The sequence below is a fragment of the Sorangium sp. So ce394 genome, from assembly GCF_051474665.1.
Lineage (GTDB): Bacteria > Myxococcota_A > Polyangia > Polyangiales > Polyangiaceae > Sorangium > Sorangium cellulosum_D.
This window is the reverse complement of the sequence record NZ_CP150339.1, coordinates 10,901,731-11,017,073: the sequence shown is the minus strand read 5'-3', so window position 1 is coordinate 11,017,073 and position 115,343 is coordinate 10,901,731. Positions and strand designations below refer to the sequence as shown.

75 protein-coding genes (2 of these 75 only partly in view) are annotated in these 115,343 nt (G+C 71.3%); 35 read left to right on the top strand and 40 right to left on the bottom strand.

What is annotated here, in order from left to right:
- From WMF33_RS40660 to WMF33_RS40650, 3 genes are all read right to left on the bottom strand, one after another.
- On the bottom strand, positions 1 to 951 hold the 5' portion of the coding sequence (locus WMF33_RS40660) for a hypothetical protein (RefSeq protein WP_437333643.1). The gene continues 921 nt to the left of window position 1, outside the view; 951 of the gene's 1,872 nt are visible here — the first part of the coding sequence; the start codon lies at positions 949 to 951; the stop codon falls past the left edge of the window.
- A gap of 68 nt (positions 952 to 1,019) precedes the next feature.
- The gene (locus WMF33_RS40655; RefSeq protein WP_061628283.1) at positions 1,020 to 1,547 is read right to left on the bottom strand and encodes a peroxiredoxin family protein; all 528 of its coding nucleotides are present in this window, start codon (positions 1,545 to 1,547) and stop codon (positions 1,020 to 1,022) included.
- Positions 1,548 to 1,692: 145 nt separating this feature from the next.
- A complete protein-coding gene (locus tag WMF33_RS40650; RefSeq protein ID WP_437333642.1) occupies positions 1,693 to 2,163 on the bottom strand; it encodes a TlpA family protein disulfide reductase in 471 nt (156 codons plus the stop codon).
- 473 nt (positions 2,164 to 2,636) lie between these two features.
- Between WMF33_RS40650 and WMF33_RS40645 the strand changes: the two genes are divergently transcribed.
- The 3 genes from WMF33_RS40645 to WMF33_RS40635 all read left to right on the top strand — a co-directional run bounded on the left by WMF33_RS40645 (position 2,637) and on the right by WMF33_RS40635 (position 7,390).
- Positions 2,637 to 3,878 carry a hypothetical protein gene (locus WMF33_RS40645; RefSeq protein WP_437333641.1) on the top strand — a complete coding sequence of 414 codons (1,242 nt, stop codon included), beginning with the start codon at positions 2,637 to 2,639 and terminating at the stop codon, positions 3,876 to 3,878.
- A 159-nt stretch (positions 3,879 to 4,037) separates the two neighbouring features.
- Positions 4,038 to 5,138: a P-loop NTPase gene (locus tag WMF33_RS40640; protein WP_437333640.1), complete on the top strand. Its 1,101-nt coding sequence runs from the start codon at positions 4,038 to 4,040 to the stop codon at positions 5,136 to 5,138.
- Between the two features lie 128 nt (positions 5,139 to 5,266).
- Positions 5,267 to 7,390 (top strand): S1 RNA-binding domain-containing protein, encoded by a 2,124-nt coding sequence (locus WMF33_RS40635; RefSeq protein WP_437333639.1) that lies wholly within the window; start codon positions 5,267 to 5,269, stop codon positions 7,388 to 7,390.
- Positions 7,391 to 7,468: 78 nt separating this feature from the next.
- Here WMF33_RS40635 and WMF33_RS40630 read toward each other — a convergent pair whose 3' ends face one another.
- Genes WMF33_RS40630 through WMF33_RS40615 form a run of 4 tightly spaced genes read right to left on the bottom strand, consistent with a single transcriptional unit; the run spans position 7,469 to position 11,940 of the window.
- The gene (locus WMF33_RS40630; RefSeq protein ID WP_437333638.1) at positions 7,469 to 8,701 is read right to left on the bottom strand and encodes an ABC transporter permease; all 1,233 of its coding nucleotides are present in this window, start codon (positions 8,699 to 8,701) and stop codon (positions 7,469 to 7,471) included.
- On the bottom strand, positions 8,698 to 9,918 hold the full coding sequence (locus WMF33_RS40625) for an ABC transporter permease (RefSeq protein WP_437333637.1): 1,221 nt from the start codon (positions 9,916 to 9,918) through the stop codon (positions 8,698 to 8,700). The genes WMF33_RS40630 and WMF33_RS40625 overlap by 4 nt, the downstream gene beginning before the upstream one ends.
- Positions 9,915 to 10,712, bottom strand: a complete 798-nt coding sequence (locus WMF33_RS40620; protein ID WP_437333636.1) for an ABC transporter ATP-binding protein — start codon at positions 10,710 to 10,712, stop codon at positions 9,915 to 9,917. Before WMF33_RS40620 ends, WMF33_RS40625 begins: the two co-directional genes overlap by 4 nt.
- A gap of 7 nt (positions 10,713 to 10,719) precedes the next feature.
- On the bottom strand, positions 10,720 to 11,940 hold the full coding sequence (locus WMF33_RS40615) for an efflux RND transporter periplasmic adaptor subunit (RefSeq protein ID WP_437333635.1): 1,221 nt from the start codon (positions 11,938 to 11,940) through the stop codon (positions 10,720 to 10,722).
- Positions 11,941 to 12,255: 315 nt separating this feature from the next.
- On the opposite strand from WMF33_RS40615, the gene WMF33_RS40610 reads away from it, so the two are divergent.
- The 7 genes from WMF33_RS40610 to WMF33_RS40580 all read left to right on the top strand — a co-directional run bounded on the left by WMF33_RS40610 (position 12,256) and on the right by WMF33_RS40580 (position 16,730).
- Complete coding sequence (locus WMF33_RS40610) at positions 12,256 to 12,867, top strand: FKBP-type peptidyl-prolyl cis-trans isomerase (protein WP_437333634.1); 612 nt, start codon at positions 12,256 to 12,258, stop codon at positions 12,865 to 12,867.
- Positions 12,868 to 12,907: 40 nt separating this feature from the next.
- The gene (locus tag WMF33_RS40605; RefSeq protein ID WP_020740286.1) at positions 12,908 to 13,138 is read left to right on the top strand and encodes a hypothetical protein; all 231 of its coding nucleotides are present in this window, start codon (positions 12,908 to 12,910) and stop codon (positions 13,136 to 13,138) included.
- Complete coding sequence (locus tag WMF33_RS40600; RefSeq protein WP_061628276.1) at positions 13,135 to 13,437, top strand: DUF1844 domain-containing protein; 303 nt, start codon at positions 13,135 to 13,137, stop codon at positions 13,435 to 13,437. The genes WMF33_RS40605 and WMF33_RS40600 overlap by 4 nt, the downstream gene beginning before the upstream one ends.
- 182 nt (positions 13,438 to 13,619) lie before the next feature.
- Positions 13,620 to 14,582, top strand: coding sequence for a S1C family serine protease (locus tag WMF33_RS40595; RefSeq protein ID WP_437333633.1), 963 nt, complete (start codon positions 13,620 to 13,622; stop codon positions 14,580 to 14,582).
- A gap of 122 nt (positions 14,583 to 14,704) precedes the next feature.
- Positions 14,705 to 15,511, top strand: a complete 807-nt coding sequence (locus tag WMF33_RS40590) for a sigma-70 family RNA polymerase sigma factor (protein ID WP_437333632.1) — start codon at positions 14,705 to 14,707, stop codon at positions 15,509 to 15,511.
- Positions 15,508 to 16,212 (top strand): anti-sigma factor family protein, encoded by a 705-nt coding sequence (locus WMF33_RS40585; RefSeq protein ID WP_437333631.1) that lies wholly within the window; start codon positions 15,508 to 15,510, stop codon positions 16,210 to 16,212. Before WMF33_RS40590 ends, WMF33_RS40585 begins: the two co-directional genes overlap by 4 nt.
- Positions 16,212 to 16,730 (top strand): hypothetical protein, encoded by a 519-nt coding sequence (locus WMF33_RS40580; protein WP_437333630.1) that lies wholly within the window; start codon positions 16,212 to 16,214, stop codon positions 16,728 to 16,730. Before WMF33_RS40585 ends, WMF33_RS40580 begins: the two co-directional genes overlap by 1 nt.
- 22 nt (positions 16,731 to 16,752) lie before the next feature.
- Here the strand turns inward: WMF33_RS40580 and WMF33_RS40575 are convergent, their stop codons facing one another.
- The 7 genes from WMF33_RS40575 to WMF33_RS40545 form a co-directional block, all read right to left on the bottom strand.
- Positions 16,753 to 17,913: a sensor histidine kinase gene (locus WMF33_RS40575; RefSeq protein ID WP_437333629.1), complete on the bottom strand. Its 1,161-nt coding sequence runs from the start codon at positions 17,911 to 17,913 to the stop codon at positions 16,753 to 16,755.
- A 35-nt stretch (positions 17,914 to 17,948) separates the two neighbouring features.
- Positions 17,949 to 19,949: a PAS domain S-box protein gene (locus WMF33_RS40570; protein ID WP_437333628.1), complete on the bottom strand. Its 2,001-nt coding sequence runs from the start codon at positions 19,947 to 19,949 to the stop codon at positions 17,949 to 17,951.
- Positions 19,950 to 20,100: 151 nt separating this feature from the next.
- Positions 20,101 to 21,123: a Holliday junction branch migration DNA helicase RuvB gene (gene ruvB, locus WMF33_RS40565; RefSeq protein ID WP_061628269.1), complete on the bottom strand. Its 1,023-nt coding sequence runs from the start codon at positions 21,121 to 21,123 to the stop codon at positions 20,101 to 20,103.
- A 92-nt stretch (positions 21,124 to 21,215) separates the two neighbouring features.
- Positions 21,216 to 23,135: a sensor histidine kinase gene (locus tag WMF33_RS40560; protein ID WP_437333627.1), complete on the bottom strand. Its 1,920-nt coding sequence runs from the start codon at positions 23,133 to 23,135 to the stop codon at positions 21,216 to 21,218.
- The gene (locus WMF33_RS40555; protein WP_437333626.1) at positions 23,132 to 24,694 is read right to left on the bottom strand and encodes a sensor histidine kinase; all 1,563 of its coding nucleotides are present in this window, start codon (positions 24,692 to 24,694) and stop codon (positions 23,132 to 23,134) included. The genes WMF33_RS40560 and WMF33_RS40555 overlap by 4 nt, the downstream gene beginning before the upstream one ends.
- A gap of 80 nt (positions 24,695 to 24,774) precedes the next feature.
- The gene (locus tag WMF33_RS40550; RefSeq protein WP_020740276.1) at positions 24,775 to 25,350 is read right to left on the bottom strand and encodes a GNAT family N-acetyltransferase; all 576 of its coding nucleotides are present in this window, start codon (positions 25,348 to 25,350) and stop codon (positions 24,775 to 24,777) included.
- A gap of 4 nt (positions 25,351 to 25,354) precedes the next feature.
- Complete coding sequence (locus WMF33_RS40545; RefSeq protein ID WP_437333625.1) at positions 25,355 to 28,084, bottom strand: serine/threonine protein kinase; 2,730 nt, start codon at positions 28,082 to 28,084, stop codon at positions 25,355 to 25,357.
- A gap of 654 nt (positions 28,085 to 28,738) precedes the next feature.
- Between WMF33_RS40545 and WMF33_RS40540 the strand changes: the two genes are divergently transcribed.
- From WMF33_RS40540 to WMF33_RS40530, 3 genes are all read left to right on the top strand, one after another.
- The gene (locus tag WMF33_RS40540) at positions 28,739 to 29,077 is read left to right on the top strand and encodes a P-II family nitrogen regulator (RefSeq protein WP_020740275.1); all 339 of its coding nucleotides are present in this window, start codon (positions 28,739 to 28,741) and stop codon (positions 29,075 to 29,077) included.
- 141 nt (positions 29,078 to 29,218) lie between these two features.
- Positions 29,219 to 30,631 (top strand): type I glutamate--ammonia ligase, encoded by a 1,413-nt coding sequence (gene glnA / locus WMF33_RS40535; protein WP_437333624.1) that lies wholly within the window; start codon positions 29,219 to 29,221, stop codon positions 30,629 to 30,631.
- 360 nt (positions 30,632 to 30,991) lie between these two features.
- Positions 30,992 to 32,071, top strand: a complete 1,080-nt coding sequence (locus WMF33_RS40530) for a serine/threonine-protein kinase (protein ID WP_437333623.1) — start codon at positions 30,992 to 30,994, stop codon at positions 32,069 to 32,071.
- A gap of 144 nt (positions 32,072 to 32,215) precedes the next feature.
- On the opposite strand, the gene WMF33_RS40525 is transcribed toward WMF33_RS40530, so the two are convergent.
- Both WMF33_RS40525 and WMF33_RS40520 read right to left on the bottom strand, forming a co-directional pair.
- Positions 32,216 to 33,973: a permease gene (locus tag WMF33_RS40525; RefSeq protein ID WP_437333622.1), complete on the bottom strand. Its 1,758-nt coding sequence runs from the start codon at positions 33,971 to 33,973 to the stop codon at positions 32,216 to 32,218.
- A gap of 280 nt (positions 33,974 to 34,253) precedes the next feature.
- Complete coding sequence (locus WMF33_RS40520; protein WP_020740272.1) at positions 34,254 to 34,706, bottom strand: Fur family transcriptional regulator; 453 nt, start codon at positions 34,704 to 34,706, stop codon at positions 34,254 to 34,256.
- Between the two features lie 765 nt (positions 34,707 to 35,471).
- Between WMF33_RS40520 and WMF33_RS40515 the strand changes: the two genes are divergently transcribed.
- Positions 35,472 to 36,386, top strand: a complete 915-nt coding sequence (locus WMF33_RS40515; RefSeq protein WP_437333621.1) for a zinc metalloprotease — start codon at positions 35,472 to 35,474, stop codon at positions 36,384 to 36,386.
- An 86-nt stretch (positions 36,387 to 36,472) separates the two neighbouring features.
- On the opposite strand, the gene WMF33_RS40510 is transcribed toward WMF33_RS40515, so the two are convergent.
- From WMF33_RS40510 to WMF33_RS40485, 6 genes are all read right to left on the bottom strand, one after another.
- On the bottom strand, positions 36,473 to 37,267 hold the full coding sequence (locus WMF33_RS40510; RefSeq protein ID WP_437333620.1) for a hypothetical protein: 795 nt from the start codon (positions 37,265 to 37,267) through the stop codon (positions 36,473 to 36,475).
- A 357-nt stretch (positions 37,268 to 37,624) separates the two neighbouring features.
- A complete protein-coding gene (locus WMF33_RS40505) occupies positions 37,625 to 38,464 on the bottom strand; it encodes a CPBP family glutamic-type intramembrane protease (protein WP_437333619.1) in 840 nt (279 codons plus the stop codon).
- The gene (locus WMF33_RS40500) at positions 38,446 to 39,606 is read right to left on the bottom strand and encodes a peptidase MA family metallohydrolase (protein ID WP_437333618.1); all 1,161 of its coding nucleotides are present in this window, start codon (positions 39,604 to 39,606) and stop codon (positions 38,446 to 38,448) included. Before WMF33_RS40500 ends, WMF33_RS40505 begins: the two co-directional genes overlap by 19 nt.
- Positions 39,603 to 40,541, bottom strand: a complete 939-nt coding sequence (locus WMF33_RS40495) for a hypothetical protein (protein ID WP_437333617.1) — start codon at positions 40,539 to 40,541, stop codon at positions 39,603 to 39,605. Before WMF33_RS40495 ends, WMF33_RS40500 begins: the two co-directional genes overlap by 4 nt.
- 58 nt (positions 40,542 to 40,599) lie before the next feature.
- Positions 40,600 to 41,592, bottom strand: coding sequence for an NAD-dependent epimerase/dehydratase family protein (locus tag WMF33_RS40490; RefSeq protein WP_437333616.1), 993 nt, complete (start codon positions 41,590 to 41,592; stop codon positions 40,600 to 40,602).
- Between the two features lie 28 nt (positions 41,593 to 41,620).
- Positions 41,621 to 42,757, bottom strand: a complete 1,137-nt coding sequence (locus WMF33_RS40485) for a hypothetical protein (protein ID WP_437333615.1) — start codon at positions 42,755 to 42,757, stop codon at positions 41,621 to 41,623.
- A gap of 152 nt (positions 42,758 to 42,909) precedes the next feature.
- On the opposite strand from WMF33_RS40485, the gene WMF33_RS40480 reads away from it, so the two are divergent.
- Positions 42,910 to 45,153, top strand: coding sequence for a cyclic nucleotide-binding domain-containing protein (locus WMF33_RS40480; protein ID WP_437333614.1), 2,244 nt, complete (start codon positions 42,910 to 42,912; stop codon positions 45,151 to 45,153).
- 113 nt (positions 45,154 to 45,266) lie between these two features.
- Here WMF33_RS40480 and WMF33_RS40475 read toward each other — a convergent pair whose 3' ends face one another.
- Together WMF33_RS40475 and WMF33_RS40470 are read right to left on the bottom strand one after the other, a co-directional pair.
- Positions 45,267 to 46,874: a serine/threonine-protein kinase gene (locus WMF33_RS40475; protein ID WP_437333613.1), complete on the bottom strand. Its 1,608-nt coding sequence runs from the start codon at positions 46,872 to 46,874 to the stop codon at positions 45,267 to 45,269.
- A gap of 85 nt (positions 46,875 to 46,959) precedes the next feature.
- Positions 46,960 to 48,003, bottom strand: a complete 1,044-nt coding sequence (locus WMF33_RS40470; protein ID WP_437333612.1) for a serine/threonine-protein kinase — start codon at positions 48,001 to 48,003, stop codon at positions 46,960 to 46,962.
- Between the two features lie 340 nt (positions 48,004 to 48,343).
- On the opposite strand from WMF33_RS40470, the gene WMF33_RS40465 reads away from it, so the two are divergent.
- On the top strand, positions 48,344 to 49,054 hold the full coding sequence (locus WMF33_RS40465; RefSeq protein ID WP_437333611.1) for a helix-turn-helix domain-containing protein: 711 nt from the start codon (positions 48,344 to 48,346) through the stop codon (positions 49,052 to 49,054).
- A gap of 98 nt (positions 49,055 to 49,152) precedes the next feature.
- On the opposite strand, the gene WMF33_RS40460 is transcribed toward WMF33_RS40465, so the two are convergent.
- On the bottom strand, positions 49,153 to 49,641 hold the full coding sequence (locus tag WMF33_RS40460; protein WP_437333610.1) for a hypothetical protein: 489 nt from the start codon (positions 49,639 to 49,641) through the stop codon (positions 49,153 to 49,155).
- Between the two features lie 688 nt (positions 49,642 to 50,329).
- On the opposite strand from WMF33_RS40460, the gene WMF33_RS40455 reads away from it, so the two are divergent.
- Positions 50,330 to 51,856 carry an SBBP repeat-containing protein gene (locus WMF33_RS40455; protein ID WP_437333609.1) on the top strand — a complete coding sequence of 509 codons (1,527 nt, stop codon included), beginning with the start codon at positions 50,330 to 50,332 and terminating at the stop codon, positions 51,854 to 51,856.
- A 23-nt stretch (positions 51,857 to 51,879) separates the two neighbouring features.
- Here WMF33_RS40455 and WMF33_RS40450 read toward each other — a convergent pair whose 3' ends face one another.
- Positions 51,880 to 53,655 carry a PE-PGRS family protein gene (locus WMF33_RS40450; protein WP_437333608.1) on the bottom strand — a complete coding sequence of 592 codons (1,776 nt, stop codon included), beginning with the start codon at positions 53,653 to 53,655 and terminating at the stop codon, positions 51,880 to 51,882.
- Positions 53,656 to 53,951: 296 nt separating this feature from the next.
- On the opposite strand from WMF33_RS40450, the gene WMF33_RS40445 reads away from it, so the two are divergent.
- From WMF33_RS40445 to WMF33_RS40415, 7 genes are all read left to right on the top strand, one after another.
- Complete coding sequence (locus WMF33_RS40445; protein ID WP_437333607.1) at positions 53,952 to 55,079, top strand: vWA domain-containing protein; 1,128 nt, start codon at positions 53,952 to 53,954, stop codon at positions 55,077 to 55,079.
- 431 nt (positions 55,080 to 55,510) lie between these two features.
- The gene (locus tag WMF33_RS40440; protein WP_437333606.1) at positions 55,511 to 57,835 is read left to right on the top strand and encodes a hypothetical protein; all 2,325 of its coding nucleotides are present in this window, start codon (positions 55,511 to 55,513) and stop codon (positions 57,833 to 57,835) included.
- An 89-nt stretch (positions 57,836 to 57,924) separates the two neighbouring features.
- Positions 57,925 to 61,953, top strand: a complete 4,029-nt coding sequence (locus tag WMF33_RS40435) for a hypothetical protein (protein WP_437333605.1) — start codon at positions 57,925 to 57,927, stop codon at positions 61,951 to 61,953.
- Between the two features lie 92 nt (positions 61,954 to 62,045).
- Entirely contained in the window at positions 62,046 to 62,786 is a 741-nt protein-coding gene (locus WMF33_RS40430) for a Crp/Fnr family transcriptional regulator (RefSeq protein WP_061628538.1), read from the top strand.
- A 205-nt stretch (positions 62,787 to 62,991) separates the two neighbouring features.
- Complete coding sequence (locus tag WMF33_RS40425; RefSeq protein ID WP_020740254.1) at positions 62,992 to 63,300, top strand: hypothetical protein; 309 nt, start codon at positions 62,992 to 62,994, stop codon at positions 63,298 to 63,300.
- Between the two features lie 123 nt (positions 63,301 to 63,423).
- Positions 63,424 to 63,804, top strand: coding sequence for a dihydroneopterin aldolase (locus tag WMF33_RS40420; RefSeq protein ID WP_437333604.1), 381 nt, complete (start codon positions 63,424 to 63,426; stop codon positions 63,802 to 63,804).
- A 62-nt stretch (positions 63,805 to 63,866) separates the two neighbouring features.
- Positions 63,867 to 64,256, top strand: a complete 390-nt coding sequence (locus WMF33_RS40415; RefSeq protein WP_061628536.1) for a YidH family protein — start codon at positions 63,867 to 63,869, stop codon at positions 64,254 to 64,256.
- 348 nt (positions 64,257 to 64,604) lie between these two features.
- On the opposite strand, the gene WMF33_RS40410 is transcribed toward WMF33_RS40415, so the two are convergent.
- The 5 genes from WMF33_RS40410 to WMF33_RS40390 all read right to left on the bottom strand — a co-directional run bounded on the left by WMF33_RS40410 (position 64,605) and on the right by WMF33_RS40390 (position 71,401).
- Positions 64,605 to 68,462 carry an AAA family ATPase gene (locus WMF33_RS40410; protein WP_437333603.1) on the bottom strand — a complete coding sequence of 1,286 codons (3,858 nt, stop codon included), beginning with the start codon at positions 68,460 to 68,462 and terminating at the stop codon, positions 64,605 to 64,607.
- 165 nt (positions 68,463 to 68,627) lie between these two features.
- The gene (locus WMF33_RS40405; RefSeq protein WP_437333602.1) at positions 68,628 to 69,653 is read right to left on the bottom strand and encodes an MvdD family ATP-grasp ribosomal peptide maturase; all 1,026 of its coding nucleotides are present in this window, start codon (positions 69,651 to 69,653) and stop codon (positions 68,628 to 68,630) included.
- Positions 69,650 to 70,669, bottom strand: coding sequence for an MvdC family ATP-grasp ribosomal peptide maturase (locus WMF33_RS40400; protein WP_437333601.1), 1,020 nt, complete (start codon positions 70,667 to 70,669; stop codon positions 69,650 to 69,652). The genes WMF33_RS40405 and WMF33_RS40400 overlap by 4 nt, the downstream gene beginning before the upstream one ends.
- A gap of 13 nt (positions 70,670 to 70,682) precedes the next feature.
- Positions 70,683 to 70,910 carry a microviridin/marinostatin family tricyclic proteinase inhibitor gene (locus WMF33_RS40395; RefSeq protein ID WP_061624684.1) on the bottom strand — a complete coding sequence of 76 codons (228 nt, stop codon included), beginning with the start codon at positions 70,908 to 70,910 and terminating at the stop codon, positions 70,683 to 70,685.
- Between the two features lie 287 nt (positions 70,911 to 71,197).
- Positions 71,198 to 71,401, bottom strand: coding sequence for a microviridin/marinostatin family tricyclic proteinase inhibitor (locus WMF33_RS40390; protein WP_061624683.1), 204 nt, complete (start codon positions 71,399 to 71,401; stop codon positions 71,198 to 71,200).
- A gap of 167 nt (positions 71,402 to 71,568) precedes the next feature.
- Here WMF33_RS40390 and WMF33_RS40385 point away from each other — a divergent pair, with 167 nt between their 5' ends.
- The 5 genes from WMF33_RS40385 to WMF33_RS40365 all read left to right on the top strand — a co-directional run bounded on the left by WMF33_RS40385 (position 71,569) and on the right by WMF33_RS40365 (position 82,175).
- On the top strand, positions 71,569 to 72,735 hold the full coding sequence (locus WMF33_RS40385; protein WP_437333600.1) for an HlyD family secretion protein: 1,167 nt from the start codon (positions 71,569 to 71,571) through the stop codon (positions 72,733 to 72,735).
- Positions 72,732 to 75,617 (top strand): ATP-binding cassette domain-containing protein, encoded by a 2,886-nt coding sequence (locus WMF33_RS40380; protein WP_437333599.1) that lies wholly within the window; start codon positions 72,732 to 72,734, stop codon positions 75,615 to 75,617. The genes WMF33_RS40385 and WMF33_RS40380 overlap by 4 nt, the downstream gene beginning before the upstream one ends.
- Positions 75,614 to 77,851, top strand: a complete 2,238-nt coding sequence (locus WMF33_RS40375) for an ATP-binding cassette domain-containing protein (RefSeq protein ID WP_437333598.1) — start codon at positions 75,614 to 75,616, stop codon at positions 77,849 to 77,851. Before WMF33_RS40380 ends, WMF33_RS40375 begins: the two co-directional genes overlap by 4 nt.
- A 324-nt stretch (positions 77,852 to 78,175) precedes the next feature.
- On the top strand, positions 78,176 to 80,113 hold the full coding sequence (gene treZ, locus WMF33_RS40370; RefSeq protein WP_437333597.1) for a malto-oligosyltrehalose trehalohydrolase: 1,938 nt from the start codon (positions 78,176 to 78,178) through the stop codon (positions 80,111 to 80,113).
- Entirely contained in the window at positions 80,103 to 82,175 is a 2,073-nt protein-coding gene (locus WMF33_RS40365) for an amylo-alpha-1,6-glucosidase (protein ID WP_437333596.1), read from the top strand. Before treZ ends, WMF33_RS40365 begins: the two co-directional genes overlap by 11 nt.
- A gap of 58 nt (positions 82,176 to 82,233) precedes the next feature.
- On the opposite strand, the gene WMF33_RS40360 is transcribed toward WMF33_RS40365, so the two are convergent.
- Together WMF33_RS40360 and WMF33_RS40355 are read right to left on the bottom strand one after the other, a co-directional pair.
- Positions 82,234 to 83,466 carry a cytochrome P450 family protein gene (locus WMF33_RS40360; protein WP_437333595.1) on the bottom strand — a complete coding sequence of 411 codons (1,233 nt, stop codon included), beginning with the start codon at positions 83,464 to 83,466 and terminating at the stop codon, positions 82,234 to 82,236.
- A gap of 221 nt (positions 83,467 to 83,687) precedes the next feature.
- Positions 83,688 to 84,947 (bottom strand): metallophosphoesterase family protein, encoded by a 1,260-nt coding sequence (locus tag WMF33_RS40355; RefSeq protein ID WP_437333594.1) that lies wholly within the window; start codon positions 84,945 to 84,947, stop codon positions 83,688 to 83,690.
- A 202-nt stretch (positions 84,948 to 85,149) separates the two neighbouring features.
- Between WMF33_RS40355 and WMF33_RS40350 the strand changes: the two genes are divergently transcribed.
- On the top strand, positions 85,150 to 86,439 hold the full coding sequence (locus tag WMF33_RS40350; protein ID WP_437333593.1) for an NTP/NDP exchange transporter: 1,290 nt from the start codon (positions 85,150 to 85,152) through the stop codon (positions 86,437 to 86,439).
- 531 nt (positions 86,440 to 86,970) lie between these two features.
- Here WMF33_RS40350 and WMF33_RS40345 read toward each other — a convergent pair.
- The 4 genes from WMF33_RS40345 to WMF33_RS40330 form a co-directional block, all read right to left on the bottom strand.
- Positions 86,971 to 91,644: a phosphorylase family protein gene (locus tag WMF33_RS40345; RefSeq protein ID WP_437333592.1), complete on the bottom strand. Its 4,674-nt coding sequence runs from the start codon at positions 91,642 to 91,644 to the stop codon at positions 86,971 to 86,973.
- Positions 91,645 to 92,560: 916 nt separating this feature from the next.
- Positions 92,561 to 93,448, bottom strand: coding sequence for an FRG domain-containing protein (locus tag WMF33_RS40340; protein ID WP_437333591.1), 888 nt, complete (start codon positions 93,446 to 93,448; stop codon positions 92,561 to 92,563).
- Positions 93,449 to 94,284: 836 nt separating this feature from the next.
- Positions 94,285 to 95,202, bottom strand: coding sequence for a helix-turn-helix transcriptional regulator (locus WMF33_RS40335; RefSeq protein ID WP_437333590.1), 918 nt, complete (start codon positions 95,200 to 95,202; stop codon positions 94,285 to 94,287).
- A 119-nt stretch (positions 95,203 to 95,321) separates the two neighbouring features.
- A complete protein-coding gene (locus tag WMF33_RS40330; RefSeq protein WP_437333589.1) occupies positions 95,322 to 96,431 on the bottom strand; it encodes a sigma-70 family RNA polymerase sigma factor in 1,110 nt (369 codons plus the stop codon).
- A gap of 349 nt (positions 96,432 to 96,780) precedes the next feature.
- Between WMF33_RS40330 and WMF33_RS40325 the strand changes: the two genes are divergently transcribed.
- From WMF33_RS40325 to WMF33_RS40310, 4 genes are all read left to right on the top strand, one after another.
- Entirely contained in the window at positions 96,781 to 97,803 is a 1,023-nt protein-coding gene (locus WMF33_RS40325; RefSeq protein ID WP_437333588.1) for a PEGA domain-containing protein, read from the top strand.
- Between the two features lie 15 nt (positions 97,804 to 97,818).
- On the top strand, positions 97,819 to 99,450 hold the full coding sequence (locus tag WMF33_RS40320) for a hypothetical protein (RefSeq protein WP_437333587.1): 1,632 nt from the start codon (positions 97,819 to 97,821) through the stop codon (positions 99,448 to 99,450).
- A 37-nt stretch (positions 99,451 to 99,487) separates the two neighbouring features.
- Positions 99,488 to 101,038 (top strand): hypothetical protein, encoded by a 1,551-nt coding sequence (locus WMF33_RS40315; RefSeq protein ID WP_437333586.1) that lies wholly within the window; start codon positions 99,488 to 99,490, stop codon positions 101,036 to 101,038.
- A 658-nt stretch (positions 101,039 to 101,696) separates the two neighbouring features.
- The gene (locus tag WMF33_RS40310) at positions 101,697 to 102,143 is read left to right on the top strand and encodes a DUF2147 domain-containing protein (protein ID WP_437333585.1); all 447 of its coding nucleotides are present in this window, start codon (positions 101,697 to 101,699) and stop codon (positions 102,141 to 102,143) included.
- A 118-nt stretch (positions 102,144 to 102,261) separates the two neighbouring features.
- Here WMF33_RS40310 and WMF33_RS40305 read toward each other — a convergent pair whose 3' ends face one another.
- Together WMF33_RS40305 and WMF33_RS40300 are read right to left on the bottom strand one after the other, a co-directional pair.
- The gene (locus tag WMF33_RS40305) at positions 102,262 to 102,861 is read right to left on the bottom strand and encodes a hypothetical protein (RefSeq protein WP_437333584.1); all 600 of its coding nucleotides are present in this window, start codon (positions 102,859 to 102,861) and stop codon (positions 102,262 to 102,264) included.
- Positions 102,862 to 102,935: 74 nt separating this feature from the next.
- Entirely contained in the window at positions 102,936 to 103,838 is a 903-nt protein-coding gene (locus tag WMF33_RS40300) for an SDR family oxidoreductase (RefSeq protein ID WP_437333583.1), read from the bottom strand.
- Between the two features lie 36 nt (positions 103,839 to 103,874).
- Between WMF33_RS40300 and WMF33_RS40295 the strand changes: the two genes are divergently transcribed.
- Complete coding sequence (locus WMF33_RS40295; RefSeq protein ID WP_437333582.1) at positions 103,875 to 104,696, top strand: helix-turn-helix transcriptional regulator; 822 nt, start codon at positions 103,875 to 103,877, stop codon at positions 104,694 to 104,696.
- Here the strand turns inward: WMF33_RS40295 and WMF33_RS40290 are convergent.
- Positions 104,693 to 115,343, bottom strand: partial view of a hypothetical protein gene (locus tag WMF33_RS40290; protein WP_437333581.1) — the end only. 12,932 nt of this gene lie beyond the right edge of the window; 10,651 of the gene's 23,583 nt are visible here — the last part of the coding sequence; its start codon lies beyond the right edge, outside the window; the stop codon is at positions 104,693 to 104,695. The two genes, WMF33_RS40295 and WMF33_RS40290, sit on opposite strands and share 4 nt — an antisense overlap.

Here is a 115,343-nt window from a genome sequence, read left to right as displayed (position 1 = left end):
GGCCACCTCGACGTACACGTCGCCGTGCTCCGCGATCGAGGGAACGCCGATCGAACCGCTGAACGTGCCGATCTCGCCGCGGAGGAGCGCTCCGTTCGCGGCGAGCTGCACGCCCTTCGCCGCCACCTCCAGGCTTCCGCCGAGCACGGTGTCCTCGACGTAGCTCGGCTGCGCCTCCGCGACATGCGTGACCGGGCGCGGATTCCCCTGCGGGTCCACGGTCGACTCGTACGTGCGCAGGTCGCCTGCGCTGTCCGCGTCGGGGAACCCGAAGAAGAGGGGGGACCCGGAGCCGTGCAGCCGCCTGCCGCTCGCGCTGTCGATGCGCAGCGGGTTCAGCTGCCCAGCGAAGGCCGTGGCCTTGAGCCGGAGCACCGTGAAATCGTGCTCGAGCGCGAGCCTGCCACCTCGGACCGTCGTGTCGATGGCGAGCTCGTCCATCTTGCGCACGCTGAAGACCAGGCCGCGCCCGAGCTGGGCGTAAAAATCACCTACCGTCGCCTCGATGCCTGGCTGCGTGTAGGTTATCCAGAGCTTCGACGGATAGACCGTGTTCCGGTACCGCGAGTGGAGCTCCCGCCTGGCGTCGTTGACCTCGAACAAGACCTCCTCGTCCCGGATCTTCTCCAGCAGGTCGAAGCTGGTCGCCGACGGCGTGCCGACATAGAAGGCGGCATCGATCCGGGCGCCGAGCTGAAGACGCCACCAGCTGATCTGCGCGTCCAGCCGGTCGAGGATCTCGCCGTAGCGGTCGTCGAGGTAGCGCGACGCGTAGCGAGGATCGTCGTTCCGGTTGTCGAAGTGGTACACCGCGGCCGCGGTGTTCACGATGTCGACGGCCATCGGCTGGCCGCCGACGTCCTGGAAATCGACCGCCGCCGCGGAGCCGGCGGCGAGGAGGAGGGACGCCGCGGGCAGACCGGCGACGGCGGCGTGGAGCAGGGAGCGCACCTCGATTTCCTACCACGGACCCACCGCCCGTGGAGCCCGGCGCGGCGCCGAGCGCGAGCCCTCCGCGCCTACGGCTGACCGAGCGCCTTCTCGACATGCTCGGCGAGCAGCGCCTCGTCGCCGGGCTGGTAGCCGCCGCGCTTGTGAAGAATCGAGCCGTCTCGGCCGATGAGCACGGAGAACGGGAGCTCGCGCTTCGGGTTGTACTTGGCGGCAACGGTCGTCTCCTCGTCGAGGAGCACGGGGAAAATCATCTCTCTGTCGTGCGCCGTGCTGCTCACCTGCGCGCGGGACTCCGGCCCATCGAGGGAAACGGCGAGCACGACGAACCCCTTGTCCTTGTGCTTCTTGTAGAGCTCGACGATGTGGGGCATCTCCGCCAAGCACGGATCGCAGGTGGTCGACCAGAAGTCGATCAATACGACGCTCTTGCCGGCATAATCCGAGAGCCTGACGGTCTTGCCGTCCAGGGCGGGGAGCGAGAAGTCCGGCGCAGGGCTCGCCGCCGGGCCTCCGGAGGCGGCGCCGCACGAGGCGGTCGCGAGGCCGAGGACAGTGAACGCCAGCGAGAGCGCGCAGCGGGTAATTCGGTTCATCGAGGGCTTCCGTCGCGGAGGGCCGGCCTGAGCGGCCGACCGGCTTGAGGTCTCAACGTTGCGGACGCCGCGAGCGGCGCCCTGACAGGTTCTCCCGCGGGCGCGCCGAACGGTGGCTCGGCGGCGCGCCCGCGCGGCGGTTCTTTCAGAGCTCGCCGTTCATGATCTTCTCGAATTTCCGCCAGAAACTGCTGTCCTCCGCGGGCACGCCGGAGACGACCTCGATGATGGTCATGTCCTTCGTCCTGACCAGCATGTTCGCCGGGAACGCATCGGCCTGGAAGAGCGCGCCGAGCTTGTACGAAGGGTCGATCGCCGACGGGTACTGCACGTCGTACGTGGTCGTCCAGCGGTACAGGTCGCGCGGCACCGCGGGCTCACCCGGGTTCCTCCCGTCGGCGAGCTGGACTAGGAACTCGCCGCCGAGCGGTTGATACTTCTCGTACAGCCTGGGCAGGACGGACTCCGCCTCGATCTTGCAGGGGCCGCACCACACGGACGAGACGTCGATCAGCAGCACCTTCGGCTTCGGCTCGCCAGCGCCATAGGGCGAGCCCTCGGGAAAGACCTCCTCCCCGGTCGGGTTGTAGAAGTCGGCGAGCTGAATCGGCTGCATCGTATCTTTGTGTTCGGCGGCGTTGGCGTACCCGACGAACTGATAATTCGCGATCACCCGGCCGGGGCTGATCCCATACGGCCCAGCCGGATATTGAGCAGCGTTGGCCGCAGGCTGACCCGTCCCTTCAGGAAAAGGAGGAGCCGGGATGGGATCCTCTTCTCCCCCGCAGCCGACGAGCCCTAGGGCTGCGACGACGCCAAGGCCCATCCAAACGAGAACTGCGTCCATTCGCATGATGCCACCGCCTGAAGTATGGTGTAGGAGTGCTCATTCTTCTGGGCGGCACGGGGGGCGTCAAGGGCAACCTTGTCGCCGCCGCTTCGCTCGGGGGCTCGTTTCCGCAATCTCCGGCCAGGCCCGCCGTGCCTGCCCCGATCCGCGGGTGTTTCCCGCGCTGAGGTCCTATGCAGCAGGTTGTCGCCTCTCACAGCGCCCGTCGGCCCCGTCTCCGTCGTATCCACGCCTTCCTGATGCTGGGCTTGCTGGCGAGCGGGGCGGCCCTCGCGAGCGGCGCCTGCTCGTCGTCGGACGCGCCGCGGGACGAATGCTTCGGAGGCGTCGTCGTCAACGGCGTCTGTGAGGGCAAGTGCAGGCCGGAGCTCTGCCTGGCGGGCAACACCTGCGTCGGAAACCGCTGCGTGCTCGAGTGCAGCAGCCACCTCGAGTGCGCCCCGGGTCTCCAGGACTGTGTGCCCGCCGTGGAAGACGACACGGAAGCCAAGATTTCCGTTTGTAGGCCGAACGGGAAAATGGTGGGCTTTGGGGCGCCGTGTCCGTTCGGTTTCGAATGCGGGCACTTCGGGCGCTGCCCCGACGACACACCGTGCAACCCGATGCAGTGCAACGGCAATCCCGGCGAGTGCCAGCGCGACGCCGCGGCGTGCGGCGACAACCCCGCCTGCACCGCCGGCAAGTGCAGCGACGGCAGCTACTGTTTCATCCCGACCTGCGCTCCCGACCAGTGCTCTTCGCTCGGCCTGGAGTGCCTCGGCAAGGGAGAGGGCGACGCCGAGGCGTACTGCACGCAGCCGCATTGCGAGAGCGACGCCGACTGCCCCGGCGGCTTCGAGTGCGCCGTGACCCGCGATCCTCACGCGATCTGCGGCACCGACAAGGGGAATAGCAGCTTCTGCGGCGAGACCGACGAGGAGTGCATCGACCCCTCCACGTTCGGCGAAGGCAACACCTACGAGGAGGGCTCGCTCTGCCTGTTGCGAAAGACGTGCGTCAAGCGCACGCAGTGCGCGCCGTGCAGCTCCGATGTCGACTGCTCGCTCGTCCTGGGGCAGCGCTGCGTCACGATCGGCGGCGAGAGCCGGTGCGCCAGGTCGTGCAGCGAGGACTCCGACTGCGACCTCGACTACAGGTGCGACGGCGACGTGTGCAAGCCGCGGTTCGACCGCTGCGTCGGCGATCCCGGCGGCTTCTGCCATCCGTGCCGCAACGACACCGACTGCGGCGACGCGGACTCCACGATGGAGTGCACCACCACGCTGCGCGGCCAGCGGGCGTGCCTCGACGCGGCGCTCCCCATCCGGTGCACCGAGGAGAACGCGGCCGAGGTCTGCCCGAAGTCGCCCAGCGGGCTCTCCGGCGCGTGCGTGTGCATCGAGGCGAACGGGAGCGGGGAGTGCGTGGACTCGCGGTGCTACCTGCCGTCGCGCCGGCTCGACCCGAGCGACCCGCAGTCCGTGGTCACCTCCTGCTGGTGACGGGGCCGGCCGGCCGGGCGCGGGGCGGCCGGTGCGCCGCCCGGCCAGGCCGCCCGGCCAGGTGAAGGCGAGGCGAAGGCGAGGCGAAATCGAACGGCCGCGAGCGTGGCGCGCTCGCCGGTTGACGGGAATCCGGAGCGGTCCTAACTCCTTCGCCCCATGCCCATCACGAAGGATGCCGCGCTCGCCGCGCTGGCAAAGGTCATCGCGCCGGATCTCCAGCGCCCGCTCACAGACCTCGGGCGCGTCCGGGAGCTCTCGATCGAGGGCGAGGCCGTCTCGCTCACGGTCGAGCTGACCAGCCACTTCAAGCAGCGGCTCGCCGCGGAGATCGAGGCGGCGCTGAAGGGCGCCGGCGCGAAGGACGTCCGGATCGCGTGGGACGTCGCCGTCCCGCAGCGCACCATCCTCCCGGACGACCCGTCGCCGGGCGTGCGCAACATCGTCCTCGTGATGAGCGGCAAGGGCGGCGTCGGCAAGAGCACGGTCGCCGCCAACCTGACGCTGGCGCTGAGCCGCGAGGGGGCCAAGGTCGGCCTGCTCGACGCGGACATGTACGGGCCGAGCGTCCCGACCATGCTCGGCGTGATGGGCCGCCCGACCTCCGCCGACGGCCAGAAATTCCTGCCGCTCGAGCGCTTCGGCGTGAAGCTCATGTCGATCGGCTTCCTCCTGGAGGATCCGAGGTCAGCCGTCGTCTGGCGCGGCCCGATGCTTCAGAACGCGCTGCTCCAGTTCATGCGCGATGTGGAGTGGGGTGAGCTCGATTACTTGGTGCTGGATCTGCCGCCCGGGACCGGTGACATCGCGCTGACGATCTCCCAGAAAATGAGGACCACGGGCGCGATCGTCGTGACGACGCCGCAGGAGGTGGCCCTCCAGGACGTGTACAAATCGGTTTCCATGGCCCAGAAGGTCGGGATCGCCCTGCTCGGCGTGGTCGAGAACGAGAGCTACTTCGTGTGCGACGGGTGCAGCAAGCGGCACGAGCTCTTCGGGGCCGGCGGCGGGCAGAAGATCGCCGAGTTCGCCGAGGCGCCGCTGCTCGGCCAGATCCCGATGGACCCCGCCATCCGGGAGTGGGGCGACGCCGGCACGCCGGTCGTTCAGGCCGCCCCGGCCAGCCCGATCGCGCGCGCGTTCCTGGATGTGGCGGAGCGGCTGGCCGGCCAGATCAGCGCCCACAACCTCGCGAGCGGGGGTGGCCTGCGCATCGACCGGAGCGGGGGGACGAACAAGCACCTGCCCATCATGCGGTAGGCTCTCGCGTAAACGTCCCGGGTACGTTATGGTTCCGGCCCCTTCCCCCCAATTGAACCGAGGGGGCCGCTGGAGAGAACGCGAGCACGTTTCGCCCCCATCGGCATGCGTTGTCGCGCGAGGCGCGGATGAATACCCACGAAAATACCACCACGCCGGCGGACGCGCCGGAAGCTCCGGCCGACCAGGGCGGCACGCTCGAGGCGTCGAACGCGGCGTCCGAGCAAGCAACCCAGGCTCATGAAGCGGGGTCCACCACCCCGTCCGAGGCGAGCGGCGCGTCCGGCGGAGAAACCTCGCCGCAGGCGAGCTCGACCCAGCCCGAGGCAGCACCGGCCGCGGCGGCACCCGCCGCCCAGGCGAGCGCTGCCGACGACGACGACTGGGAAGAGCAGCCCGGCGACGACATCGGCAACCGCGTCCCCGGCCTGCCGCGGGATGATATCGGCAACCGCAAGCCGGGGGCCCCCCAGGGCCAGGGCAGGCGGGGCGCTCCGGCGGGCGGGAAGCCCGCGCAGGGCGGGAAGCCCGCGCAAGGCGCGAAACCCGCGCAAGGCGCGAAACCCGCGCAAGGCGCGAAGCCCGCGCCGGCGGGAGAAGCGGGCGCGGCCGCACTGGCGGAGGGGGGCGCTGGAAAGAAGCGCCGCCGCCGCCGCCGCCGCAAGGGCGCGGAGGAGGCCGGTCCGCCGGGCGCCGAGGCGGCCGAGGCGGCCGAGGCCAGCGACGCCGAGGCCAGCGACGCCGAGGCCAGCGACGCCGAGGCGGCCGATGCCGGCGATGAGGAAGGCGAGGAGGAGCAGGCGGCCGACGAGGCGGGGGGGCAGCCCCAGCCCGGCGGCGAGAAGCGCAAGCGGCGCAAGGGGCAGGGAGCGCCGCCGCCGCGCGAGCGCCCCGCCTTCAGCATCGGCGAGGAGGTGTTCGGCAAGGTCAGCAAGATCACTGACCACGCCATCTGGATCGACATCGCCGGGAAGGCCACGGGGCTCTTCGACCGTCGCGAGATCCTCGATGAAGAGCCGCCCGTCGATGGCGATCAGTTCATCGCGACGGTGGCGAGCACCGGCGTGCGCGGGGGCATGCTGCTCCTGTCGAGGGCACCGGTGCAGCTCGATCAGGCGCGGGCGCGCGCCGAGGCCGCGCTCCAGAGCGGCGAGCCGATCGAAGGGTTCGTGACCGGGGCGGTGAAGGGCGGGCTCGAGGTCGACCTCGGCGGCCTCCGCGCCTTCGCGCCGGCGTCGCACGTCGATCTGCGCCACGGCGCCGACCTCAACTACCTCGTGGGGCAGCGGCTCGATTTCATCGTGACGCAGTTCGCGAAGAAGGGGCGCGACATCGTCGTGTCCCGCCGCAAGATGCTCGAGGAGGAGACCCGGAGGGCGCGCACCGAGGCGCTCACGTCGATCGAGCCCGGCTCGCTGCACAAGGGCGTGGTGCGCAAGGTCGTCGCGTGGGGCGTGTTCGTCGCGCTCCCCGACGCCGGCGGCGTCGAGGGGCTGGTCCACATGAGCGAGGCGAGCCACGACCGCGGCGCCAAGCTGGCCGACCTGTTCAAGCCGGGCGCGGAGATCGACGTGAAGGTCCTGCGCGTCGACGACAAGGGCAAGCTCTGGCTGAGCCGCAAGGCCGCCACCGTCGATCCTTGGGACGCGGTGAAGGACAAGTACGCGGTCGGCTCGCGCCACAAGGGGAAGATCGCCCGCTTGCAGCCGTTCGGTGCGTTCGTCGAGCTCGAGCCGGGCATCGATGGGCTCATCCACACGGCCGACCTCTCGATGAAGCCGATCCAGCACCCGAGCGAGGTGGTGACGGTCGGCGACGATGTCGACGTGGTCGTCGCGAGCTGCGACCCGGCGGGCCGGCGAATCGGTCTCCACCCCGCCCCGCCCGAGGGCGAGGAGAGCGAGCCGCGCCAGCGCGTGCAGCAGGGCAGGGCGGTGAAGGTGGCCGTCACGCAGGTGACCGAAGGGGGGCTCGTCGTCCGGGTGCTCGGCACGACGGGGCGAGCGGCCCGCGGCTTCATCCCGGCCGGTCACACCGGCACGCAGCGCGGCACCGACCTGCGCAAGGAGTTCCCCATCGGGACCCAGTTCGACGCGAAGGTCATCGAGGTGGATCCGCGCCGGGGAGAGGCCAAGCTGTCGATCCGCGCCCTCAAGGAAGACGCCGAGAAGCAGGCGTACCAGCAGTACCGCGCGGGCGTCGCGCGCGAGGCCAAGTTCGGCACCTTCGCCGACCTCATGAAGAAGAGCTGATCCCGGGAGGCGCGCGCCGCCTGCGCGGCCGCGCCCCCGCCACCCTCCGGTCGCTGCGGGGATGCGCGGGGGTTCGCGCTACTCGCGCCCGAGCGCGTTCACGGGATCCATGCGCGCGGCCCGTCGCGCCGGGAAGAACCCGAAGACGATCCCGATCGCCGTGCTCACCCCGAGCGCGACGCCGAGCGCCGTCGGCTCGAGCCTCATCGGCCAGTCGAGGGCGCTCGAGAACCCGAGGATGACGCCGTACCCGAGCGCGCTGCCGACGATGCCGCCCAGCGTGGCGAGCACGAGCGCCTCGAGCAGGAACTGCAGCAGGATGTCGATCTCCCGGGCGCCGATGGCCATCCGGATGCCGATCTCGCGGGTGCGCTCGGTGACCGACACCAGCATGATGTTCATGACGCCGATGCCGCCGACGACGAGCGACACCGCCGCGATGCTCACGAGCAGCGCCGAGAGCGCCGCGAAGATCGCGTCCTGCATGGCCTGGAACTCCGCCTGGCTCCGGACGGCGAAGTCGTCCTCCTCGCCCTCGTCGATGCGGTGCCGCTGGCGGAGGATCGCCTCGGCCTGCTGCTTGGCACGCTCCGACGTCTCCGCGGACGTCGAGCTCAGGAGGATCGCGTGCACTTCTCCGGGCCGCGTGGCGACGACGTGCGATCGCATCGTGGTGATGGGCATCAGCACGATGTCGTCCTGGCTCTGCCCGAAGGGCGACGCCCCCTTCTCCTCCAGGACCCCGAGCACGCGGTAGGTGTGGCGGCCGATCCGCACCATCCGGCCGACCGGATCGAGCGACCCGAACAGGTCGCGCGCGGTCTGGGCGCCGATGACGACGACCTTCTCGGAGAGGTTCTCCGAGGCGGGGCTCCACGGCTCTCCCCGCGCCACCTTCCAGCTCCGGATCTCGAAGTAGTTGAGGCGGGTGCCGACGAGCGTCGGGCTCGCGTTCTGGCCTTCGTAGATGACCTGGGCGCTCGACCTGAGGAACGGCGCCGCGATCCGGATGCTCGTCGACTCGCGCACGAGCGCCTGGCCGTCGAGCTCCGAGAGCCGGGCGCCGGTGGTGCTGCGGACGCCCGAGGCGCGCGCGGAGCGCGCGAAGACGATGAGCGAGTTGGAGCCGAGGTTCGAGATCTGCGCGTTCACGTTGGCGCGCGCGCCGCTCGCCAGCGCGGTGACCGTGACCACGGCCGCGACGCCGATCGTGATCCCCAGGATCGTGAGCCCCGCGCGGAGCTTGTTCCGGCGGACGGCGCGCATCGCGATCACGATCGCCGACAGGACGCGGGTGAGCGTCGACCTCACTCGTGCCTCAGCGCGGTGATCGGGTCCTGGCGCGCGGCGCGGCGCGCCGGGAAGAACCCGAAGACGATCCCGATCGTCGCGCTCGTCCCCACCGCGACGACGACCGCGCTGGCCGGCAGCGTCATGCTCCAGCCGAGCGCCGCGGCGAAGAGCTGGATGACGACGAGCCCCGCGCCGAGCCCCATCACGCCGCCGATCAGCGACAGGGTGATCGCCTCGACCAGGAACTGGACCAGGATGTCGCCCTCGGAGGCGCCGATCGCCATGCGGATGCCGATCTCGCGCGTCCGCTCGGTGACGCTGACGAGCATGATGTTCATGACGCCGATCCCGCCGACGAGGAGCGACACCGCGGCGATCGACGACAGGAGCATCGTCAGGGTGTCCAGGATCCGCTCTTGCGACGCCCGGAACTCCGCCTGCGTACGGATCACGAAATCCGGCTCGTCCTCGGGGTCGATCTCGTGGCGCTGCCGGAGGATCCTGTCGATCTGGTCCACCGCGCGATCGACGGTCAGCTCGCTGGTCGCGGCCGCGACGAGCATCTGCACCCTGCCCGGCGCGCTCGGCACGACGCGCGACCGGAAGCTGCCGATCGGCATGAGCAGCCGGTCGTCCTGGTCCTCGCCGAACGGCGATTGCCCCTTCTTCTCGAGCACCCCGATGACCCGGAACGGGTGCTTGCCGATCCGGATGTACTGCCCCACGGCCTCGCCGGAGCCGAACAGGTTCTCCCGGACGGTCTCGCCGATCACGCAGACCTTCGTCTTGAGCTGCTCGTCCGACTCGGTCCAGCCGTCGCCCTTGGCGACGCGGTAGGAGAGGATCGTGAGGTAGCTCCGCGTCACGCCCATGACCTGGGTCGCGACGTTGGCCTCTCCGGCCACGATCTGCATCGACGTGGAGCTGAACGGGCTCAGCGCGGCCACGCTCGTCGACTCCTTCACGATCGCGAGCCCGTCGGCCTCCGACATCCGCACATTCTCGCGGCGCTTCAGCCCGGAGGCCTGCGTCGACTGCGGGAAGATGTAGATCGAGCTCGCGCCCAGGCCCGAGATCTCGCCGAGGACGCGGTTGCGTACGCCCGTCCCGAGCGCCACCACGATCACCACGGCCGCGACCCCGATCAGGATGCCGAGCACCGTGAGCGCGGCGCGGAGCTTCGAGCGGACGATGGCGCGCAGGGCGATCCGGACGGCGGCAAGGTAGCCCCTCACGGCGCCTGCTCGTCGAGCTCCGCCCCGGAGGGCGGCAGCGCGGCCAGGGCCACCGCCGCGTCGACGGGGCGCTCGTTCCTGAGATCGCTGCGGACCTCGCCGTCGCGCATCGTGATCACGCGGCTCGCGCAGGCGGCGATGTCCGGCTCGTGGGTCACGAGGACGATGGTGATCCCTTCCAGGTTGAGCCGCTGCAGGAGCCCGAGCACCTCGTAGCTTGTGCGGGTGTCGAGGTTGCCCGTGGGCTCGTCGGCGAGGAGCAGCGGCGGGGAGGTGACGAGCGCTCGCGCGATGGCGACGCGCTGCTGCTGGCCACCCGAGAGCTGGTTCGGCGTGTGGTGCAGGCGCTCGGCCAGCCCCACCGCGCTGAGCGCCTCCAGCGCGCGCGTGCGCCGCTCCGCCGCGCCGACGCCCCGGTAGACGAGCGGCAGCTCCACGTTCTCGAGCGCCGTGGTGCGCGGCAGCAGGTTGAAGCCCTGGAAGACGAACCCGATGAGGCGGTTCCTCACGATCGCGCGCGCGTCGTTGCTGCGCCGGGTCACGTCGAGCCCGTCCAGCCGGTACGTGCCCCGGGTCGGCCGATCGAGGCACCCGATGATGTTCATCAGGGTGCTCTTGCCCGAGCCGCTCTGCCCGACGATGGCGACGAAGTCGCCGTGCTGGATGGTCAGATCGACGTGGCGGAGCGCCCGCACGACGACCGCCTCGGTCGTGTAGTCCTTGCCGACGCTCGAGAGCTCGATGAGCGGCTCGTCTCGGAGCACCGCGGCGACGGCCTGGCTCTGGGGCAGCATCGGCGCCTCAGAACAGCCGGGGGCCGCGCCCCCTGCCGCCCGTGGATGGACCGTCGTTCTCGTCGATGACGACCTTGACCGGCCCGAGATCGGTGAGCAGCGCGGTGAAGATGCCGTCGGTGATCCCGACGTCGACGACGCGGGGCTCGATCTTCTCCGCGCCCGGCGTGGCGTCGGTCAGCACGTAGACGCGGCCCTTCTTCGGCGGGAGCGGCTCGAGGGGCGGCGCCTTGATCTCCTTGCCGTCCTTGTCCCGCTCCGGGGCCGGCTTGAACCGGAGCGCCGCGTTCGGCAGCCGCCGCGCCCCCTTGGCCTCGGCGGACCGGATGCTCACCGTGGCCGTCATGCCCGGCCGCAGCTTGACGTCCGGGTTGTCGACCTCGACGACCGCCGCGTACGTCACGACGCCGGACTGGTTGAGCGGGCTGTAACGCACCTGGCTCACCGTCCCCCGGAACGTCTCGCCCGGAAAGGCGTCGACGCTGACGTCCGCCTCGATGCCCTCGCGGAGCCGCCCCACGTCCGCCTCGTCGATGTCGGCGAGCACGCGCATCTTGCGCAGATCCTGGGCGATCACGAAGAGCGTGGGCGCCTGGAAGCTCGCCGCCACGGTCTGCCCGGGATCGATCGCGCGGCTGATGACGACGCCGTCGATGGGCGAGAAGATGCGCGTGTACTGGAGGTTCGTCGTGGAGGAGCGGAGCACCGCCCTGAGCTGCGCCACCTGCGCCTTCGCGGCCGCGAGGTCGGCGAGCGCCACGTCGTAGGCGCCCTGCGCCGTATCGAGATCGGCCTGCGAGCCCACCCCCTCCGCGACCATCTTCTTCGCGCGCTCGAGCCGCTGCTTGGCGGTCCCCAGCGAGGCTTCGGAGCGCACGACGCTCGCGTTGGCCGCCTCGAGCTGCGCCTGGTTGGAGTCGATCTGCGCCCCGAAGAGCGTCGGATCGATCTCGGCCAGCACGTCGCCGGCCTTCACGATGCTGTTGAAGTCCACGTAAACCTTGGTGATTCGCCCCGAGACCTGCGCGCCGACCTGCACCTCGGTGAGCGGCTTGACCTGCCCCGTCGACTGCACCAGCTCGATCACGTCGCCCGTCGTGATGTCGCCCGTGACGTAGCGCGGCGGCGGCGGCGGCCTCGTCCGGATCCTCCACACGACGATCCCCGCGACGAGCGCGGCGATGATCGCCAGAACGCCGAGCCGCCCGAGCCAGCGCTTCGTCCCCACCTTCGAGAGCTCCTGCTCGAGGCTCTCCCGTCCGCGACCGGGAGGCGGTCCACCCGCGCGCGGGCCCTGGGCCGACGCGCCGCCGCGCGGGGGAGGCGCTGCCGAGGCCGGTCGTGCCCCGCCCGGCTGCGCCTCGCCGGGGTGGACGCGCTCCGTTTCCGGGGTGGCCTGCGTCGCAGGGGCCGACGCGTCGAGAGGGTCGCGACCGGTCGCCCGAGCCATGGAATCGGCCATCGGACGTCCTCATAGCATGCCGCTGCGCAGGCGCGGCTCGCTTGAAACCGCGGAACCGCCATGGCAAACCATCCGCCGCCTATGGAGTCGCTGCCCATCGCAACGGACACGGTCGTCACGCTGTCCTACGTCCTGTTCAACGAAAACGGCGAGGCGGTGGACCAGGCGTCGACCGCGGAGCCGCTCATCTACGTGCACGGATACGCCCAGATCGTGCCTGGCCTGGAGCGCGCCCTGGAGGGCCTGCGCGCCGGCGAGCAGCGCGAGATCACCGTCGAGCCAGCAGAGGCGTTCGGCGAGCGCGAGGACTCCGGCATCTTCGAGGTCGACAAGGCCGATTTCCCCGACGCGGGCGAGGTCGAGGTCGGCGACGAGTTCGTCGCCCAGGGGCCGGACGGCGAGCCGGTCGCGCTCCGCGTGGTCGACATCCTCCCCGACGGCTTCCGGGTCGACACGAACCACCCGCTGGCAGGCCAGAAGGTGCGCTTCCAGGTCCAGGTCAGCGATGTGCGCGCCGCCAGCGAGGAGGAGATCGCGCAGGCTCAAGCCGAGCTGGAGGAGCGCATCGAGGAGTCCGAGAGCGGGGGCTGCTGCGGTCACGATCACGATCACGATCATGACCACGAGCACGGCCATCCTCACGAGCACGGCCATGGAGAGGCGCTCGTGACGCTCTCGAAGAAGTCGTCCTAAGCCCGCCGCAAACGGGCGGGTTGTCCGAGGAGATCACATCATGACCGTAGGTGAGAAGGGCAAGCTGACGGAGCTGCAGCTCGATCGCCGGGTGCGCGAGCGCCTCCTGGCGAGCGGTACGCTCAGCGCTGCGACCATCGAGGCGCACCTCGCGAGCTTGCCGGATGCAGAAGAGCAGGCCGAGACGATCGCGGTCGATCAGCCGGCGCTCGGCGGGGCAGCGCACGCGCCGCGGGTCGAGCCTGAGCTCGACGACGAAGGGTCCGAGTGAGCGACGCGAAGGAGCAGGAGGATCTCCCTCCGGCCGGGGGCCCCCCGGAGCTGCCGACGCTCGACTTCTCGACGTTCGTGCTGTCGATCATCGGCTCCGCGTACGTGCACCTGGGCGACGCACCCAGCCCTGACGGCAGGGAAGAGCAGAACCTGGTCCTCGCGCATCAGGACATCGATCTGCTCTCCCTGCTCCAGGAGAAGACCAAGGGGAACCTCACGGGTGACGAGGAGCGCCTGCTCGAGCAGGCGCTCTACGATCTGCGGATGCGCTACCTCGAGGTCTCGAAACGCTCGTGACCGCCGGCGCCAGGGCTCTTTCGTGGGTCCTCCTCGCCTGGCTGGTCGCCGCGTGCAACAAGGCATCTCCCGGCCACTCTTCCGGCGCGAGCAGCTCCGCCGTCCCTCCGGGCGCCGTGCCGGTGGTCAGCCTCCCCCCGTCTCCTCCTATGCCGGCTCCTCCGATCGTCCGGTCCGAGGGCATGCCCGGCTCCTTCGCGCCGCTCGCGCGCAGGGCCGACCCAGCGGTCGCCACGGTCAAGGCCCGCGTCGAGCGGCAGCAGCACCCGGGCGGCCGCCGCCGCACGGTCGCCGAGGGGCTCGGGACGGCCTTCGTCTACGACCCCGAGGGCTTCCTGCTGACGAACAACCACGTCATCGAGGGCGCGACGGACATCCTCGTGAGCTTCGTCGACGGACGCGACATCAAGGCGACCGTCGTCGGCCGCGACAAGCACACGGACGTCGCCGTGCTGAAGGTCGAGGAGAAGGGGCTCCCGTCGCTGCCGCTTGGCGACTCGGACACCATCGAGGTCGGCGACTGGGTGGTCGCGATCGGCAACCCCTTCGGCCTCTCCCACACGGTGTCGGCGGGCATCCTCTCGGCCAAGGGCCGCACCCGGGACGACGTGAAGGGGCTCGACCCGAGCGGTTATTTCAACTTCCTCCAGACGGACGCGAGCATCAACCCGGGCAACTCCGGCGGCCCGCTCCTGAACCTCAAGGGCGAGGTGGTCGGCATCAACGCGGCCGTGCGCGCCAACGCGAACAACATCGGGTTCGCGATCCCGATCAACATGGTGCGGCAGCTCGTGCCGATGCTGCTGCGCGACGGGAAGATCCGCCGGAGCCAGGTCGGGGTGATCGTCGATGTCCTCAACTCGATCGAGGCAGGGCGGCTCAAGCGGCCGGATCGAAAGGGGGCATGGGTGAAGACCGTGGTGGCGGGGGGGCCCGCGGACCGGGCCGGCATCGCGCCGGACGACGTGATCATCGGCTTCGAGGGAAAGCCGATTTCCGACCCGAACGAGCTCAGGTGGATGGCGAGCATCGCCGGCGTGAACAAGGTCGTTACGCTCCGCGTCGCGCGGCTCGAGCGGGTCTTCGATGTGCGCCTCACGCTTGGCGAGCTCCCCGAGCTCAACGAGGAGACCGATGAGCCGTGAGCGGGGCAACGCGGAGCGTAACGACCTTGTGCCCGGCACGCCCGCCGGCCACCGCGCGCCCGGCCGGGGCATCCGCCGCGCGACGTTCCTTGCCCCCCAGCCTCCTCAGGTAAGCTGACCCCGTGGCCTCTCTACCTTCCTCCCCGGACGAGCTCGAGCCGGTCGCACCTCCCGGCCCTCCCGGCGACGCGCCGGGCGACATGGCGGGTGACGACCTGCCCGCGGGGGGCGACCACCGCCGAGCGGAGCAGCTCCACGCGCGCCTGAATAGCGCTTCCGCCCGTGCGTCCAATCGCGAGGCACGACGGCGGGAAGCGGAGGAAGATCGTGAGCTCATCGAGCGGGCGCAGAAGGGGGACCAGGCGGCGTTCCGCTCGCTCGTGGAACGGCACCAGCGCCGGGCGTTCGCGATCGCGATGGGGCTCGTCCGCGACGAGAACGACGCGCGCGAGCTCGTGCAGGACGCGTTTCTCCGCGTCTACAAGGGGCTCGGCTCCTTTCAGGGCGGCTCCTCGTTTTTTACTTGGCTTTACCGGATCGTCACCAACCTGGCGATCGACCTCATGCGCAAGCCGGGGCGCCGCGACCTCGAGCTCCAGGAAAACCAGGCGGCTGAAGAGCAGTCCGACTTCCCGCTCGTCGCCCGGATCGACGGCGCCGACCCCCTCAACGTCGTCCGCCGTCGGGAGATCGCCGGGCGCATCCAGGCCGCGCTCGACGCGCTGCCGCCTTACCACCGAGGCGTGATCCTGATGCGGGAGGTCGAGGGGATGTCCTACGAGGAGATGGCGCAGGCGATGGGGGTCTCGAAGGGGACGATCATGAGCCGCCTGTTCCACGCCCGTCAGAAGCTTCAGCGCGCCCTCGCTGACTGCTACGCGGAGGAAGAGGGCAAGGGAGCCGCAGAGGACCCGGAGGAGATCGCGTGAGCACCGCCAACAGCAGCAAGGCGAATCACGGGGATGCGAGCGCCCCGCCGACGGATCTGGAGCTGATGCTCTATGTCGACGGTGAGCTCGATGAGGCGCGCCATCGGCAGGTGGAGGAGTATGTGCTCCACGACCCGCGCTGCCGAGCGAAGGTCGCGGGGCTCGTCACCGCAGCCGACATGATCCGGGACAGCGCGCTCGCCTCCAGCGCGGCCGACGGCATCGCCGACGGGGTCATGGCGAAGATCCTCGAAGGGCAGGGGGCGGCCGCGAAGGCCAACGGAGGCGCTGCGGTGCTGCCGCTCGCGGCGTCGCCGCCGGCCGCTCCGCCGCGCGCGCGGGCGCAGCTCCAGGGATCGCCGGCCAACGACAACGCGCGCGGGATCTTCGCGCTGACGGCGCTCGCCGTGGCCGCGGCCGCCGCGATGATGGTCTGGGGTCGGACCGACGTGGAGGCGCCCAGCGCGGCGCTGACCGCGCCGGCGTCCTCCGCAGAGCTCGCCCCGCCGCCCGCCGCACCGACGCACGAGCCCGTCGCCGCGCCGAGCGCCGAGGGCGAGATCGAGCCGGGCGTCGAGGTCGCCGCGGTCGACTTCGGGGCGCGCATGGGGTCCATCTTCTACGTTCCGCGGGAGGCCGCGGCCTCAGGCCCGACGACCACGGTGGTTTGGCTCTCCGATGAGGGTCCGGGAGGACAGTGATGAGATTTCTTGCGAGTGCGATCACCGCGATCATGGTCCTGGCGCTCGGCGTGAGCCCTTCCCCCGCCGTCGCGCAAGGCAAGGCGCCGGCGCCCGCCCCGGCGGCGCCGTCCGACGCCGCGATCACGACCGAGGTCGTGGTCCTCCACGCGACGAACGACGGGTCCGGCATCGATCCGAAGATCGGCAAGATGCCCGAGCTCGGGAAGCCGCCGTTCTCGGCGTACAACAGCTACAAGCTCCTCGATCGGCTGAAGATCAGCCTGCAGAAGGGCAAGCCGACCACGACGAAGCTGCCGAACGGCAGCGTCCTCATGGTGTCGCTGAAGGACGTCGTGGCCGCGAAGAAGCAGGACGAGCCGAAGCGCTTCGTCGTCAGCGCGAGCATCCAGAAGCCAGGCGGCAACACGTTCCTGCCGCTGCTCGAGGTGAACGCCAAGGCGGGCGAGAATTTCTTCGTGGCGGGTCAGCAGCATCAGGGCGGCGTGCTCGTGCTCGGCATCAAGGTCGCGCCCTGAGCCGAGGGCGCTCGGCTCCCGCTCAGCGGCGGCCCGAGGACGGCAGCGCGACGGGCAGATCGAGGCAGAAGGCCGTCCCGCGCGGGGCGCACGCCTCCGCGCGGATGCTGCCGCCGTGCGAGGCGACGATGTTCCTGACGATGCTCAGGCCGAGCCCGGTGCCGCTCCCGTCGGTCTTGGTCGTGAAGAATGGGTCGAAGATCCTCGGCAGGTGCTCGATGTCGATCCCGTGCCCCTCGTCCCGGATGGTCACCGTGATGTAACCGTCCTCCGGCGACGTCGCGGTGGTGATGCCGAGACAGCCGCCGTGCTCGTGCATCGCGTGCGCGGCGTTCGTGAACAGGTTGACGAACACCTGCGTCAGCGGGTCGATGACGCCCCGCACCGGAGGTATCTCGCCGAAGCATCGCTCGACGGTGACGCCCGTCTGGTCGAGCAGGTGCTCGCAGAAGACCAGCGCGCGCTCGATGATGTCGTGGAGGGAGACGGCGCCCGGCTTCTCCGTGGACGGCCGCGCGTAGGTGATGAGGTCGCGCGAGAAGCGGAGGATGCGGTCCGCCGCCTCGTTGATCCTCGCGAGCCGCTCGATGTCCGAGGGATCGAAGCCGCTGCGCTCGCCCTTGCGGCGCAGGTACTCGGAGTACGCGAGGATCGAGGTGAGCGGGTTGTTGAGCTCGTGCACCACGCCGGCGGCCATCTTCCCGAGGGAGGCCAGCTTCTCGGCCTGGATGACCTGGGCGCGCAGCGACTCGTGCGCGCGCGCCTCGCGGAGCGAGGCGCCCAGGGTGAGCACGAGCCGGTCGACCAGCGCCTGGATGGGCGCGCTGTCGAGGTACACGGCGTCGTCTGCCGCGATGTGCATCGTCGAGCGCCCTTCAGGCTCGATGGCCGCGACGCGCTCGAAGGCGAACTCCGGGAGGAGCCGCGCCGGATCGCGGCCGTCGTCGCGGCGAGCGCGCGGCGACACCCGGACGACCGCCTGCGCGCCCGTCGCGCCCGGGATGTACACGCCGAGACCGCAGCCGGGGAGCATCTTCGCGGCTGCGCCGAGCAGCGCCGAGGCGCGCTGCTCGATGGAAGCGGACGGATCCAGCTCGCTCGACGCGATCAGCAGGTTGTCGATCCACTCGAGCGGAAGATCCCGGGTGAGGGGCTTTCGAAGCGTGACGGGAGCGTCGGACAACGGCCGCTTCCCCAGGCGCTCCGCGCTCCTCCCGCTCACCCGATCCCCCTGTTCGGGTCGTCGCCGCTCGACCGGTCGAGATCGATGATCTTCGCGGCGCCGACATAAGATTTCGTTTCGTAGCGGGTGATCTTGCCGATCTTGCGGACGATCTCCGCCATCCGCTCGGCCTCGCTGCGGATCGTGGCCGCCGCCCCCTTGATGGGGGACGCGTCGTCGATCCGGCGGCAGATCAGCTCGGCGTAGCCGAGCACGCTGGTGAGGGGCTGGTTCAGCTCGTGCGCGGCCGCGCCCGCGAGCTCCGCGATGATGGCCTGCTTCTCGCGAGCGCGGAGCTCCTCCTGCGCCTCGGTGAGGCGGGCCTCCATCCGCATCCGCTCGCGCAGGTCGGTGAAGATGCCGACGGAGCCGACCGGGACGCCGTTCTCGAAGATCAACGCCGCGGAGAGGTGCACCGGGATGCGCGACCCATCCTTGGCGAGGACCTCGGTCCGGTAGCCCTCGAGCCGGCCGGGGCCGCCGTGCTCCTTCGCGTGGATGAGCCTCATGATCTGCTCGGCGTTGTGGTCGGGGTAGAGCGCGCGGACGTTCATCGCGCCGACGACCTCCTTCGCGTCATAGCCGTAGATCCGCTCGGCGGCGCGGTTGAAGAGCAGGACGACGCCCTCCATGTCGGCCGAGACGATGGCGTCGACGGAGCTCTCGATGACCCGCTCCAAGAACTCCTTGGTCTTGGTGAGCTCCGCCTCGGTGGCGCGCTCCGTGGTGACGTCGCGGAAGCTGACGAGGACGGCGCCGCTCTCCTCCCGGAGGACGCTGCTGAAGCTGAAGCTCAGGATGAGCTTCTCGTGCTCGGGCTCGCCCCGCCTCACGGTGAAGTCCACCATGTGCGGGAACGACCCCTTGGCGAAGCCGGCGCGGATCTCCTCGAGGAGCGGGTGCTCGCGGGGATCGACGAGGTCGGCCAGGTTCGCCTTCTCGAGGTCCTCCGCCGTGCGCCCGGTGATCGCCTGGGCGCGCGGGTTGGAGAAGAGGATGTGGCCGTCGGGATCGACGACGATGATGCCGTCCGCGGTCGAGTGGAAGAAGTCGGCGTAGCGCTGGAGCGCCTTGAGCCGGCGCTCCGCCTCGAACCGGGCGAAGGTGCTCTGCTGCGTCTGGTCGCGGAGCGACTGCAGGATGCGCGCATTGCGCAGGGCGATCGCGGTGGCGCTCGCGACCGTGCGCGCCAGCGAGAGCTCGTGCGTGTGGGGGGCCACCGGCTGCCGCCCCCGCAGGAAGAGCACGCCGAGCGGTTTGTCCTCGAACAGGATCGGCAGGAGGGCGAGCGAGCGGAACGCGTTCTCCGGGAGCTCGGCGCGCACGATGTCGAACAGCGGGTGCGCCTTCGCGTCGTCGATCACGAGCACGTCGCCCGTGCGCATGACGCGCTGGATCTCCGGGTACTTCCCGAGATCGATCGGCAGATCGCGGAGCTCCTTGTCGTCGCTCGCGGCGACCACGTAGCCGACGTCGCCCGAGTCGCGCACGAGCACGATGCTGCAGCGATCGACGCGCGCCACCTCGGCGATACGGCGCACGACCGTGAAGAGGATGTTCCGGAAGTCGAGCGTCGAGGCGAGCGCCTGCGTCAGCTCGAGGACGACCTTCGCGTCGTGCTCCTTGCGCGCGAGCGCGTCGACGTAATCGCGGATCCGGAGCTGCCCGCGGATGCGGGCGATGAGCTCGGCCGGGCGAAACGGCTTGCGGATGAAGTCGTCCGCGCCGAGCTCGAAGGCGCGGGCGACGTCCTCGTCCGCGTCGAGCGCCGTCAGCACGACGACCGGCACGTCCTGCGTGCGGCGATCGTCCCGTACGGCGCTGAGGACCACGTAGCCGTCCGGGGGCGGCATCACCAGATCGAGCAGCACGAGCGCGGGCACGCTCGCCTTGAGCCAGGCGAGCGCCTCCGCGCCCGAGGTGACCGCGACGGTCTCGATGCCCGCGTCGGCCAGCGCGTGCAGCAGCATCTGCCGGCTGACGGCGTCGTCATCCACGACGAGCACAGGATCACGGCGAGACACACCGCAAGCTTATCGATTCCACGCTGGAGCGATGAGAGAATTCCGGCTCACGGCGCAACGCTGGCCCGCTCACCAAACGTGGCGGGCGGCGCGGCGCATCGGGGCGCCGCGCGCGCGGCGTGGGTCAAGAGAAGAGATCCCCCTGCTTCGCCGCGGGAGCCGCGATGCCCAGGTGCTCGTACGCGCGGCGGGTCGCGATCCTGCCCCGGGGCGTGCGGCCGAGGAAGCCCTGCTGCAGCAGGAACGGCTCGTATACGTCCTCGATGGTGTCGCGCGGCTCACTGAGCGCCGCGGCCAGGGTGTCGACGCCCACCGGGCCGCCGTCGTAGTGATCGATGATGACGCGCAGCAGCCTGCGGTCCATCTCGTCGAGGCCGGCCGCGTCGATCTCGAGCCGCTCCGCGGTCTTGCGCGCGATCGCCATGGTGATCGCGCCGTCGCCGAGCACCTCGGCGAAGTCGCGCACCCGGCGCAGGAGGCGGTTGGCGACGCGGGGGGTGCCCCGCGAACGCGCGGCGATCTCGCGCGCTCCCCCGGCGTCGATCGGCACGTCGATCAGGCCGGCGCTGCGCTGCACGATGCGCTCGAGCTCCTCGACGGGGTAGAAATCGAGCCTGACGACGTGGCCGAACCGCGACAGCAGCGGCGCGGTGAGCAGCCCGGTGCGGGTCGTGGCGCCGACGAGCGTGAACGGCTTCAACGCGAGCTGGATCGTCGTCGCGTACGGGCCGTCGCCGGTCATGATGTCGATCTTGAACGACTCGATCGCGGGGTAGAGGCTCTCCTCGACCGCCGGCGTGAGCCGGTGGATCTCGTCGATGAAGAGCACGTCGTTCCGCTCCAGCTTGGTGAGCAGCCCGGCCAGCGCGCCCTTGTGCTCGATCGCCGGCCCGCTCGTGACGTGGAGGGTGACGCCCATCTCGCGGGCGAGGATGTGGGCGAGCGTCGTCTTGCCGAGCCCGGGCGGGCCGCAGAAGAGCATGTGGTCCAGCGGCTCGTGCCGGCGGCGCGCGGCCTCGACGAAGACCTTCAGGTTCTCCGTGTGCTTGGCCTGGCCGACGTACTCGGCGAGCGAGGCCGGCCGGAAGAGACGGTCGAAGCGATCGTCGTCGCCTGTCTCGGCAGGAGAGAGCGCCCGTTCAGGCATGCCCCGGGAGTACCGCGGGCAGAGGGCGAAGGGAAGCGATCCCGCGCGCGGAAGGAGCGTGCGTCGCGCGCCGCCGGCGGCTGCGGGCGAGGTCAGCCGAGCGCGGGGACCGACGAGAGGCGAGGGCGGCGCGGCGGCGGGACGCGCGGCAGCCGCGCGCGGCAGAGCGGGCGGCCGTCCGGGGCTCCGTCGACCTCGAGCGAGCCGCCGTGGAGCTCGATCACCGAGCGCGCATGGCTGAGGCCGAGGGTCAGGCCGCGCCCGCGCGCCGTGGTCTGCCGGCTGAACAGCGCCTCCAGCTCGTCGGGCGGCACGTCGCGGCTGCCGTACTCGATGTCGATGCGGACCTCGCTGTTGAACTCGCCGGCCATCGTCGCGGTGAGGCGCACGAGGCGCGCGGACGGGTCGGCCGCGCCGGTCCGGAGCGCGTGCGCCACGATGACGGCGATCGCGCGCGTCGCGTACGCCTGGTCGACGGGGATCAGCGGCAGCGTGTCGCCGACCTCCACGACGACCTCCCCGTCGGCGTCGCTCGCGAGCTCGCGCGCCTTGCGGAGCGCGCCCGCGATGAGCGCGCCGACGGACGTCGGCTGAGGCTCGAGCGTGAGCTGGCCGGCCTCGACGCGCGCGGCGTCGAGGATCGACTCGATGAGGCCGAGGAGCTCGCGGCCACGCGTCGAGATGAGCTCCAGGCTCTCGCGCTGGGCGGCGGTCAGGTCCTCCTGGCCCACGAGCTCGGCGAACCCGAGGATCGCGTTCAGCGGGCTCTTGAGGTCGTGGCTCACGCTCGCGAACAGGAGGCCGCGCATGCGCTGCGCCGCCTCGCGGGCCTCGAGCGCGCGCTCCTGCGCCGCGGCGAAGACGCGGAAGCGCTCGGCGAGATCCTCGATGGCGTGCCCGAGCCGGGCGACGACGGCGAACCGGGCGGGGCGGGCGATCTGCGTGGCGCCGCGGAGCACGCTGTCCGTGCCGAGCAGGCGCACCTGCTTCGTGGCGTGCACGAGATCGGCGGCGAGGACGCGGCCGAACAGGTTGCCGAGCACGCCGGCGACCAGCACCGCGAGCAGCGCGACGAGCGCGCCCCAGATCGCCGCGGAGGGCTCGAGGTCGGCCGAGAACCGGATGTTGGCGCAGCCGCCGTCGAGCGGCGTGATCACGGCGATCTGCCCGTCGGCCTCGCGGCCGAAGGAGGGCTCCGCGCTCACGCAGTCGTGCTGCACGCGCGCGAGGAACCCGTACTCCGCCGCGGCGGCCACGACGTCGTTGCGATCGGCCTCCGCGATGGCCCCGAGCGACGGATCGAGCGCCGTCCGCGCGATGAGCCCCGCGGTCGTGCGCCGGCTCCGCTCGATGAACGTCTGGAGGTGCGCGTTCGCGATCAGCACCGCCCCGACGCCGACGAGCAGCACCGGCGCGGCGACGGCGAGGAGCAGCTTGTAGGTGACGCGCCGGCGCGGCGTTTGGTAAAATTCGGCCGTCTCGAGCAGCGAGCCGATCGCCTCGGCCGGGCTGATCTCGAAGAGGCTGAACGTCGTGGCGCGCGTCAACACGTAGTGCGGGATCGCGGACGCGCAGAGGATCGTGATCGCGAGGATGAGCAGGCTGACCGCCCGGCCGTCGTCGAGCTTCTCCGGCCTGATCCCCGGGATCATCGTGAGGCTCGAGATCGTCGAGCTCGCCAGCACGAAGCGCAGCGCCAAGGACGGCGGCAGCTCGGCGAATCGCTCGAGCTCCTCGTGATCGATGTCGCGCGAGCCGATCATGAGCGAGCGCAGCAGGTTCCGGTGCGTGCGCAGCCGGAGCAGCGTCAGCAGCGTGGTCGCGACGATCGCGGCGAGCGCGATCTTGGCCCCGACCGAGAGCACGCTCGCGGCGACGTCCTGCTCCAGGATGAGCAGCTTCGGCGCGAGCGCCGCGATCGCCCCGAACGCGGCGACGCCGACCAGCGCCTGGCGGACGAGCACGCGCCGCGCGAAGTGGATCGCGTCGTCCCTCATGCGCTCTTCGTTCATACGATCCTCCCACCTGGCCGGCCGCCGCCCGGCTCGCTCACGGGCGTCGCCGCCGCGTCCGGCGCGGGCGGCTGGACCGGCGCGGGCTGGGGGGGCGGGGCGACCCAGAGCGGCAGGGTGATCGTGAAGGTCGAGCCCCGCCCGAGCTCGCTCTCCAGCTGGATCGTCCCGCCGTGCATCATCACGAGGCGCCGCGCGATCGAGAGCCCGAGCCCCGTCCCGGCCCGGCGAGAGCGCACGTCGCCGGTCTGCCGGTACTCCTCGAAGACCGCCGACGTCTCCTCCGGCGGGATGCCGGGGCCGGTGTCCTGGACGGCGATGGTCGCGTAGCGGCCGCGCGCCGCGATGTGGACCGCCACCGAGCCGCGCGCCGTGAACTTGACGGCGTTCGAGACGAGGTTCGTCAGGATCTGCCGCACCCTCCGCGGATCGGCGTGCGCGAGGAGGCCGTGCTCCCCGGTGACGCGCAGCTGGATGGGCTTGTCGCGCGCGGCGGCGGACGCCTCCCGCATCACCTGATCGACGAGGACGCGGAGGTTGACGGCGCGGCGGGAGAGCTGGAGCTTGCCCGTCTCGAGCGCCGACAGATCGAGGATGTCGTCGATGAGCGTGCGCAGGTGCTCGCCGCTCTGCCGGATGACGGACAGCGCCTCGCGCGCGTCCTGGCTGAGCGGCCCGTCGACCTCGCTCTCGAGCACGTGCGCGAACCCGAGGATGGCGTTGAGCGGCGTGCGCAGCTCGTGGCTGAGCCCCGCGAGGAACGCCGAGCGCTCGCGGTCCATCGCGGAAGCTTGCTGGAGATCCGCCCGGTAGGAGCGCTCCGCCGCGGCGAAGCGGGTGATCAGCAGGTTGAAGGCCGCCGTCAGGAGGCCCACCTGGTCGAGCGACCTGATCGGCACCGGCTCGGTCTGGATGAGGTCGGTGCTCGACGCGCTCTGTCCGTGACCGCGCGCCATCGCGGTGATGCGCTCGCGCAGGTAGTCGACGTCGTCGCGCGCCGCCTTGGTGAACGAGAGCGCGACCGCGACCGCCACGCCAAGCAGCAGCGTCGTGAGCGCCGCGACCGCGTTGCCGAGGGCGAGCGAGTCGGGCGGCGGGGTCGGCGCCGAGACGAAGGTGAGCACCGAGAGGTGGGACAGGGGCGGGCGGAGCGGGCGCGCCGCGAACCGGACGCGGCCGAGCGAGGTCGTCTCCTCGCCCTTGCCCCGCGTGAGCATCTGGAAGATGTCGGCCTTGGCCGGCGCGCCGAAGCTCTCGTTCACCAGCACGTGGCCGTTCTGCTCGACGAGCAGGATCTCCGACCCGGTCCGCCGCGCCGCCTGCCCGAGGACCTCGGTCCGCTCCGCGTCGGCGGTCCCATGGAGCCGCGCCGCGAGCGTCGCGGCCAGCACCTCCGCGCGCAGGCTCGCGGCCTGATCGCTCATCCTGGCGAGCTGGCGGATGCCGATCAGCGCGATCGCCACCGCCGTGGCGATCCCCACGACGATCACGATCGCGGGCGCGAGCGGCACGAGCGGCATCGTGCCGCGAGGCCAGCGGATGAGGCGACGGCGAGCCACGGCGAGGGCAGGATGCTAGCGCGCTTCGGGCGGCGTACGGGCCGCCTCAGGCGCCCGGAGCGCGATGGGGCTTACCCGTCTCACCTGGGGTCGGTCGCCAGGAGCGCGAAGACGGAGTGGTCGAGCCAGCGGCCGTCGCACCACTCGGCCTGCCGGGCGATGCCCTCGAAGCGAAAGCCGAGCCGCCCGATGACCGCGAGGGAGGCGTGGTTGTCCGTGGCGGCCGCGACCCGCACCCGGTGCGCGCCCATGTGGCCGAACGCGAACCCGAGCGCGGCCTTCGCGGCCTCGGTCATCAGGCCGCGCCCGGTCGCCTCCTTGCGCAGCCAGTACCCGAGCTCGCAGGAGCGGTGCAGGTGCACGCACGACTCGAGCCCGACCACCCCGGCGAGCGTGCGGTGCGCGCGCTCGCGGATGACGAAGCGCAGCGCCCTGCCGTGATCCCAGTCGGCGGCGCACGCCTCGGCGAAGCGCACGCTCGCGGCCGGATCCGTGTGGAACTGCACCCAGGGCAGCCAGCGCTGGAGCGTCGCGCGCGAGCCGCTGACCGCGAGCCAGAGCTCCGGTCCGTCGGACGGATCGATCGGCACGAGGAGCAGCCGCTCGGTCTCGATGGGGCGGGCGCGGACCTCGCTTCGAGGTGGGAGAATGAGCATGGGGTCACCGGCACTGGATGCGAGCGGCGTAGGGCTCGAGATGACCCGCCTCGTAGTCGAGCCAGGCGACATACCACTCTCCGGGCTTCGCGCCGGGGCTGATCGATGGCGCCGGCTGATCGCCGCTGACGCGGGCGAACTTCGTGGGCGCGCCGATGCCGTCGCGGTTGATCGATGCGGTCAGCATGCGGCCCTGCTCGAACCAGACGAGCTGGGCCTGACCGCTCGGCGCGATCGCGACCGACGGGCGCGCGCCGGTCTTCGAGAACCTCTTGCGCCAGAGCGGCTGCCCCTTGGCCGGATCGATGTACGCAGCCGACGCGCCCCCGATCGGCGCCTCGCCGTGCCAGACGACGAAGCAGCCGGCCGCGCCGCACGCGAGCGAGGGGCTGTCGCTGCGGGCCCGGTCGCTGTTCACGAGCGACAGCTCGCCGAGGGCGCGGTCGGCGCGCTTGCCGGGCGCGGCCGGCGGCAGCCCCTTGTCGGCGCTCGCGAGCGGGAGGCGCATGTACTGGATGACCCGCATCGGATCGCGATCGAAGCGGAAGGCGAGGTGCATCACGTCGCTCGTCACCGCGATCGAGGGCAAGCGGACGCGCGGCTTCGACGGGCCCGTCGGGGTCACGTCCGTGAGCCGGATGATCTCGCCGACCGGATCGAGGTTCGGCGAGAGGCGGCGCATGAAGAGGTCCTCGGAGGAGGCGTTGTCCCCGTCGTCCGACCACGCGATCACGAACCCCTCGGGGGCGCGCGTGAGCGAGGGCCAGGAGTTCCCCCCGCGAGGGAAGCGGGCGACCATCATCGCGGGGCCGTCGATCCGGCCGCTGGCGTCGAGCCAGCGCACGTACACGCCGGCCTCGGGCCCCTTGCCGTCCCAGTACGTGAGCACCAGCCGATCGCCGGCGGTCGTCAGCTCGGGGCGACCGATGGCGCGGCCCTCGGGCGTCACGTCGAGCGCGGGGGACGACGGGCGCATCGCGCTGTCGAGCGCCGCCGTGTACGCGTGCTCGGTGCCCTCGTGCGAGTCCGTCCAGGTGATCACCGCGCCGCGCGGCCCGAGCGAGATCGAGGGCCGGCTGGCGCCGATGGCGCGACCGCCCTCGCGCACGAGATCGTGCGTGCGCGGCCGGGCGAGCCCGGTGAGCTGGCACGGCGCCTTGCCGCTCGCGTCCTTCAGGGCGACCTGCACGTGCTCGATCAAGGTCCGAGGCACGGGGTGGTTGCCCTTCTCCTGAGCGTCCCTCAGCAGCCGGAGCGCGGCCTTGAGATCGCCGGCGGCGATCGACTCCTGCGCCTGCGCGACGAGCGGCGGCCACTGCAGGCCCGGCGGCTCGGGCTGGGCGTCGGCGCGCGCCGGCACGGCGGCCGCCGACGCGGAGGACGAAGGCGCGCTGACGACCGGCGGCGGCGCGGCGCTCGACGAGACGGGCGGCAGCGTCGTCGGCTTGAGGAACTGGCGGTAGCCCGCGTACGCGGCGCCCGCGGCGAGCACGAGCACGCCGAAGACGACGAGCGCGCGACCGGCCCCGCCGCGCCTCGGCGGCGAGCGCTGCGCGAGCGGATCGGACACCGAGGCCTCGCCCGAGCCCCCGGAGAACGTGATCTGCTGCCCCGCGCCCTGGCTCACGCGCCCGGCCGGCGTGCCGCCCGGTGAGCTCGAGAAGTCCAGCCCGGCGAACGGATCCAGCCCGCGCTCCGCCGGGCCCGAGGGGACGGTGCGCCGCGCTTCGTTGGGGGTCACACGGACGACCCCCGGCGGATCGAACGTCACGTCCGCTGGCGGGTCGCCGCCGGTCGGCAGGACCCCCGCCTGCGACGGCTCGGCGCCGCGCGGGGGCGTCGGCTGCGCGACGCCGAGCGCGATCGAGAGCTCGTCGGCGAACTCCTTCGCGGTCTGGAAGCGGCGATCGATCGAGCGGTCGAGCGCCTTCTCGAACCACACGGTGAAGCTCGGCGGCAGATCCGGGCGGAGCGCCGAGGGCTGCGGCAGCGGCGCGTTCGCGATCTGCGCGAACGTCATCGCGACGCCCTGCTCGGTCTGCCAGACGGTGCGGCCGGTGAGGCACTCGTAGGTGATGCAGCCGAGGGCCCAGAGGTCGGCGCGATGATCGACCGCCCCCTGCCCGCGCACCTGCTCCGGGCTCATGTACGCCGGCGTTCCGAAGACCGCGCCCTCGCGGGTGAGGCGCGCCTGCGCGTCGCCGCCGTCGACGGGCGCGTAGAACTTCGCGAGCCCGAAATCGAGGATCTTCGCGCAGAGCCGGCCCTCCTCGTCCTTCGTGAGGAAGATGTTCTCCGGCTTGAGGTCGCGGTGGACGATCGAGGCGGCGTGCGCCTTCGTGAGCCCTCGACACACCTGGGACACCACCGCGACGGTGGTCTCCGGATCGAGGTACCTGACCACGGTCATGCGCTCGTAGAGCGACTCGCCTTCCAGGAGCTCGAGCACGAGGAAGGGCCGCCCGTCGTCGAGCTTGCCGGAGTCGTAGACGTCGCAGATGAACGGGCTGCGGATCGACGCGGCGGCTCGGGCCTCGCGGAGGAAGCGCTCGACCACAACGGCGGAGGTCGTCAGCTCCTGTGCGAGCACCTTGATCGCCACGCGCTTGCCGATGTCGATGTGCTCGGCCTCGTACACGGCGGCCATGCCGCCGCGCCCGATCTCGCGTGTGATGCGGTATTTTCCGGCGAGGACCGTGCCTACCGGGATCTTCGCTTTGTTCGGCAAAGCCATCAGGCAGGGCTGTCCCGCGACTGGATTCGCCAGCGGAGACTATTCGAGCCGGGTCGCAAGAACAATGGCGAGCGCGGGGGGACCCCTCCGGGAGGGGGGAGCCACCCCTCGGGGGCGCCGTGGAGGCGGGCTCTGCCATAGCCCGGACGGAGCCGGGGGGCGGCGCCGGCCCGGGGAAGGAGGAGGCGGACCCACCCCGGGCGCCTGGGCGAGGGGGGGCGGGCGCGCTCCCGCCCGGGGCCCCTCCTCGGGCTCCCCGGGGCGGGGCCCCGGGGCGGTGAAAAAAGTAAGCGGGCTCTGATTTCCGGAGGCCGGAACCACTTTTCTCACGCACGCGCGGTGCGCGAAACATTCCGGAAACATGAGCTTGGGTACACCAGCCTGGACCTCGGGTTGCTGCGCCAGCGCCCGGGGTGAAGGGTCGCCGATCCAGCTCTGCTGGATGGGCCCCTGAGTCGTTGACAAGCGTCGGGGCAATGCTCGGCAGGCCGGGCGGACCCCGTCACGGATCGGAGGCCGGGCGGCGCCCGGCACATCGACGGGAGGCCGCCGGCGGAGGCGTCCCCCCTTTACCGGCTCTGCTCCGGCGGGGCTTTTCGGGTGCTCGCCCGGGATTTTACCCTGGCGGGCACCCGGTCACCACAGGCGTGCGCAATGAAAAAGGTCGAGGCGATCATCAAGCCGTTCAAGCTCGACGAGGTCAAGGACGCCCTCGCCGAGGTCGGGATTCAGGGCATGACGGTGACCGAGGTAAAGGGCTTCGGTCGGACCGGCGGCAAGAAGGAGGTCTATCGAGGGTCGGCGTATGTCGTCGACTTCGTCCCGAAGGTGAAGGTCGACATCGTCGTGCCGGACAGCATGGTCGGCGACGTGATCGACGCCATCGAGAAGAGCGCCAAGACGGGTCGGATCGGCGACGGCAAGATCTTCGTCGTCCCCGTCGAGGAGGCCGTGCGGATCCGCACGGGGGAGCGCGGCGAGGACGCCATCTAGGCGAGCCGCGGGCAGAGCGTCACAGGGCATTCGCGGCGGGTCGCAGGCTCGACAACCCAGGCAGCCAACAGCGAGCACGAGCCAGCGCGCCGTAGAATCACATCCAGCGAGAGCAGCGAGTCAGCGAGGAAAGAGAAGATCATGAAGGCCAAAGATGTCGTCGCGTTTGCGAAGGAAAACGACGTAAAATTTGTCGATCTCAAGTTCATCGATCTGCCCGGCATCTGGCAGCACACGACCGTCCCGGTGTCCCGTCTGAACGAGGACATCTTCGAGGAGGGGATCGGCTTCGACGGCTCGTCGGTGCGCGGCTGGCAGCCGATCAACGCGAGCGACATGCTGATGACGCCCGATCCGACGACGGCGAAGCTCGACCCCTTCCACGCCCAGAAGACGCTCAGCCTGATCTGCAAGATCAGCGACCCCGTCACCGGCCAGCCCTACGGCCGCGACCCCCGTTACATCGCCCAGAAGGCGGAGAACCACCTCCGTCAGAGCGGCATCGCTGACACGACCTACTTCGGGCCCGAGGCCGAGTTCTTCGTCTTCGACTCGATCCGCTACGAGAGCTCGCCGCGCGGCGCCTTCTACGAGATCGACAGCGACGAGGCGGTCTGGAACACCGGCAAGGCCGGCCTGAACCTCGGCCACAAGATCCGGTCGAAGGAGGGCTACTTCCCCGTTCCGCCGACCGACACGCTCGCGGATCTGCGCGCGGACATGATGTCCACGCTGATCGAGACCGGCATCGCGGTCGAGGTCGGCCACCACGAGGTGGCGTCGGCCGGGCAGTGCGAGATCGGCATCAAGTTCTCGACGCTGACCACGATGGCCGACAACCTCATGTGGTTCAAGTACGTCATCAAGAACGTCGGCCGCAAGCACGGCAAGTCGGTGACGTTCATGCCGAAGCCGCTCTTCGGCGACAACGGCAGCGGCATGCACTGCCACCAGTCGCTCTGGAAGGAGGGCAAGCCGCTCTTCGCCGGCGACGGCTACGCCGGGCTGTCCGACACGGGCCTCTGGTACATCGGCGGCATCCTGAAGCACGCGAAGTCGATCGCGGCGCTCACCAACCCGACGACGAACAGCTACCGCCGGCTCGTCCCGGGCTACGAGGCGCCCGTGAACCTCGCGTACTCGAGCCGCAACCGCTCGGCGTCGATCCGCATCCCGCTGCCGCCCGGCAACAGCCCGAAGGGCCGCCGCATCGAGGTCCGCTTCCCGGACGCGAGCTGCAACCCGTACCTCGCCTTCGCGGCCATGATGATGGCCGGCCTCGACGGCATCCAGAACCGGATCGACCCGGGCGACCCGCTCGACAAGGACATCTACGCGCTCTCGCCCGAGGAGCTCAAGGAAGTGCCGCACATGCCGGGCTCGCTCGACGAGGCGCTCAGCTCCCTCGAGCGCGACCACGAGTTCCTCCTCCGCGGCGACGTCTTCACCCGCGACATCATCAAGACCTGGATCGACTACAAGCGCGAGCGCGAGGTCGACGCGATCCGGCTCCGCCCGGTCCCGCACGAGTTCTTCCTCTACTACGACGTCTGATCTACGACGTCTGATTGCCCCCGCCCGAGGGGCAGCGCAGGGTCCGGCGCACGGGAAACCGCGCTGCGACCCTCGCTGCCCGCGCCCTTCATCGCTCGCCGCCCCGTCCGTCGAGCGCCGGTGACGCGAGAGGCGCCGCGGCGCCTCGACATCCAGGCTTTTCCGTCCATCGCCGCGGCCCCTCGGGCCGCGAGGCCGGCTGCCGTCTCCGCGGCCCGCGAACTTTTGCTTCCTGCTGGACCGAGCGGCCCGCGGTACCGCTCGTCCATGCGCCGGGTTATCCTCCGGCCCGTCTCCGATGTGGGTCGGGGGTAAGGCATCCCCCTCCCGGAGCTTCCCCGGAGACACCTCGGCGTAGCAGTGAACCCCGGCGATCTCATCCAGTCTCGCTACCGGCTCGTGAAGCTCCTGGGCCGAGGCGCCAGCGGGTCGGTGTGGGCCGCGAAGAACGAGCTCATCGATCGCGACGTGGCGCTCAAGGTGATGCGCCCCGAGGTGGCCGAGGACGCCGTCGCGCTCCAGCGGTTCTTCAACGAGGCGAAGGCGAGCGGGCGCGTGCGGAGCCCCAGCATCGTCGAGATCCTCGACCTCGGTCAGGCCGAGGACGGCTCGCCGTTCCTCGTGTTCGAGCTGCTCGTCGGCGAGGGGCTCGACGAGTGGCTGCGCCGCGAGCACACGATCGAGCCGGAGACGCTCGTCGAGATCTTCATCGGCCTCGCGCGGGCGCTCGACATGGCGCACCAGCAGGGGATCATCCACCGCGATCTCAAGCCCGCGAACATCTACGTGCACAGGAATCACCTGGGCGAGCTCGTGGGGAAGATCCTCGACTTCGGGATCAGCAAGGTGCTGGAGAGAGAGCACAACTTCTCGCTGACCCACACGGGCTGCGTCGTCGGATCGCCGGCGTACATGTCGCCGGAGCAGGCCGCGGGGCGCGAGGACCTCGACGGCCGCGCCGACATCTGGTCGCTCGGCGTCGTCATGTACGAGGCGCTGACAGGGACGCTCCCGCACCAGGCGCCGAACTACAACGCGCTCATGGTCCGCATCCTGAGCAAGGACTGCGATCCGATCGCCTCGCGCCGGCCTGGGCTCCCGCCGCGCCTCTGCCACATCGTCGACGCCTGCCTCCGGCGCGAGCGCGACGAGCGGGTCGCCTCGGCGGGCGTGCTCGCGAAGGAGCTCGAGGCCTTGCTCCGCGAGCTGCGCGCCGCGCGCTTCCGGGGGCGGCGGGGGCGGCGCGCCTCGGACGTCGTGCTGGGCGACACCCTCGCGCCGGAGAGCGCCGCGATGCGCGGCGGCGGCGCCGCCGGGACGCTGGGGCGGCTCGTGCAGCACGGCAGGCGGCTTCCCCCGGCCATGCTCGTCGCGGCGGGGCTCGGCGTCGTGTTCTGGGCGATGGTGCTCGTGCTCCTCGGCAGGTACTGGACCCGCTGAGCGGCGCCCTCGGCCGCGGCCCCCTGCCACCGCGAGCGGCGCGCTCCCGCGCGCGGGCCGGTGGACGGCGGCGAGCGGCCCGCGCGCGCGCCGGCGGCGCGCGTCGGGCGGCGTCTCGTGGAGCGAAGGGTCGCGCGCTCGACGTCAGAGACGCGGCGCGCTCGTGCTCGCGGCGGGCGCGTGCGCGCGGCGGTCGCCCAGCGCGTCGCAGCGATGCGCGTGCGCATCGGGCGCGTGCGGCTCCGCCGGCCCGGGCGCAGGCGCGTCGCCCTCGCCGAGCATGCCGCCGAACCACGCGCGAGGCCCGAGCCGCGCGAAGCTCGAGAGCAGCAGCGCGCCGAGCGCAGCCGCGCAGATCCACGCGACGGGGGCGTGCTCGCGGGCCGCGAGGCCGTGGAGCTCAGGGACCGCGGCGGCGGGGACGAGCGCGTTCGCGGCGAGGCCCATCGCGACGGCGAGGGCGACGCTGGCGAGCGCGAAGGCGGCGGCGGTGCGCGCGCCGAGCGACCGCTTCAGCGCGGCGAGCGCCGCGGCGCTGGTCGAGGGCCCCACCACGAGGAGCGCGAGCGCCGCGCCGACCGAGAGCCCCTTGTGGACCATCACCGCGGCGAGCGGCGTCGCGCCCTGCGCGCACACGTAGACGGGCGCCGCGATGAGGGCGCTCACCACGACGCCGGCCGGCGCGCCGAGCGCGCGCGCAGCGGCCGGATCGAGCGTCGCCTCGAGCGCGGCGGCGAGCGCGATGCCGACGACGTACCACGCGGCCACGCGGTCGAGCGCCGGACCAGCGGCCTCGGCGGCGGCGGCGCGGAGCCGCGCGCCCAGCGACGCGGCGGCGCCCGCGACGGCGGGCGGCGCGCTGCTGCGCGGCGCCGCGCCGGGAGCGCCGGCCGCCCTGGCGACGAGGCGCGCGAGCAGCACGGCGAGGAGGGCGCTGCCCGCGACGCGCGCCGCGGTGAACGGCAGGCCGAGCAGCTGCAGCGACATCAGCGCGCCGCCCACGTCGAGCGCCGGCGCGAGCGCGGCGAGGGAGACCATCGCGGCGACCGGAGGGCCGCCGCGCGGCCGTCCGGTCGCGCGGTGCGGGAGGAGCGCGCGCAGGAGCCCCGCCGCGGCGAGCCCCGCGAGCATCGCGGGCGCGGTCGCGACGAACAGCGAGCCCAGCGACCCGGCGATCGACGGCTCGGGCCCGTGCGCGTGCGTGAAGACGCTCTCCTCGCCGGGGAGCGCGAGCGCGGCGCAGAGCCCCGAGACGAAGGCGACGGCGCTCGCGGCCCGCGCCGTCTTGCTCCGGGGCGGCGCCTCGTGCGTGTGGACGACGAGCCGCAGGAGGACGCCGAGGCCGAGGGCGATGAACACCTCGAGCGACGCGTGCGGGAGGCCGTCCATGAGGCGCTGCCCGAGGAGGGCGCCGAGCAGCGTCAGCAACCCGAGGAGACCGAGGCGCAGGGCGAGCTGCCGCCACCCCCAGGCGGGCAGGAAGCGCGCCGCGAGCGAGAGCCCCTCGGGGAGCCGATGCACGAGCACGGCGCTCGCGATGAGCAGCCCGTCTGCGCCGCCGTCGGCCGCGGCCGCGGCCAGCGCGAGCCCGGCGCCGTCGAGCAGACCGTGGACGGCGAGCGCCGAGAACGCGATCTCCCGCCCCAGGACCTCGCCGGTGTCGCGCCGCCGGTGCTCCGCGAGCGAGAGCGCGACGTACCCGAGCGCCGTCCAGAGGACCGCCTGCGGCCCGATCTCCTCGACGGCGTGCGGGAGGTGGCGCGCGAGGACCAGGGTGGGGACGAGCCCGAGCGTCAGCCCGTCGAGCGCCGACGTCGGCAGCGCCCTGCGCCGGCCGAGCGCCACGAGGAGCGGCCCGGTGGCGAGGCCGACGATCGACAGGGCGACGACGAGCGCGAGCATGGGCGCCTGGCGCTATGCCCGAGCGACGGACCCCAATCAACATCAAATTGATGTTGCAATCGAGCTGCAAACAGCCGCTGCGCCCCCCGCGCGACGGCGCCGTTTCGCGATCCTCGGGCTCGCCACGCGGCCCCGGCAGGCCTGAGCTCAGGGCTGCCGCGCGGCTCCGCTGGCTCCGGCTTGGACCGACGCGCGGCTCGGATCGACGCGCGGCTCGGAGCGGCCCGCGGCTCAGGCCGGCCCGCGGCTCAGGGCCGCCGCGCGAGCCCGCGCGTCCGGCTCAGGGCTGCACGCACCGGTCGCAGCGACCCTTGATCTGGATCTGGAGACCCTTGCGGCGCAGCGCGCGGGGCGCGCCGCGCGCCGCCTTGATCTCGATGCTCTCGTCGGGGAGGCAGAGCACATCTCCGCACGTGTCGCACATGAAGTGGGGGTGCTCGTCCTTCGCGTGCTCGCCGCTGCCCTCGCGCAGCTCGAACCGCCACAGGTGGTCGCCCATGTCGGTGCGGCGCACGAGCCCCGCATTCGTGAGATCGATCAGGTTCCGGTAGATGGTGGCGCGATCCCACCCCTTGGGAGCGAGCTCGGCCGCGAGCTCGGCGTGGCTCACGGGCGTCCGCGAGCGGCCGAGGCTCTGCAGCACGGCGATGCGCGGCGAGGTGGCTCGTAGGCCGGTCGCCCGGATCTGCTCGCGGAGCTGCTCCGCGGACTGACCTGCTTTCGTACGCGCCATGCGAGACATCTACCGTCGCCAGGACAGTACTGCAATCAGGATGCACGGAGCTCACCGGACGCGCGCCCCGGGCCGGCCGCAGGGGCGAGTGAGATCGCCCGACCGCCGCGCGGCTCGCCCCGCCGCGCCCGTGCTCGGCGAGGCCGCCGCCGAGGGACCACCAGGCTGGCGACCGCGCCCTCTCCCGCCGCGGCCCCGGGCGCGCGTGCGCCGCGCAGCCCGGGGCGAGCCGGTGCAGCGAGCGCGGCCGTAAGCCCGAGGTCGATGAAGATGGCAGATGGCGAGTTGGACAACCTCGTGGGGCCTCGATTCGAGCGTGGCTCAAACTGCACAGGCAAGGCGGATGAGCCGCGGCGCGGTGTTCCTCAGAAGGCTTTTCGAAACCTGGGTGAGCTCCCCGATCCTGCTGCTGAATACGCAGAGGACATGGAACAGGCGGAACCGCCATCGTCCCGGTCGTCGCGTCTGGTCTCGACTCGAGGATCACTTCTGGAGAGCGCCGATCTCGGCGCGTGCTCCATAATGGAGCGATCGCTCCATGTTGGAGCAGCCGAGGTGTCCCTCTGCGCGTATCGTTGCGACGCGTCATGGGGGGTGCGCGCTCGACGGACCCTCTGGCGTTCGGCGAGATGACGCAAGACGACCAAGACGTGGAATCTCACCTTGTCGTCGTGCGTGAAATCAGCCCTTTTGGAATTGAACTGATTGTCATCGCGGATATATATTCCTGCTTCCTTTGCGGGGCCTGAACCAAGGAGAATGTCCATGCGAGCTCGGACGCGTGCGGAGGTACTTGCCTTAGTCTTGATCGCTGCCTTGAGTGCCGCCGCGTGCAACGGCGAGCCCGCCGCCCCGGCGGAGCAGGAAGCGCCGGCCGTCGTCGACGCCGAGCCCGAGCAGGTGGAGGCCGCGCCGGCTCCCCTCCGGCGCAGCTGCGCGACCGTCGAGCTGAGCGAGGCTGAGAGGGATGCGGTCGATCAGTTCGTCCGCAGCCGGGTGGCGGCCGGATTCACCGTGGAAGGGCCGGTCCAGATCCCCGTGCACTTCCACGTCATCAACAAGGGAACGGGTATACGGAACGGCGACGTGCCCGATTCCATGATCAACGACCAGATCAGGGTGCTCAACGAGGCGTACGCGACCACGCGCTTCAGCTTCGTTCTCGAGACGGTCGACCGGACCACGAACGCGACCTGGTACACCATGTCGCTTGGCTCCACGGCAGAACGGCAAGCCAAGAGGGCGCTCCGTAAGGGTGGTCCCGACCACCTCAACCTGTACACCGCCAACCTGGGCGGCGGTCTACTCGGCTGGGCGACGTTCCCCTCGGACTACTCGGCTAAGCCGAGCGACGACGGTGTCGTCATCCTGTACTCCTCGTTGCCGGGCGGCAGCGCGGCGCCGTACAACGAGGGAGATACGGGGACGCACGAGGTCGGACACTGGCTCGGCCTCTACCACACGTTCCAGGGCGGCTGCAACAAGAAGGGTGACGAGGTCGACGACACGCCGGCTGAGCGCAGCGCCTCGTATGGCTGCCCGATGGGCCGGGACACCTGCGGGGGCAGCGGGCTCGACCCGGTCACGAACTTCATGGATTACACCGACGATTACTGCATGAACTCGTTCACCGCGGGTCAGGCGTCGCGCATGTCGGCGTTCTGGGACGCGTATCGTTGAACGGGAGATGATGTGGGAGCACAGCCGGCGAGCGGCGGAGAACTCCGCTGCTCGCCGGTTGGCGAGGCGCGATCGTCAGAGGACGATCACGCCGACTTGATCTGCGTCCGGCCCTCGAAGCGCTGGCTCTCGGGGAGGACGCGGGGCGCGGGCTTGGCCTGGGGCGCGCTCTCGCCGTCGTCGCCCTGCGCGATGCGCTGCTGGCGGCGGGTGCCGGCCTGGACACCGAAATAGACGCCGAGGAACGTCACGAGACCCCAGCCGAGCAGGCCGGCGGCGATGAGGCCGGTCTGGCGCGAGGCGTCGCTGCCGAGCTGGCTCATCTCCTCCATCGGCGCCGACAGCTTGCTCACCTCCTTCATCGGCTCGCGCAGCGTCGCGACCTGCTCCATCGGCTGCCTCAGCCCGGCGACGTCGCGCATCGGGGCGTTCAGGGCGGCGACGTCGCGCATCGGGGCGTTCAGGGCGGCGACGTCCTCGAGCGGGGCGCGGATGCCCGCGAGGCTCTCGTTCATCGCCGCGATCGTCGCCTTCATCTCGCTCAGCCGGTCCATCGACTGCTCGAGGCTCGCGGTCTCCCGCAAGCTCTGCTGCATCGCGTCCATCGACCCCTTGAGCTCGGCCAGCCGATCCATCGCCGCCTGCATCTCGGCGACCTTCTCCATCGGCTGGCGCAGCTCGGCCAGCCGATCGAGGCTCTGCTGCGAGTCCCGCAGCGTCCGATTCGAATCCTCGATCGTCGACCGCGTGCGCCTCATCTCCTCGGTGGTCGCCTGGATGGAGCGCGTGTTCGTGTCGACCATCGTCGCCATGCCGCAGCCCGTCGACGCGAGGACGAGCAGCGTCACCGGCGCAATCTGACGGATTCCCTTCCAATGCATATCCGATCGTTGATGCCTCGAAGGCGTCGCGTCAACGTGCATTTGACGCGGTGCGCTGGAATATGACATAGCCGTGTCCGGGGGGTGAGGCGCTGTGGGATGGTGCGCAGGGCACTACACAGGTTTCGCGGCGCGCGGCGCGTCCTCGCACGCTGCTGTGAACTGTCGGTGTCGGTTCGGCGGACGTTGGCGCGCCGGGCGCCAGAAGCGGGAGGAGGGAGAGGTCGAGCGCGCGGCCGCGATGCGCGCGGCGCCCCCCAGCGCCGCTGTCCGGGGCTTCAACGCGGGCGAGGGGCATCTCATGCCGGCGCCGCGAGCGTCAGGGAGCGCCCGGCGGCGGCCGTGGGGCGGGGGCGCTCACGGCGCCGGGCGGCGAGGGCGGGGCGCGCCGGCGCGGAGGACGAGCGCGGCCAGGGCCGCGAGCGCGGCCGCGGCGAGCCAGGCAGGCCGGCCGAAGGCCCGCGTCCCCGCCGCGAGGGCGCCGTCGACCCACGTGACGTCGAGCAGGGAGCCGCGCAGGCCCGCGCCCGCGAGCGCGGTGAAGCTCGCGTGGGCGGCGATCGGCGCGAGCACGCCGCGGCCGCGCAGGAAGAGCGCCGCGGCGAGCGCGCCGAGCGCCGCGGCGAGGACGAAGCTCGACACGGTCGCGCCCGGCGCGAGCCCGAGGGCGGCGCCGTGCGCGAGGGCGGAGAAGGCGATCGCGTGGCGGGTCGAGATGCCGGCGCGCGCCGCGGTGGCGAACGGAATGCCGGTGAGCAGGAGCTCGTCGCGCACGGCGAGCGCGATCGCGCGCGCCACGGCGAAGCCGAAGCTCGCCGAGGGCGCGCCAGCGTCGACGGTCGCCCAGCCGAGGAGCGCGGAGACGCCGAGCGTCAACAGCACGGCCAGGGCGCCCAGGGCCGCGCCGAGCCCGACGCGGCGGGCGAGGCGCGCGCGGCGGCCCGGGCCCTCCGGCTCCAGCGGGTCGATCCACGGCACGCCCGCCCGCGACGCGACGAGGTCCGCGACGACGGCGCCGGCGAGCGCCGCGGCGAGCGGGCTGGACGACAGGAGCGCGGAGACGAGCTGCAAGGCGGCGGCGAGGCCGACGAGCCAGGCCGCGCCGAGCGCGAGCTCGACCAGGCGACGGCGCTGCGGCTGGGCGCGGCCGGGCCGGGGGCGGCCTTGCTCCGCGGCGTTCAGTGGAGCGTGTGCCACTGGCCGTTGTGCTCCACCTTCGGGACGTCCGCGTCGCCGTCCCCGTCGCCGCGATGCCGGGCGCCCAGGGTCGCCACGAGCTGGGCCGTGGACGGGCGCGAGGACCGGTGGCGCATCTCCACCGCCTCGCGCGCCGCGCGGAGCCGCCGGCGCGGCGCCGGCGGCGGCAGCGACCTCCGGGCGCGGAGCCGCTGTACGGCCAGCTTGCCCGCCACGACCAGCGCGATCAGCAGCAGCGAGCCGGCCAGCACCGGGACGAAGCCGTAGCGACGCGCGACGTCGGCGCGCCACGCGAGCTCGAGCTCGCGGTCGGTGGAGGCGTACGCGACCTCGAGCGCGGCCGCGAGCGGGGCCCCGGCGCGCACCTCGTCGAGGGCGCGCGCGAAGCGCTGCCGGCGCTCGATGTCGACGAGGTAGCGGACGACGTCGGCCGCCTGCGCGAGCGCCAGGGAGCCGGCCGTGTCCCCGGCGTCCGAGAGGCTCGCCTCGAGCTCGTCGAGCGGGAGGAGGCGGCCCCGGAGCGCGGCGATCGAGAGCCGCTGCGCGCGACCGGCGAAGCCGTCGCCCGCGGCGTGCGCGGCGAACCCCTCGTGGAACCAGCGCGGGATCGGGGCGCCGCCCGTCGCCTCGTCGAGGGCCAGGTGCGCGAGCGCGTGGCGGAAGGCGCTCTCGAGATCGGGCGCGTCGACGCCGAGCCGCGGGGCGTCGCTCAGGATGGCGAGCCGCAGCGCGCCGAAGGAGACGGCGGTCGCCGGGCCCGCGACGCCGCCGGGGACGAGCCGGTCGAGCTCGGCGGGGGAGGCGGCGATCCGGACCTTCACCGGAGCGGCCAGCGCCTCGCGGCCGAGCAGGGCGCCGAGCTCGGCGCGGACGGCGTCGGCCCGGGAGAACAAGGGGCGGACGCGATCGCGGGTCGACGGGTGGTAGGCGAGCTCGATCCAGCCGAGATCCTGGGTGAGGTACTCCGGCGGGGGCGGCGGGACGGAGGGAGCGGCCGCGCCGCTCTCCGCCGCGGCGGGTGCGTCGTAGACGCGGGGCGCGGCGCTGGCGGCGCGCGAGGGCGCGGCGCCGAGCGCGAGGCACAGGAGCGCGGTGAGCCGCAGCCCCAACGCCGCCGAGCTGCGCCGGCCGGAGCGCGTCATGGAGCGATCCGACCCCGGAGGTGCACGGTCTCGCCGTCGCCGTCGCCCGTCTGGGCGAGCACGAGCACCACGATCCCGGTCGCGACCACGCCCGCGAGCGGGCCCCAGAACCAGGGAGAGCTCCACATCGAGCGCTGCGCCGGCGCGCCCTGGCCGCCGGCCGGCGCCTTGGATGCCGTCAGGTCGACGCCCGCGCGAGGGCCCACGGGGCCGCGCTGCGGCGCCGCGTGGGCGGACGCGGACGGCGCGGCGGCGCGATCGGCCGCGCCTGCCGCGCGCTCGTCGCCGGCGAGCAGCGCGCGGACGGCCGCGCCCGCGCCGGGCCAGTCGAACGTCGCGTCGGCGGGGGCGGCCGCGCCGTCCGTGGTCGTGCCCGCGCCGCCCGCGGCGCGCTGGACCGTCGCGCCGAGCTCGAGCGGCGCGTAGCTCGCGCCCGCGACCCGGAGCACGCGGGCCACGGGGTGGCCGTGCGCCGTGGTCACCGCCACGACGAGCGCCGCGCCCGCGCCCGCGCCGAGCGACGCGAGCAGGCTGCGGGCGACCGGCTCGGACTCGGCGCGACCGGCGGAGCGGCGCACCTCGGCGAGCTCCTTCACGGCGGCCGGCGCGTCGGGCCGCGGCGGATCGCCGGTGAGCACCTGCGCGGCCGCCTCGTCGATGGGCGGGCGCAGCGCGGGGTCGCGGTAGATCGCGCGCGCGAGCGCTCGAGCGGCCTCGGCGCTCGCGTCGTCCACCGCCACGACGACGGCGCCGCGAAGGGCCGACCGGGGCGCGGCGGCGCTCGAGGGGGCCTCCGCCGCGGCGGCGCCTCCGTCGCGCGGCGCCTGCGGCGCGGCGGCCCCGCCGCCAGGCGGAGCGTCGGCCAGCGCCGGCGCGGCCGCCAGGCCGAGCGCCATCGCGACGAGGCCCGGGGCAGCCGGCGGACAGCGGGACATGCGTTTACCGTACGGAGGCCGCGGGCGAGCGTCAAACGGCGCGCGGCGCGGCGTCACGTCACAGCCAGCCGTGCTCGCGGTACCAGGCGACCGCCCGGCGCGTCCCCTCCGCCCATCCCACCTGCGGCTCCCAGCCGAGCTCGCGGCGGGCGTCGCCCGAGTCGCAGACCCAGTGCGACGCGGCGAGCTCGTTCAGCTTGTCGCGCGTCAGCATCACGGGCTTGCCCGTGAGGCGGCCGAGCCCCTCGCTCGCGAGCGCGGCGCCCCGCACGAGCGAGAACGGCACGCCGAAGCGGACGAGCGCCCGCGCGCCGAGCGCCGCCTCGACGTGCGCCAGCATGTCGCGCCACACGTACACGCCGCCGTCATCGATGAAGTAGGCCCGGCCGCTCGGCACGTCGGCCTCGAGCGCGCGGATGCACGCCGCGGCCGCGTCCGAGGCGTAGATGACGCTGAGCGTGTTCGTGCCGTCGCCGAGCATCGGGAGGAAGCGGCGCGCGACGCTCTGGAAGAACGCGAACGACTCCTGATCGCGCGGGCCGTAGATCATCGGGGGGCGCAGGACGACGACGGGCAGCGCGTCCTTCTCGGCCAGGACCAGCCGCTCGGCCTCGAGCTTCGAGCGCCCGTAGCGCGTCACCGGGGACGGGCGCGCGTCGGCGGCGACCGGGCGCCCGTCGAGGCTCGGGCCGATGGCGGCGAGGCTCGAGACGAACACGAACCGCTTCATGGACGGCGCGGCCTTCGCGGCGTCGAGCATGTTCCGCGTGCCGCCGACGTTGACCCGGAAGAACTCCGCCTCGTCGCGCGCCTTGACCAGCCCGGCCGAGTGCACGATCGCGTCGACGCCCGGCGCGTCCAGGACCGCGCGGCGAACGCTCTCCGCGTCCTCGATGGCGCCGTACGCGAGCTCGACGCCGCGCAGCGACGACAGGAACTTCGTGCTCGACGAGCGCCGCACGAGGGCCACCACGCTGTGGCCCTTCTGCACGAGCTGCTCGGCGACGTGCGAGCCGAGGAACCCGCTCGCGCCCGTGACCAGCACCCTCATCGATCCGCTCCTCCCGCGCCCCTGTCGATCAGAGCGCCCGCTCGTAGATCCGGAATTTCTTGTAGAGCCGGCCGCCCATCAGCCGGATGCCCGCGTTGATGGCGGCGTTGTCCTCCAGCGTCCACCCGAGCTCCCCGCCCGTCATGCCGAGCAGCTGCGCCGCGCGGTTCATCTCGACGTACAGGAAGGCGCTGAGCCCGGCGTAGCGCCGTACGTTGCGCCACTTCTTGCGGATGCCGAGCACGACGAGGCGCCCGTTCTTGGGGCCGCGCACGCGCAGCCGCCACAGCAGCTTGAAGATCCCGGTCGGGAGGAGCTTGCCGTGGAAGTCCTTGATCAGGTCGTTGAGATCCGGCAATCCGAGCGACACGGCCGCCGGCTCGCCGTCGATGAACGTGTACCTCGTGAGCTCGGGCATCAGGATGAGCCGCACGTCCTCCGCCCACTTGACGAGCTCCTTCTCGGTCATCGGGACGAAGCCCCAGTTGTCGCTCCAGGCGTCGTTGAAGACGTCCATGAGGATCCGGATATCGTGGAGAAGGTTCTTCGGATCGCCGCAGCGCGTGTGCACCTCCGGCATCGCCAGGATCTCGGCGTGGGCCTTCTGCGCCCGGGCGGGGATGTCGCCGACCTCGTAGCGCCACGCGTAGAGGTCCTTCACCTTCTCGAACCCCGCGCCTTCGGTGAGCCGGCCCTGGTGCGGCCGGTGGTAGGGCATCATCAGCACCGCCGGGTAATCGAAGCCCTCGATGAGGCAGCCGATCTCCTCGTTGATCGAGAGCGAGTAGGGCCCCCGCATGCGCTTCATCCCGCGCGCGCGCAGCCAGCCCGCGGCCTCGGCGAGCAGCGCCTGCGCCGTCTCGGCGTCGTCGATGGTGTCGAAGAAGCCGAACATGCCCGTCTCGTCGCGGTGGACCCGGAGGTGCTCGTGGTCGACCTGCGCGGTGATCCGCCCCGCCGGCCGGCCGTCCTTGTACGCTACCCAGGCCGTGCCCTCGGCGTGCTCGAAGAACGGGTTCTTCTTCTTGTCGAGCCGATCGGAGATGTCCAAGTCGAGCGGCCGGATATAGTTGGGCTCACCCTCGTAGATCGTGTCGACAACGTTGAGGAAGTCCTTGAGGACCTTCTTGTCGCCCTTCCGAAGCTCGCGGATCTCGATGGCCATACGGCGCAAGCCCGTACCTTCCGGGGCGCGGCGCCGCAAGGGGATCGCGCGGGCGCGGGCCGGCGCTGATCGCAGCGCGCGGCGCGCGCGGAGCCGGTAAGCTCTCGCGGAGGGCGGCTGTCCGGCCTCCCGGCAACTCAGGTGGACGCACCATGATGACCCCGAAGGAGTTCCAGAGGCAGTTCAAGCGGCTGCTGATGAGCCGCGTTGAAGGCATGGATTGGGAGGACAAGCTCGCCCGGGTCCGCCAGTACCTGCGGCAGCTCGAGGCGCGCCAGAGCCCGGAGGAAGAGTCGGCCGAGCTCTCGCCGTCGCTGGAGCTCATCCCGTTCGAGCCGGGCAAGCGGCCGGTCGACGAGGCGCTCTACCCGGGGCATGGGTGCAGCGAGCGCGTCGGCTGCATCAACACCTCGGGCGACCCGTCGGAGCTCGGCGACGAGGTGTGGCTGCTCTACCGGCTGCGCGACCTCTACGCGTTCGTCGCGCCGTTCGAGCGAGCGTTCGAGGTGACCATGTCGGCGTGGTTCCTCCCGGCGAGCCCCGGCGACGGCGAGCCGTGCCCCGTGCCCGGCATCATCGACCTGCCGCTCAGCCCGCAGATGGTCTCGACGTCATCCTACCCGGTCCCGATGCTCGAGCCCGCGCCGTGGAACTCGTTCCACCAGACGGTCTACGTCGCCACCATCGCCCCGGCGCGGCACCTCGTGCCGCACCCCCCGGGCGAGGACACGGGCGGCGGCTATCACTGGATCGACCTGCCCGAGTCCTTCCGGCGGCGCATCACCGACGGCGCCGATCCGTTCACCTTCGCGAGCCTGTTCCGCCAGCAGCTCCGGGTCGAGATCAAGCTCAGCGAGGCGGGCAGGACGGTCTCCTCCGAGTCGACGGACATCGAGATCTTCGACACCGGCCGGTTCGGCTCGCTCTACGCGCGCCTGCTCGACCGGCTCGTCAAGGCGGACACGGAGATCCAGCAGCGGGCGCTCGGGATCGACGAGCTCCACGTCGGCTATCACCCGTGGTTCCCCGTGCTCACCATCGGCATGGACAAGGCCCTCCTGTACCTGCGGGCCATCCATCAGGACCTCGAGCAGCACCGGCGCAACCTCCCGGACCCCCGGTGGCTCCTCCGGGTGGGGCTCTACCTCGAGCTGCTCACGTGCCTCGGCATCTTCGAGGCGGTGAAGGATCAGTACCCGGACATGCTGTCGCCCGGGGAGCGCGAGGCGTTCGAGCGCGGCGAGGCGTTCGCGCCCATCCGCGCCGCGGTCGACGTCGCGGCGTGGAAGCAGGTCTGGGAGCTGCGGCACATCGCGCCGCGCGCCGCCGGCTTCTTCGCGGCGGGCCCGGTGAGCCTGACGAACCTGATGCGCAAGCAGAAGGCCACGCTCGCCTTCCTGCACGCCCACCACGCCGACCTGCAGAAGGCGATCGAGCTCGCCGGCAACAACCTGTGGAACGCGCAGGAGACGTGGCACCGGGTGTTCCGCGACGCGGAGCGGGCGGTGCTCAAGAACAGCGTGCTCGCGTTCCCGGAGCTCGCGCACCTCGACCCGCGGTGGCGCGACTTCGCGCTCTGGCACCAGCGCGGCGACATGCGGCTGTTCGGGCTCAGCCTCATGCCCGAGGCGCTGACCGCGCTCTTCGGCGATCAGGACGGCATCTTCCCCGCCGCGTGCCGGCAGTACCGCAAGTCGATGAACGACGTGGCCCGCTGGGCCGCCGAGCGGAGCCTCATGGATTACACGGGCGACGAGTGCATCCCGCGGAACGCGAGCCTGCTCGAGGCGTACATGGAGAAGAACCCGTCGCTGCTCGCCGCGCTGCAGCGGCGCGACGGCTACGGGGCCGCGGCGTCGATCGAGCTCGACGAGCCGAGCAAGGCGACGCGCGAGGCGAGCGCCGAGGACATCATGACGCTGCTCCGGCGGACGCCGGTCTTCAAGCCGCTGCTCGATCGCGAGCTCCGCAAGCTCGCCACGAAGGTGCGCCGGATCGAGTACGGCCCGCTCGACCGGATCGTGCTGCAGGGGCAGCGGGACTCGTCGATGTTCGTGGTCGCGTCGGGCGCGGTCGAGGTCCTGGTGCGGCACCCGGACGGGCAGGACTCGACGGTGGCGGCGCTCGAGAAGGGCGCCGTCTTCGGCGAGTTCGCGCTGCTCACGGGCGAGGAGCGCACCGCGACGGTGCGCGCCGTCGACGAGGTGGTGCTCTACCAGATCACGAAGGAGGCGCTGCAGCCGATCATCGAGGCGCGCCCGCAGCTCGTGATCGAGCTCAGCCTGCTCATGGCCTCGCGCCAGGCCCACCTGCGCGACGCGGCCGAGCGCTACATCGAGGCCGAGGAGAAGGTGCGGAGCCTCGCCGGGCGCATCCGGCGGTTCGTCCTCGGCTGAGCGCGGGGCCGCGCGCGCCCCGGCCGGGCGAGCGACCGCTCGCGAGCCGGCTTGGCGCGGGGCTCGAGCGCCCGGCGAGGCGATCGGCCCCTCGCGCCCGGCCCGGGGGGCGCTCAGCCCTTCAGGAGCCACGCGAGGGCGTCGGCCTCCGCGGTGAAGAACGAGTACTCGGGCAGCCCCATGGCGGCCGACAGGCGGGAGATCTGCATCTTCGAGAGCGCGCTGTTCACGAGGTTCGCCGCCTTGCGCATGCCGTGCTCGACCGCGTACGCCATGGTCTGCTCGACATAGGGGCTCACGTCGGGCTTCTGCGGCGGGAAGTCCGCGATGTCGGCGAGCACGTACCAGGGCTTCCCGAGCGTGAGCAGCGTCGCGGCCTTCTGGCGGAAGTCGTCGAGGTACGCCTTGCCCTCGTCGATGTCCCAGAACCCCCACACCTTCACGTGGAGGACCCCCGTCGTCGTGTCGGCCCGGACGTGGAACCGCCGCTGCCCGGCGCGCTCGCGCCGCGACGTGGGATCGGACTTCCTCGACGGCTCGCCCGCGGAGGAGCTCGTCCGGCCCGGCGCCTCCGAGGGCCGCGGCCGGGTCTCCGGGGCCCTCGACGTGGGCGTCGGCGAGGGGGGCGAGAGCGGGGTGCGGCGCGACGGCGGCGTCTTCGACAGCTCGGGCACGGTGACGGTCGGCACGTCGGCGAAGCCCGCCGACTTGCCGGGCCGCGAGGGCTGCGTCGGGTCGGTGGGGCTCGGGTTCACGCTCGGGCTCGGGCTCGGGCGCGGCGACGGCGACTCGGGCAGGAGCACGACGCGCGACGCCCGCGGGAGCGGCACCTCGAGCGCGGCGGCGAGCGCGCTCACCGCGGTGGACGCGCGGTCGAAGCGGTCCTCGGGCTTGAGCGCCGTGGCCTTGAAGAACCAGCCGTCGAACGCGCTCGGCAGCGTGATGGAGCGCCGGCGCGCCGCGCGAACGCTGGGCGACTCCATCGCCCCGCGCAGGAGCTCGGCCGCGAGCAGGTACGGCGACGGGATCGCCTCGGCCTCCTGGGACCAGTACGACTCGCCGACGAGGAGCGCGTACGCGACGTGCCCGAGCGCGTAGATGTCGGCGCGGGGGCCGACGTTGCGCTCGGCCCGGATCTGCTCGGGCGCCATGTACACGGGCGTGCCGAGCATCTGCCGGGTCAGCGTGGAGGCGTGGTGCTGCTCGATGACCTTGGCGATCCCGAAGTCGAGGATCTTCACGCACGGCGAGCCGTCGTCGCGGACCGTGACGAACAGGTTGTCCGGCTTGAGGTCGCGGTGGACGATGTTCGCCGCGTGCGTCTTGTCGAGCGCGAGCGCGGCCTGGAACAGGTAGATCGCGACCTCCTCGGGGGGGAGGAAGCCGCGCTTCTTGAGGAGGCTGCCGAGCTCCTCGCCGCGGAGCAGCTCCATGACGATGAACGGCGTGCCGGTCTCGTCGTCGACCCCGGCGTCCGAGGTCCGGACGATGTGGTCGCTCTCGATGATGCCGGTGATGCGGGCCTCGAGGGCGAAGCGGGCGCGCAGCTCCTCGCTGTCGAGGAGGCTGGGCAGCATCACCTTGAGCGCGCGGCGCGCCGCGGTGACGTCGTCCATCACCTCGTACACGGCGCCCATGCCGCCCGCCTTGATGACGCGCAGCACCTGATAGCGATCGCGAAACCGCGTATTCGGCTGCAGCAGACCGGGCGAGGAGCTCATCCTGCGGCCCTCGATTGAGACATGGTCTGGAACACGCTACCAGCGCCGCTTCCTGCGTCGCAAGGCGCACGGGTAGGGAACGTGCTCACCGCGGGATCGCGCCGCCGCCGGCCGCCTCGGCCCGAGCGGCGCGGTCGAGCAGCGGCTCCAGCGCGCTCCAGAGGGCGCGGACGTCTTGGAAGCGCTCCTCCGGGACGACGGCGAGCGCCCGGGCCACCCAGGCGTCCACCTCGGGCGGCAGATCCGGCCGGAAGGCGTGCAGGCTGGGACGTGGGCCGCGCGCGGCCGCGAGCAGGATGTCGACCCGGCTCGCCCCGGCGAAGGGCACGCGGCCCGCGAGCGCGCGGAAGATCACCGCGCCGAGCGAGTAGATGTCGATCCGGTGGTCGATCTCCTGGGGCCGGCCCTTCCAGACCTCGGGCGCGATGTAGCTCGGCGAGCCCGGGATCGCCCCCTCGCGGGTGAGGGGGTCGGCCTGCATCACCTTGACAAGCCCGAAATCAAGCAAACGCACGCATCCTCGGTTCGCTGCCCCGCGATCGGCCGGCGCGCCGCCGCCGGCGCCGTCGCCCGCAGCGCGGATCGGGTCGCCGGCCGGGGGGCCGCCATGAGCCGCGTGCCCTGGATTACCTTTGTGGCGAAGCGAGCGTGAAGAAGGCGGGCCGCTTGCGTCGATGTCGAGGACGAAGATGTTCGCGGGCTTCAGGTCGCGGTGGACGATGCCGCGGGCGTGCGCGGCGTCGAGCGTGTCGATGATCGGACGGAAGAGCTCGCGGAGCCGGGCGAGGGGGAGCCGCTGGTTGCGCGCCTCGAGCCGGCGCAGCGTCGTCTCGAGGTCGCTGCCCTTCAGGAACTCCATCACGATGTAGAGCGTGCCGTCGGGGGCCTCGCTGAAGGCGAAGACCTGCGTCGCGCTGGTGCCGGAGAGCGCGCCCATGGCGCTGGCCTCGCGCCGCATGCGGGCTTTCAGGGCGGGATCGCTGGAGAACTCGGGCCTCAGGTACTTGACTGCGACGTGCGTGCCGGTCTCTTGGTCCAGGGCGCGGTAGACGACGCCATGGCCTCCCTGGCCGACCACCTCGATCAGCTTGTACCGGCCGTCGATGACGTCGTCGATGTCGTGGTCCATCGGCAGGTCCTCGCTGTTCCGAGAGCGCTGCGCCAGCATGCCCGCGGAACGAGCTCAGGTTGTAGCCGCTCCGGCGCCCTGGCGGTAGGGACGGTTGGATGGGGGCCCAGGCCGGCCGGCGGCCGGGCGCGGGGAGGGAGGGCACGCGGGGAGGCAGGGCGAGCCTGCTGAGGCGAGCGCGCCGTCGGGGAAATGCGACAGGGACATTGCGTGCGGGCTCAGGCATCATCCTAGGAGTCACGGAAATCACCTGATGATGCTTACAGTCGTTACGCCGAGGTGACGAACTTGGCTGTGTTGCTGGCTTGGTGATTCCGTGTAGAGTGGCGCCCATCGCGATATGAGATCCGTCCGACAGAACAGCGATCTTCCTCCGGTGAGCAGCGCGTTGCCGGTCGCGCTCGACGTGCAGCAGGCCAAGCCCGGCGCGCCCGATCCGGAGCTGGACGAGTCGTGGACGTATGAGGTCGCCCACCCCGACTCGCCGGCGGATCTCACGGCTGTGGTCGGGGAGAACCTCCGGCGGCTCCGCACGCGGCGCGGGCTCTCTCTGGAGCGGCTCTCGAAGGTCTCGGGCGTCAGCCGCGCCATGCTGGGACAGGTCGAGCTCGGCCGCAGCGCGCCCACGATCAACGTCGTGTGGAAGATCGCCCGTGCGCTCGGCGTGCCGTTCTCGGCGCTCGTCAGCAATCGCTCGTCCGGCGGGCCGATGCTGCTGCGCGGGGACCGCGCGAAGCGGCTGACCTCTCACGACGGAAAGTTCACGTCGCGCGCGCTCTTCCCGTTCGATGCGCCGAGAACGGTCGAGTTCTACGAGCTGCGCCTGGCCGCGCTGGGCATCGAGAATGCCGATCCGCATCCGCCCGGCACGACCGAAAACATCATCGTGAACCAGGGGACGGTCGAGATCAGCGTCGACGGACAGCGGTTCCTGCTCGCGACTGGCGATGCGCTTGTGTTTCAGGCGGACGTCCCGCACGTCTACCGCAACCCGGCGAACGTCGATTCGCTGATGTACCTGGTGATGACGTATTCGCTGTCGGCCCCCTGAGGGCGGGTCTCCCCCCGGGGGTGGAGGGGAGGACAAAAGAAACGCCGGCGGTCGCCGGCGTTTCTTTTGCTGCAAGAAAGAAAGGCCTTGTGGCGGTGCTACTTGGTCATGGCGGACATGCCCATCATCATGGGCATCCCGCCGCACATCATCATCATCGGCATCCCGGACGACATCATCCGCGTCATGGCCTCGCAGCGCTCCTTGAGCATGTCCATGGACATGCCCTCGGCCGGCATCAGCTTGCAGGTCATCCCGTCCTTCGTCATCTCACAGGACATCTTGCACATCATCGGCATGCCCATGCCCATCATGCTGGGCATCATGCCCATGCCCATCATGCTGGGCATCATGCCCATGCCCATCATGCTGGGCATCATGCCCATGCCCATCATGCTGGGCATCATCGGCATTCCCATGCCCATGCCCATCATATTGGACATCATCGGCATGCCCATCATGGGCATCATCGGCATGCCCATGCCCATCATGCTGGGCATCATTGATGCGCCAGCGGCCATCTCCGGCGTCGCCATCATCGGGGTCATCGTCTGCGGCATCATGGGCATCTGCATCGCGGTGGTCATGGGGGGCCTTCCTGTCTTCGGCGCTGGTCGCGGCCGGGAGCCGTTCTAGCCGGCCTTCGTGCGCGAGCAACGCGTTCACACCGGCGCCCATCACTTTGCTCCAGTCTAGCGGAGGCGCCTCCACGGGCTTGGAGGCGCGGGCATCCCGAGCGGACGAGTGTCCGCTATGGCGACGGGCCGCTGCTCCTGGGCTGCGCTCTCGAGCTGCGTCCCGGCCAGACACGGAGGGTACGGCGGGCACGACGGCTCGACGCGGGGCGAGCGGGACCCTGCGGGCGCGAGCTGGGCCGGGTCGACCTGTTCGGGCGCCGATGCTCCCACCTCCGCTTCCACCCGTCGCTGAGGCTGACATGGCGGCCTCATGGGTTCGTCCACCGCGCGCACCGGGTGCGTGACGGCGCCCTCCCGACGACAGTCGCGTTTTCCGGGACCGTGTGCGCCATCGACGATCGGCATGAACCGCCTGCGCCTGTCGCGGTGTGCGCGCGCGATCGACGGCAGTCGCTTGAGGCTGCCGCGAGCGGCTCCGACCGGTCCACCCGCCGCGAAGCCGCCGAACCGGAAGAGGCCCGCCCGGTGCTCGGCGGAGATGCCGCGCGAGGATGCCTTGCGGCGCGACCCAGCGGGGCTTGTGCGCGTCCTGCTCCACCCTTGACGGGCGTTGGGCTTTGGGGCCTCATGCGTCACCATGCGCCGCGCTCCGTCCTCTCCGTCGCTCGTCCACGCCACCCGCGTGCTCGCCCTGGGGGCCCTTCTGGGCACCGCGTCGTGCGCTCGGATTCTGGGCCTCGACGAGTTCGAGGACTGCGACGAAGATTCCTGCTCAGGAGTGCTCTGGGCGAAGAGTTTCAGGAGCCATGAGCTGGTCCTTCCAGAGAGCGCTCGGCTCGACTCGAAGGGGAACATCCTCCTCTCAGGAGTCTTTCGAGGTACCACCGATTTCGGCGGACCGCCGCTGATATCGTCTCATAACGCTTTCTTTCTCGCCAAGCTGAAGCCGGACGGTAGCCATGCCTTCAGTCGAGGGCTGTCGGTGGATGACCTCGATGGCGCCCTTGTATCGCGCATTTCGGTGCTGCCTGACGATAGCGTCGTCTTGTCGGGGTCATACGAGGGGGCCATCGACTTCGGTTCCGGTGATGCGCTCACGGCGCCGACTCCCGAACAAGATGGTTGCTTCGTGGCCAGGTTCTTGTCCGACGGCGAGCTGAGGTGGAGGCGCAACCTGTTCACGGGGACGGGGTTGCTCTTCGCCGTGGATTCATCGGCTACGCCCGACGGTGACGTGGTCCTGGTCGGCTATTTCGGACGAGAGGTGAGCTTCGGTTCGTCGACCCTGACGACCGCGTCGACGGACGCCTTCATCGTGAAGTTGGACGGCGAGTCGGGGAACGTGCAATGGAGCCTTCAGCTGGGAGATCCGAATGCCACGACGACGACCATCGAGGCAACGGCGGTGGCCGTAGATCCCGACGGTAACATCGTCGTGGGGGGCCGCTTCACGGGATTCACCGAGGTTGGCTTCGACGAGAGCTCCGCACCAAGCCCTTCGGGGACCGGCTCCTTCGTTATCAAGCTCACGCCCACCGGGAAGAGGGATTGGTCCGTTGTCATCCAAGGAGAGGGCGATGCCTGGGGGGCTGACATCGACGTCGATGCGCGAGGGGATCTCGTTGCGGCTGCGGCGTTTAGAGGAGCGATCGATATCGCCACGCGAGGGGTTCGCGGCGCCCAGCGGACCAGCGGACTGGCAGATTCGGACCTCCTGCTCGTGAAGCTGTCTTCCGCGGGAACCCACCTGTGGTCGTTGAGATTCGGGGATTCTTTGCCCCAGGTCGATATCGATACGACCTTGCCTCTCATGTCACCTTTCGGGCTTCACGTCGCTGCCGACGCCGCCGGAGACATCGTGCTTGGCGCTGGGCTTGCAGGCGCTGTCGACTTTGGGGGCGGGCTACTCGGCGGGAGGCAGGATCGGGACTGGACGATCGCTAAGCTGAGCGCTGGCGGGGAGCACATCTGGAGTAGGCGTTTCGGCGATGCTGCGACAGGGCAAGGGATCGCTGGCATCGACACCGATCCAGCGACCAATGCGCTCGTCGCCGTTGGAATCAATGATGGGGTACTGGATTTTGGCAATGAGATCAAGATCGCGGTTGCCGGCGGCTTCAACTCTGTCGTGGCGAAAGTCGACCTTCAGCGGGTCGGGAGATAGCTCTTCGAACTCAGTAGAGCTGGTCAGTTGATCTGCAGGTTCGCGGCCCCCGTGCCCTCCTGCCCCGCGCCCGCGGCGCCGCCGCTCGGGGTCGTCCCGCCAGCGCCGCCGAACCCGGGGGTGCCGATCACGCAGCTGTTGTCTCGGAACGTGAAGGTAACGCTCCCGGATCGCGCCAGGCAGGCGCTCGGACCGCCGCCGCCGCCCGCGCCCGGGCCGCCGTCGCCCCCATTGCCACCTCTGCCGCCGACGCCGCCGTTGGTGGCGTCATCAGGACCGGGGCCGCCCGGGCCGCCGTTCCCCCCGAGCTGTCGCGCTCCGCCGTTGCCGCCGCGGCCGCCATTGCCGCCCTTTCCGGTTGTGATCTCGTTGCGGGAGACGACCACCTGGCCGGCCGCCGCGAAGATTCCAAAGCTCCCGCCGCCACCTCGCCCAGCCTGGCCGCTGCGACCGCCGAGTCCACCGCACCCGCCGCTGCCGCCGCCACCACCGCGATCATTAGGGCCTACCCAGCACGTGCCGCCGCCGCCGCCGCCCGCGCCGCCGCCACCGCCGCCGTTCGCTCCCGGCAACCCATTGGTGCCGTTCGCAGGCTGATAGACGCCCGAGGCGATGGTGCCGAGCGTCGCTCCCCCGGTCCCCGGCGTCCCCTGCACCCCGGCCATGCCTGGCGCGCCATTCTGTCCTGGATATCTGGGATCCCCGCAGTCGTGCGAGGGGCCTCCCGCACCGCCGGCCGCCCCCTGGCTGCCCGGATGGCCCGACGCTCCGGTGGCAGAGCCATGTCCGCCATACCCGCCTCTCCCGCCAGGCTCGTCGCACACGGGCGCTGGACCGGCATTCCCAAGGCCGCTGCAGTCGTTGCAGCCCACCTCTCCCGCGTTCCCCCCTGGAGCCGTCCCCGCCGTGTGCGCCGCCCCGTCCGTTCCCGCGACGCCGTTCTGGCCGTCCTGCACGCGGATGATGTTGTACCGCACGAAGAGCTGCGCGAGCCCGCCGCCCAGGCGCACTCCATAGGTGCTCGCGCCGGCCGTCGTCGCCTTCAGCGCCTCGATCGTGATGCCCTCGATGTGCGTCGGCTGCGCGATCGACGGCGCGTGGAACACCGTGCCTGGCGCGCGCACCGTCGTCGTCACCGCGGAGGTCCTGCGGAACTTGAAGTCAGGGTCGTCGTGGTCGAATCCGCCATAGATGCTGATCCCGGACACGACCGTGACCGCCTCCTCGTACAGCTCGCCGGACAGACAGACCGCCGGCACCGCGCTCTCCTGCGCCACCTGGATCGCCGTGGCGATCGTCTGCACCGGGGCCGTGCGCGTCCCGCTGTTGGCGTCGTCCCCGGTGCTGGCCGAGACGTAGACGCACCGCTCCACGAGCCCGTCGCCGCCATCGCAGTTGGCGTCGACGAACTCATCGTCGATCGGATCCTCGGTCGTCGAGGTCGGCGTACACGCGTATTCGCAACCGCACTCGCCCGTGAGCGGGTTGCCGTCGATATCGTGCGTGCCCGGGAGGCACCCCATCGCGCAAGGGTCGGTGACCTCGCCCCCGCCGCCCCCGTCTCCGCTGCCCGCCTCCCCACCCGCGCCGCCTTCGCCCCCGCCCGCGCCGCCCTCGCCGCCCGCGCCGCCCTCGCCGCCCGCGCCGCTCGTGACAGCCGCGCTGCTGCTCGATGACGTCGTCGTTGCGCTGCTCGCGCTCGGCGCTCCGCCCGATCCGGAACCGCCGCCGGTGCCCGAGACCGGCCCGATGGGACCGTCGATCGAGCTGCTCTCGGCGCAGCCGAGCGCGGAGAGCATCGCAAGCACAGAAGCCGTTCCGAGGAGGGAGCGCACGCGCATGCTTAATTCTGCACCTTCGCGCGCTTTTCGGAAAGACTTTGTCACACTGGCGGTAATCACCCCACGCGCCCCATGTGGACCCATCCCGCCGTGCCGCACGCACCGACACCGCCGTGCCGCGCTGCGCCGCCGCGAGCCAGCTCACGATCCCGCGATTCGCCCCTCGCGCCCGTCACCGACTCCGGTAGTCTGGGTCTGCGCCCCTGCGCCCCTGCGCCGCCTCCGCGCCGTCCCTGCCGTACGCCAGCACGCCCATGCGCCTCGAACCGCTCCACCGACTCTCGCTCGCCTCCCTGCTCGGGCTCGCTGCCGCCGCCGGGCTCCACGGTGCCTGCGCCCCGGATTCGGGGATCGGCGCGGCGTCGTCCTCGTCGGAAGGGGTCGGCTCGGGCGGAGACCTCGATCCGGATGGAGGGCTGTTGGGCGACGCGCCCATCGATACCCGCCCCGACCCGGACGCCGCCTGCGGGCTCGTCACCGAGGAGGCGATCGCCGTCCCCCTCAATCTCTACATCATGATGGACAAATCCTCCTCCATGGAGGGAGACAAGTGGGATAGCGCGAAGGTCGGCCTGACCGCGTTCGTCAACAACCCGCGGTTCGCCGGCGTGCGCGTGGCGCTGCGCTTCTTCCCGCGCGCCGCGGACGACGTGCCGGCGTGTGACCAAAATGCCTACAAGACGCCGCTCGTCCCGTTCGGCCCGCTCCCGGGCAACGCGGGCGCGATCGTGGACGCCATCGAGGACGAGTCGCCGAACGGGCTGAGCACGCCCATCTACCCGGCGCTGGGCGGGGCGCTGCTCCAGGGCATCGAGGTGGCGCAGAACCACCCCGACGAGGCCTCCGCCGTGCTGCTCGTCACCGACGGGAAGCCGCAGGGGCCCGCGCCCCAGTGCGGCGGCGCGAACCCGGAGGAGCCGGCGGCCATCGCGGCCCTCGCGGCGGCGGGCGCGCGCTATCGACCGCCGGTGCGCACCTTCGTCATCGGGCTGCCGGGCGTCGACCAGAGCATCGCCAACCAGATCGCCGCGGCCGGCGGCACCGACACCGCGGTCCTCGTCAAGGCGACGAACATCGCCGTCGAGTTCCAGAGCGCGCTCGCGAAGGTGACGGGCCAGGCGCTCCCGTGCGAGTACGAGGTCCCGTCCGAGGTGGCCGGCGGGCAGATCGCGTTCAACGACGTCAACGTCCTCTTCGGGCTCGACGGCGCGCCGCAAGAGATCCTGCCGCAGAGCCCCGGCTGCGACGGTCCAGGCTGGCGCTACGACAACCCGAGCTCGCCCACGGCGCTCGTGCTGTGCCCCGACACCTGCGACGCCGCGAGGAACGCGTCCGCCGCGAAGATCCAGATCCTCCTCGGCTGTGAGACCGTGCTCCGCTGACCGCGCTCGGCAGAGCCCGCTCGGCGCCAGAGCGACGCTCGCCACGAGATGCTCGTCACGAGAAGACGAACGTTGAGCCGCCGAGGCGACGAGGAGCCAAGGAGTCGACTTCCCGGGTTCTCTCGGTGCAGCGGCATTGTCGAGCCCGGTCGCATGCAATGGGACCTCGCAGCGCTTGCCGCGACGCGCGCGTGTCGTATCGCAGCGCTTGCCGCGACGCGCGCGTGTCATGGAGATGACACCGGGAGCGACGAACGGGGTTGGGGAACACGGGGTTGGGGAACGCGGCGTTGGGCAAGACGCACAGCGTCATGGGCGACGGCCGCCGAGCTTCGAGGCGGGGCGCGCGGGGCGGGCGCCAGGCGCCTCGTTGCAACTCTGCACGGCGCTTTGTGGACTCCCGGCCCCCAGCGCCGTAAGAGGACGGGACCATGACGACGGAGTCCTCCCTCGCAGCCGCCGGTTCGCCGCGGCACGCCGCCCCCGCTGCGCTCCACCCCGCCCTGGTGCTGAGCGCGTACCTCGAGCCGCTCGTGCGCGGCCGGCGGGTCGCGGTCCTGGGTGACGCCACCATCGGCCTCGCCGACCGGCTGCTCCAGCGCGGCGCGCGCCTCGTCCACGCCTACGATCCGGACGCCGCGCGCGTCGCGGAGAAGCTCGCGCGAACGGCGCCCGGCCGGCAGCCGCACCCGAGCTTCGCCGTGTTCGACGGCGACCTCGGCGTGCGCGACGGCGCCTTCGACACCCTCGTCATCCCCGACCTCTCGATCTTCGCCGACCCGGCCGAGATCCTCCGGCGCGCCCGCCGCCTCACCGCCGCGAGCGGCGCCGCCATCATCGCGTCGCCGAACCCGGACGTCGCCCGGGGCCTGCTCCCCGCGGGCGCGCGGCGCGGCGCGGCCCCCGGCTACTACGCGCTCTACGACCTCGTGGCGCTCCAGTTCAAGCAGGTGCGGATGGTCGGCCAGGCGCCGTTCGTCGGCTACACGGTCGCGGAGTTCGCGCCGAAGGGCGAGCCCGAGGTGAGCGTGGACACGTCGATCCTCGACGGGTCCGAGGAGCCGGAGTGGTTCATCGCCGTGGCCGGCGAGCGCCTGCCGCGGCTCGACGCGTTCGCCGTCATCGAGCTGCCGTTCGCCGGGTTCCCGGTCGCGGCCGCCGGCCCGTCGGCCGAGGCGCTCACCGAGGCCGAGGGCCGCGCGGAGCGGCTCGGGGGCGAGCTCGCCGCGCTGCGCACCCGGCACCAGCGCGACCGCGAGGACGCGGGGGCCCGCGCCGAGAGCGCGGTCGCCACCGCCGCGCGCCTCGCCGAGACGGAGGCCGAGCTCGAGGCGCGGGGGGCGCGCCTGCGGGAGGTCGAGGCGAGGGCGGGCGACGCCCACGTCCGGGCCGAGCGCCTGGCGCACCAGATCCGCGACATGGAGGAGGAGCTCCGCAGCCAGCGCGACCGCGCGACCCGGCTCGCCAAGCAGCTCGACGACGAGAAGCGGGCGCGGACCAAGGTCGAGCTCGAGCTCGGCATGATCCGCAACAAGCCGGAGATCGCCGGCGCCCGCGACCGCCTCGACGCGGCGACGGCCGAGCTCGAGGCCGCGCGCGCCAGGATCGCCGAGCTCGAGGCGAGGCCCGCCGTCGCGGCGCCGGACCCGGCGCTCTCGGCGCGCGTCGACGAGCTCGAGGCGGCCGCGGCGGGGGCGCGGCGGGAGCTCTCGAAGATCACGGCGGATCGGGACGCCGCGCGCAGGCGCGCGCAGGAGAGCGAGCGCGCGCTGGAGGAGGCGCGGCGCGCGGCGGCGAAGCACGAGGAGCTCGAGGCCGCCCGGGCCGAGCTCGCGCGCGAGCGCGACCGGCTCAAGGAGCGCGTGGAGCGGATCGAGCGGGAGAACCGCGCGCTGGAGGAGCAGCGGAGCGCCCTCGACGCGCGCAGGCTGTTGCTGGAGGCGCGGATCGTCGAGCTCGAGCAGCGCGTCGTCGCGCTGGAGCAGCGGGCCGCGGAGCTGGAGAAGCGCGACCCCGGCGAGGCGGCGGCCGCCGAGATCGCGAGCCTCGAGGCGGCGCTCCGCGACCGGGGCCACGTCATCGCGTCGCTCAAGGCGCAGCTGCTCGAGAGCGAGCGCGTGGGCAAGGAGCTCGTCGACGAGCTCGGGACGGCCTTCGCGTCGGGCACGGCGGAGAGCGGCGGGCCGGGCCAGGCCGCGGGCGGTGGGTCGGGCGGGGCGCTCCCGGGCAACGGCGGGCAGGGCGACGCCGTGGAGGCGCTCCGGCAGCAGCTCGACGCGCTGGCGCGGAGCGCCGCCGCGAGCGAGGCCGACCTGCGCGCCGCGAGCTGGAAGGTCGCGCAGCTCGAGCGCGAGCTGTCCGAGGCGCGCGATACGGCCGGCGCGCCCCAGGCGCTCCACGACGCGCTCGAGCAGGCGCTCGTCGCCGCGCAGGCGGAGATCGCGGCGCTGCGCCGGGCGGCGGAGCGCGAAGAGGCGGGCGAGGCGCGCCAGGATGTGGGCGGGAGCGCGGCGGGCGAGGCGCGCCAGGACGCGAGCGCGGCGCCCGAGGACGCCGGCGAGGCGCGCGAGGATGCGAGCGCGGCGCGCGAGGAGGCGGGCGCGGCGCACCAGGATGTGAGCGCGGCGCGCGACGACGTGGCCGGGGCGCGCGACGACGTGGCCGGGGCGCGCGAGGATCTGGGCGTGCCGCCCGAGGTGATCGAGCAGGCGGTGCTCCTTCAGCAGGTCGCCAGCGCTGTCGAAGCGGGGGCGTGAGCGAGGACGCCGCGGGCTGCGGCCCACCCGACCCGCGTGAACGCGGGGTACCTGTGCGCACGCGGTCGCTCGCGCTAAGGACCGAGCCGATGCGCGCACCTCGCCCCCTCTCCTCGCTCCTCCGGCTCGCCGGCGCCGCCGCCCTGGCCCTCGCGCTCGGCGCATGCAGCGCGGCCACCGCGCCCCGCGCGCCAGACCCCATCGCCTCGCTCCGCGACGCGGGCGCGCGCTCGACCGACGGCGAGGTCGTCGGCCGCTGGCTGCTCGGGGAGCTCCTCGTCCCGGGCGGCACGCCCGCGGGCGTCAAGGCGGCGCGCAAGCGCCTCGACGGGATCGGGGCGAAGTCCATGCTCGCGTCGCTGGGGCGCGCGATCGACGACGAGGCGCACGGCCGCAACGCGCGCGCGGCGGCGGCCTACCTCGAGGCGGTGGACGCGGCGCGGGTGAGCGCGCACCCCGACGCCCCCCTCGTGGGCTGGTTCGCCGCCAATCACCTGCTCGGGCTGCGGTCCAGCGTCGTCGGCCTCTGGAAAACGTCCCGCGAGGTCGTCCTGCGCGCGATCGACCGCCCCGGCAACCTCGGCTGGCGCGCGCGGGCCGAGCTCGTCGAGTGGTGGAGCATCGAGGGGCTGCCCGAGGAGGCGGCCGCCGCGGCGCGCGCGGACAGCGCCGGCGGCGCCGGGGCCGCGCCCGCCGCGCCGCTCATCGACGTCGCGGCGCGCCGCTACGGGTGCATCGAGGACGCCCGCTTCGCCGGCCCGTTCGGCCACCTGGCCGAGAGCGACCACCGCGTGCGCTACGAGGCGGAGCGCGCCGGCCCCTGGCCGCCCGTGTTCCCGCGCGATCCCCGCCGCGCCGACCCGCCGCGCGTGCTCGGCGCCGAGCGCCGCGGCTGCCAGCTCTCCGCGGTCGCGCCCGACGCGCGCGGCGAGGGCAGGGCCAGGGGCATCTTCTACGTCGAGACCTTCGTCGACCTGCCCGCCGAGCGCGAGCTGATCATCGCGGTCCAGGGCGCCTTCGCCATCCTCGTGGACGACGTCGAGGTGCTGACGCGCGACATGAAGCAGTGGGGGATCTGGCCGAGGTTCGGCGCGCGCCTGCGCCTCGGCCCGGGCCGGCACCGCATCCTCGCCCGCGTCGGGAGCGGCGAGACCTCCATCCGGCTGCTCGCGCCGGACGGCACGCCCCTCGGCGTGGCCACGTCCGCCGATCCGACGCCCCCGTACTCGCTCTTCCCGCCCGAGGTCCTGCCGGATCCCAACCCCATCGAGCCGTTCCTCAACGCGCTCGGGGTGCCGCCGCAGCCCGCGCCGAAGGTGGCGCGCGCGCTCGGGCTGCGCGGCGCGCCGCGCCCCGAGCGCGACGTGAACGACCCGATCTCCCGCTACCTCGCCGCGACCATCGCGCACCTCGAGGGCCAGGACGACGTGAGCGCGGTGCTGATCGAGCCGCTCGTGGCCGATCCGGCGCGCGCCACCGGCCCCGCGCTCGCGACGCAGGCCGTCTTCCTCGAGAAGGACCCGATCTTCCCGCCGTCCGACGGCCGCGACCTCGTGAAGGACGTGCGCGCCCGCGCCGCGGCGAAGGACCCGGAGCTCTGGTATCCCCGCTTCTGGCTCGCGCTCGAGGAGGCCGACAAGGCGGGCCTGTCCGAGGTGACCCGCACGGTCGAGGCGCTCGCCGACCAGTTCCGCGAGGTGCCCGACCTCCTGAAGACGCTCGCCGCGATGTACTCGCGGCTCGGCTGGCGCGTCGAGCAGGTCCGCACCGTGAAGGAGGCCGCCGCGCGCTTCCCGGACGACGTCGAGGTGCTGGGCGCGCTCCTTCGCATTCACGACGCCGACGGGCACGTCGCGCAGGCGGACGAGCTCGCCGCCCGCATCCGGGGGCTCGACCCCGACGCGGAGATCGAGCTGGAGCGGGCGATCGATCGGCGCGACTACGCGGCGGCCATCCGGGAGCTCCAGCGCCTCGGCGCCGTCCGCCGGGACCGCAAGGACATCGCGCTGCGCATCGCCGACCTCCTGACCCGCGCCGGCAAGCGCGCCGAGTCGTTCGAGCAGCTCGAGCGCGCGCTCGCGAGGTCGCCGGACGACGCGGACGCGCGCCTCGCGCTCGCCGACGCGCGCTTCGCCCGGGGGGAGCGCGACGCGCTCCAGAAGGCGCTCATCGAGGCGATCCGGACGGGCTCGGACACCTCGAGCCTGCGCGACGCGATCGAGCTGCTCGACGGCACGACCGAGCTCAGCCCCTACCGGCTCGACGGGAAGCGGGTGATCGCCGAGCACGAGGCCTCGGGCGAGGTGATGCCGGGCACGGCGGCGCGCGTGCTCGACTACGCGGCCCTGTGGATCCACGAGGACGGCTCGGCGCGGATGCTCCAGCACGAGATCATCCGGATCCAGTCGCGCGAGGCCATCCAGGAGCACGCCGAGCAGCGCGTGCCCGACGGGCTCGTGCTCAAGCTGCGCACGGTCAAGCGCGACGGGTCGATCCACGAGCCGGAGTTCATCGAGGACAAGCCGACCGTGACCATGCCGCACCTCGAGGTCGGCGATTACATCGAGGTGGAGAACCTGTTCGTCCTGCGCGGCGACGGCCAGGGGGGCCTCACGTTCCAGGGCCCGCGCTGGTTCTTCCGCGAGGAGAAGGTCCCGTACTGGCGGAGCGAGTTCATCATCGTGTCGCCGAAGAGCCGGCCCCTCGACGTGGAGGTCTCCGGCCCGGTGCCCGCCCCGGAGATCGTCGAGTCCGGCGCGCTCGTCACCCGCCGCTACCGCGTCGACAAGAGCCCCGCGCTCCCGGAGGAGCCGGCGAGCGCGCCGATGGCGGAGTTCCTGCCGAACGTCCGCGTCGGCTGGGGCATCACCCTGGCGGACACGATCGCGCGCATGGTCGACGCGGCCGCCGACGAGACGCCGCGCGATCCGCGGCTCGTGCGCATCGCGCGGGCGATCGCGCGGACGCCGATCGCGCCGGGGGCCTCCGGCGCGGCCGCGGGCGGCGGGGCGGGGAAGGCCGCCGGGGGCGGCGGCGCGGCGGGGGGCGAGGCCGGGGCGGCGCCGTCGAAGGACGAGCAGGCGCGCCGCATCTACCGGTGGGTGCTCGCCAACGTGGAGGCGGGGCGCGAGAACGACGGCCGCCGCGTGGTCATCGGCAAGAGCGGCAACCGGACCGAGGCGTTCCTCTACCTGTGCCGCCTGGTCGGGATCGACGCCGGCTACGGTGTCGTGAGCGACCGGCTCGCCGCGCCGCCGCGCGGCCCCATGAGCGAGGCCGAGACGTGGAGCGCGCTCGCGGTGCGCGTCGACACCGGCGACAAGCCCGGCGCGGGCGCGGCCCGCTGGATGTTCGTGCGCGACAAGTTCGCGCCGTACGGCTACCTGCCGAGCTCCCTCCGCGGGCAGCCGGCGATCGTGCTGCGGCCCGGGGCGCCGCGCGAGGTGACGCCCTCGTCCGGCGCGCACGACGGCGTGGTCACCGAGGGCGTCGCCGAGGTGGCCCGGGACGGCTCGGCGTCGCTGTCGATCGAGCAGCGCTACGACGGCAAGCTCGCGATCGCGCTGCGCTCGGCGCTGGAGTCGCTCCCCGACGCGCAGCTCCGGGACGCGGTCGAGTCGCGGCTCCTGCCGCAGATGGTGCCGGGGGCGCGGCTCCAGGAGATCCAGGTGAAGGAGCTGACCGAGATCGACCGGCCGCTCACCCTGAAGATGAAGATCTCGGCCGCGAGCTTCGCGCGCGCGCAGGGCCCGGAGCTCGTGCTCTCGCCGCCCTTCGGCGTGCGCGTGGCCAGCCTCGCCAGCCTGCCGGTCCGGGAGACGCCGCTCTACCTGTCCGAGCAGATCGCGACCCGCTCGGAGGTGCGGCTCCGCGTCAAGCTCCCTCCGGGCGCGCGCGTGGCCACGCGGCTCGCTCCGTTTGCGGCGGACAATGACGGGCGCACCGTGCGGGTGAACGATCGCCTCGACGGCGGCGCGCTGCTCCTCGATCGCTTCCTGGAGCTGCCCGCGGGCCGCGTGCAACCAGACGCTTACCCGCGGTTTCAGCAGTTCGCCCGCGCGGCGGACGGCGCGCTCGACCGGGACATCGTCGTGCTGCTCGACCGCGACGGACGCTGATCCCGGCGCCCGCGCGTCCCCTTCGAGCGCCCCGGTTCCGGGGATTCCTGTGTGCCAACCTACGCAGTATGGATTACGCTTTTGCTCTACCCGTGAGCGATCTGGATTCCCAGTACGCGCCGGATACCGGGCGCCCGCCGACCGATCCCGTGAAGGCGCGGGTGGCGCGCGCTTTCCGGCTCTCCTCGCTCTTCGCGCAGGTCGACCGCGCGGTGCGCGACGCGGTCACCGACGCCGCCGTGCTCGAGGTGGTGGCGTCCGACGCGGCGATCTTCGAGCAGGGCGCCCCTGCGGACACGCTCGTGGTGCTCGGCCGGGGCCGGGCGCGCGTCGAGCGCATCAACGACGCGGGCGCCGCGTTCCCGCTCAGCTACCGCGGCACGGGCGACGTGCTCGGCGAGTCGTGCCTCGGCGGGCTGGAGACGCGGACGGAGCGCGCGGTCGCGATGGACGAGGCCGAGGTGGTCCGCGTGCCGCTCGCGCTCATCCGCGAGCTCTGCGCTCAGCACCCGGGGTTCGGGGGGGCGGTGTTCGCGCTCCTCGTCGCGCGGCAGCGCGAGACCGAGGACCGGATCGAGTCGATGCTGTTCAAGAACGTGGGCGGGAGGCTGGCCGAGTTCCTCCTGCACGCGGCGGAGCGCTGGGGCGTGCCGACGCCGCGGGGGACGCTGATCTCGGCGCCGATCACGCACGCCGAGATCGCGCAGGTGATCGGCTCGACGCGGGAGACGGTGACGCTGACGCTGGGCGCGCTGCGGAAGGAGGGGGTGCTCGACGTGGCCGGGCGGCGGCTCATCGTGAAGGATCGCGAGGCGCTCGCCCGGAAGCGGTAGGGGACGCGGATCGCGCCGGCGCGCGGCGCCGCTATGCGCGGATGGCGTCGGAGGTGGCGCGAGCGGCGAGATCCTCGGCCATGTCGCGTGGACATGCGCGCTGTCGCGCGGCTGCTCGCGCCCTCGCGCGCGCCGTTCCCTGTTGACGTGGCGCACGAAGCGCCGATACGCCTTCGCGAGTCGACCTCGCAGGAAAGGATTGCTCATGCCGAAGCTCAGCTCCGGAACAGCCATCGCCGTCGCGTTTCTCTTCGGTTGCTCCGCGTCGTACGTGGCGCCGCGCTTCCTGGTGCCGCCGGTGCACGCGGGGAGCGATCCGCCCCGGTGGGAGGTGCGGTGCGTGGACGCCGAGACGGCGCAGGTCAGCGACGCCCAGCTCCTCGAGGTGACGAGCGCGTCCGGGTGGAACCCGGTCCTCAAGCGGTTCGGGCAGGAGGGCTGGGAGCCGGTGCAGTTCCTGCGCAGCGAGCTCGCCGCGAAGATCGACGCCGTGTGCTTCAAGCGGCCTCTCTGACCGGGCGCGCGGCGCCGCGCGCCGCGCGGGAGCGCGCCCGGGGGGGGCCGCCGCGAGCGGGCGAGCCTGCGGCCGCGCAACCTTCGGCGGAAGCCGGCCGGAAGGCGTGCTAGGGGGGCGCGGATGGAGTCTGCGATCCAGACGTACCGGATCCGCCTCGACGGCATCCGCTTTCGCGCCAAGCACGGCGTGTCCCGCGCCGAGCGCGACTTGCCCCAGGATTTCGTGGTGTGCCTGGAGGTGGAGCTCCCGGTCGCCTTATTGCCCCGCGCCGACGCGCGGGCGCGGGTGTTCGATTACGACAGGCTGGCGAGCCTGGTCGTCGAGGCGGGCACGAGCGCCTCGTACAAGCTGCTCGAGACGCTCGCCCAGCGGATCATCGAGCGCGTGCTCGACGACACGCCGGCCCTCGGGGTCACCGTTCAGGTGAAGAAGTTCGGCCCCCCGACGTCGGTGTCGGTGGACTCGGCGTCGGTCGAGCTCTCGGGGCGCAAGGGCGGGTGAGCGCGGGCGCGTCGGGCGGGTGAGCGGCTGTCGCGCCGGCGCGGTGAGGAGGGCGGTCGGCCATGCCCGGTGAGGAGAGCGCGAAGCGGACGGAGGCCTATGCGCGGGAGCACCTGGCCAACGAGCGGACGCACCTCGCCTATGTGCGCACGGCGATCGCGCTGCTCAGCTTCGGCATCACGCTCAACAGGTTCAGCCTGTACTTCCTGGAGGCGGCGCCCGGGGCCGCGCAGGTGGGATCGCGGTCGATGCTGCGGGAGGTGGTGGGCCTCGGCGCGGGGATGGTCCTGCTCGGGATGGCGCTGATGGCGTGGGCCGCGGTGCGGTACCTGCGGGCGTACAGCGATATCGAGCGCGGGGCATACCGGCCCGACAGGACGGCGATCCTGATCTTCACGGCCGCGATCTTCCTGATCGGCGCGGCGAGCGTCGCCTGGCTGTTCACGTCGTGAGGGCGGCGACGCGAAGGCACCAAGAAAAATGATGTGAAGAGAATTTAACGCAAAGACGCAAAGACGCAAAGGCGCAAAAAAGAAAGAAGATTTGGGGTTTGATATCCTGCGATTTGCCTCTGTGTTCCTTGCCCCTTTGCGTTGAATCCTCATGTCGTGCGACCGCTTCGATCGCCGCATTCGCCCACTCTGTCTCTGTCTTTTTTTGCGTCTTTGCGTCTTTGCGCCTTTGCGTTGAACTCTCGGTCTCCAGGACCGCCTCGGCCGTGAGGCGCCCTGCCTCTGGCGTCCTTGCGTCTCAACGCTGGTCCTGCGCGGCCACCGCAGCCCGGCGCAGGGCGCCGGCCTTCACCGCAGCCGGTGCTCGCGCAGCACGTCGGCCGGCACCGCCTCCCGCGCGAGCTCGCAGAGACGCGCGTGGTGCGTGAAGAACAGCACCTGCGTCGTCGCCGTCAGCTCGCCGAGCACCGCGAGGGCCGCCCGGGCGCGGTCGTCGTCGAAATGGATCAGGAGGTCGTCCAGGATGAGCGGCATCGGCTCGCCCGTCCGCGCGTGGTGCTCCAGGCTCGCGAGGCGCAGCGCGAGGTAAAGCTGGTCGCGCGTGCCGTCGCTCAGGCCGGTCACGTCCACCTCGCGCTGCACCGGCGCCTTCGCGGGCTCCGCCGCCGCGTCCGCCGACGCCGGCGCCGCCCCGCCGGCGGGAGCGGCGGCGACAGACGGCGCCGCGCGGACGCAGCGGAGGATCGCCTGCTCGCTCTCGTCGTAACCCACCCGAAGGCCGGCGAAGGCGCCCAGCGTCAGGCGATGGAAGAGCGCGCTCGCACGCGCCAGGATCGGCCCCTGGTTGCGCTCCCGGTAGCGCTCGATCTCCCGATCGAGCAGCACCGCGGCGAGGCGCGCCCGCACGTAGCGGCGCACCTCGCCGCGCAGGTGCGACAGGCAGATCTGCGCCTCCACCGCGGCCTCCGCGGCGCCCACCGTCGCCCTGAGGTGCTCGCGCTCCTGCTCCAGGCTCCCGAGCGCCCGATCGATCCGGCGCCGCTCGTCCTCCAGCGCCACGAGCCGCTGCTCCGCGCGGTCGAGCTCGAGCGCGAGCGCGTCCCGCTCCGCCCCCGCGGTCTCCTGCTCCAGCGCCGCGACGCCCGCGCCCTCGCCCGCCTCGAGGAGCTTGCCCTCGTTCTCGACGAGCTCGCGGTCGAGCCGGCGCGCCTCGCGCGAGCGCTCCTCCGAAAGCGACAGCGCCGCGAGGTCGCCGGCGACGTCGCCCGTGCGCGCGACGCCCGCCGCCTCGAACAGCTTCGCGAGGCGCGCCTCGGCGGCCGCGCGCCGCGCCTCCTGCTGGTCCCGCTCGCGGCGCTTCTCGGCCATGCGCACTTCGATCTCGCCGCGCTCGCGGAGGTCGGCGCGCGCCTTGTGGTGGCGCTTGATCAGCTGATCGGCGGCCTGATCCGCCGGCAGCTCGGCCAGATCCGGCGCGTGCCGGGCCGCGAGCGCGGCCACGTCGGCCGCGAACGCGAGGGCGTCGCGCTCCATCCCGAGCACCCGGCGGCGCTCGTGGGCCGCGCTGTCCACCTTGCGGAACAGCGCGCCGAGCTCGTCGAGGATCGCCGTGGCCTCGTCCGCGGACGCGTCGCCGGGCAGGCCGAGCGCCCGCACGCTCTCCGCCCAGCCGGCCCGCCACGCCTTGAGCGCGCGCGCGTGCTCCGCCCGCTCCCGCTCGAGGTCCTCGAGCTCGCGCTCGAGCTCCTTGCGCTCCCGCGCGAGCTCGCGGCGCTCGCGGGCCGCGCCCTCGATGGCCGCGAGCTCCTGCTCCGCCGCCTCGACGAGCGCCGGGAGGCGCGCGGCCGCGTCCTCCAGCGGCCCGGCGCCCGCGCCCGCGCCGCCAGCGTCCCCGCGCGCGCCGCCCAACGCGGCGCGTGCGCCCTGGATCGCCGCGTGGAGCTCGGCGGCGTGGGCCTGCATCCGCGCCCGCAGCGCCTCGGCCTCCGCCTCCGCGGCGCGCAGCCGGTCGACCGTGGCGGTCAGGCCCGCGTGGCGGCCGAGCCAGCCGCGCATCTCCTCGGGCGAGCGCGGCGCGACGCCCGCCGGCCGCCACAGCTCGACCCACGCGGCCTCGGCCTCCTCCGCGCGGCGCGCCAGCGCGGCGCGCTCCGCGGCGAGCTGCGCCTGATCCGCCTCGGCCCGCGCCTTGTCCGCGAGCAGCCGCGCCAGGCGGGCGACCCGGTCGGCCTCGCGGCGCAGCCGATCGGCCAGGGCGTCCGCGACGCGGACCAGCTCGGCGTAGTCGTCGGCCTTGCCGCGCGCGGCCGCCTCGCCCGACGCGCCGAGCGCCGGCCTGCGCCCCGCGCCGGGCGAGGCGGCCACGTCCGCGCCGAGGTCGAAGAGCGTGGCGGTGTGGATCGCCGCCGCCGCGCGGGCGCTCCCCTTGGCCTGGAGCGCGCGCAGCAGCGCCTTGAAGGCGGCGTCGCGGCGCTCGCGCGCCTCGGCGAGGTCGGCCTCCGTGGGCACCGCGCCGGCGCGCTGGAGGGCGTCGATCTCGCGCGCGCTCTCGCGCAGGCGCGCCTCGACCTCGGCCGCGCGCTCGGCGAGCCGCTCCCGCTCGCGCGCGATGGCGCCCCACTGCGCCGCCGCCTGGTCGACCGTCTCGGGGAGCGGGACGGGCAGGGCGCTCGCCTCGGCGGCGGAGAGCGGCCGCCTCGCCGGAGCGGCGGCGCCGCCGGCCGCGCCGTCGTCGTCGAGGCGCGCCGGCGCGCTGTCGACGTCGAGGCGCGCCCGCTGCGCAGGCGCGCCGAGCCCGAGCCGGGCGCGCTGCGCGTCGGCCTCGCGCGCGAGCTGCGCCGCCGCGGCGGCGGCCTCGCGGCGGCGGTGCTCGAGGTCGCCCTGCTTCTGCGCGCGCGAGAGCGCGCCCCGGAGCGGGGCGGGGTCCTCGCTCGGCGGCAGCTCGGCGAGCCGGCGCGCGCACGCGTCGCGCCGCGCGCGGTTCGCCGCGAGCAGCCGCTCCACCTCGCGCGGCTTGGCCTCGACCGCGCCGCGCTCGCGGGCGAGCTTCTTGATGCGCGCCTCGGTGGCGACGTCGACGCGCATCGCCTCGAGCCGCTCGGCCTCCGCGCCGCCGACGAGCGAGGCGTCCCGCCCGAGCCTGCGGAGGATCGCGCGCGCCTCCTCCTCGATGCCGTGGAGCTCCGCGCGGACCCGCGGCAGGTCGACGGCGGCCTTGCGGTGGCTCCCGAGCCGGGTCACGAGGCCGTCGATCGCGCCCGGATCGAGCTCGGCGAGCGACGCGGGGACGTGCAGCGCGGCGTGGCGGGCCTCGAGCTCCTCGATGTCGGCGCGGAGCCGCGCCGCCTGCTCGGCCGCGTCGGCGGCGCGCTCCTGCGCGTCCTCGCGATCCCGCTGCGCGCCCTCCGGCAGGAGGACGACGTCGCCGAGGGCGGCGCGCCTGCCGAGAATCGCGCGCCGCGCCTCGAGCAGCGGGAGCACCCGGAGCGCGCGCCGCAGCCGCTTGTCGGTCGCCCGGAGCGCGCGGAGCTCCGCGTCGACGCGCTCCTGCTCGGCCTTGGCCTCGTCGATCTCCTGCCGCTTGCGCGTCCAGTCCGCGGGCGGCCGCGCGGCGGCCTTGGCGCGGCCCCGCGCCTCCTCGAACGCCTTGATCGCCTCGTTGAGCGGGCGGGTCCTCGCCTGGGGCGTGAAGATCTCGTCCGCCTCCTGGCGCAGCGTGCCGAGCAGCTGCTGCAGCCCCGGCCCGCCGAGCCCCGCGCCGAACAGGCTCTGGCCGACGTCGCCCTTGCCCTGGAGCAGCGCCTCGGCGCCCTGCCGGAGCGTGTCGTGATCCAGCCCGAAGGAGGTGCGGAAGAGCTCCTCCGTGACGCCGCCGAGCAGCGGCGCGAGCGCCGCGTCCTCGAGGGGGTTGTCGTCCGGGTCGCGGAGCGTCTTCACGCGCCCCTTGCGGCGGACGAACGCGAGCGCCGCGTCCCCCCTGCCCGCGAGCCGCCCGCCGACGCGGAGATCGGTGTTGTGGTGCAGGTGGGCGTCGGGCGTGATGTGCGGGATGCCGTAGAGCAGGCCGCGGATCGCCCGGAGCGCGGTGCTCTTGCCGGCCTCGTTGGGGCCGTAGATGACGTGCAGGCCCGGCGACGGCGAGGAGAAATCGAGCCGGAGATCCGTGAAGGGGCCGAACGCGAGGAGGTGGAGCTCTAGGATCTTCACGAGGTCGCCGGCCAGGGGGGTGCCCTCCCCTGAACGGATAGCAAGTGCGAAACCTCCGCGCGATGTCAAGGCCGCTCCTCGCGGCGCGCCTGCTCGGTCCGCCGGAGGGCGGGCGGGTTCTGCTGGAGGTGGCGGGCGGGCGGCGCTGTACGCTGTACGTCCGGCTCAGCGGGGCTGCGTCACGGGGGCGTGCAGGAAGGCGCTCCACGAGCCGCGGCGCGGCGCCTTGCCGAGCAGCACCTCGGCGAGCGCTTCGCTGATCGGGAGCCCGGGGCTCCGCTCCAGCCAGAAGAACTCGCCGACGGGGTTGACCTCGAGGAAGACGTGCCGGCCGTCCGGCGTGCGGAGGATGTCGAGGGCGCCGTAGTTGAGGCCGAGCTGATCCATCAGCCGGAGCACCGCGGTCTCGACGTCGGGCGGGAGCGCGTCCTTGCGCCACGCGTCGATGAGCTCGAGCCCCTGCCGCCGCCAGTCGACCTCGGCGCCGGGCGCCACCTCTGGATCGATCGACGCCGCGAACACGCGCTCGCCCACGACCGTCACCCGCAGCTCGCGCGCCTTCGGGATCCTCTCCTGGAAGGTCATCGGGCAGAGCGAGAGCCCCCGCATGTCCGCGAGGTCCTCCTCCCGGAGGGCGTTCGTGAAGACCACGTGCTCCTCGCCGCCGCGGTAGACGGCGAACGACGAGAGCATCTTGGCGATCACCCCGCCCGGGCAGGTCGCGGCGAAGGCCCGCGCCGCATCTTCGTCGTTGGTGGTGAGCGTGCGCGGCGTGTCGAGGCCGACCTCGCGGGCGATGTCGAGCTGCACCTGCTTGTTCGACGCGAAGCGCACCGCCGGCAGCGGGTCGACCTGCGGGACGCGGAGCGCCGCCAGCAGGCCCTCCACGGTCCGCTTCGCCTCCTCGACCGACGCGCTCCGCAGCTGCGGGTCCATCGACGCGGGCAGCCCGCGGCCGAACGCGACCCGGCGGTACCAGACGGCGGTCACGTCGCTGAGATCGAGCTCGCCACCGCCGGCGCGCAGCGTGGAGCGGCGCACCCCGGGCCCCGAGGCGAGCGCGAGATGCGCCCCGCCGGGGAAGAGGTCGGTGTTGAAGCGGAAGGCCCGGCCCCCCAGCCGCTCGATCGCGGCGGCGACGCGGGCGATGCACTCGTTGTCTTCGCTGTGCGTGATGATGAGGACGGTCACGGGTTCTCCGTCGGAGCGAGCAGCGCCTCCGCCAGCGCGTCGGCGATCGGCAGGCCGAGGTCCCGCTCCAGCATGCCCCACTCGCCGGCGGGGTTGATCTCGAGGAAGACGTGCTCTCCCTCGGGCGTCCGGATGAGGTCGACGGCCCCGAAGGCGAGCCCGAGGGCGCGGAGGAGGGCGCCGAGCCGCGCCTCGACGTCGCGCGGGAGCGCGTCCTGCTCCCACGCGATGCCGGCGGCGCTGACGTCCGGGTGGCGCCAGTCGACGGCGATCGACTCGTAGCGGGAGGCGTCGAGCGCGCCGGGGAAGCACCGGCCGCCGACGCAGGCGACGCGCAGCTCGCGCGCCTTGGGGATGCGCTCCTGGAAGACCATCGGGCTCTGGCGCAGGCCGGAGAGGGCGTCGAGGTCGGTCGCCGAGACGGCGTGCGTGAAGACGAAGGGAGTGTTGCCCGAGAGGCTCGTCGAGAAGGGCGTGAGCATCTTGGCGACCACGTTCCCGCCGAGGCGCGCGAAGAAGGCGCGGGCCTCGGCCGCGTCGTTCGTCACCAGCGTCTCGGGGATGCGCAGGCCGACCGACGCGGCCACCGCGAGCTGGCGCAGCTTGTCCTGGGCGCGCTCCTCGGCCGCCGGCTCGTTGATCCACCGCCGCGCGGGGAGCCCGCGCAGCCAGCCGGCCAGCGCCGCCATCGACTCGCGCACGCAGGCGGCGCGGTACGCCTCCGGGACGCCCTCGCCGAGGTTCGGCGCCCAGACGCGCCGGAGCCAGACGGCGGAGATCTCGTCCCCGCCGAGCGCGGCCCCGGCGCCCTCCAGGCGGCGTCGCACGCCGCCGGCCCCGAGCGCCGTCGAGAGGGCGATGTCGCGAGGAAACCGGTCGACGTTCAGGCGAACGGGGCGGGCGCCGCGCCGTCGCAGCGCCTCCGCCACGCGCTCGATCCCGAAGTCGTCCTGTGAATGCGAGACCAGGAGGACGTTTTCGCCCGCGGTCGTCACGTCGGGTTGCCTCTCTCGCACGGGCCCGGGCGGCTCATACCCCGGAGCCGGAGTCTTCGCCGTCCGACGGGTACTTCAGCGTGGTGTAGATGGGCGGATCGTCATCGCTGTCCGAGGGGAACTTCTTCGTCACGGCGCCCCCGCCGGCCTTGACGCCGGTCCGGACGCGCTTCTGGTCCTCCAGGAAACGGGCGAAGAAGGGCACCGCCTCGGCGGCCTCCTGCTCCTGCTGTTCGGGCTCACGGAGATCGACATCAGCCATGGGATACCTCCAGATTGGGACGGCGGCGCCGTCGAGGATAAGAGGGATAATTAAACGAGCAACCAGGCGGGTAGGCAAGCCCGCGGGCACCCTGAACACGGTGGTTGCGACCGATTCCGCTGCTGCGGTCGTCTTTCAGTCGCGGGGTGCTCGGCTGTGTTGAATATTGTTAAAGTTCGTTGCGCTGGGTTGCGTGTCGTCGAGCCTGGTCGCGTGTCGGCGAACCTGGCCGCGCGGCGCCTCGATCGCGTGATCTGGCGCGTGATCTGGCGCGCGCGGCGCGCGGATCACTTCACGCCCAGATCTTCGTCGTTGTCGGAGGGGAACTTGAGGGTGACGGCCTCACCACCACCGGTATCCTCACCGTCCGAGGGGAATTTCATCGTCGTGACACACCCGCCGGCTTTGACGCCGGTGCGGACACGCTTCTGATCCTCCAGGAAGCGAGCGAAGAAGGGGACCTGCTCGGGATCGCGATCGATATCAGCCATGGGAAACCTCCAGATTGGATGTACTGCCATGCGGCAGAGCCGCCGTGGGCAGGATGGATTGGGCCGACCCGCTGCGCACGTTAAGTTTTGCTATGCTCATCGACTCACCCGGGCGATGGGCGTGACTTCCTGACCCTGCGTCGCTCGTGTACCTTTGCACAATCGCCATGCCCGCCGGGTTCTCACGCTCGATTCACGCAATCGCCACCGACGGCCACCGCGGCTCGATCGCCGGCGTCGCGATCGGCGCGGTCCTGCTCTCCGCATGGCTCGCGTGGTTCTTCCTCGCGCGCGTCGGGCGGTACGAGGCGAGCGTGAGCGCCCGCCTCGAGGTGGGCCAGGCGGCGCACCGCGTCGAGGCGCCGCTCGGCGGGAAGGTCGCCGCGGTCCACCTCGCCCTCGGGGCCGAGGTCGCCGCGGGCGACGTCCTCATCGAGCTCGACGTCGAGCCGCTCCGCCGCGAGATCGACGACAAGCAGGCCCGGCTCGAGGCGATCGCGGGGCAGATGGGGCCGCTCCGGGCCGAGATCGCGGCGCGAGGGCGGGCGCTGCGCGACGGGGAGGAGGCGGCGCGCGCGCACGTCGACGAGGCGAAGGCGCGGCTGCGGGAGGCCGAGGCGGGCGCGCGGTTCCAGGAGCTCGAGGCGGAGCGGGCCGTGCGCCTGCGCCAGGACGGGCTCGTGTCCGAGGCCGAGGCGGCGCGGCTCGCGGCCGACGCGCTGTCGAGACGCTCGGCGACCGAGGCGCTCGACCGCGCCGCCGCGCGCGCCTACGTCGAGCGGCGCGCCGGGCAGAGCGAGCAGCAGGCCGAGCTCGCGCGGCTCGACCGCGAGGCGGCCACCCTCGAGGGCGAGCGGCTCGTGCTGGAGGCGGCGATCAAGGGGCTGCTCGCCGAGATCGACCGGCGCAAGATCCGCTCGCCGATCGCCGGGCGGGTCGGCGACATCTCGGTGCTGCGGGCCGGCTCCTTCGTGAGCGAAGGGGACGTCGTGGCCGCCGTCGTGCCGCCCGGCGAGCTCCGGGTGATCGCGGAGTTCCCGCCCGCCTCCGTCGGGCGGATCCGCGCGGGGCAGGAGGGGCGCCTGCGCCTCGACGCGTTCCCGTGGACCGAGTACGGCACCCTCTCCACCACCGTCGACCGCGTCGCCAGCGAGACGCAGGAGGGCCGCATCCGCGTGGAGCTCGGCGTCCGGCCCGACCCGGCGTCGCCGATCCCGATGCAGCACGGGCTCCCCGGCAGCGTCGTCATCGAGACCGAGCGCGTCTCGCCGGCCTCGCTCGTGCTGCGCGCCGCGGGGCAGATCGTGAGGGTCCGCGGCGGAGCGGGCGGGTGAAGGAGGGGACGACGAACGCCGATCCCCGATCCGCGCCGGAGCGATCACCGAACCCCCGTCGCCGGGCGTCGAGCCCGGAGCGACGGCTCCTCGCGCCGGAGGTCGTGCAGACGTCGGCGATGGATTGCGGGCCGGCCACGCTCAAGTGCGTGCTCGAGGGCTTCGGCATCGGCGTGAGCTACGGCCGCCTGCGCGAGGCCTGCCAGACCGACGTCGACGGCACCTCCATCGACACCCTGGAGGACCTCGCGGGGCAGCTCGGGCTCGTGGCCCAGCAGATCCTCGTCCCGACCGAGCACGTGCTGCTCGACGAGGCGCAGGCGCTGCCCGCCCTGGCGATCGTGCGGCAGTCGGCCGGGCCGCTCCACGTGGTCGTGCTCTGGCGCCGGCACGGCGGCCTCGTGCAGGTGATGGACCCGGCCACCGGGCGCCGCTGGCTCACGCGACGGCAGCTCGAGGGCGAGCTCTACCAGCACGAGCTGCCGCTGTCGGCGGCGGACTTCCGCGACTGGGCGGCGAGCGACGGGTTCACGCGGCCGCTCGAGCGCCGGCTCGCCTGGCTCGGCGCGGGGGCGCGGCCGCTCGAGGCGGCGCTCTCGGACCCGGGGTGGCGCGCGATCGCGGCGCTCGACGCCGGCGCGCGCCTGGTCACGTCGCTCGTGCGCTCCGGCGGCCTCGGCCGCGGTCGCGAGGCCGCGCGCGTGCTGGGCGCGCTGCTCGAGCAGGGGCCCGAGGCCGCGCGGGAGCAGATGATCCCGCCCACCTTCTGGACGGCGCACCCCGGGCCGGCCGGCCCGCGCGGGGAGGATCGGGTCGTCGCGCGGGGCGCGGTGCTCGTGCGGATCCGCGGGCGGCGCGCCGCCGCGCGCAGCCACGCCCGCGCCGCGGCTGCGCGCGGCGGCGCGCCAGGGGCCGCCGCGCCCGCGCCGCCGCCCCGCGCCGACGAAGCGAGCCCGAGCGCCGAGGCGCGCCTCCCCCCCGACGTCGCCGCCGCCCTCGCGGAGCGCCCGGCCCGGCCCGGGCGCGAGCTCTTCCGGATGATCCGCGAGGACGGGCTGCTCACGCCCGCCGTGCTCGCCGGCGCGCTCGCGCTCAGCGTCGCCACGGTGGTGCTGGAGAGCCTCCTCTTCCGCGGGCTGCTCCAGATCTCGAACGATCTCGCGCTGTTCGAGCAGCGCCTCGCCGCCATCGGCGCCCTCGCCATGTTCCTCGCGGTGGAGCTCGCCCTCGATCTCTCGCTGACCACCGGGGTGATCCGGCTCGGGCGGCACCTCGAGGCGCGGCTGCGGATGGCGTTCCTCGCGAAGATCCCGCGCATCGGCGATCGCTACTTCCACAGCCGCCCGGCCTCGGACATGGCGCAGCGCGGCCACAGCCTGCACGTGCTCCGCGCCCTGCCGGCGTTCGGCGGCCAGATCGCGCGCTCGGCGCTCGATCTCGCGGTCACCACGGCCGCGATCGTCTGGATCGATCCCGCGAGCGCGCGCCTCGCCGTGCCGTGCGCCGCGCTCGCGCTGGCGCTGCCGTTCGCGGGGAACCGCGTCCTCGTCGAGCGGGATCTGCGCGTCCGCACCCACGCCGGCGCGCTCACGAGCTTCTACCTCGACGCGCTGCTCGGCCTCGTGCCGATCCGGGCGCACGCGGCGGAGCGGGCCGTGCGGCGGCAGCACGCGGGCCTGCTCGGGGAGTGGGCGCTCGCCGGCCGCGCGCTGCTCCGCGCGGCCCTCGCCGTCGACGGGACGCAGGCGCTGCTCGGCTTCGCGCTCGCCGCGTGGATCCTCGGCGACTTCCTCGCCCGCGGGGGCGCGCTCTCGCGGGCGCTCCTGCTCTTCTACTGGGCGCTCGCGCTGCCGGCCATCGGGCAGGCGCTCGCGGGCGCGCTGCTCCAGTACCCGGCGCAGCGCAACACGGCGCTGCGCCTGCTCGAGCCGCTCGGCGCGCCGGAAGAGCCGCGCGCCGGCGGCGCCGCGGCCGACGCGCCGCCTCCGCGGGCCGGCGCCGAGGGCGCGGGCTGCGCGATCGCCTTCGAGCGCGTGCGCATCCAGGCCGCCGGCCACGTGATCCTCGACGGGGTGGATCTCCGGATCGCGGCGGGCAGCCACGTGGCGATCGTGGGGGCCTCGGGCGCGGGCAAGTCGAGCCTCGTCGGGGTGCTGCTCGGGTGGCACCGGGCGAGCGAGGGCAGGGTGCTCGTCGACGGCCGCCCGCTCGACGGCGCGCGGCTCCACGCCCTGCGCGAGGAGACCGCGTGGGTCGACCCGGCGGTGCAGATCTGGAACCGGTCGTTCCTCGACAACCTCCGCTACGGCGCGCCCGACGACGCGGCCGACTTCGGCGCCGTCGTCGAGGAGGCCGAGCTGCGCGAGGTGCTGGAGCGGCTGCCCGAGGGGCAGAAGACCCTGCTCGGCGAGGGCGGAGGGCTCGTCTCCGGCGGCGAGGGGCAGCGCGTGCGCTTCGGCCGGGCGATGCTGCGGAGCGAGGCGCGGCTCGCGATCCTCGACGAGCCGTTCCGCGGCCTCGACCGGGAGCGCCGCCGCGCGCTGCTCGCCCGGGCGCGGCGGCGCTTCCGTCGCGCGACGCTCCTCTGCGTCACCCACGACGTCGGCGAGACGCGCGGGTTCGAGCGCGTGCTCGTCGTGGACGGCGGGCGCGTGGTCGAGGACGGGGCGCCCGCCGAGCTCGCGGCGCGCCCCGGCTCGCGCTACCGCGCGCTGCTGGACGCCGAGGCGGCCGTGCAGCGAGGGCTCTGGTCGAGCGGCGGGTGGCGCCGGCTGAAGGTCGTGCGCGGGCGCATCGCCGGAGCGGCGGCGGAGGGCGCGGCGGCGGAGGCCGCGGCAGCGCCGGCCGAGGCCGCGGGAGCGCCGGAGGGTGAGCGGAGGTGACGGCGGAAGCGCAACCCGGGTGGGGGGCCGAGCCGGACGGCGCGCAGGCGCGGCGCGGCTGGGGCGCTCGGCCGGGCGAGGCGGCCGACGCGCTCGGCGCCCTCGAGTGGCCGGCGGAGCGCCTCGGCGACGCGCTCGAGGCGCTCGCGCTCCAGGGCGGCCTCCGCCCGCGCGCGGTCGCGGCGCCCATCCCCACCGCCGGGCACCTCCGCAGCGCGGACGCGCTCGGCGCGTGGATCGATCAGGCCGCGGGCTACCTCGGCGTCGAGGCGGAGCCGATCGCGGCGCGCTACGACGAGGTCGCCGACGCGCTCCTGCGCGTCGCGCCCGCGCTCGTGTGGCTGCGCGGCGGCGAGGCGCAGCGCTTCCTCGCCGTCGTCGGGCGCCGGGGGCAGGCCCTCTCGGTGCTCCGCGCCGACCGCTCCACCGCGCGCGTGCCGGTCGAGGCGATCCTCCGCCGCATCGCCCGCCCGCTCGAGGCGCAGGTGCTCCCCGAGGTCGATCGCATCCTCGACCGCGCGGGCGTGCGGCCGCGGCGGCGCGCCCGCGCGCGGCAGGCCCTGCTCCGCGAGCGGCTCGGGCCCGTGGTCCTCGACGGCATCTGGAGCCTGCGCCCGCCGCCCGGCGCCTCGTTCGGGCGGCAGCTCGCGGCCGCGCGGATCCCGCGCCGCCTCCTCGGCCTGCTGGCCGCCCACGCGTCGGCCTACACGCTCTGGATCCTGGTGTGGACGACCGTGGGGCGCAGCATCCTCGACGACCACCTCGACGAGGGGTGGCTCTACGCCGGGGCGCTGCTGCTCGCGACGGTGGTCCCGCTGCGCCAGCTCATGGCGTGGCTGTCCGGCGTGGTCGCGATCGACGCCAGCGCGCTGATCAAGCAGCGCCTGCTCGCGGGCGCGCTCGCGCTCGACGCCGAGGAGGTGCGCAGCGAGGGCGCGGGCCGCTTCCTCGGGCGCGTGATCGAGTCCGAGGCGATCGAGGCGCTCGCGATGGGCGGCGGCGTCGGGGCCGTCGCGGCGGCGTTCGAGCTCGCGGCGGCGGCGGTCGTGCTCGCCCAGGGCGCGGCGGGCGCCCTCCACGCGCTCCTGCTCGTCGCCTGGGCGGTCCTCGTCGTCGCGCTCTGCGCGCGCTTCTACCGGCGCCGCGCGCGCTGGACCGCCGCGCGGCTCGCGATGACCCACGATCTCATCGAGCGCCTGGTCGGCCACCGCACCCGCCTCGCCCAGGAGCGGAGCGGCCGCTGGCACCACGGCGAGGACGAGGCGCTCTCCCAGTACCTCGCGCGATCGCGCGAGCTCGACCGGAGCCAGATCGAGATCGGCGCGCTGATGCCGCGCGGCTGGCTCATCGCGGGGATCGCCGGCCTCGTGCCGCCGTTCCTCGCGGGCACCGGCTCGGCCGCGGCGTACGCGGTGGCGCTCGGCGGCGTCCTGCTCGCGAGCCGCGCGCTCCAGGGCCTGTCGGCCGGCCTGTCGAGCCTCGCCAGCGCGGCGATCGCGTGGGAGCAGGTCGCCACGCTCTTCGAGGCGGCCGCCCGCGGCGGGGCGCCGCCGCCGCCCCTGCCGCCCGACGCGGGGCGCACGCCGCCCGGCGCGGGCAGCGCGGGGGACGCGGAGCGCCGCGCGCCGGTCCTGGAGGCGCACGAGCTGTCGTTCCGGCACAAGGGCAGGCCGCGCCCCGCGGTGATCGACGCCTCGCTGCGGATCGCCGCGGGCGAGCGCATCCTGCTCGAGGGGCCCTCGGGGGGAGGGAAGTCGACGCTGAGCGCGCTGCTCTCGGGGCTGCGCGCGCCCGACGCGGGGCTGCTCCTCCTGAACGGGCTCGACCGCCACATGCTGGGCGCCGCCGCGTGGCGCCGCCGCGTGGCCGCCGCGCCGCAGTTCCACGAGAACTACGTCCTCGGCGGGACGTTCGCGTACAACCTGCTGATGGGCCGGCGCTGGCCGCCGAGGCCCGACGATCTCGCCGAGGCCGAGGAGATCTGCCGCGAGCTCGGCCTGGGCGAGCTGCTCGGCCGGATGCCCGCCGGGCTGGAGCAGGTGGTGGGCGAGACGGGCTGGCAGCTCTCGCACGGCGAGCGGAGCCGGCTCTACATCGCGCGCGCGCTGCTCCAGGGCGCCGAGGTCGTCGTGCTCGACGAGAGCTTCGCGGCGCTCGACCCCGAGACGCTGGAGCAGGCGCTGCGCTGCGTGCTCCGGCGCGCGCGCACGCTCGTGGTCATCGCCCACCCGTGATCGCGGAGCCCGCCGGCGCGGAATCCGCTCCTCCCCGGCGCTCGCTCGATGAGGCGAGTCGACACTGCTCTCCTCCTCGGAGCCCGCCAGCCTGGGTGAGGCACGCGCGCGCTCCAGGATCGCTTGATCTGTGCAATGCAGACCACTTCGCCTGTGCCGTCTCTCATCGTCGGTCGATCCCCGATCCCTCTCAGGCGACCCCGTAAGGCGTTATCGCTCGCCAGGTGATCCATGTGAACAGGACCGCTGCAAAGGGGACCGCCGAGCCTATGGGTCTGGACGTCACGTGTGTTGCGCTTAGAATGCATACCAATGCCGGAGAAGATGGAAAGACGGTTGCCTGTCGGCGCCGAGGTGCTCGCCGGAGCCGGAAAAGGAGTGCACTTCCGCGTCTGGGCGCCCTCCCGGCGCCGGGTCGAGGTGGTCCTGGAGGCCGGGCCGGGGAGCGGCGAGACCGCCCTGCTGCGGCCCGAGGAGGGCGGTTACTTCGCGGCGCTCGTCCCGGCCGCCGCGGCCGGCACCCGCTACCGGTTCCGGCTCGACGACGACGAGAAGCTCTATCCCGATCCCGCCTCGCGCTCGCAGCCGGAGGGGCCGCACGGGCCCTCCGAGGTGGTCGACCCCGCCGCGTTCGCGTGGAGCGACGCGGGCTTCAAGGGCGCCCCGCTCAAGGGGCAAGTCGTCTACGAGATGCACGTCGGCACCTTCACCCGGGAGGGCACCTGGGAGTCCGCCGCGCGCGAGCTGCCCGAGCTCGCCCGGATCGGCATCTCCTTGATCGAGCTGCTCCCGGTGAACGAGGTCCCCGGCCGGTTCAACTGGGGGTATGACGGCGTGAACCTCTTCGCGCCGACGCGCCTCTACGGCAGCCCCGACGATTTCCGCCGCTTCGTCGACGCGGCGCACCGCGTCGGTATCGGGGTGATCCTCGATGTCGTCTACAACCACCTCGGCCCGGACGGCAACTACCTCGGCCAGTTCTCCAAGGACTACTTCACCGATCGCCACAAGACTGACTGGGGCGCGGCCATCAACTTCGACGGCCCGCGATCCGAGGCGGTGAGGGAGTTCTTCCTCGCGAACGCCGGCCACTGGATCGACGAGTACCACCTCGACGGCCTGCGGCTCGACGCGACCCAGAACATCTACGACAGCTCGAAGGACCACATCCTCGCCGCGATCGCGCGCCGCGTCCGGGAGGCCGCGAAGGGCAAGGAGACGTTCATCGTGGCCGAGAACGAGTCCCAGGAAGAATGGCTGATCCGCGCGCCCGAGCGGGGCGGCTACGGGCTCGACGCCATCTGGAACGACGATTTCCACCACAGCGCCAAGGTGGCGCTCACCGGCCACAGCGAGGCGTACTACACGGATCACGAGGGCTCCCCGCAGGAGTTCATCTCCGCCGTCAAGCGGGGGTTCCTCTTCCAGGGGCAGCGCTATGAGTGGCAGAAGCAGCGGCGAGGGACCCCCGCGCTCGACGTGGATCCGGCCCGGTTCGTCCTCTTCCTGGAGAACCACGATCAGGTCGCCAACACGGCGAAGGGCGAGCGGCTCTATCACCTCGCCTGCCCGGGGAAGTTCCGGGCGATGTCGGCGCTCCTCTTGCTCGCCCCGGGGACGCCCATGCTCTTTCAAGGGCAGGAGTTCGGGTCGTCGGCGCCGTTCCTCTTCTTCGCGGACCACAACCGCGATCTCGCGCCGCTCGTGCGCAAGGGCAGGGCGGAGTTCCTGGCGCAGTTCCCCTCGTGCGCCTCGCCCGAGGTCGCCTCGCGGCTCGACGCCCCCGACGACCCGCGGACGTTCGAGCGCTGCAAGCTCGATTTCTCCGAGCGCCAGCGCAACGCCGGCATCTACGCCCTCCACGAGGACCTGATCGCGCTCCGCCGGCGCGATCCCGTGATCCGGGCCCAGCGCCCGCGCGGCGTCGACGGGGCCGTCCTCTCGGGCCACGCGTTCCTCCTCCGCTACTTCGGCGACGACGGCGACGACCGTCTGCTCCTCGTCAACCTCGGGCGGGACATCCATCGAGGATCCTTGCCGGAGCCGCTCATCGCCCCGCCGCCGGGGCGCCGCTGGGAGACGTTGTGGTCCAGCGAATCCCCCCGTTACGGGGGACAAGGCAGTCCACCTGTCATCACCGAGGATGGCGTCCACATCCCGGGCGACGCGGCGATCCTCCTGCACCCCGTGGTCGGGACGCCGGTGCCCGAGAAGACGAGCGCCAACCCTCGCCCAGAGGAGCCCAAAAAGCATGTACGCTGACGAGATCTGCCGGATGATGGTCTGGTCCCGGGGCACCGGCCCCGCCTCGCACGACGACGCCGAGCACGGGTCGGACCCGCTCACGCGGGAATGGCTCGTCACGAACGGCCTCGGCGGCTACGCGTCAGGCACCATCTCCGGCGCGGTGACCCGTCGCTTCCACGGACTCTTGATCTCCGCGCTGCCGGCCCCCCTCGGCCGCACCATGATGCTCAGCGATCTGTCGACCCGGGTCATCACCTCGGACGGCAAGGTGGTTCAGGTGGGCGGTCAGGAGCCCTGGCTCGACGACGGCGCCGCGCAGGTCATCGATCTGGCCGAGTTCCGCCTGGAGGCCGGGCTCCCGGTGTGGCGCTACGAGGGCGCCGGGATGGTGTTCGAGCGGCGCCTCCTCCTGCCCCACGGGCAGAACACGGTCCACGTCACGTACACGCTCCTCAAGGGCGAAGGGCCGGTCCAGATCGAGCTCCAGCCGTGGGTGAACTTCCGCCCGCACGAGGGCGCGCTCGATCGGCCGGTCGCGGGCCCGTACGCGCTCACCGTGGTCGAGGATCGCTACGAGCTCGCCTCGCCGAGCGACCTGCCGCCGCTCCGGCTCAAGGTCCAGGGCACCCGGGCCGAGTTCCGGATCGACAGCGCCCGCCTGCGCAACGTGCGCTACCGGATCGAGCAGAGCCGCGGGTACGACGCGATCGGCGAGTTCTACAGCCCCGGCCGCTTCGGCCTCGAGCTCCCCGTCTCCGGCAGCGTGACCCTCGTCGCGTCGACCGAGCCCTGGGAGACGATCAACGCCCTCTCCACGGAGCAGGTGCAGCGCGCCGAGCGCAAGCGCCGCACCCGGCTCCTGCTCGCCGCGGCGCCCGAGGTCCGCTCCGGGCCGCCGGCGGAGCTCATCCTCGGCGCGGATCAGTTCCTCATCACCCCCGCGGGCCGCGTCGAGGACGCCGCCCGCGCGCGGGCCGCCGGGGACGAGGTGCGCACCGTCATCGCGGGCTATCACTGGTTCACCGACTGGGGGCGAGACACCATGATCAGCCTCGAGGGGCTGACGCTCGTCACCGGTCGTCACACCGAGGCGGGCTACATCCTGCGCACGTTCGCCCATTACGTGAAGGACGGGCTCATCCCCAACATGTTCCCGGAGGGCAAGAACGACGGGCTCTACCACACCGCCGACGCCACCCTCTGGTTCTTCCACGCGCTCGATCGCTACCTGACCTACACCGGCGATCGCGAGACGCTCCGGCTCGTGCTCCCGACGTTGATCGATATCGTCGAGCACCACACCCGCGGGACGCGCTTCGGGATCGGCGTCGATCCCAAGGACGGCCTCGTCCGCCAGGGGGAAGAGGGTTATCAGCTGACCTGGATGGACGCCAAGGTCGGCGATTACGTGGTCACGCCCCGCCGCGGGAAGGCCGTGGAGATCAACGCGCTCTGGTACAACGCCCTGCGCCTCATCGAGCGCTGGGTGCGCGAGGCCGAGGGCGACGGCGCCGCGCGGCGCTACGGCGCGGCCGCCGAGCAGGTCAAGGCCTCGTTCAACCGGCGCTTCTGGTCCGACGAGCTGGGCTATCTCTACGACGTGCTCGACGGCGAGCAGGGCAACGACGACGCCTTCCGGCCCAACCAGATCTTCGCGATCTCGCTGCCGCACCCGGTCCTCGACGCCGCCCGCTGGAAGGGGATCGTCGATCAGGCGAAGGAGCGGCTCTGGACGCCCGTGGGCCTCAGGTCGCTCGCCCCGGGGCACCCCGATTACAAGCCGAAGTATTTCGGCGATCTCCGCGCGCGGGACATGGCCTATCACCAGGGCACCGTGTGGGGGTGGCTCATGGGCCCCTTCATCGACGCCTGGCTGAAGGTGTATCCCGCCGATCTCGCCGGGGCGCGGAGCCTGCTCGAGGGCTTCACCCCGCACCTCGACGAGGCCTGCGCCGGTTCGATCAGCGAGATCTTCGACGCCGAGCCGCCGTTCACGCCCCGCGGGTGCGTCGCCCAGGCGTGGAGCGTGGCCGAGGTGCTCCGGGCCTACGCCCGGACGGCCCGCTCGGCGGGCTGAGCGCGGGCCCCGGGCCTAGGTCCCGGGGCCGGCGGAGCGCCGCTCGCGTCGCCGCCCCTCAGAACGCCACGGGCACCGCCGCCGGGCCGCGGATCAAGGCCCACTCGCCCCATTCGATCTCGTCCGGCGCGGTGTCGAGCTCGAGCCGCGGGAGCCGCTGGAAGAGGGTCGAGAGGGCGATGGCCGCCTCGATCCGCGCCAGCGTCGCGCCCAGGCAGAAGTGGATCCCGCTCCCGAAGGCGAGGTGTCGGTTCGGCGAGCGGCCGATGTCGAAGCGGTCCGGCTCCGGAAAGTGCTCCGGATCCCGGTTCGCCGCCAGGAGCCCCGCCACGACGCCTTCTCCCGCCGGCACGCGCGCGCCGAACAGCTCGACGTCCTCGAGCGGCCAGCGGACCACCGAGATCTCGGCCGGCCCCTCGCAGCGCAGTATCTCCTCGACCGCGGAGCCGATGAGCCCGGGCTCCGCCTCGAGCCGCCGCCGCTGCTCGGGGTGCGAGAGCAGGAGGAGCGCGCCGCTCGCGATGAGGTGCACCGTGGTCTCGTGGCCCGCGACCAGCAGCAGGAACACCATGCTCATGACCTCTGTCGGGCTCAGCTTGTGCTCCTGCTCCTCGGCGAGCACGAGCGCGCTGATCAGGTCGTCGCGCGGGGCCTTGCGGCGGGCCGCGAAGAGCGCCTCGAAGGACGCCTCGATCTCCTTCACCGCGGGCATCGCGGGCTCGAGGAGCGCTCGATCGCTCGTGGCGGCGAGGAGGAGCTTGGTCCAGTGGCGGAACCGGTCGCGATCCTCGCGCGGGAGGCCGAGCAGCTCGGAGATGACCGCGATGGGGAGCGGGAACGCCAAGTCGGCCACGATATCCATGCGGCGCTGGTCCGCCACGGCGTCGATGAGCTCACCCACGATGGCGTGGACGCGCGGGCGCAGCCCCTCCATCGCCCGCGTCGAGAAGGCCCGCTGGACGATGCCCCTGAGCCGGGTGTGATCCGGCGGGTCGGCCTCGAGCATGTGATGACTCAGCAGGATCGAGCGCTCGCCGAGCGGGCGGTAGCTCGCGCGCAGCTCGGCGGGGAGCTTGCGGCAATCCCGGATCAAGCGAGGATCCTTGAGGAGCTCCACGCAGTCGTCGTAGCGCGTGGCCGTCCAGACAGGCACGTTGAGGCGAGGGTGGATGAGGCGATGCAGGCGCCCCGCGGCCCGCATGCGCGCGTAGATGGAGTGCGGCTCGGCGCGGCCCCTCGGACGGAACAGCTCCGAAAAAGCGCTCTGGTCGATCGTGACTCCCCCGTCCATGACTCCCCCGTCCCGTCGCGTCCGGCTGTCCGAGGCGATGCTCGCGTGCGCAGGGCGCGTCAGGAGGAGTGCATGGTGGAGATCGACGTGCCGTCAAGCCGCGCGGGCCGCGGCCGCGGTCGCCCGAGCAGCGCCCGCGAGAACACGATAAATTTCGAAAATTATTGAATTTTTTCTTTAGCCGTCGCCGCCGGCTCCGACCCGGGCCGCCGCGCCGGCGCTCACGGCGCCTCGCCGGCGCCGAGCAGCCGCGAGATCAGCGTGTGCTCCACGTCGTCGAGCGCCTCGCGCAGGTACGTCGGGTCGTCGAGGCGGATGGCGTCGTCGCCCTCGCGCGCCTCGGCGGGGAGCTTGTTCTTGAGGCTCGCGAACTCGCGCAGGAGCGAGGAGAGGCCCGCCTCGTCGTCGCGCAGCGCGCGCAGCGACCGCGCGAGCTGGCCGATGGCGTCGTCCCGCTCCTCGAGCGCGCCGACCTGGAGCGGGGCCAGCGTCCGGGAGAGCACGCGCTCGATCCAGAGCCCGCCGCCGAGGTCGTTGGCGATCGCGCGGATCTGCCCAGTCCAGCGCTCGAAGTCGGCGCGGAGCGCGGCGTGGGCCGGCGTCGCGCCGCACAGGATCACCCGCGCGGCCAGCGTGCGCCCGTCCGCCTCGGCGAGGCGCTGCTCGAGCTGCTCGCGCGTCAGATCCACGATGTCGTCGGCGCTCGCGGCCGGGGAGAGATCGACCTCGCAGGCGCACCAGCGGACGACGTCGAGGGGGCGGTGCTCGACCGAGGCGACGCGGCCGTCGTCCACGGTGACGAGGAGGGCGCCCTTCTCGCCGGTCTCGCGGGCGTGGCGGCCCTGGAGGTTGCCGGAAAAGGCGATGTACGGATCCTCCGAGAGCACCTCGCGGGTGTGCACGTGGCCGAGCGCCCAGTAGTCGTATCGCTTCCCGACGAGGGTGTTCAGGCTGCAAGGAGCGTAGTTGTCGTGGCCCTCGCGGCCGCCCAGGCAGGTGTGGAGCAGGCCGATGTTGAACAGGCCCGCCAGCGCGTCCGGGTAGCCGGCGGCGAGATCGTCGGTGACCGCCTTGGTCGCGAAGCTCTGCCCGTGGACCGCGACCCCGAGCCGCTCGAAGAGGACCGTCTCGGGGCTCTTCGGGTCGAGCCGGCGGGCGTTCTCGGGGAGCTCCAGGTGACGCGTGATGTGGCTCTCGGCGTCGTGGTTGCCGCTCAGGAGCACCACCTCCACCCGGGCGGCGCGCAGCCGGGAGAGCTGCGAGGCGAAGAACAGGCCCGTGCTGTAGTCCTTCCAGTCGCCGTCGTAGATGTCGCCGGCGAGCAGCAGGAGGTCGACCTCCTCGGTGAGGCAGAGGCTCACGAGGTTCTCGAGCGCGCGGCGGGTGGCCCCGCGGATCTGCTCGACCGGGGCGCCCGGGTAACGGTCGAGCCCGCGGAGGGGGCTGTCGATGTGGAGGTCGGCGGCGTGGACGAACTTCATGGGCTGCGCGGCCCGAGCTTAGCCGCTCCGCGCCGGGAGCGCTGCTCATCCGATGAGGTCCGCGCCCGCGGGCGGCCGGCGCCGGCGGTCGCCTTGACGCGCCGGGCGGGCTGTCGTGCAGTGAGCGTCCGATGCCGCGCCCGCCGTCACGCCTCACGCCGCCCGCGGCGCGACGCCCCGCCGGGGGGAGGGCGGCGGACCGTTGAGCCCGGCAACCGCGCTGCTCCGGCGGGTCTGCGACGTGAAGGAAGGCGAGGTCTCCGCGCTGCTCTGGAGCTTCGCGTACTTCTTCTGCGTCCTCTGCAGCTATTACATCCTGCGGCCCGTCCGCGAGGAGATGGGCATCTCGGGCGGCATGGACAAGCTGCCCTGGCTGTTCACGGCGGTGTTCGCGGCGATGCTCGCGGCCGTGCCGGCCTTCTCCGCGCTCGTGGCGCGGCTGCCGCGGCGGCGGTTCATCCCGATCGTCTATCGCTTCTTCGCGTCGAACCTCCTCGTCTTCTTCGGGCTGCTCGCGCTCGGCGCGCCGCGCGTCGAGGTGGGCAAGGTGTTCTATGTCTGGCTGAGCGTCTTCAACCTGTTCGTCGTGTCGGTGTTCTGGCAGTTCATGGCCGACGTCTGGCGCAGCGAGCAAGGCAAGCGCCTCTTCGGCGTCATCGCCGCCGGCGGCAGCGCCGGCGCGCTCGTCGGCTCGCTCGTCACGGCCGCGCAGGCGCGGCAGATCGGGACCGCGAACCTCCTGCTCCTGTCGGCGGCGCTGCTCGAGCTCGCCGTGCTCTGCGTGACGCGGCTGAACCGCCTCGCCGGTGGGCTCGCTGGCGGCGCGGCGCCGCCCGAGGCGAGCGCCGCGGAGGAGCGCATCGGCGGGGGCGCATTCCGCGGGGTGACGCTCGTCCTCGGGTCGCCGTACCTCCTCGGGATCTGCGCGCAGACGCTCTTCTTGTCGATCACCGCGACGGTGCTCTACTTCGAGCAGGCGCGGATCGTCTCCGCGGAATCGATGGATCCCGCGCGGCGGACCGCGATGTTCGCCTCCATCGATCTCACCGTGAACGTGATCACCATCGTCGTGCAGGTGCTCGTGACCGGGAGGCTCATGACGCGGGTGGGCCTCGGGGTCGCGCTCGCGGTGGTCCCGGTGGTCACCGGCGTCGGGTTCCTCGCGCTCGCGGCGCGGCCGACCCTCTCGATGATCGCCGGGCTCCAGGGGCTCCGGCGGGCGATCCACTACGCGGTGGACCGGCCGGCGCGGGAGATCCTGTTCACGGTGGTCGCGCGAGAGGAGAAGTACAAGGCGAAGAGCTTCATCGACACCGTGGCGTTCCGCGGCGGGGACGCCGCGAGCGCGTGGGCGCTGTCGGGGCTGTCGGCGCTCGGGGTGAAGGCGGCGGGGCTGTCGCTCCTGATGGTGCCGGTCGCGGGGGGGTGGGTCCTGCTGAGCCGCTACCTGGCGAGGCGGCAGGCGGAGCGGGCGCGAGGGGAGGGGGGCTGACGCGGGGGCTGGTTTCGTGGGGCGGATATGCCGCCAGGATTCCGCCCCAGTGGCGAACCGTCGCTATCCGTCGCTTTCCGCGGAGTTTCAGGGGGGCGGGACGACCGATCGCCCCCCCTCGGAAGGCATGGACCCAACCCCGGCCCAACCGACGGGATTCGGGTCCGGCGAGCTCACGACGGTCGAGCCCTCGTCTCGGGCCGTCATGGTCGCCTCGCTCGCCGGGACCCTGAGCCGCGCCGTCTCCCTCGGAGATACCGACGCAGCCCGGGTCGTCCACGAGGCGATCGGGCGGCTGCTCGACCTGGAACCGGAGGGGCGAGCAAGCTCGCGCCGATAGCAAGCCCTACCCGCCGCCGGGAGGTGGCCTTCGCGGCCGAGCAGCAGGGGCCATCGCCCCACGGGCTGGTCGAGGTGCGGGATCTCCTGGCACAGATCCGGCTGCTCCGGCCGCGGGAGCGCATCGTCCTGCTCCTGGCGTGCTCAAGCGCTGGCGTCGATTGACGTAGATCCCGGATTCCCGGTCAGCTCTCATCTTTTCTCCTGAGACGCGGCCCGTAGTATATCGTACCACGTCAAACCAAGGTATGAGTCGTCTGAGCGTGGCCCCTTGACACCAAGCGCCTCAAGTTTCTCAAGAACAAGAGAGATCCGCACAAGATTCATTTTTGCTGTAGCAGTCATTGCAATCAGACGGGGGATGGTAAACGTCGCCGTCTCAGGGGCGTCATCCAGAACCGACGACTCCTCGCTGTCAAGTGACGCTGCAAGCTCGATATCCGACTCGGTCAACGGCACAGCTCCCCAACCAAACAGGCCGTATACATTAGTAAGGCGCTGCAAAAACTCTCTTGCACGCGATTTGTCGTATCCCAGCAAATACCGGTTTTTGGCTACAAGTACTGCCAGTTTCAACCGAGTCTTTGGGCGGATTTTCTTTCGCGAGGAACCCCACACACCCGGCTCCTCTACAATCAACCAGTCCTGATCGGAAAATTCTGAAACGCATCGAATGTCTTCGTCGCTCCAAGTGCAAGAAAGACCCATCGCATCGGCAACCCGTCTTACATCGTCGGCTAGTGCGACCGCCGGACGCTCGATAGTACGCGATAGCTCACACAAGGCAGCAAGGTCGACCACGTTGCGGGACTCAATCATCCTCAGCATTTCGTCGGAGAAAACTTTATCGATTTCTCTTGTTGCCGGGCTTCGCCGTCGCTCGCGCCTGATCGTAACTTCGCCATCGACAAGTCTTGCCAACATCGCCTCACGGTCCGGTGCTACACTATCTAGAAGATAGGACCGATCAAATCCGCTCTGCAGCATGTGAACGTGCAGCAACTCATCTTGACGAAGCGGCCCAATGGCTCTCGCTAGCTCAACATCAACCTCGACAGTCCATCCAAGCATCTCTGCTATCCTACGATAACCGAGCATGGCCTCGTCCAGCCCCATGCCGGATTTGCTACAGAATAGAACAACGTCTCGCGTATTGATTCGAGGTCCCGCCCATGGCGTTGTAAAGAGGCCGTGACTCAGAAGCCACGCATCGTAGTCGGATAGCACATATTCTTGCGAGGAGACCGGAACAGTCCAATCGATATCTAGCAGTTGGCGAAATCGATCCATTCTTCGTGAGCAGACATGAACCGCCTCTCCGCTTAGCCAGCTCATGTATGCAGGAATCGGGACCGAATTCTTTACTGCTATCCCGTATGTGATGGCGCACGCCTCGGGGACTCCCAGCTCGATTTGTCCCAAGGCGTCCCAGACAATTTGGGGAATATTGGTAATGTTGCGCTGTACCTCAGTTGGCACATTTCGCGCCTCAAGCACAAATGGAGGCTGCTCACGAGCATCCGGTGAGTATCGGGCCAGCTTCCATAGATTCATCAGCGTCTTGCGATAGTTGCGATAGCTGGCAAACACGAACGTGTCCAGCTCGACGGGAGGGAAATATCCCTGCGTTACCCGTTCTGGTAACTCACCATCGGCCCGCATCCAATGCAGGGTTGCATCCTGCAGCCAGCACTTTTTACCTTCGGTGAGTACCCGGCTGGCCTTATGACAGGCACGCGGATCCCAGTGCCAGAGGTCAGTCAGAAAGCCCTCGAACACCTCGTCAGGAATATCATCGATAGCTTGATGAACCCGCGCCTCAATCAGTCCTCGAATATCTGAACGAATTTTGCGGCGATCGAGTGAGAGCTTGGGCGTGAGGCTTCCGGCGAGATTAACTATGAAGCCCGGCGTCACAGAGTCTGTGACAATTCCATCAACTAATACCCTGCCAAAACTCTGGTATTTGCTCGGGTCATTGTCGTTTCCTCGTTTTCTGGATCGAAACGTGGTAATTGGCTCCGCCAGTTGTCCAGCGTCCGGACGTTCACCCGGTGGTTTGACTACCCACCAAAAGGACGGTTCTGGACCTCCTGCCGCGACTGAAGTGCACAGCCATGGAGCCAGTTCGTGCGCAGCCAATTTAAACTCATGTCCTCGGTAATCTCGAACGCTGACGGGCACTTCCGAGAACCACACATGCTCTCGAATCGCATCCACACACGTGACCGTTCTTCCAATCCGTCCAGTCATCTCACTCGTGATCGGTTGACGCAACCAAAGCCTCACACGAGTGCCTGCATCGAGAAGCGCGGACGGGCTCTCGCCGCGTTCCCTAGCACGCTCCTTCTGTGCCGCACGCGCTTCCTCCGCCGAAAGAGAGATGATCCGGAAGAATGACGCAGCAGTAGGCACTCGTACGAAGAGACGTCTAGGCTCGTACTCTCCAGAGACTCCAAGCCGGCTAGTCTCAATTTCTAGCTCGTCGGCAACGAGAAAATAGCTGAATACGCCGATACCAAACTGGCTGTTCGTATGAACATCAATCCCATTAGCACGCCATTCTGCCACCTCGCGACGAAACTCATCCGTGTTCACGAACCGTCGACCAGCCATCGCAAAACATGAGGCCACGATGTCGCGGTCCATGCCAATGCCGTTATCTTCACACTCGACGTATTCCCTGCCTTCGCTTGTGCGCCCGTGATACATCCGAATGGCTGGAGCGTACGGAATGTTCAGATATCGACTGCGTCCCAGTCGATAACGGCAAGCATCAAGTGCATTTTGAAACAGCTCTCGGTAAGCGAAGGACGGATCTCCCCAGAGATCTGTTCCCATGAATAGGCGCCGAGCGTGGTCTGGCGCGAGCGCGAAGCTTACATGAGGAGTCGTGTAACGAGGGTGACCATCAACGAGACGAGGATGCGGCTCCGCCCGAACGACCGGAAAGCCGCGGTGAATAGTTTGAGCAGCATAGCTCGAAAGTTGCGCGCGGTGGCCGCGCAGATCAGAGTCGAGGTGCTGGGCGATCTCATTGATCGCATAGTCAAATACAGGTTCGTCGCAGGTGGCGCGCAATACCCAAGATCCTTCACCATCAGACTCAATGGACAAGTCCCGAAGCTGAGCAGCAACGGCCGTCCAAACGTCCGACAACTGCACGGCATGCTCAACGACTTCTGGGCTGAGGACATGAGCCCCGAAAACTCGCGACGTCGAAAGCGAAAGAAGACACGCAAGGAGCCGCCACCTGATGTCGAAAGCATGAACACCAAACCGGAATGTGCCGTTCTCGGGAAGATTCGTGAATTGGGCGATATTTCCAAAAACAACTCGTGCGAGAGTGGGAAACAACGGATCCGCAGCTAGCCAGCGCGCAAGCGGGACATCTGGACTGAAGCTTCGGAACGTAAGATCCGACCATGTACTTCGTTGCTCATCAATGAATCGCAGCATGGCCCACCGGATGACCATACGCTCAGATGTTTCGGGCAGGCCCCGTTCGAGCAAGCTTTCTGCCACAGGAACCGTTTCAAATAGCTTGTGAGGCAGGGCATTGGCTTCGTCGCTACCAGCTACAAAGTATCGTTTTGTAATCGTTTGATGTGCTGCTGATACTAAGAATGGGAATGCGAGTGCAATTAGCTGCTCACCGAAATTTAGATCCGCGTTCCATGCGTCTAGTACTGTGCCGAGGGCCTCCGTTGCTAAGACGGACCAAGGGCGTTCGGACGGCCAAGCGGCATCGAAGCGTTCCTCTACCTGAGACTCTACAGAGATCAGAGCATCAAGCTCCGAAAGCAGAAGGCCGCCGTCCTCACATGATGCAGCCGCCTTCACGGCTCGATCGCGAAGCGCGCGTGATAGCGACAAGAGGGGCTTGTAACTCGCTGCTTGTGTGTCAGCACCTTTGCCGTCGTGAGGCGCCCCTGCAGATCGAGTCTCCTCGAGTAGGGCGCGGGCGTACGCAGCAGCAATCATCGCAGCGTACCCCTGCCAGACATCGCTCTTATGGCCGTCGCAGTAGTCGCAGGTGCCGCGCACGACGAAGTAGCCGGCTCGCTGAAGCCACGACGCGTCGGCCACGCCAGAAGCTTCCATCTCAACGGCTTTTACTCCGAACGTAGAACGTAGTCGCTCACGAAGCTTCGCATTTTTTAGCAGTTTATTGCCTGATGCTATGCGACCTGAGAAGACGCGAGGCATGCCGGCTTGTCGGCTCGAGTCAAACGATCGCTCGATGACGACAGATGGATCCTCAGCGCTGTAAAGCAAGTCAGGTTCGGTGGGGCGTCGCGCCCACGCGAGACTGCCAGCACGCAAAAAATGCGCCTCCCATGGGCGCCGACCTAGCAACACCCCAGTGCGCAATTCCTCGGCCGCAGCAGCGAGCCTCGCCGAAGGTGGACGCGGCGGGTGACGTGGCTCAGATTTTACGACACCATCCTTGAGAACCTCCTTGTCATAGTCGTACTGAACTACTCCATCGCCGTTACAAACAACGATATCGCCGAGGCGCACGTCCGCCTCTTCTTTCGTTGGATCTGGAACCGCTCCGGCAATTCCAACCATGATGACGGTCTCGATGCGAGGAAATCGTTCAAATAGGATGGTGGCATTGGCGGCAGCCAGGTTCTCGCCAGCTGAACAACGTCCGAGCACAACGACATGAGATCCGCCATCTTTCGAAGGGACGGTACCGAGCCAGTACTCTCCAGGTGCGTTGCCTGGTGTAGAAAACGGCACCGGGTTGTCAAGCATCACTTCAACAGCGGCCTGCTCGTGAGGCAGGGCCGTTAGAATGGCGACCGTCGCATGAGGCGCCAGCGACTGACCACGCGCGCGAGCGTCAGGAAATACCATCCCACGGATCATATCACAGTGCTGCGACTGACGTATGGCGTTCGCAAGTGAGCGATTGACCGGTGCCGGACGCATCTGGGGAAGGTTGCCGTGGCCCAGGCGGCGCCACCCGCAGCGAGGGATCCCGCCGCGGGCCGCATCCTCACGCAGCCGATTCTGCTGGCCTGGTCCCGATGTACGCCAGCGTGCCAGCACGCAGGCTCGGACCCGGGGTCGGTCCCGCCGGCCTGGTGCCCGCCGTCGAGAGCCGTGGAACCCCGTACCCTGGTGTCACCTGCCGCGCCCGATTTGTGTGGCCCCGCCCACATTCGTCTGCGCAGCAATCCACCCTTGCTAAAATTTGTCAGGGCACACGTGGGGCACACGCAAAAGAAGGACACGGCTCTCGCCGTGTCTTCTTAGTGGAGGTGCTGGGAATCGAAACGCCTGCCGAGGGGGGGATCCGCAGAGATCGCGTAGGTTTTCGCATGAAGCGGGAGCCGCAACCGTGCCGTCGATGGCGGCTGACTGCGCGGAATGTCGTCGGGCAGACGAAACTGGCGGACCCGCGGACGGTGCTTCCGTGCCAGCTGGCGGAGTGCATGAAGGCGGCGCTCGCGGCGGGCGACGTGAAGGCGGCGCGCATCGCCCACGAGACGGTCGGGCGCCTGCTCGGCTCGGCGCGCCGGGGGCCGACGCGGGCGGTGTCATCGACCTCGCCGCCGAGCGCACCCGCCGGGGCGGGTAGTTCCCGCTGCGGCGGCGCTCGCGGCGGGCGACGTGAAGGCGGCGCGCATCGCCCACGAGACGATCGGGCCTGCTCGGCGCGCCGGGGGCTGACGCGGGCGGTGTCGTTGACCTCGCCGCCGAGCGCACCCGCCGGGGCGGATAGCGGAGGACACCAGCGTCATCGCGGGGCGTCTATGTCCTGCCGTCGTCATTCCCATAGCGCACGCTCCCGCATCAGTCTCACTACGCCATCGGGGCCAGGAAACATTGAAGCCCCGTCGATTCCTTCTTCATGGAGCAACCGAAGCAGCTTCGGCGCCTCTATGGTTGGCAGCGTCAAGCGTCTGAGAGCTGGCGCACGGCCGACCTTCTGCTTCATGTGGGCAAAAACTCGCTCAAGCCCTTGATCGTTCTCGTCAAAGTGCAATGTAAACAAGCCGGCTTGGGCATGCAAGTTCGGATTCGTTTCGCCCGGCGCCTCGTAGAAACGAAACGATGCGCTGTATTTTACAGGGCTGTCTCGAAGAAGAGCCCAGACAGCTAGGTGGGTAGCCGATCCACGCCGCTCCTTGTTGGCTGCTGGTTCCGCTGCGAAGTAGGCAGCCACCCATGCACGCCTGGTCCAATCCAGCAACAGTGTTGGAAGGCCATGGTGCTGGGCCAATGCCATCAGCGGGAAAGCCTCAGGTAGCGGCTCAGCAGTTGAACTAATCTCGCTCATCTCGAGCCTTGTACCCCCCCCCCCCGGAGATTTTGTGGGGATGACTAGCCCGGAGCGATCCAGCCCTTCTCGAAACTGTAGAAGCAGTGCTTCTTGCAAGCGAGCTCGGAGGCTCCACGTGGCTTCGGAGGTTACGCCGCGTCCAGAAGGGGGAGACGGATCTTGAATGCCATATTTCGCAAAAACGCTGATATCGCGAGCAGCCGTGGGAGCCAGCGACCACTCAGCATCCGCCTGGCCACGATATGCCCATGCGGACGCCTTCGAGTTCCAACGCGAGTGCCTTGGGCTCAGTGCTTCCAAGAAATCGTGAGCCGTGGGACAGTGATGGTCTTCGACGCTGTCTTTGGGCGCCGGAGTATCAGTCTCTTTCATTGCTCGTGCCCGGACGCTTTCTGGTGACTGCGAGGTTCATTCGAGTCGTGGAGTAAATTGGCATTGGTCTCTGGCGGTACCGCTGCGCCGCGTGGTCAACCGCGCGCACGGCGACTGACAACAAGACGACCGTCTGTTGTCAGATACCCGAGCGGCGCGCTTTGGTCGTCGCCGAGCATGGGTATTGATTGCCATTCTCATGCTGACCACGTAAGCTCGCCGGACAAGCGAACTGACGCCAGCGTGCGCTGGTAACACCACGGGCGGCGTGGCCGAACCCCGACAACCCGAGGTCCGACATGTCCGTTATATACTTACGACCTCTGATGGGCTAAGGAACCGACCCGCCTTCAGGACGGGCCCCCCGCCCGCCCGCTTCCCCATTCTGCAGACGGGCCCGCCGGCCTACTGCAAACGCGCAGGTGAAGCGCCCGCGGAAGGGCGCGCCAGGGGCGAGGCCTGGGCCGAGCCGGCATCGGTGCGCTCGCGGAGCCAACGACACGGGCGGCCCTCAGCGCAGCCGCTCCCGCTCCCACCGCACCTGGTCCGCGATCGCGTCGTCCGCAGCACGTACGCCCCTCGACGAACAGCTCTGCGTGAGCGGGGTTGTCCAAGTCGAGGCCGAGCCGGCGCAGCATGGCTCGGTCGCGCGGCGGCACGGAACGGAGGATCGCGGCGGCGGAGTGGGGGTAGCGAGCGGGACGCACGCTGCGAGCATACCAGACGCCGCGGGCAGGCCGCGTCGCCGCGCAGCTGGCTCGTGCCTCGCGCAAGCGTGTCCAGGCAAATGTGGTGCGCCGTGGCTCGAACGCGCCACCGGCGGCAAGCGACGCGGCTCAGTCGGCTTGGATTCCTTCGGCGTAGACGCTTCCCACGCCCGGCAGAGTCGTGTTCAGGGGCGGCCCCTCGATGTCCTCCCAATCGGCGCCGCGCGCAGTGCTGGACCCGCCGTCGTCGCGCTGTACGGGGAAGCTCGTCAGCCTGGCAGCACGCCGCTCGGGCTCGGCCCCCGAGCTTGCGCGGGACGGGAGCGGAGACCGAAGCCGCGGCTGTGGAGGCGACGGGAGCTTGGCCCGCGGGCTCCTGGCGACCAGATCGGGGATCGCCACCACAGGCGGAGGGACATCGGCCGCGCGTTCGGGAACCGCAGCTGGACCCGGCCGTGCGGAGGTCGGCGCCGGCGCGGCCGGCGCACGCGCCGAGTTCTCGCGCTTGGTGGCGGGCTCGCTGAGCTGGATCAGCTGCGTCTCCTCCGCGTCTGTTCGATAGTCGTCATACAGACACCAGAGGAACTCCCAGTACCGAGCAGGCGTGCCGGTGAACGCCTCTAGCTGCCTCGCGAGGACGGGCGTGATCGGGAGGTCGCTCTTCAGCAGCCGCTCCAGGTCCCTCGGAACCAGCCCGGTGCTCTCGGCCAGCTTTCGTTGCCAGCCGGGGATGGTGGCGCAGAACGTCTCGAGGACGCGGCCTGGCAACGGCACCGGGCGCGCGCGTGGGCTGGTTATCGCCGCGATGAGCGCATCCACGTGGCAGTCCAGCAGGCGCTGGTGTCGCCGCAGCTCGCGCTCGGCGTCCTCCTTCGCGTCGGCGAGGGCCGACTCCTCGTCCTCGTGCCTCTGCTCGCCGGCCGCGCGCAGCCCGCGCTCTCGGCCTAGCGCTTCGCGCGCCGTGACAGCGAAACCGATCGCCACACAGGCCATCATCGCGAGACCGAGCGGCGAAGCGAGCCACATCGCACCGAGAATGTCCTCCATTGTACGTTGCCTCCTCGTCGTGAGCGTTCGTGTCCGACGCAAGGCGGATCTCGGCCTTGTGCTGCCCAAAGGCATCACCAGCGCCGCCGCCTGCTAGCTGTCGAGCGACAGCCGATGAGTCAGCGAAGCTGCTTGAGCAGCGCTTCGCGCTCCAAGGCGAGCCACCCTTGCGGGAATTCCTGCTTGTGCATCTCGAGCAGCTGGCGCGCCTCGAGGTCGGCGAGGGCGGTGTGGGCGTCCAGCGCGCGGCGGGCGTCGCGGATCAGGCGCCGCTCGCGCTCGCTGACGGTGGGGTGCACGGCACTCCTGGGCGCCGCGCTTCGGCGCACGACACGCCCGGGCACCTCGCCACGGGGGGGAGCCTTGGCCGACGCCGCGGGCCTATCCACGGCGGCCAGGCCGCCAGCGTCGCCTTGCTGCGCGGACGGCTCCACCTTGCGCGCGGCTGGCGCACCGATCTCGGCGGTGGCGCTCGGGCCGCCCTCTCGGGCAGACGCGGTGACCTCCTGCGCGGCTGGCGCGGAGCCGGGCGCGCGAGCCACCGCGGGCAACAGCCAGGGTTCCAAGCTGTGCGACAGCCCGGAGATCAGCGCGCCTGTCAGGATGACGAGAGCGCCCTGTGCCAAGATCCTGAAGACCAGGCGCCGCAGCGTGGCCAGCCACGACTCGCGACGGTAGAGGCTGAGCGCCACGGGGACGCACGCCTCTGCGTCCCGTCCCCGTGCATGCTGCTCGGCCGTATAGCGGCGCTTCTCCTCGGCGAGCTCCTCGAGCGCCCGCCGGTGCTGCGTCTTCACCGCCTCCCTCGTGAGGCCGAGCTCGCCGGCGATCTCGGCGAGCGGGATCTCCTCGAGGTCATGCTTGATCAGGAGGTGTCGATACTTCGGGTCGACCCGGTTGATCAGGCGGCGCGTGAGCGCGTGGCGCTGGCTCCCGCGTACCAGCTCCTCTGGATTCGGGCACTCGGCTCGGAGCTCGCTCTCGTCGAACGATGTCAGGACCTCTCCGCGCCGGCGCGCGGTCCGCACATGGTCGCGCGCCCGGTTGATGGCGATCGTGACGCGGTACGCCGCCGCGTCTCCGCCCGGCGCAATCCGCTGGTCCGCTTCCAACCCGCGCAGGAGCGCGTCTTGCGCCACGTCCTCGGCGTCGCGTGCCGGAACGCCGAGACGCCTCGCGAGGCGCCGGAAGAGCTCGAAGCTGCTGGAGATGCTCGACGGGTTGCCCACGCCGGTAGCACGTCTGAGCGACCCCCTCGGGGTCAGCAAAATGCACGGCCGCGATCACTTTGGTCGGGCAATGTAGCGCAAGGTACTACATATCACCCGGGTCGGCTGGAAGATCGCCGACACATGGGACGGATGATTCGATTCCGCCATGCTCCTGTAAATTCTCTCCTAAAGCGCTGCTTCCAGCATTTTCTCCCGGTTGACGTCGCGTGCTCGGCGTAAGTATCGTCGTTGAATGCGTTGCGGTGCGCACCTGTTGTCCATTTTGCTTACGCTTGGCGCTTCAACGGGGTTGGTCAGCTCGGCCGATGCTCAGCAGCGGTCTCCGGCCTCGGGGAGAAGCGACGGGTTGAACGGGTTGACGGTGAAGGAGCTTGTTCGCCGTGCTCGGAAAGCGCGCGATCGCGGCAACTGGACGCAGGCCTACGAAGCCTACAAGGCGGCCCTCGATGCGGCAAACGTGCCGCCCGGCATGAAGCTCGACCGCGCGGACGTCGACCGCGGGGCGCTCGATCCCGCCGAGATCGCCGGCGAACTAGGCCTCTGCGAGCTCGAGCTGCGCAAGTACCGTGACGCGGCGGAGCACCTGACCTGGAGTCTTGAGCGAGACTGGGCGCTGCCGAGTCAGCTTCAACAACGATTCCTGAACGGCCAGCGGAAGGCCGCGTTTTACGTCGTCGAGCTCGTGCTCTCCGTCGACCCGCCGGACGCCGAGATCCTCATCGACGGCCAGAAGATCAGTCGGACCGCGCGGACCTACAAGCTGTTCCTCGAGCCCGGGCGACACATGGTGCGGGCCCGGGCGCCGGGTCGCGAGGACGGCTTTCACGCGTTCAACGGCGAGCCGGGCGACAAGCAGGAGATCTCGATGAAGCTCTCGGGCCCGGCGGTGAGCAGCGCCGGGGAGGCCCCGGCCGTGCCGAAGACCGCGAGCGCTTCGCCCGCTGTGCGCCCGAAGGCGCCCGGACCGTGGGCGTCCTGGCCGGGGACGCTGCGCATCGGCGGCATCGGCTTGACCGCGGCAACCGCATCGCTCGGCGCCGTGTTCATGGTACGCGCGAGCACAGCGGACGGGGACCTCGACGAGAGGAACGAGAAGCTCGACGCCGCGGGGGTCTCGCGAGGCGTGTGTCGGGAACAACCGAAACCGGCGACCTGCTCCGAGCTGACGCGTCTCCGACGAGACCGCGACCTCTTCGCCGGGCTCGGCACGGCGATGGTGGTGACAAGCGGTGTCGTGGGCGCTGCGACGGTGGCGTCGTTCTTCACGGACTTCTCTCTCCTCCCTACTGAACCCACGAAAGCTCGGCTCGCGCTGATTCCGACGGTCGCGCCGGCACAGATCAGCCTCGTGGCACACGGCGTGTGGTAATCAGGGAGCACGGACATGCCCTTTCCTGATCTTCGACAAAAGCGGCTGCTGTTGGCGCTGGGTGCCCTCTCTACGGTCAGCGCTGGCGGCCTCTCCGGGTGCTACTACGGCGATAGCTGCGATGACGAACGCATCTGCCTATCAACGCCCAAGTCGCTCTGTGATGGCCACCCAGCGACGGCGCCGGCGCTCGACGTGTGCGGGGTGTTCGTCAGTGAGCTGCTGGGCGACGACGACAACCCCGGCACGAAGAGCGCGCCGGTCAAGACACTTCAGCATGCGATCGGGCTGGCCGCGAGCGGTCGACGCGACGGCGAGGCGCTGACGCGGCGCGTGTATGCGTGCGGCGGCTTGTTCGAGGAGGCGATCTCGCTGCCATCAGGGGTCGACCTCTGGGGCAGCCGCCTTTGTGACGACGGCGGCGATTGGTCGTATGAATGGTCGGGCATCGGGCCGAATGCGTCGACCATCATCGCACCGCCTGCGGGGATCCCGGTGCGGGTCCTCGGGGTGGAGGATGCGGCGCTCGCGGAGGACGACGCGACGTCGGGGATCGTCGGCGTACGAATTGTCGCGGCGGACGCCTCGGCGCCCGATGGCAAGTCATCGATCGCGGTGATTTTGAGCACAGGGGCCAGGGCGATCGTGCAGGACAGCGTGATCGTCGCGGGGAACGGCAAAGACGGGGAGCCGGGCAAGGACGCGCACACCGAGCGGGCGACGGACGGCGTGGAGGGGAACGACGGCGCGTCCGCCTGTACGGCGGATCTGGTGACGGGCGCCCTCCCGGTCGTCACCGTGTGCGACGATGGCACAGAGTCGACGGGAGGCTACGGTGGCGACGGCGGGCTTGACGTCGGCGGCGATGGCGCACCTGGACAGCCGGCGCCCGCGGAGGTTTCGGAGCGCGACGGCCGCGGAGGGGTCGGCGCGGACCTCACGCGATGCCGCATGGGGCGAGATGGCGCTTACGGCGTCGACGCCGTTCGCGCGGATGGCGCAGTGGGCGTGGGCCACCTCGGCAAGGACGGATGGATCGGCGTCTGGGGCAAGGACGGGATGCGAGGCGGCACAGGCCAGGGAGGCGGCGGCGGTGGCGGCAGCAAGTCGCGTGGCTCCATGGTCGCGTGTCGGGCAGGCGGCCCCCAGGGGGGTGCCGCCGGCGGCTCGGGAGGCAGCGGCGGCTGCGGCGGTCGGGGTGGCGATGGCGGTGGCTATGGCGGGGCGAGCATCGGAATCGTTGCGCTGGACGGCACGGAGCTCACGATCGCGGCCAGCGACGTGTTCACGGGCAAAGGCGGCCGTGGCGGGGCGGGCGGGACGGGCCAACCAGGCGGCGTCGGGCAGCCTGGTGGCCCAGGGGGCCTTCCGTTCGGCCCTGACATGTGGCCTGCGTGCAGCGGCGGCTACGGGGGCAATGGCGGTCGCGGAGGCGATGCCGGCGGCGGGCTCGGCGGCGCATCCGTCGGCATCGCCTACGTCGTGCCCAATTTCGCCGTTCGACCCGGGACCAACATTGTTGCCGGAGACGCCGGAGAGGGCGGCCCCGCGGGAAACACGAGTCCAGGCGACGACGTGGGCAAAGGCGCGCCCGGCCCGTGGGGGGAGCTATATCGTTTCGGTCCGTCAAGCGAGCCGCCCCAATGATTCGCGCTTCGCGAGACGCTGCCAGCGAGGGATGCCCATGCGACTGAGTTCTGCGCTCCTCTTGGTCTTTCTTCTGCCGCTCGCCGCCGGTTGCGGCACGGCGCCGGGGGCGAACGACCCCGACGGCGCGCCGCCGTGTGACGGTTCATCGACGTGTGCAGGGGATCCGATCCCCGATTCGGTCTGCCTGGAGCATCTCGCGGCGGGGCGGGCAAAGGACGGCTGCGGCGTCTTTGTCAACCATCCGGTTCTCGGCGGTGACGACGCGAACCCCGGCACGAAGGACAGGCCGGTTGCTACCCTCCCACGCGCCATCGCGCTGGCGCGCACCGGGCGCGGTCGCGTGTTCCTCACCGGCAATGCTTTCGTGGAGTCCATCACGCTGCCCTCCGGGGTGGATATCTATGGAGGCTTCGACTTGTTGGAATGGGAACGGCGGCCGGAGCCTAAACTTCCGGAGCACGCCATGGCCAAGCTCGGGTCCCCGCTCGGGCACATCGCGCTAACCATCGCGCCGGCGCGGGCCGACGACACCGGGGCTGCGGACGGGGTCTCGATCATCGACCATGTCTACATCGCCAGCGGGACGGGCATCGCGGTGCTCGTTCGGTCGGACACCGCGGTGGAGATCGTCGGAAGCTTGATTCGCCCCGACGGCGGACGGGGAGGGCACCCCGGCGAGCCACGGCGGAGCCGGGCAGCGACGGGACCTGACGGACAATATGGGGCAGACGCGTGCTCCGCAGCGACGGTCCCGGGCGGGGCTCGGGCGGTGAATTCCTGCGAGGGAGGGATCCCGAGCGTAGGTGGCAAGGGAGGCGACGGGCTCGCCGACGACGCTGGAGATGGGGAGGACGGCGAGCCCGTACCCCAGCCGAACCCAACCCACGATGGGGAAGGAGGACGTGGCAACCGGGCAGACGGTGGTTGCAGCAACGGCGTCCCCGGGCAAAGCGGCATGTGGGGCGCCGCCGGTGTATCGGGCGAGGGCCGCGGGCGGATCGATGAGACCGGATGGCACGGCGACTCGGCCGGCGACGGCATCCGGGGGATGCCGGGCCAAGGCGGCGGCGGGGGCGGCGGGCGTCGCGGCGGGCTCGCGGTGTGCGGCGTGGCCACCAAGGGAGGCGCTGGCGGCGGCTCTGGAGGCGCGGGCGGCTGTGGGGGGCGCGGCGGCCGAGGGGGCGGGAACGGGTACCCGAGCATCGGGATCCTGGCGCTCCACGCCAAGGTGACGGTGCGCAACAGCGTCATCGAAAGTGACGAGGGGGGACGAGGCGGCGACGGCGGGGAGCCGGAGGAAGGCGGCTACGGCGGCCGAGGCGAGCCAGGCGGCGCCGTGGGGGACGGCACGTCGTCATGCCAGGGTGGCAGCGGCGGCCGAGGCGGGGACGGCGGCTATGGCGGCCCCGGGCGCGGCGGCGACTCGATCGGCATCGCCTACCTCGACGAGGACCAGCTCACGCTCGAGGGCGTCACGTTCGAGCTCGGTCCGCCCGGCAAGGGCGGCATCAGCTGGAACCACGATGGCAGCATGGTAACGGGGGAGGACGGCACGCGGATCGAGACGCTTCGGTTTCCTGAGTAGGAGACCGGCTCGTCCTCTCGGCCAAAGCGGCCCGCGTGCGCCTGAGCGGACGATGCGGCTCATGGCCAGCGTCCCTCCGCTCTTCAGGTTCAGCGAACCGACGGCCCGGAGATAGGCATTGTTCGGGTCGTCGCCGGAGAAGAGGTAGATGGCCTGCGCGGCGAAGAAGGCCGATCCGTCGAGCGCCGGCACGGTAGCCGCGACACTGCCGAGAGCGACCGGAAGGTAGATCGGTCGCCGCACGGCGAGCTTCGCCTGTTTCACCGCCGAGGGTGGCTCCCGGTGTGGCCCAACGGGGCGCCCTGCGCCGCCGCATCGCCTGCGGTGAAAGGTTCGTGGCATCACCGGTCCCACGGTACGGCCACGCTGCACGCGCTGGTTGACCTAGAGAACCTTACATGACCGCCTCCGTCGGCGAGAGCGCACCCGCGCAGGACGGACGCGCGCGGCCGAGGCGCGGGCCATGGGCAGCCTGGCCACGGCGGAGCCAGCCCCCCCAGCACCAACCGTGCGCTGGCCACCAAACGTCCCGGCGCCCCGCTGCACGGCGCCGTTGCGGTCCACGAGCCCGCCCGGTACCCTCGGAGGAAAAATGGCGTCCACCGCGCCAGGGCCGAACGCCGTGGCTTCGCAGACCGTTGAAAGGAGTTCTGACGACATGAAGAGGTTCTTGGCTCTTTCTGCCGCCTTGGGTTGCTCCCTCGCCACCTCGCTCGTGCTCGCGGATCCTCTCCCCGTGACCGGCCAGTGGCGGACGATCGATGAGCAGGGGGTCGAACAGTCGGTGGTAGAGATTTACGAGAGGGGCGGGAAGATCTTCGGCAAGATCGTGAGCCTGAAGCAGCCGCTCGACGCGAAGGGGAAGCCGAAGCTCTGCACCGCCTGTGAGGGTGCCGACAAGAACAAGCCCCTCGTGGGGCTCGTCATCATCAAGAACATGGTCCGCGATGACGACGAGTACGATGACGGTACGATCCTGGATCCGAACAACGGCGAGACCTATAGCTGCAAGCTCGAGGCGATCGAGGGCGGGAAGAAGCTGAAGGTGCGCGGCTTCCTGGGCATCTCCCTCCTCGGCAGGACCCAGACCTGGGTGAAGAAGTAGAAGGCTCTTCCTCGTCGTGGGCGCTCTGGTGCCTGCGCCGCAGCCGCGAGCCGGACGAGCTGGTGCGGTACCCTCGCGCACGGTCCTCGCTCCTCTGTCGTGAAATGGTCTGGAGAGGCTACGACGCCGGGGCGTCGGGATTCACCACCACCTGGTACCGACGTCCCGTGGACAGCACGCTCGGATCGATGCCTTCCTCGATCGGTACGCGCGTCTGCGTGAGCTGGTGGCCGGGTAAGCAGCACGCGAGGGTGAAGGCCGCGTCCCAGCGCAGGCGATCGAGCACCCTGTCCATGTGCACGTGGGCGTGGACGAACGTCACGAACACCGGCATCGGGGGCAGGGCATTGAGCTGATCCGCGACGTCGTCGATGCTGGCCTTGTGCCACGAAAGGCGCCGGACCCCGAAGCGATCGCGCCACGCCTCCACCAAGTCCACGTTGAGCAGTGGATCGACGCTGATGTTGTCCGCCTCGCTCTTCAGCGAAAAGAGGGCCCCGGTCCTCGCGTGGGCCCCGTCCCCGACGTGAATGACGCGACATGGGCGGCCCTTGGTCAAGAGGGGCCGAAGATGACATAGGGCAGAGTAGCTCTCGGTCATCTCCTTGGCGGGCCTGGTCGCTTTCGCGAACAGGGGCCACAGCGCTTCGAAGGAGTTCCTTCGCATGAGCCGGTCCAGGTAGTCGCTGTTCGGGGGCTGCGCGTCGGTGCTGGCCATGGCGGCTGCTTGTAGCAGAGCTGCCGCGATCCGCCCGGAATCATGACGACCATCGAGGCGTGCGCGCGTCTCTCTCAGAAGTAGTGCGCGCGCATGTCGTCGAGCAGGCCGGGCTGCTCCGGCTTCCAGCCGAGCAGCTCGCGCGTCGCCTTGCTCGAGACCCGGTTGTCGAGCCCGACGACCATCGACATCCATCCGAAGTGCGCGCCTGCCTCCGAGGCCGGCACGCTCTTCGTCGGCACACCGGCGCCTTTGCCGATCGTCTCCGCGATCGCGCGCATCGCGACGCCTTCCTCCGCGGTGCCGTGCAACACGGATCCCGGCGGCGCGCTCTCGACGGCAAGCCGGTACAACCGCGCCGCATCGTCGCGATGCACCGCGGGCCAGTGATGATTGCCATCGTCGACGTAACCAGCGGTGTTCTTCTCGCGCGCGATGTTGATCAGCATGGTAATGAAGCCCTTGTCGCCAGCGCCGTGCACCGTCGGCGCCAGCCGGATGACGCTGCCACGCACCCCGCGCTTCGCAGCATCGACCACGAGGCGTTCGGCCTGCAACCGGATCGCGAGCGGCGAGCTCGCCGGCGACGCGTCCGCCTCGAACGCGACCTTGCCAGGCTTCGAAACGACCAGCGTGCCGTTCGTTCCGACGAACGCCTTGTTCGTGCCCGCCATCGCGTCGAGCATCGCGCCGATCGCGTCGCGATCGATCTGGCACATCCTCGGGAAGTCCGAGAAATCTATGTGGAACGCCAGGTGGATCGTCGCATCGGTCGCGCGGACGCCCTCGACGAGGCTCTTCGGATCCCTGATGTCGCCGCGGTAAACCTCCACGCCCTGCGCCTTCAACTTCTCGGCGCCCGCATCGCTGTGCGCCATGCCGAGGACGCTGTGGCCGGCCCCGCGCAGCTCCTTCAGCACCGCCGTGCCGATCCAGCCGGTCGCGCCGGTGACGAACACTCGAATTGACTTGGTCATGCGAGGACAGTAGCCTCGGGTTGCTCGCCCGAAAAGATGAGCAGCTATACGGGTATGGCGGCTACCACCCTCCCCACCTTCCTGCGCGACCGCCGCGAGCGCGTCCGTCCCACGACCACCGCGCGCCGACGCACCCCCGGATTGCGCCGCGAGGAGGTCGCCGCCCGGGCTGGCGTGAGCGTGACCTGGTACACCTGGCTCGAGCAAGGTCGCGGCGGCGTGCCGTCGGACGACGTCCTCGAGCGCCTCGCCCGCGCCCTCGAGCTCGACGACGCGAATCGCGAGATGCTGTTTCTGCTCGCGCACGGCCGTCCGCCGCCGCGCAAGCCCGCGGCGCCCGCGGCGGTCACGCCGTCGCTCCAGGTCGTGCTCGACAACCTCTCCATCCCCGCCTTCGTGAAGACGCCGACGTTCCAGATCGTCGCGTGGAATCGCGCGGCGGTCGCGGTGCTCGGCGATTACGCGGCGGTCCCGGAGCGCGACCGCAACTTGCTGCGCCGGATCTTTCAACCGGGCTCAGAGAACAAGGTACACCACGTCGAAGACGTTCGCCGTACCTGTCTCGCGTCGTTCCGCGTCGACATCGCGCGTGCTGGCCAATCGGACGAGGCGACGGCGCTGATCGACGAATTGATGGAGACGAGCCCCGACTTTCGCCGCCTGTGGGACGAAGGTGAGATCCGGTCGCACGGCGGGTTCCAGAAACGGCTCGTCCGTCCCGAGGTCGGCGAGATCGTGCTCGAGTCGTCGGTGTTCCACGTCGAAGGCAGCGACGGCCTCTCGATGTTCGTGTTCTCACCCGCGGACGAGGCGAGCGCGCGCGCCCTCGCGCAGCTGGTCCAACGGTCCGGAACCTAACGCACGCACGTGCAGGTGGAGTGCTCGGAATCGGGCGAGTCCTTGCCTTGCTCGCCGGCCCTGTCGACGACCTTCGCGTCCATGCCGAGCTGCTGCAAGAGCTCGGTGACGAGCGCGATCGCCTCCTGCTTGTCCGCCTGCGTGCGCGGGGAGGACCACGCGTCGCTCTTCTTGACCAGCGTCCGCACCAGGGCGTCGATCTCCGGGGGGACGGTCACCGCGTCGAGAGCAGCCGTCGTGTCCGTCGCTCGCGAGGTCTCTTGGCCCTGTGTCGCTTCGGAGGCGCCGTTCCAGGGGCTGAACGAGCCGAGCCGGTCGGCCGGATCCCCGCCCTCGGGCTGGGTGGCGCCGCTCGTCGCGGCGGAGCTGGACGGGGCGCTCGGGAGAGGCGCCAGCGCCGTACCGACGATCCTCGCGGCCGCGGCCGCGGCCGCCGCGTCCGGCCCGCGGGCCGCGTCGTCGACGCGCTCGAAGGTGAACAGGTAGCCGCGGTTCCTGCGCTCGGCGGCCGCGCGCGGGTCGGCGTCGGAGACCGTGCGGTCGTCGCGTACCTGCCACTGCCCCGTCGCCGCGTTGCGCGTCATCGCGGTGTAGTGCCCCGCGTCCCCCGTCGGCCCGTGATGATTGACGACCACGTTCAGGCGGTACCAGCGGCCGTTGACGTCGAGCCACTCGGGGACGTCGACGCTGCTCTCGTTCTCCCCGTCCCCGCGTTGCAGAGCGATCGTGATCGCCCGAGGCGTGTTGTTGGCCGAGTCGACGAGGAGCTGCCTCGATGGGCTGCCTCTCACCACGCGGCCCTGGCGCACGGCGGCCACGTCATCCATGGTGCTCGCGCCGAAATGGCCGTCGAGCGCCTGCTGCAGGGTGCGGCTGCCGTTGACCAACGGGCTGAGCACGACGTCGGGCTGCGCCGAGTCCCATACGAGGTTGTCGTCGAGCGAGGTGCGATCTCTCAGAGTCTCACCCGTCTCCAGCAGATCGACCCCCCTCCAGTCGGTCCGCTGCCTCTGGGCCAGGGTCACGCCGGCGGTGTCGAGGCTGGCTCTCTCGAAGAGGCGTCTGAAGAGGACCTCGCTGGGATCCTGCTGCGTCGTTCTGGACGACGCATTGAGCACGCCGGTGTCGCGCAGCACCTCGTCGAGCGCCCGCATCGTGTCCGCCCCGACGAGCGTGCCGGCCCGGATCTGCTCGAGGATCGGGCGCACCGCGGCGCGGAGCCGGGGGCCTGCGGCGTCGAGGTCCTCGCCTTCGCGCGGCGCGAACAGATCGTAGTAGGCGTCGGTGTGCGCGAGCATCGTGAGGCCGGCCGACAGGAAGCAGCTGTTGCCGATGTTCACGATGCCGGTGTTGCTCACCTGCGAGCTCGGGGCCCCGGAGCGCGACGCGCTCTTCGCCACGACCCCCGGCGGGGGGGTGGACGCCGCCGCTGGCGCGATGTCGCGGCGGTCGTGGGCGTAGCTGGTGAGGAGGTGCGCCGTGCCGTCGGGCCTGACCCGCGCGATGGCCTTGTTCGCGCCGTGCCAGAGCACGACGTTGGTCGCGCCGGTCTCGTCGGTGCGCGCCTCGATGGCGGTGGCGTTGCGGACCACGTCGCGCGCGGCGTCGAGGTAACGCCGCACGACGTCCGCCTGTGACGCGGCCGCCAGCTCCGCCGGGGTCAGGAAGTCGGCGGCGTGCTTCTTCGCGTGGTAGGCGGCGGTGCTCGCCGACTCGAAGCGCAGCTCGCTGGCCGCCGCCGCGAGCCTCTCCCGCAGCTCGTCGCCATCGCCGAGTGTGACGTCGCCCACGGCGCCGGCCTCCTGGGCCGCCTGCCGCTGCGCTTGCCAGAGCGCCTCGACGTCGGCGCCGGACAGGTTGTCCTGCATCGAGGCGATGTAGAACTCGAAGCGCTCGACGAACTCGTTATAGCTGCTGGCGCGCTCCAGCGCGAATGCGGCCGCCGGGCGGCGCAGATCCGGGCGCACCTCGCCGCTCACCAGGTCATAGAGCCGCAGCAGCGCGTCGTGCCGCATCTGGCCGCCCTCGGCGAAGATGCCGATCGATCTCGGGTCCTCGATGCCGCTGTCGCGGAGGAAGGGCTCGACCTGGTCCAGCTGCGGCTTGAAGCGCAGCCGCTCCTGGCCGCGATGCGAGCCGGACAGGTCGGCCGTCGCCTGGTCCCTGGGGGACCAGGGGATCCCGTTGTTCAGGTTCTGGACGAGCGTGAGCAGCTTGCCGAGCTGCCCGCGGCGATGGAGCTCTCGCAGCCGATCGCGGTGCAGCCTGACCTGCCCGCCGAGGTCGATCTGGTCGCCGATCGTCGTGAATTCGATGTTTGCGTCCGTGAACAGCCGCTCGGCGTCGGCGAGGAAGTCGTCGCTATCGCTGTTGAGCTCCTCGTCGAACCGCCACGGCTGCGGGCCGCGGTAGTAGTCGCCGTCCATCCGCGGCTGGCCCTGCTGGCCGGTGTCCGAGAACCCGTTCTTCTTCTTGTCCCATTTGGCCTTTCCGTCGCGGTCGCGCCAGCGGTAGACGTGGTAGTGCGGCGCGTTGTGGCCTGGCTGGTTGTGGTCGCTCAGGTCCACGTCGATGATGACGCGCTCCGCCGCCTGCCCCGGCCGCGGCGGCAGCAGGGCGTGGAAGCGGTATTGATAGATCCGGCCGGTCGCGACGTCGACCTTCATCTCCGGCGCGCCCAGCGGGTAATCCCTGGCGTCGTTGTCGGGGGTGTCGCGCCAGCGCGGCAGGATGTCGTGATCGTAGGCGAAGCTCTCGTCGTCGAAGCGGCCGGCCTTCTCGTCGGGGATGAGCCTGTGCATCGCGCCCCGGGGGAAGCCGAGCACCTCCATGGTCTCGAGCAGCTCATCCGGCGACTTCGCGCGCGTCTGGTGCAGGAACAGCGACTTGTCGCGGAGCGGCGCCTCGCGCTTCTTCATCGAATCGATGATGCTCTCGGCGTTGTCGCGCAAGGCATTGAGGATCTCGGGCTCGAGCACGTAGCCGCGCCTGTAGAACTTGAGCGCGCGGCCGAGGTTCCACGGCGCCTTGTGCAGGTGCTCGACGACGGCGCGCTGCCGCTCCTCGACGGTCGCGCCGGGGCCGGGGTCGGCGACGAAGCGCAGCCTGCCGAGGAGCTGATCCTCGATGCCGTCGAGCGGGTCGACCACGTAGCCATCCTTGTCGAGGTAGATGGCGTTCATCCGGAAGTCGCGCTTCTGCGCGTCGGCCATGACGTCGAACGGGCCCGGCGCACTGGTGTCGTCGCCGGCCGTGATGTCCACCACGTTATCGCCGCCGCCGACCTGGAGCAGGCCCAGGTCGGGGATGGTGGTGACCGGGAGGGACGGGTATTCGCGGCGCAGGGCTTCCTCGAGCCGCGACATGGGCATGTTCGTCTTGAGGTCGACGTCCCTGGGCTCGATGCCGCTGAGGGCGTCGCGCACCGCGCCTCCGACGAAGTAGACGCCGAAGCCGGAGGTGCTGATGAGCGAGATCAGGTCGTGGACCCGCAGGGTGGATCCGACCGGGGTGTCGAGGAGCGACGCGCCGATGGGCTCGCTCCGGGCGGGCGCGGCGCCCTCGGGGGCGGGGGGCGCTTGCCTCCTCTGGGTGAGGATCGCATGGGCCTTGATCTCACGGCCCTGGACCTTCGGGCTGAAATAGGTGGTTCCCCCGGTCTTCTCCTCGACGAATTTGTCGAACGGCTTCTCGCGACGCTCCGCCGCGTCGATGCCGGCGAAATGGAGGAGCGGCGTCAGGATGCCGTTGTCGTTCGTGGCGAAATGGGGCACAGGGGGCGCGTCGCCGTCGCCGGCGCGCTCGGAGAAGAACGCGTCGGCGAGCATGCTGCGGTCGGCGCTGCCCTTCTTCTCCCCCACCGAGCCTCTCGTCAGCTGCTCGAACCCCTCGTCGTAGCGGGCCATGGCGCCGCGCCGACCGCGATCGACCCGGATGCCGTACCAGGGGAGCACTCGCCCATCGGCCGTGGTGAACGTGCTTCCGATGATGTCGTCGTGCTGGAACAGCTCTCCGATGTTGATGTTGGCGAGGCGCAGGTCCGTGATCTTGTGATCGCGGATCAACGACTCCAGCTGATCGCGGATGTCCCTCCTGGCGGGCGACAGCTGGTCGATCGGCGTCAAGAGATCGGCGACCAGGTTGGAGTCGACCACCAGCGAGGTCGACGTGAGCGGCGGCGACAGCGCCGGGTCCGAGAGGCGCTCGGCGTGGCGGACCAGCTGCTCGATGATCCCGCGGGTGTTGGCGACCTTGCCCTTGTCCATGGCGCGCGCGAGCATGCCGGCGAACGCGCGCTCGCCGATCGATCGCTGGATGACGCCGAGCTCTTCGGTGGTGACCCAGCGTCCCTCCTTGGCCCTCTTGAGGATCGCGCGCGGCGTCTCCTCCTCGCCTTTCTGCGGGGGCGGCGGCGGCGGCTCGCGCAGGGCCGCGAGGTCGATGCCCTGCCTCCCCTCGAGCGCGTCGAGGGCGCCCAGCGCCTTGGCGACGTCGAAGGCGAGCCGGCGGTTCTCCGCGTTTCTGTAGCCATCGAGCACGCGCTTGAAGGCCGCTTTCGGGTCCTTGCCCTCGGGGGAGCCCTTGATCCGGTTGTTCAGGAACCGCGCGAGCGAGGTCGAGGTTGCCCTCTCGGTCGCCAGCAGCCCGGTGAGCGCGCGCCGCACCGTGTCGTCATCGAAGCGCTCGATCAGCCTGTTCTGCAGGTGCTCGTAGGGCGGCACACCCCAGAGCCACTCGGGAATGGCCTTTTGCGCAGGGCCCTCGCGCTTGGGCTTCTTTAGCTGTTTGTGGTTTTGCTTTTCGCGCTGCTCCGCCTTGTGCTTGCCGACGTCCGGCTCCAGGTCGATCTCCAGGCCGCCGAACGGGTTCTCCTCGCCCTCCGATTCATCGTCGCTATCGGACTCATCGTCGCTCTCCGACTCGTCGCTATCGGACTCATCGTCGCTCTCCGACTCGTCGCTATCGGACTCATCGTCGCTCTCCGACTCGTCGCTATCGGACTCATCGCCGCTCTCCGGTTCCCCCGGGGGCGGGTTCGTGTCGACGGGCGCGCCGGGGGCCCTCTCGGGCAGCTGCGGGGCGTTCGTCTTTGCGGCGGCGGGAGGCGTCTCGCCGGTGGAGCTGCCGTTTTCCTCGGCGTCGTTGCCTCGGCCGATCGCACGGAGGCCCTGATCCCGCTTGAGCGCGCGCACGACGAGCTCGACGTGCGCTGCAAGCTGCCGCTGCAGCTCGCCCGGGGGCAGCTGGCGCACGCCGGGGTGGAACATTAGCCACTTCTCGACGATCTCCTCGGCGAGCCGCTTGGCGGCGGCCAGCTCGATGGGCAGGATATCCAGGATCTGCGGGAGGAGCCTCTCGCCGATGGTGTCGTCGACGAGGCGCATCACCTCGTTCAGGCGCTGCTGTGGGACGCTCTCCTGGAGGGCTTGGTACAGCCCTGACGACGTGCGCTGGACGCCCCCGGGAGCGAGCCTCCCCGGCGCTGCGGCAGGCCCGCGAGCGGAGCTGCCCCCGTCCTGCTTCGCCGGAGCTCCCGCGAGCAGGTCGGCCGTGTCCGCGCCGTCGTGCGCGGTCCCGGACGGTCGGCGCGATGCGAGGTGCGCCGGAGCGTTCTGCTCGGCGGAGGTGCCCGGGGCCGGGGCGCGCGGCGGGGGGTAGGTTCCGACGGTGATCACCTCGAAGAGCCTCGGCATGTCGGCCTTGGGCACCCGGATGGGGAACGACTGCCCCCATGACTGGACGGGCACGAGGAAGGCGTCGCCGTCGACCGTGATCTCGCCGTCGATCGCGAAATGGTGCCGACTCTCGGCTTCGTCCTTGCCAAGCGGCGCGACGGTCGCGGGGGCGCGAGGCGCCTTGTCGCCGCCGTCGCGGTGCTGCTTCGCAGCTTCCCAGAGCGCCTTGCCGTTCGCGATGGTCGCCACGGCGAACCCGGGTCGATCCGTGCGCCTGAGCGTCTCGTTGATGCGCGCGACGTCGCCCTCGGAGAGGCCGCCGCTCATGACCTCGATCTCCGCCCCGAGCGCGTCGCTCATGAGGGATGCGATGGAGTTCGCCGAGAGGAGCATATCGCCCTGCGCCGCCGCGACGCCGGCCTGCTTGGCGCCGTCGGTTCGCTTCCCGTGCTGCGCGACGGCGTCCTGCCCGAGGAGCTCGACAAGGCCTCGGGAGAGCAGGTGATCGAGGAGGTGGCGATCCAGCTGTTGCTGGTCCGTGGCTTTGGTCAGGGCGCCGCGCTTCGCCCCGGCCGTCTTGAGCCCGTTGACGAGCGGCCGCGTCGGAGCCGGGCCGAGGGCGCGCGGGATCTCTCCGGTCATCACGCGCCGGAGGATGTCGAGGTCTTCGCTGAGCACCGCCCTGCCCGGACCCGGCTGCGCGCCGAGCTCCCGGGCCCCGGGGGCCTGCGCGAGCCGGCCGAGCAGCCGGCCCGTGAACAGCGCGACGACCAGGTGCGAGGTGGTGGCGAGATCGCCCTTCAGCGTCGTGTAGAGGGCGCTTGTGACGCCGCAGCTGCTGAAGGCGGATTGCGACAGCGACGCGGGGTTTTTGATGAGCTCGCGCAGCCTGTCCACGATAGCGCGGTCGACGTTCAGCGACTCGAGCAGGCCTGTCAGGCTGTCCGCGGCCTGCCGCCTGAGCTCGTCGTTCGCCGGGCCGGACCAGGCGCGGCTCTGCTCTTCGAGCTCGCTGAGCAGCTCGTCGAGCGTTTTGTCTTGGTTCTGTGGGCTCGGCTCGACCTGCGCGCTGCCGGTGCGCGGCAGCGGATCGACGGCCATGCTCTCGCCGTCCAACGCGGGGTTATAGCCTGCCAGCACGTTCGCCGGCGCTCCGGTGCGCTGCGCCGTGTCGCCCGGGTCATTCCCGGGCTCGTTGTCCCGGGGAGCTTGCGCGGGATCTCCGGAGCGTTGCTGGCTGTCCTGAAGCTCCTGAGGCGGCTGTGTGCGGGGACCGAGGAGCTCGTGGAGGGCGTCTTTCCCTCGTTGCTTGAGCTCTTGCTCGAAGCGCTCGGCGCGGTCCTTGAGGGTCTTTGCCCAGTCGCTGCCGAGCTTTCCGAGGTCGACGGTGCGCGCGTTCTTGGTGCTCTCGTCGCCGATCTTGTCCTGTTTGAGGCCGCCGACGCTGGAGATGGGGTTGGCGGTCTTCTCGGTGGAGCGCCAGTTGTGGACGTAGCCGACGGTGCTGGGCGCGCCCGGGCCGGTGGTCTCCATGCCGATCTGGAGCGCGCCGGGCCTGTTCTTCTTGGGCGGGCGGTAGCCGATGAACATGTGGCCGTGGGCGCCGTCGGGCAGGATGACGTCGCCGTTGAAGTCCTTGAGGCCGAGGCCGCCGACGGCGAGGTTGATGCCATAGAGCTCGGTGTCGTCGAGCTTGGCGAGGAGGGCGGCGCCCTGGCCGCCCTGCTCCTTGAGCGTGCCCCCTTCGAACGAGGTGTGGTGGGTGCCGACGAAGCGCTTGAACACGCCGGCGGTGGGCTTTCCGTTCTTGTCGGTGATGCCGAGGTGCTCCATGAGCGCGTAGGGCGCGCTGCCGGCGGGGATCTGGACGTTGACGCGGCCGCCGTGCGACAGGAGCTTGGCGACGGGCACGTTGTCTACCGGGACATAGCTCTTGGAGGCGCCGTCGTAGATCTCGGCGCCCTCCTGGAGCAGGTGGAAGATGTTCTTGAGGACCTTGAGCGACTGGCCGTGTCGCTTGACGACCTCGTCCTTCGAGAGCACCTTGCCCTTGGTGAGGGTGAGGGTGTTGAGGAGCGACTTGGGCGCGAGGACGGCGCCCTTGTTGATGGCCTCGGTCGCCGCGTCGTTGGGCTCGGTGTACTCGAAGGTCTTCGACCACTCCTCCACGATGCTTCGGTCGATGAGCCGCTTGAGCTCCTCTCGCCTGGCCGGGTCGGTCGTGTGCCTCGCCTCCATGGACAGGGCCGCCGCCGCGGGCGGGGTGCCCTCGAAGCGCTTGCCGGCCTCGCCGCCCTTCATCTGGCGCGAGACGTAGCTGGCGAGCACGAGCTTGCTCCCGTTGTGGAGCTTCTCGAAGCCGCGGAACTGCTCGGGGTTTTGGCTCGGGTCGCCCGACAGGTACTGCTCGACCTGCTCGTGCGTGAGCAGGCCCGAGGCGTTGAGCCAGGTCTGGCCCTGAGGGGTGGAGGAGAGCTGCTCGAAGGCGCTCCACTCGGCGTCGCTGAGCAGCGGCCCCCTGGGGAAGCGGCCTCCCAGCTGCTCCTTGGCCGTCGTGGGATCGGGGGGGAAGCCGCTGCTGCTCAGCGGGCCCTGGATCGCGGAGAGGCCGTGCTTGGCCCGCTCGCGGCTCCTCATGCCGGTGTCGGTGCGCCAGATGGTGTTCTTGACGGCCTTGTCGACGATCCAGGTCACCTCCTCGACCGGGGTGGCGGTCTCCGGATCGGGCGCTCGCTCCGACGGCGGCTCCGGCTCTTCCTCGATCGCGTCGAGCTGCGCTTGCGGGTCGGCCGCCGCATCCCCGCTGCTCGAAGCGGGGTTGTACCCGCCCAGCATGTCCGCGGGGTCATCACCGGGCTCATTCTCCGAGCGTTGCTGGGTGTCCTGGAGCTCTTGCGGCGGCTGTGTGCGGGGGCCGAGGAGCTCGTGGAGGGCGTCTTTCCCTCGTTGCTTGAGCTCTTGCTCGAAGCGCTCGGCGCGGTCCTTGAGGGTCTTGGCCCAGTCACTCCCGAGCTTTCCGAGGTCGACGGTGCGGGCGTTCTTGGTGCTCTCGTCGCCGATCTTGTCCTGTTTGAGGCCGCCGACGCTGGAGATGGGGTTGGCGGTCTTCTCGGTGGAGCGCCAGTTGTGGACGTAGCCGACGGTGCTGGGCGCACCGGGGCCGGTGGTCTCCATGCCGATCTGGAGCGCGCCGGGCCTGTTCTTCTTGGGCGGGCGGTAGCCGATGAACATGTGGCCGTGGGCGCCGTCGGGCAGGATGACGTCGCCGTTGAAGTCCTTGAGGCCGAGGCCGCCGACGGCGAGGTTGATGCCGTAAAGCTCGGTGTCGTCGAGCTTGGCGAGGAGGGCGGCGCCCTGGCCGCCTTGCTCCTTGAGCGTGCCCCCTTCGAACGAGGTGTGGTGGGTGCCGACGAAGCGCTTGAACACGCCGGCGGTGGGCTTTCCGTTCTTGTCGGTGATGCCGAGGTGCTCCATGAGCGCGTAGGGCGCGCTGCCGGCGGGGATCTGGACGTTGACGCGGCCGCCGTGCGACAGGAGCTTGGCGACGGGCACGTTGTCTACGGGGACATAGCTCTTGGAGGAGCCGTCGTAGATCTCTGCGCCTTCCTGGAGCAGGTGGAAGATGTTCTTGAGGACCTTGAGCGACTGGCCGTGTCGCTTGACGCCCTCGTCCTTCGAGAGCTCCTTGCCCTTGGTGAAGGTGAGGGTGTTGAGGAGCGACTTGGGCGCGAGGACGGCGCCCTTGTTGATGGCTTCGGTCGCCGCGTCGTTGGGCTCGGTGTACTCGAAGGTCTTCGACCACTCCTCCACGATGCTTCGGTCGATGAGCCGCTTGAGCTCCTCTCGCCTGGCCGGGTCGGTCGTGTGCCTCGCCTCCATGGACAGGGCGGCCGCCGCGGGCGGGGTGCCCTCGAAGCGCTTGCCGGCCTCGCCGCCCTTCATCTTGCGCGAGACGTAGCTGGCGAGCACGAGCTTGCTCCCGTTGTGGAGCTTCTCGAAGCCGCGGAACTGCTCGGGGTTTTGGCTCGGGTCGCCCGACAGGTACTGCTCGACCTGCTCGTGCGTGAGCAGGCCCGAGGCGTTGAGCCAGGTCTGGCCCTGCGGGGTGGAGGAGAGCTGCTCGAAGGCGCTCCACTCGGCGTCGCTGAGCAGCGGCCCCCTCGGGAAGCGGCCTCCGAGCTGCTCCTTGGCCGTCGTGGGATCGGGGGGAAAGCCGCTGCTGCTCAGCGGGCCTTGGATCGCGGAGAGGCCTTGCTTGGCCCGCTCGCGGCTCCTCATGCCGGTGTCGGTGCGCCAGATGGTGTTCTTGACGGCCTTGTCGACGATCCAGGTCACCTCCTCGACGGGGGTGGCGGTCTCCGGATCGGGCGCTCTCTCCGACGGCGGCTCCGGCTCTTCCTCGATCGCGTCGAGCTGCGCTTGCGCGTCGGCCGCCGCATCCCCGCTGCTCGAAGCGGGGTTGTACCCGGCCTGCACATCCGCCAGAGCTTGCACTTGAGAGGAGGTGGTCGGAGACGGCGCTCGCGATGGGAGAGCGGTGCCGTAGGTGATCGCCGCGAAGACCTTCGGCATGTCCTCCTTGTTCACCCGTACGGGGAAGGTGCGCCCCCAGGACTGGAGCGGCACGAGGAAGGAGTCGCCTTGGTCCTTGATCTCCCCGTTGATCGGGGCATGGTGGGGTACGATCGTCGCGGGTTCGCCGAGCCGCGCGACGTACACGGGACCGTACGGAGCCGTGGAGCTGGCCTCATGCGCCTCCGCTGCGCTCCAGAGCGCCTCGCCGTCCATCACGGTGGCGATCGCAAACCCTGCCTGGTCCGCCTGCTGAAGGGCGTCATTGACGCGCGTGACATCGTAGCCCCCGGGGGAGCCCTTGGTCATGACGGTGGCGTTCGCTCCGAGCGCGGCGTTGAAGATGCTCGAGATCGAGTTCGCCGAGGCCAACAGGTCGCCCTGCGCGGCGGCGACGCTG

Excerpts from the sequence above, each read along its gene's own strand:
- WMF33_RS40655 (WP_061628283.1), bottom strand. The coding sequence starts at position 1,547 with ATGAACCGAATTACCCGCTGCGCGCTCTCGCTGGCGTTCACTGTCCTC.
- WMF33_RS40650 (WP_437333642.1), bottom strand. The coding sequence starts at position 2,163 with ATGCAGCCGATTCAGCTCGCCGACTTCTACAACCCGACCGGGGAGGAG.
- WMF33_RS40645 (WP_437333641.1), top strand. The coding sequence starts at position 2,637 with ATGCTGGGCTTGCTGGCGAGCGGGGCGGCCCTCGCGAGCGGCGCCTGC.
- WMF33_RS40640 (WP_437333640.1), top strand. The coding sequence starts at position 4,038 with ATGCCCATCACGAAGGATGCCGCGCTCGCCGCGCTGGCAAAGGTCATC.
- WMF33_RS40635 (WP_437333639.1), top strand. The coding sequence starts at position 5,267 with ATGAATACCCACGAAAATACCACCACGCCGGCGGACGCGCCGGAAGCT.
- WMF33_RS40620 (WP_437333636.1), bottom strand. The coding sequence starts at position 10,712 with ATGCTGCCCCAGAGCCAGGCCGTCGCCGCGGTGCTCCGAGACGAGCCG.
- WMF33_RS40610 (WP_437333634.1), top strand. The coding sequence starts at position 12,256 with ATGGAGTCGCTGCCCATCGCAACGGACACGGTCGTCACGCTGTCCTAC.
- WMF33_RS40605 (WP_020740286.1), top strand. The coding sequence starts at position 12,908 with ATGACCGTAGGTGAGAAGGGCAAGCTGACGGAGCTGCAGCTCGATCGC.
- WMF33_RS40595 (WP_437333633.1), top strand. The coding sequence starts at position 13,620 with ATGCCCGGCTCCTTCGCGCCGCTCGCGCGCAGGGCCGACCCAGCGGTC.
- WMF33_RS40580 (WP_437333630.1), top strand. The coding sequence starts at position 16,212 with ATGAGATTTCTTGCGAGTGCGATCACCGCGATCATGGTCCTGGCGCTC.
- ruvB (WP_061628269.1), bottom strand. The coding sequence starts at position 21,123 with ATGCCTGAACGGGCGCTCTCTCCTGCCGAGACAGGCGACGACGATCGC.
- WMF33_RS40560 (WP_437333627.1), bottom strand. The coding sequence starts at position 23,135 with ATGAACGAAGAGCGCATGAGGGACGACGCGATCCACTTCGCGCGGCGC.
- WMF33_RS40550 (WP_020740276.1), bottom strand. The coding sequence starts at position 25,350 with ATGCTCATTCTCCCACCTCGAAGCGAGGTCCGCGCCCGCCCCATCGAG.
- WMF33_RS40545 (WP_437333625.1), bottom strand. The coding sequence starts at position 28,084 with ATGGCTTTGCCGAACAAAGCGAAGATCCCGGTAGGCACGGTCCTCGCC.
- WMF33_RS40540 (WP_020740275.1), top strand. The coding sequence starts at position 28,739 with ATGAAAAAGGTCGAGGCGATCATCAAGCCGTTCAAGCTCGACGAGGTC.
- glnA (WP_437333624.1), top strand. The coding sequence starts at position 29,219 with ATGAAGGCCAAAGATGTCGTCGCGTTTGCGAAGGAAAACGACGTAAAA.
- WMF33_RS40525 (WP_437333622.1), bottom strand. The coding sequence starts at position 33,973 with ATGCTCGCGCTCGTCGTCGCCCTGTCGATCGTCGGCCTCGCCACCGGG.
- WMF33_RS40520 (WP_020740272.1), bottom strand. The coding sequence starts at position 34,706 with ATGGCGCGTACGAAAGCAGGTCAGTCCGCGGAGCAGCTCCGCGAGCAG.
- WMF33_RS40515 (WP_437333621.1), top strand. The coding sequence starts at position 35,472 with ATGCGAGCTCGGACGCGTGCGGAGGTACTTGCCTTAGTCTTGATCGCT.
- WMF33_RS40510 (WP_437333620.1), bottom strand. The coding sequence starts at position 37,267 with ATGCATTGGAAGGGAATCCGTCAGATTGCGCCGGTGACGCTGCTCGTC.
- WMF33_RS40500 (WP_437333618.1), bottom strand. The coding sequence starts at position 39,606 with ATGACGCGCTCCGGCCGGCGCAGCTCGGCGGCGTTGGGGCTGCGGCTC.
- WMF33_RS40495 (WP_437333617.1), bottom strand. The coding sequence starts at position 40,541 with ATGTCCCGCTGTCCGCCGGCTGCCCCGGGCCTCGTCGCGATGGCGCTC.
- WMF33_RS40490 (WP_437333616.1), bottom strand. The coding sequence starts at position 41,592 with ATGAGGGTGCTGGTCACGGGCGCGAGCGGGTTCCTCGGCTCGCACGTC.
- WMF33_RS40485 (WP_437333615.1), bottom strand. The coding sequence starts at position 42,757 with ATGGCCATCGAGATCCGCGAGCTTCGGAAGGGCGACAAGAAGGTCCTC.
- WMF33_RS40480 (WP_437333614.1), top strand. The coding sequence starts at position 42,910 with ATGATGACCCCGAAGGAGTTCCAGAGGCAGTTCAAGCGGCTGCTGATG.
- WMF33_RS40475 (WP_437333613.1), bottom strand. The coding sequence starts at position 46,874 with ATGAGCTCCTCGCCCGGTCTGCTGCAGCCGAATACGCGGTTTCGCGAT.
- WMF33_RS40470 (WP_437333612.1), bottom strand. The coding sequence starts at position 48,003 with ATGGACCACGACATCGACGACGTCATCGACGGCCGGTACAAGCTGATC.
- WMF33_RS40465 (WP_437333611.1), top strand. The coding sequence starts at position 48,344 with ATGAGATCCGTCCGACAGAACAGCGATCTTCCTCCGGTGAGCAGCGCG.
- WMF33_RS40460 (WP_437333610.1), bottom strand. The coding sequence starts at position 49,641 with ATGACCACCGCGATGCAGATGCCCATGATGCCGCAGACGATGACCCCG.
- WMF33_RS40455 (WP_437333609.1), top strand. The coding sequence starts at position 50,330 with ATGCGCCGCGCTCCGTCCTCTCCGTCGCTCGTCCACGCCACCCGCGTG.
- WMF33_RS40450 (WP_437333608.1), bottom strand. The coding sequence starts at position 53,655 with ATGCTCTCCGCGCTCGGCTGCGCCGAGAGCAGCTCGATCGACGGTCCC.
- WMF33_RS40445 (WP_437333607.1), top strand. The coding sequence starts at position 53,952 with ATGCGCCTCGAACCGCTCCACCGACTCTCGCTCGCCTCCCTGCTCGGG.
- WMF33_RS40440 (WP_437333606.1), top strand. The coding sequence starts at position 55,511 with ATGACGACGGAGTCCTCCCTCGCAGCCGCCGGTTCGCCGCGGCACGCC.
- WMF33_RS40435 (WP_437333605.1), top strand. The coding sequence starts at position 57,925 with ATGCGCGCACCTCGCCCCCTCTCCTCGCTCCTCCGGCTCGCCGGCGCC.
- WMF33_RS40425 (WP_020740254.1), top strand. The coding sequence starts at position 62,992 with ATGCCGAAGCTCAGCTCCGGAACAGCCATCGCCGTCGCGTTTCTCTTC.
- WMF33_RS40420 (WP_437333604.1), top strand. The coding sequence starts at position 63,424 with ATGGAGTCTGCGATCCAGACGTACCGGATCCGCCTCGACGGCATCCGC.
- WMF33_RS40415 (WP_061628536.1), top strand. The coding sequence starts at position 63,867 with ATGCCCGGTGAGGAGAGCGCGAAGCGGACGGAGGCCTATGCGCGGGAG.
- WMF33_RS40395 (WP_061624684.1), bottom strand. The coding sequence starts at position 70,910 with ATGGCTGATGTCGATCTCCGTGAGCCCGAACAGCAGGAGCAGGAGGCC.
- WMF33_RS40390 (WP_061624683.1), bottom strand. The coding sequence starts at position 71,401 with ATGGCTGATATCGATCGCGATCCCGAGCAGGTCCCCTTCTTCGCTCGC.
- WMF33_RS40385 (WP_437333600.1), top strand. The coding sequence starts at position 71,569 with ATGCCCGCCGGGTTCTCACGCTCGATTCACGCAATCGCCACCGACGGC.
- treZ (WP_437333597.1), top strand. The coding sequence starts at position 78,176 with ATGGAAAGACGGTTGCCTGTCGGCGCCGAGGTGCTCGCCGGAGCCGGA.
- WMF33_RS40365 (WP_437333596.1), top strand. The coding sequence starts at position 80,103 with ATGTACGCTGACGAGATCTGCCGGATGATGGTCTGGTCCCGGGGCACC.
- WMF33_RS40360 (WP_437333595.1), bottom strand. The coding sequence starts at position 83,466 with ATGGACGGGGGAGTCACGATCGACCAGAGCGCTTTTTCGGAGCTGTTC.
- WMF33_RS40355 (WP_437333594.1), bottom strand. The coding sequence starts at position 84,947 with ATGAAGTTCGTCCACGCCGCCGACCTCCACATCGACAGCCCCCTCCGC.
- WMF33_RS40345 (WP_437333592.1), bottom strand. The coding sequence starts at position 91,644 with ATGGTATTTCCTGACGCTCGCGCGCGTGGTCAGTCGCTGGCGCCTCAT.
- WMF33_RS40340 (WP_437333591.1), bottom strand. The coding sequence starts at position 93,448 with ATGAAAGAGACTGATACTCCGGCGCCCAAAGACAGCGTCGAAGACCAT.
- WMF33_RS40335 (WP_437333590.1), bottom strand. The coding sequence starts at position 95,202 with ATGGAGGACATTCTCGGTGCGATGTGGCTCGCTTCGCCGCTCGGTCTC.
- WMF33_RS40320 (WP_437333587.1), top strand. The coding sequence starts at position 97,819 with ATGCCCTTTCCTGATCTTCGACAAAAGCGGCTGCTGTTGGCGCTGGGT.
- WMF33_RS40315 (WP_437333586.1), top strand. The coding sequence starts at position 99,488 with ATGCGACTGAGTTCTGCGCTCCTCTTGGTCTTTCTTCTGCCGCTCGCC.
- WMF33_RS40310 (WP_437333585.1), top strand. The coding sequence starts at position 101,697 with ATGAAGAGGTTCTTGGCTCTTTCTGCCGCCTTGGGTTGCTCCCTCGCC.
- WMF33_RS40305 (WP_437333584.1), bottom strand. The coding sequence starts at position 102,861 with ATGGCCAGCACCGACGCGCAGCCCCCGAACAGCGACTACCTGGACCGG.
- WMF33_RS40300 (WP_437333583.1), bottom strand. The coding sequence starts at position 103,838 with ATGACCAAGTCAATTCGAGTGTTCGTCACCGGCGCGACCGGCTGGATC.
- WMF33_RS40295 (WP_437333582.1), top strand. The coding sequence starts at position 103,875 with ATGAGCAGCTATACGGGTATGGCGGCTACCACCCTCCCCACCTTCCTG.